Origin of the sequence: Mangrovimonas sp. DI 80 (assembly GCF_001975575.1) — a bacterium.
GTDB classification, from domain to species: domain Bacteria; phylum Bacteroidota; class Bacteroidia; order Flavobacteriales; family Flavobacteriaceae; genus Mangrovimonas_A; species Mangrovimonas_A xylaniphaga.
Window position 1 is genome coordinate 1 of record NZ_MSDT01000007.1, and the last position, 115,343, is coordinate 115,343.

The following is a 115,343-nucleotide window of genomic DNA, read 5'->3' on the forward strand; positions in this document are numbered from 1 at the left end:
TCCGTTTCGGTGATCACCACCGTAAAGGTACCGGCATTCATGCCTGTTACCGTTTGTGGGTTGGTAGCCGTATTGGCAACAACCGCTCCCGTTACCGATACCCCGGCATTGTCGAATACCTCATAGGTATAGGCTCCGGAGTAGTTGGACACGTTGATATCGAAGGCGCCCGTATCGTCACCAAAACAGGTCACGGTACTTGGCGTGGTCGTAAAGGTTGGCAGTACCGCTGCCGGCAAGGATACCTCTACAACTTCCTCACAGGAAGTCACCATATCCGTAACCGTAATGGTATACAGTCCCGAAGGCAGTCCCGAGAACACATTGCCCGACAGGCTTGCCGTGGCCGGATCCGGACTGATGGTATAGGTAAATGTTCCTGAACCTCCCACAGTTGCAATGGACAATTGTCCATCGTCGTTGTTACAGGTAGGCAGTGCCTCTACAGATGGCGTTATGTTCAGCGGCGCAGCAATGCTCACCGTTACCGTGTTCCCACAGCCGTTGGCATCCTTCACCTCTACCGTATGGTCGCCCGAGGCTAGGTTCGTTATGGTAAACGGTGCCGTTTGTGTCTGGAAGGCGCCGCCATCGATGCTATAGCTATATGGAGGGATTCCTGCAATGTCAAGGCTCACTGTCATTTCATAGGTACCGTCCACATCCAGACATTCATCGGCAAGCGTTGCCGAGATTTCCGGGGAAGGGTCCGCTGGCAGTACCACCACCGGACTGCTCACGATACAGCCATAGGCATCCATCACATGTACATAGTAGTCCCCTGCATCCAAGCTGAAGGTACTGGCCGAGGCCCATGCTGCATCCGTTTCCGAAGGAGCGGTTGCTGTGGTTGTCACTTGGTATTGGTAAGGCGCCGTTCCGTCGTGTCCCACCGCACTGATCTGTCCAGAGGCTACGTTACAGTTCGCATTTTGGTCGATCGATGTGCTCAGGCTCAAAGGGATCTCCGATTCGGTTATGTTGAACGGAATGGTCACGATGCTACAGCCGGCATTCGGCCCCGTGTTCTCCGTGATCAGTACGTAGTAGTTTCCAAAAGGAAGCGGTCCTAGGTCCGTTACCGTCAAGGAGCCATTGCCCCCTACCGTTCCAGATCCGGTCACCCCTGCAGGTTCCTGCGTAAGGTGGCCGGTTCAAAATAGCTACAGTTGGTCGATGCATCGTATACAATAAAGGTATAGCTCACCCCTGGGGTCAGTCCCGTAAAGGTGGCCGACTGGCTGCCCGGGGCATCCTCCGGGATCCATGATCCCGATGGGTTTGGATATACCGATACCGGTCCCTGGTAGATGCTGAAATAAAATGGTCCAGAGCTTACCAAGGTGGAACCGATGCTCACTACAGCCTCTCCTCCTGTGGTACAGTCCACCGTGCTGGCGATATTGATATCAAGATCGGTCGGTGGCGAGGCCACCAAAACATCCTGGATCAAAACCGAACAGCCGTTGGCATCCACGATGTTGATCTGGTAAAGCCCGAAGTCCACCACGTCAAAGCTCACCGAAGTGGAGCCCGTGGCGTTCAGCTCGGAGTTGTCGTAACCGTTGGTTCCGGTCACAAAATAGTTATATGGCGCCGTACCTCCCGTTACCCCATCGATAATGATGGATCCCTGGGATACCCCCGTAGAGGTACAGGTGATATCTATGGTATGGTAGTCCACTGCTATGGCATCCGGTTCCCCGATAGTCACTGTTTCAGTAGCTTCACAGGACTTGGCATCGGTAAGGGTTACCGTATAGGTGCCCGCCGTAAGTCCTGAGGTCTGCGTGCCATAGTCCACTCCCGTGGTGTCGTTGGTGACGTTGATGGTGAACGGTGGCGTCCCTACCGTGGTGTCGATGGTCACGTCTATCGAGGCGTTGGCATCGCCATTACACAATATTGGCGCATGCAGGTCCACCGTTAGGTCAGGCATGGAAATGGGCTGAACTGTGATCACGCCCGTTTCTGCCGTACACCCACTGGCATCGGTTACTTGGAACTGGTAGGTCCCGGCAACGGCCGTAGTATAGGTAAAGGTAGCTCCCGTAGCGCCCAATGCACTGTAGGCAGCTCCGCCAATCGATACCGCATAGGTATATGGCGGGGTCCCTCCGCCTATGGTCCCTTCGATGATGGCATCCGGAGATGTGGTACAGTCAAGGTCCTTTACAAGGACAGCTCCCATGGTTAGCGCCGGAAGCGGATCGATGGTATAGGTTTCTGCATAGGTACAGTCGTTGGCATCCTTCACCTGGAAGGTATAGGTGCCCGGCTCCAATCCTGCAAATTCATTGGAGGCCTGGTAGGCAGTGGCTGCCGAGGCCGGTGCGATGATCTGGTATTCCAGGGCTCCCGTGCCTCCCGTTACCGTAGCAACTGTAATTGTAGCCGTGTTGGATGGACAGGTCACAGGCGTGCTGGTAAAGTCCATATCGGTCGGTGGGTCCAAAGGCGCAATGTCCACCGCATTGGTAATATAGGTACAGCCCGTGGCGTCCTGAATCGTCACCGTATAAGTGCCAGCGGTCAGTCCCGTAAAGGTACTGCCCGATTGGAAGGTCACTCCGTCAAGGCTATAGGTGTATGGCGCTACGCCACCGGAAACGTTATTTACCGTGATAGTCCCGGTACTGCTACAGGTATAGGGTGAAGTCAACTCGGCAACGCCCACGATTGGGTCGTTGGCCGTGATGGTCACCGTCTGGGGGTCCGTTAGACACACTGAACTTCCCAAGGTATATTGGAGCACCACTTCGTAGTCGCCTTCTGTTAGACCTGTGAACATTGGTGAGCTCACAAAAGTCAATCCCCCGTCGATGCTGAACTGCAATGCATTCCCATTGGCATCTACAACTTCAATAGTTATAGTTCCCGTATCGCCAGAACTTATACAAGTAATATTCGTCTGAGAAATTGTATATTCTGGTGCAGGGATTGCTTCCACATTTATAGACGTAGTTGCCGTACAGTTATTGGCATCCATCACCGTAATTTCATATAAACCAGGTGTGGACACTGCAATTTCAGGAGATGATTGGAAATCTGTATCACTATTTACAAAATAGTAATAAGGAGGCGTTCCTCCTGAAGCATAAACCGTAATCACCCCATCCGTACAGGTAAGCGGTGTTGTTAAGGCTGCAGACACCTCAATCATTGGAGGCTCTACAATTTCAATTTCTTCTGTATGCAAACATCCATTATCGGTACTTACATTAACAGTATAATTTCCAGGATTTAATGAGGCAAATTCATAATCGCTCGCCATGATAGGTCCAACGCCATCCACAAAAGTTCCGCCTTGGTAAAGGCTATAGTAATATTGAGGTAAGGCTTCATTAACTGCTAAATGCACACTTCCAAAGTCACCATAACATTCTGGTTGGGTAATGTTACTAACCACAGAAAACTCTCTTTCCATCACATGTACACTCGGTGTTTCGAAAATACAAGGGTTGGTATCTACTCCTATTTGTTGGATGTAAATGGTATAATATCCTGGGGAATTCACCGTAAAGACATTACTAGATTGGTAATTCACTCCATCAATACTGTATTCATATCCAGAAGGTACACCTCCTACGGTAATTTGGCCAGGTGTTTCACAAATGATATCCTGAGCTGTTGCTGTAGGATTCAATAAGTTTTGATATACATTGAAGTAAAAAATACTGTAACACCCCCCTGGATAGTTGATTACCAACCTGAATTGTCCTGAGGTGTTAGCTGTAAAATCTGGACCTGTTCCTAATTGGTTCCAAGTACAGGCATCATTTTCGTTGGCACAATCTGGCGTTGCCACAGCTTCACAGCTAGACTCATCCAATTTCTCCCAGATTATAGAAGCTGCATCACTAATCCCGGTTAAAATATCACGTGAATCATTAGCACCACATAAAAAGATATTTGGCAGTTCTTTTCCATCGTTTGGACAGATGACTACTTCATCTGCATAAGGAATCACTGGGTTTGTTTGGGTTGTTCCGTACAACACCACTGTTACCACTTCTTCTATTGACAAACAAGTTGCCGGAGCAGTATTGTTTACATAGTAGGTTCCTGTTTCGGTTACCGTAATGGTTTGTGTTGTTCCTATAACCGGTGAACCAGTTGGGCTGGTTGACCAAGAGTAGGATTCATAACCATCGGCTGCAGTTAATTCAACACTTCCTCCACATAGCACCTCTTCTCTTTCATAATCACAATTAGAAATATCCACCAAAAAGTTGGTTGGTTGCGGGAAGCTGTTACATTCTACAGAGACATAACTTGGTTGGTCTTCCACAGTGATAGAGCTAATTGCTCCGGTGTAGGTGGCAAAAGCCTGATTTACGATTTCGTTGGAACAAGCCTGACTTAAATCGTAACAATTTGGAACTACCTGTACCGCTAAACGAATCACAAACACAGGATCTCCAAATTCTACAGATTCATCAGGAATGTCGAACACAATAGTGCGTGTTACTGGATCGTAAGATAACAATGTTGCGCCTCCTGAGTTGGTCAAATCAATATCTGTAGCTGGATCAAAAACAATATTTTCAGGAAGAATATCGGTTAACGTAAAATTGGTAATATCTTCGTTTCCTATGTTTTGATAGCTTATTTCGTAGAACAGGTTTTGGCCTAAAATAACATCGTCTCCATTTATTTCATTTCCAAATTCATCCTCTACAATTTTTACCAGTTCTATTTCTGGTGAAATGATATCCACAGCAAAAGCACTGAAAAACGAAAACAATGGATCCGCTTGTCCTCTGGCTACCTGTAGTGTAAAAGATGCAGAGGTTTCACTGTGGTCTATGTATTCAGGCTCTGAATTTACAATTTCCAAAAAACCTGTATCATACCCCAAAGTATTTGTCCCTGAAGGATTTCTAGGATAAGACACTCCATTCATGTTTTCAATAACAGATCCAAAAAATTTGTTGGCAGGTCTTAAAGGGGTGGTAACCTCTTTGTTATTGATTTCAAGCTTAGTGGCTCTATTATTTTTATCACCGTCTAAAACAGCATAAGCAAACTGTAAATCGATATGTCCTGCTGGAGGCGTCGTAAAGCCATCCACAGGGATTTCCTCATAATGATCATCGTAAATATGACTGAAACCATCAAAGGTTGTGAAGGATTTCATGTGAAGGTTAGGGTCTTCATAAATCACAAAAAGAGTCCATCCTGCCGATAGTCCCGTTGAGTAATTGGATCCTTCACTAGAAATAACATTGGCAACCGTATAGGTCCCTTCCACGTCAGTTAAATCTCCCAATATATCCGTTACCTCTGCATAACAAGCATAAGGCGTGTTTCCTGGTTCACCAGTTTCTGAGACAATAGGATTTACAACGGCATCGTATATAAGTTCTCCTGTAATATCTACATAAGAAGTACCTTCCGGAGTTTTGAACTTAACCTTATTTATATTGGTTCGATCTCCATTTTGAAGCGTCGCTCCCCAATACAAAGCGGCATAAGCTACCGAATAACAAGTAGTTTCACTACCATCTTCTTGAGGAGGTAATACGATATCGGCACTACTAGAACTAAATGTAGAAGTGTCCGAATCTATATCAATGTATTGCATGCTGACATCTTGGTTATCGATGGAATTATTATTCCCTGGCAAATTATTTTGACCAAGGATATTGTTTCCTATAACCAGCATACTCCCTTTTACTTCTATTTTCTCTCTAATGGTAAATGGTTCATAGGTTTGGGCCATCATACCAAAGCTCATCAGTAACAGAAATAAACCTAAAAGGTAAGGTCTATAATAAGTAGGCGTTTTCATGGTGTTTCTGTTTTAAAATCCTATTTCCTACAAGGGGCATTGCAAAAAACAGGCTTGCCATTACTACTATTTTTAATTCAATTTTCTAATTTTTAAATACTTAATTCTCTATTTTAATTATTGATAGCTTCTGATTATATGGTCTATTACCTTTTGATTTCATCGCTTCATTAGCCTGTTCGATGGCATCAAATTTTTGGTAATAGATGTAATATTTACTGGTATTTACGTCATAGAAGAAATCCACATCGGTTCTTCCAGACGACACTACCTTCGTTAAGAAATCATCTCTCTTGGCAACATCGTTATGGACTGCCAAAATCATGTAATAACCACTTTCTACATTCTTAACATTTTTCACAATTTGGATATTTCCTCCAAGGTCTTCTCCAAAATTGAATTCTTCCGTTTTTAATGGCGCCGATCTCAATGGCGTACTTTGCTTGATATTTTTCAATGCCAACCTATCGCGCATGTATCTGTCATCTTCATTGTCATAGGCTGCACGTTTGATTCTACGTTTTCTTTCTATTTCGGTAGCTCTGTTGATGCCTTCCAAAGTAGTGGTTAAACTTGCTTTGGTATCCATGGCTTTCAATTGTTCAGACTTTAATCGCTTAATAGTTTTCTTGTAATACAGCATTACAGGATCATTTTCTATTGGCGCAAACTGAAGTCTTTGCTCGTATAGCTCTTCCAATTCTTCAATACGCTGAGTACGGGTATCGATGATTTGATCGATATCTGCCTTCAAGGCTTCGATGGCTCTGTTTTCGGCAGAGATACTCTTAAATGGTTTTGGAGCTACTACAATTCCTTGATCACCCAAATCATTTTCCTCTTTCAAATCCTTAAGATCCTGATTCTTTATCGCGATGGCTTCCTTATACCTCGTGATTAAGTCTACTTGTGCCGTACTATCCGTTTCGGTCAACTTCGTAATTTCATTCATAGACTTGGCCAAATCGTCTGTGGCCTCCATAGCCTTTTGCTTGTCAGATACCACTTCCTTAGCTTTAGCTTCCTCCGCCAATCTTGCGGCTTCTGCTTCAGCAGCCAATCTGGCCTCTTCTTCAGCTTTTGCTTTAGCTTCAGCCTCTGCAGCCAGTCGTGCCTCCTCTTCGGCTTGAGCTTTGGCCAATGCTTCTGCTTCCAATCTTGCTTGCTCTTCTGCCTCAGCCTTAACTTTTGCTTCAGCGGCCAATCGAGCTTCCTCTGCTGCTTTTTCTTTTGCTGCAGCTTCAGCAACTAACCTTGCTTCTTCCTCGGCTTGGGCTCTTACTTTAGCCTCTGCAGCCAAACGCGCTTCTTCTTCCGCTTGAGCCTTCGCCAGTGCTTCAGATTCCAATCTTGCTTGTTCCTCAGCTTGTGCTTTAGCTTTTGCTTGGGCAGCCAACCTAGCTTCCTCATTAGCTTTTGCTATTGCTGCAGCTTCAGCAGCCAAACGAGCTTCTTCTGATGCTTTTGCTTTCTTCTCCGCTGCTATTTTTGCCTTAGCTTCCGCAACGGCCTTAGCACGTTCTTCCTCTTCCAATCGTTGAGCTTCAGCTTCCGCAGCCAACCTTGCATCCTCCTCAGCCTTTTCTTTAGCTGCCGCTTCCTCTGCTAATCTAGCTTGCTCCTCAGCTAATGCTTTGCTTTCAGCTTCTTTCTCCAAACGTGTCTCTTCAGCCTCCGCTGCCAATTTTGCTGATTCGGCATCTGCCAATGCTTTAGCTTCTGCTGCTAATTTAGCCTCCTCCTCAGCCTTAGCCTTTGCTTCTTCTCTACGAGCAATAGCCGCTTTTCTATTGGCTTCTGCCTGTTGTTTAGACTTTTTGGAAACAGGTTTTCTTCTCTTTTCAGGGAAGACAATGGCACTCACCTTGTCTTCTCTACTATAATAAAAACGTTCTGTATTATTAAATCTGTAGGCAAGAGTAATTTCATGTGAAGGACCAAAATCGGTGAACTCACCAACAGCCTTTTCAAAGTTATATTCAATGGCAATTTGCGAGGTGATGTTCAATCCCACTCCTGCAGACGCTCCATATAATGTATTATATCCCACTTGTCCCCAAATACCTTTAGGTACCATTAACATAGCCAAACCTGATACAATGGTTTCATCTGATCTGAACTCCGATCTTACCAAAGCTTGGAATCTACTTTGATCGAAGAAACCTCGGCTGTCCATATAACCTGTATACATAACATGTCCTTGTATTCCCTGATCTGGAATGTCCTTGATAAGCTGAGAAGCATTTACATTATAAAGCACCAAATTGGTCAACGCCAGTCCGAAATCGAAAAAGCCTGTACCATAATTGATTCCAGGATTTATGGTCAGTAAAAAATTGGAAGGGATGTTGTTCAATGAAGGATCATCATAATTAGTCACAACATTTCCATTGTTCACACCACTTTTATAAGCGCCTACGTTCAATCCGAACGTAAGATTGTTTTCACGATTTAATTGTGCGTTGTAAGCAAAATTCAAAAGCCCTCCAAAAGTAGTCAGGACTCCATAATTTTGTTGGAACAGTCCAATTCCCATTCCAATGTTTTCCTTAAACCTTCCGGAAAAACTTCCCAAATAGGTTTGTGGGGCATCTTCAAACTGCACCCATTCCCTTTTATTATTGAAACTAAGATATTTGTGTTGCTCTCTTACAAAACTGAAAGTTGGATTTAACACATATCTATTGAAACGCAAAGAATTACGTACCGGTATAGCAAACGATACTACCCCATCCTCTTCTTGAGAATAGGTCATCTGTACGGAACAGATTAGTAGTACTATGGCCAAAAGGTACGCTTTCATGTTACTTTACAACGGTTATAGAACCTTTTTTAGAGTCTTGCCCAGGACTGGTGATGATATAATAAAATACTTGATTTATACTGCTAACTCCCAATTGGTTTTCAGGCCAATTGTTCATATAATTATTGGTTTGATGCACTACTTTCCCACGGCTATCCATAATCACAATTTCAGTATTGGAACCACTCACATATTGCTGTGGAATTACCCAAGTATCATTGATACCATCGCCGTTAGGACTGATAAGATTAGGAATGTTTCCTACTTCCGGGAAGGGATCGATAGGTTCTCCAATTACAAAGATGAATTCTTGTGAAGTCTCACATCCTGAGGTTTCTGTAATCACAACTTTATAGGAACCGTAGTCATATGCTTCATAACTAGCTTCTGTAACCTCAGGAATCAAACTGCCGTTAAAATACCATTCATAAATCGGACTGTTAGCCGTTGTAGTTACTTCTACCCATAAATAGTCTCCCTCTTCCAATTGATTTTCCTCAGGAACATTAATTTCGCTTTCAAAACTCTCACTGATTAAATCAATAGAACCGGAGGTTTCACAACTTCCCAAATCAACTTCTACTGAATAAAATCCAGATTCATTAGTTTGATAGGTTTGCTCTGTTGCTCCAGAAATGGCCGCGCCATCTTTATACCATTGGTAGCTTACACCACCTATGGTTGCCAAAGTGGTCATACCTTGATCTGGACAAAACGGATTTCCCAAACTTGAAGCAATGGTAGCATCGGCTTCACCAGCAGACACTTCACTAATAGTTACTCTATTTGAGAACGAGTTGGAAGTACAGGTTCCATAATTGGTTTCAGCAAAATAGGTTCCTTCCTGATTAACCGACAACGTTGTTCCCTGTGAAATGAAAACTGCCGTAGTAGGTCCCGTTTCCTTAAACCAATTAAAGGTTAGGGATGGATAATTTAAAGGAGAATCGTTTTCTCCCGTTCCAGGATTATCAATAGTTAACAAATAGCTTCCGCCAGAACAAAATGCCCCAGTGGACACCAAGTTATTAATTGAAAAAGGGCTATCCTGAATTTTATAATAGGCCGCAAAGGCTGTTGATTTTGCACTTGTAGCAACAGGAGCTGTACTTTTTATTCTCAGCTTATACCCTTCTCCAGCTGTAGTGGTCGGCAATGAAAAACTTAAAGTTGCCGGTGACACAGTAACAGCTCCTGGCTGTGAAGTGAATATTGTTGTAGGGGTTGAAAAATCCCCTTCGGGATCAGACATTTCGATGACGAATTGGTTGGAAGCTTCCAATATAGCTTCTGGAGAAAACACGAATGTTACATTATATGTATTGAACGACTCACTGGCACAAGCCTGACTAAATCCTAAGTTAGGCGTACCAATGACCAACTGGGCATTTGTTTGTTGCACGAACAACCAAATACAGAAACCAGATAGCAAAGTAAGTCTGTTTAAGATAGTAGTTTTTTGCATTCAATTACATTTAGCAATTATTCATTCTCAAATTCTTAAACCTTAAAGGTCAAGAATCTCATATCGTGATTTCAGTTTTATCAATCCGATTTAGGGTCTAAAAGGGTTTGCTTATATCTCCTGTAGTTTTGAAATATTAGCACACCCTATTGTATCTCCTATAAAATCATCTTAGGAAATCTTCCAATGCCTAGTCGGCATTGGAAGCATAAATTTTGTTGATACGCAATCTAAAGTCAGGACGTTTTGAATTGGCTAAATCGATAAACGTTTCAGAGTCACTTCCTTTAGAGTATACGTTAAAAAACGCGCGGTTTCCGTACCAGTTTTCCAAATCTTCATTATTGGAATTGTGCTCGGTGAAAATATTTCCGTTGCAGTTGTTGAAATACATTTCACTGAACTTGATACGGTCTAAGTTCTTATTATTAATAGTAATGTGGTCGTCAAGAATTACCGCTGGATTGAAACCAGAGATGACACTCTTGCTCATTTCCAACGATGCATGTTGCGCAATGTACAGGGCCTCTTTAACCAAACCAACTTCGATATCGGAAGCTAAATTGTCGCTAACATTTACCAAAGTTAGGTTTTCAGCTTTTACAACCGTTCCTTTTTTCGTAAGGTCTACTTCATTCTTATCTTCATAAGAAGCAACATACATACATCTAGAGCCATCGGCTCCAGACACATATGGCGAACGGATAGCCAACGAATTGGTAATATGGCATTGTGCACCGTAGTTAAATTTGTAGTCATCACTGCTACTTCTGAAAGACACCATCTGTGTCATGTTGAATTCTCCTCCAATAACACTGAATGCGTTTCCTTCGCAATAGCTTACCATGATATTTTCAACAACGGTTTTATTTCCAACACCCGCAAGTGTCAATCCGTTGAAGAAACCAAATTCCTTGGTACGTCTTCCCGCAAATTCAATTCTTACATATCTAAAAATTCCAGAATCGGATTCCACATTCTCTCCTCCATAGTTGATATATTCAAAAGAAGTAGGACGTAATCCGTAATTCACAGAAGATCCGTTTCCGAATTTATTGATTGGCGCATCTCCAAGAATGAACACCCCTCCCCAGTCACCTTCTTTCTTCACACTTCTATTGGAAGAAAAAATAATCGGGTCGGTTTCCATTCCGTCAGCAACAATTTTTGAACCTTTACTTACTACTAAAGTTCCGTTGGTTTTAAAATCTCCAAGGATTACGGTTCCTGGTTCAATTGTAAGTGTGGCTCCTTCTGTTACAAACACGCTACCTAATAATAAATAGGTATCCTTTTTGTAAAGCTTAGTGTCTTGTGAAATATTCCCACTCAAGATTTGAGTTGGCTCACCATAGTCTACATGGTTGGGTCTAAATTCGGTCCAGTTGTTTAACCAGTTTGTGGTTCCTATGATTCCTTTCTCCTGTTGGGCAAACAGATTAACCGCAGCCAAAAGAAACAAACATAGAGTCTGAGTAAAGTTTTTCATAAGTAATGTAATTATTAATAGATTAAGGGTCTTCTAACTGTTGATACATCAAAAGTATAAACAAATTCTACGAAATACAAAAAAAGTCGTTCAAATACATCTTTTCAATATAATTGTAGTCTAAAGCCTACTTTTAATAATTATAAGGAAAGAATCATCTTACTTTCAATATATTACAGAATTTCTTTAATACTTTAAGAAATTTCAATCTTAACTTATTTGGTCGTTACAATATTACTTCTCAATTTTAAAAGCAGGGGTACACTTTATATTATGATATTGTAATGACTTTTTTAACTACAGCTTCTCCAACTCGGAAAAAAAAACCCATCATCATATTGGGGTTTCTTTTTGAGTTTTGATAGCATACCTTATACACTATTCGTTTTATGAACTATTAAAAATCGTCGTACGTATGTAACGATTTTAATGTTTCCTCATAAAAAAGAATAGCCATGATTAAATTAGATTTATCTGAATAAGGTAAAATACGTTTTTGAAATTCGATGGTACTTTCAAAATAGTCCTTGGAAGCTTCAATATTATCCTCTAGTGCTTTCTTGTTATCCTTTGTCTCAGGAATTCCCATAGACGCCATTGTAATACCAGGCTTGGTAGCAAAAGCAATATTAGGCAAGATTTTTACGATAACTTCAATTCGCTCCTTATAGAGCTCCAACAACTCTCCTTTTTGCATATGCTCCAACTGATCTCTGTCATGATACTTTGCAATAGAGACCTTACCGCTAATAATACTAGGAGACTCCTCTTTATTCTTTTGGGCAAAACCAATGCCCGTAACAAGTATAAAAACAATACTTAATAGGGTAAATTTAGTTTTCATAGTTTAGATTTAAGGCGTTAACTGTAGCAAATTTATGCAATTAAACGTAAAAAACAAGCGTTTCATCGATTTTTTTCATAAATTTTACATAATATTCACTTAGAAGCTCCGTAGTGCCCACCACAGCTCTATTTCTCTAACAATCAACAATAAAACCTAAAACCCTTAACATTTAAATAACCGTACGTCGCAACCTAAGAGCGTTGGCAATTACCGATACCGAACTAAAACTCATAGCCAGGGCGGCCAACATAGGCGACAACAACACCCCAAAAAACGGATAGAGGACTCCTGCCGCAACAGGGACTCCAATGGTATTATAAATAAGCGCGAAGAATAAATTTTGTTTGATATTTTTCATGACAGCATGACTGAGATTTTTTGCCTTGACAATACTTTGCAAATCACCTTTCACCAAAGTAATCATGGCACTTTCAATAGCCACATCGGTGCCCGTGCCCATAGCAATCCCCACATCACTTTTGGCCAAGGCTGGCGCATCATTGATACCATCACCTGCTACAGCAACTATCTTTCCTTGACTTTGCAGCTGCGCTACTTCCTTCAGTTTATCCTCTGGCATCAATCCTGCCTTAAAATGAATACCATTAAGCTCCGATGCTACGGCATGGGCCGTTTTCTCATTATCCCCCGTAAGCATTAGTACTTCTATTCCCAAATCCTGAAACTCCTTAATCGCTTTAGCACTGGTATCCTTTATTTTATCGCCAATCACCACATAGCCTTTCACTATTGTATCCATAGCCAAATAGGACACTGTTTTTCCCTGCTCTTGAAAAGTTTGAACTTCTCGATCCATTTCGGGAGTGATGGCTGCCCCTATTTCTTTCATCAATTTCAAATTCCCTAAAGCCACAGCTGTTCCATTCACAGTTCCCCGAACACCTTTTCCTGTTAGGGATTCAAATTTATCCACTTCCAAAACCTTTATATTTTGGCTTTTAGCATGCTTTACAATAGCTTCTGCCAAAGGGTGTCCACTATTGCTATTAAGGGATGCCGCATATTGCACCAACAGATCATGGTTATCACTTCCATTCTCAAAACCTTCTATTTTTTCTACGGTTGGCTTCCCTTCCGTGATGGTTCCAGTTTTATCTATTATTAAGGTATCTACCTTATCCATGGTTTCCAAAGCCTGGGCATTTTTTATGAGCACACCATTTTGGGCACCTTTGCCCACTCCCACCATTACGGACATGGGTGTTGCCAATCCCAGAGCACAGGGACACGCAATGATCAAAACCGCAATAGCATTGATTAAAGCATATACATAAGCTGGCTCAGGCCCCCAAACCACCCAAATTACAAAGGTGATGATGGATACCAAAACCACTATTGGAACAAAATATGCCGAAATACGGTCAGCCAATTTTTGGATTGGAGCTCTACTTCTACTGGCTTCATTTACCATTTGTACAATTTGCGACAAAAGTGTATCACTCCCCACCTTTTCGGCTTTCATAATGAAAACTTGGTTACCATTAATAGTCCCACTATTTACCTTGTCGCCTTCCTTTTTATTTACTGGGATAGGCTCCCCGGTAATCATAGATTCGTCTACAGCCGATTCTCCCTGTACGATTTCCCCATCCACTGGAATTTTATCACCGGGCTTCACCTTCAGTAAATCTCCAAGAACAATTTTATCAATGCTTACAACTTCCTCTTCACCATCCACAACTTTTATAGCCTTGTTAGGTGCCAATTTCAACAACTCCTTAACGGCAGAATTGGTTTTACTATGCGCTTTTGCTTCCAGTAATTGCCCCAGCAATACCAAAGTCAATATCACGGTAGTGGCTTCAAAATACACATGTACTACTCCTGAGTCTGTTTTGAACTGCTCTGGAAATACATTTGGTACTAACAAACCGGCCACACTAAACACCCAAGCAACCCCTGCACCAATACCTATTAAGGTAAACATATTCAAGTTCCAGGTTTTGATACTTCTATAGGCTCGTTCAAAAAACATCCAAGCCGCATAAAACACTACTGGCAATGACAATACAAACTGCACCCAATTCCAATATTTTTGTGACATTATAGCGTTCAAGGGATTGTTGTGCCACATGTCGCTCATCGCAATAAAGAAAATAGGAAGTGTAAATGCTACCGCCAACCAAAACTTTTTCAAAAGCTTTTTATAGGTCTGTTCTTCGGCGGACAGTTGTGGTTTTACAGGTACTAGATCCATTCCACAAATAGGGCAATCACCTGCTTCATCTTTAACAACTTCAGGATGCATTGGGCAAGTCCACTGCTGAGATGCCACTGCAGCCAAGTTTTGCTCTTCTACTAAATCCATTCCACAGACAGGACAATCGCCTGGTTTGTCGTAGGTTTTATCGCCTTCACAGTGCATCGGGCAATAAAACACTCCTGTTCCCTGTCCTTTAGGAAGTGCTTCTTTTTTTGCCGGCTTAAGCTGTATTTCTCCCGGCAGGTGTATACTATAACGTCCGCCATCTGCCTTTAGGGCATCTTGAAAGGTTTCAATGGGAATGTGAGTAGTCATTTCAATGGTAGCTTCAGCTGCTTCCAAATTCACATTGACATTAGAAACATTTGCTACTTTAGACAAGGTGTCTTCCACATGTTTTCTGCAACCATTGCAGGACATGCCATGTATATGATAGGTATGAACCATATGTAATATATTATATTGAATAGTGTAAGGATTTTCACGAAGGCCAACTTCAAAAGAAAATTCCCAAATTGAGTATAAAGGTACTACATCTTTTCGGGACGTTAGAAGCTTTTCACACTCACTTCATCTTCGCCTTTTGCTACTTTTCTGCATCAATTATTCCCATAAGGTTCCCATAGGGTATCCATAGAGTTGCTATGGGGCAGCTATAGGGATGCTATATAAGGAGTGCCAAACCATTTATGATACCCTTTGAAAGCATCGAAAAACTAGAAATCCGTCCCTACATTAAACACAAAACACTTTGGTTTTGGTCATTCAGACCATAAAAAGCAAAAAATTATATTTTAAAACAGGTAAAAAGTTGTCCACTATTACGTTTTCGTTAACTATTTCCCTAAAAAAACGCCTATTACATGATATATATCATAATATAAAATGGAATCCTACAATAGCTTTGATGTACCAAACGGAATTATAACATAAACTATGAATCATGGATATTTCGCACATTGAGCATATTGGAATTGCTGTTGAAAACCTAGAAGAAGCCATCAAATATTATGAACAGATTTTAGGAATGAAGTGCTATGCTATAGAAGAGGTTGTCGATCAAAAAGTGAAGACAGCCTTTTTTTTGGTCGGTACTAGCCAAACCAAAATCGAACTATTAGAGAGTACTTCCCCAGATGGACCTATTGGAAAATTCATTGCCAAAAAAGGGCCGGGCATTCACCATATCGCTTTCGCCGTAAACGACGCCACCGAAGCGTTGCAACTGGCAGGAGACAAAGGCGTTCAATTAATAGACCAACAATCCCGCAAAGGCGCCGAAGGCCTGAACATAGGCTTCCTTCACCCAAAATCCACTTTAGGAGTCCTAACTGAACTTTGTTCAAAATAAGTACCAACAAAACTATATAGACGGTAACAAAAAACACCCCCATGGCAAATCAAGATAAAATAAATGAGCTCATCGCCAAACGCGCTGAAGCCCGATTAGGAGGCGGAGAAAAACGCATCGATTCGCAACACGCTAAAGGAAAACTAACTGCTCGCGAGCGTATTGAAATCCTTTTGGATGAAAATAGCTTTGAAGAATTTGATATGTTCGTTACCCACAGGACCAAATCCTTTGGCCTGGACAAGGAACGCTACCTATCGGACGGAGTGGTAACCGGTCACGGTACCATTGATGGCCGCATTGTGTATGTGTTCTCCCAAGACTTCACGGTTTTTGGCGGCTCGCTTTCAGAAACCTATGCGTTGAAAATTTGTAAAATCATGGATATGGCCATGAAAATTGGGGTACCCGTTATAGGACTGAATGATAGTGGTGGGGCTCGTATACAGGAAGGTGTACGCTCTCTGGCAGGTTATGCTGAAATTTTCCAAAGAAACATTATGGCCTCTGGACTTATTCCCCAAATCTCATCCATCTTGGGGCCTTGCGCTGGAGGAGCCGTATACTCTCCTGCCCTCACCGATTTCACGATTATGACCGATCAGACCAGTTATATGTTTGTTACGGGACCTAAAGTAGTTAAATCGGTAACTGGTGAAGATGTTACCACAGAACAATTGGGAGGCGCTACCATCCATTCTACCAAATCTGGGGTTTCCCACTTTTTAGCTGAAAATGATGAAGAAAACTTAATGCTCATCAGAAAACTATTAAGTTACCTTCCTTCCAATAATCTGGAGGAACCACCAACCATTGCTACTTCAGATCCTATTGACAGATTGGATGACGTATTGAACACCATTATCCCAGAAAACCCAAACCAACCTTATGATATTCTGGATGTGATTTCGGTTATCACCGATAATGGCGAATTTTTGGAAGTGCACTCCAACTACGCCAAAAACATTGTCGTAGGTTTTGCTCGTTTCAATGGGCATTCTGTGGGGATTGTAGCTAACCAACCAAAATTCTATGCTGGGGTTCTAGATTGTGAATCCTCTAGAAAAGCAGCCAGATTTGTTCGTTTTTGCGACTCCTTCAATATTCCATTAGTGACCTTAGTTGACGTTCCTGGATTTTTACCTGGAACCGGACAAGAATATTCCGGAATCATCTTGCATGGAGCCAAATTACTCTTCGCCTATGGAGAAGCTACTGTACCTAAAGTCACCATCACTTTAAGAAAATCGTATGGTGGAGCCCATGATGTGATGAGCTGTAAACAACTACGTGGCGATTTGAATTACGCATGGCCAACAGCCGAAATTGCTGTAATGGGCGCCAAAGGTGCGGTAGAAGTGTTGGAAGGCTCCAACATTAGAAAGATTACAGATGCCGATGAAAAGCTGAACTACATTGAAGAAAAAGAAAATGAATACACTACCAAATTTGCCAACCCATACGTGGCTGCCAAATACGGCTTTATCGACGATGTGATAGAACCTAGAAATACCCGCTTCAGAATTATTAGAGGATTGGAATTACTAGCCAACAAAAAAGAGGTAAATCCTCCTAAAAAACACTCAAATATCCCATTGTAATCATGAGTATACCATTATCCATAAGCAATATAGACGAAGGTTATGTAATCCTTCTAACGGGATTGTTAATCGTGTTTTCGGGTCTTCTAACCTTGACGGTATTTTTCAAATACGGTTTGCCTCTAATCCTAAAATTTTACAACGGATTAAAACCAGGACCAAAAACCACTAACAAAGAAATCACCTGCAAGGTACCAGGAAATGAATTTACAGGTGAAGTTGCTGCTGCCATTTCCATGGGAATCCATTTGTATCTAGATGAACAGCATGATAACGAAAATGCGGTATTAACCATTAAGCAGGCCCGCAAAATGTACTCCCCTTGGAGTTCTAAAATTTACGGAGCCTACAATAATCGATTTTAAAAATCAATAGACAGCTTACATCATGAAAAATTTCACATTCAACATAAACAAAAACAGTTACAAGGTTAAAATCTTGTCTCACGAGGACAATACCATCAACCTAGAGGTAAATGGTACCAGTTACTGTGTAGAACTGGAACAGGAAATCAAAAAACAAAAAACCCCTGTTTTGGCCAGAAGATCTTCCTCTGCCAATACAGAAAAACCTAAAGTAGTCAATCCTGCTTCTTCCAACAAACGGGCTATTTCAGCTCCAATTCCGGGCGTTATTTTGGCTTTAAATGTTAAGGTAGGTGATCAAGTTAAAGAAAACGATCCGCTTTTGGTCTTGGAAGCCATGAAAATGGAAAACAACATCATGGCCGACAAATCGGGAGTGGTTACAGCCATTCACGTCACCGTTGGCAAACAAGTATTGCAAGGTGATGCCTTGATTGAAATAGAATAAAACCCGCCATGTTTTCTTAGGAATTCACGGAGCACAAAAGTGCTTTAACAAGCCCAAAAACTAGAGAAAATGAAAAAACTAGCAGTAATATTTGGAGTTATATCAATGTTGCTTTTTATAAAACCAGTCCTAGGTCTCACCACAAGCAATACCAATGTAACCACCACCGAAGTAGCCGCACTTAACACAAACACGAATACCACAAGCGATGACGCGAACTTCATAACGGAAGCTGTAGATGGCATTAAGCAATTTTATGCCTATACAGGTTTTGCCAACGCCCAATCCGGCCACATCATCATGATTATCATAGGAATTGTCTTTATCTACCTAGGCATCAAGTTCGATTACGAGCCCCTTTTATTGATTCCCATAGGAACGGGAGTCATTATAGGAAACATCCCCTTTGTAATGGGGAACCAAACCGGTATTTATGAAACTGGATCTGTATTGAACTACCTCTACTTTGGTGTGGTCAAAGGGATTTATCCACCTTTGATATTCCTGGGAATTGGAGCCATGACAGATTTCTCTTCACTCATTGCCAACCCTAAACTAATGTTGTTGGGAGCCGCTGCCCAAATTGGAGTATTCGGGACATTCTTAGGTGCCCTTTACCTTGGATTTAACCTGCCTGAAGCCGGCGCCATAGGCATTATTGGAGGAGCCGATGGTCCTACCGCCATCTTCCTATCCTCGAAATTAGCCAATGGTATCAACATCCTTCCCGATGGTACAACCGTGAAAAACCTGATTGGCCCTATAGCCATTGCCGCTTACTCTTACATGGCATTGGTGCCAGTAATCCAGCCGCCAATCATGAAGTTGCTGACTACCAAAAAGGAGCGTCTGATTAAAATGAAACCACCAAGAGCAGTATCCCAAAAGGAAAAAATGATCTTCCCTGTGGCCGCCTTGTTGTTAACCACCTTTATTTCACCTAGTGCTTTACCCCTTTTAGGAATGTTGTTCTTTGGAAACTTATTGAAAGAATCAGGACGTACCGAACGTTTGGCAGAAACCGCAAGAACCAAACTTATCGATATTGTAACCATTCTTTTGGGAGTTACCGTAGGAGCATCCACCCAAGCAGACATCTTTATTACCAAAGACTCGATGCTGATCTTCGGATTGGGAGCCATTTCTTTCGTAATTGCCACTATGGGAGGACTATTGTTTGCAAAACTAATGAACGTTTTCCTTAAGGGAGACGAGAAAATAAACCCACTAATTGGAGCTTCGGGAGTATCTGCAGTTCCAGATAGCGCTCGGGTTGTACATGCCGAAGGTCTGAAGGCAGACCCTACCAACTATTTGCTCATGCACGCTATGGCACCAAATGTTGCGGGTGTTATAGGATCGGCCATTGCAGCAGGTATCCTACTGAGCTTTTTAGCTTAAACACTGAATAATAAAAAATATAAGCAACAATCTAAAATACTATTGTTATGAGTTTAGCAAATGTAATGAATCCACCAAAAGTATCTAGTGTACCAAATGTGATGACTGCAGAAGAAGCTGTAAAATTGGTAAAATCTGGAGATACCGTACTCATTCAAGGTGCTTCGGCCACCCCGCAAACCTTGGTTAGAGCTTTGGTAGCAAGAGGCCCAGAGTTAAGAGACGTAGAAATTGTACACCTACATACCGAAGGTGAATGTGGTTATGTCGATCCGAAATTGAGAGATAATTTTCATACAAGCGCCTTCTTTATTGGTGGCAACATCCGCAGAAGCATTGGCGATACCGCAGATTATATTCCTATTTTTTTAAGTGATATCCCTAGTCTTTTTAGAGAAGGCTATATGGAATTGAATGTGGTTTTAGTGAACGTATCCCCACCAGACAAACATGGCTTCTGTTCTTTGGGAGTTTCCGTAGACATTATTGTGTCCGCCATAGAAACAGGTAAAACTGTCATTGCCCAAATCAACTCCAGAATGCCACGTACGTTTGGAGATGGTATTGTACACATTAGCAACTTTACGGCCTGTGTAGAAGTAGACGAACCTATCTACGAAATGCAATTGGCCCCACCTACCAAAGAAGAAGCTACCATTGGAAAAAACATTGCAGAAATTATCGAAGATGGCGCTACCTTACAAATGGGAATAGGCGGAATTCCTAACGCTGTACTCTCCTATTTGACCAATCATAAAAATCTGGGAATCCACACCGAAATGTTCTCCGATGGTATTGTAAGCTTGGTTGAAAAAGGAGTAATCAATGGGTCCAACAAAAAAATCAATCCACATAAAATAGTGTCCGGTTTTGCCATGGGAACCCAACGTCTTTATGACTTTATGGATGACAATGCCGAAATTGAAATGCGTGATATCGCTTATGTTAACGATACGGCCGTCATTCGTCAAAACCCAAAAGTGACCGCGATCAACTCGGCGATTGAAATCGATATTACAGGCCAAGTATGTGCCGATTCCATAGGAACCAGAATGTTCTCAGGTGTAGGAGGCCAAATGGACTTTATGCGTGGGGCTGCTCTTTCCAAAGGAGGTAAACCTATCATTGCCATGACCTCAACCACGTTGAAAGGCGTATCCAAAATTGCGCCTATTTTAAAACCAGGTGCCGGAGTTGTGACTACCAGAGCCCATGCCAGATATGTAGTTACCGAATTTGGGGTAGCCGAATTATTTGGTAAAACCTTGAAAAAACGTGCCGAAGCACTTAGAAACATAGCGCACCCAGACCATAGAGAAGAATTGGACAAAGCTATTTTTGAACGATTCGGAAGATAAGTGCCAAGCAAAGTTCAACATAAAAACAAACGTATGAACACTCAAAATAACACACTCTTTTCCAACTTTGCGCCCGTTACCAAAGAGGAATGGTTGGAAAAGGTGAACATCGACTTAAAAGGAGGCAATTTTGACAAACAGTTGGTTTGGAGAAATTTAAACGATATTACGCTACCTCCTCTTTACACTCCTGAAGATGCCATTACTCCCCTGACGAATACAGGAGAAAATGCTGCTTCATTTGTAAACTACAGACATATCAACGTTAGCTCTGCATCAGAAGCCAGCACTCAAGCTTTAAAGGCCATTGCGGAAGGCATTACAGGATTGATTTTTGACGTAAAAGCTGAAGTTTCCGTAGTCCAACTGCTAAAAGATATTGACCTTAATTCCATTAGTGTATCCTTCCAACTGGAAGATGGACTCTTGCAATTTGCAGCCAATTTCTTTTCCTATGCCAACAATCATTTAATCGCTCCAGAAAACCTAAAAGGGTTTATAGATCTGAATCTGATTACCGAATATGTTACCACAGGAAACCTTTCACAATCCAAACTAGATAGTCTCAATCATTTGGTGGAGCTAAGCAATGCTTACCCTAATTATAAAACGTTGAGCATTGCAGGCACCGCATTTTTGGATTCCGGAAGCAACCAGGTACAAGAAGTGGCTTTTACCTTAAATGCATTGGTTTATCTTATCGAAAGTTGCTTGGAAAATGAAGGCAATCTTGAAGCTTTGTTCAACAATCTTCATGTGCAACTAGGAATAAGTTCGGAGTATTTTGTTGAAATTGGGAAATTTAGAGCCTTCAACAGTTTGTTGGCGGCCATTGCCAAAACTTATGGCGTGACTGAATACAGCCATAGTTTAACAGCTAAAACTTCCGTTTGGAGCAAATCCGTCACCGATCCCTACACCAACCTGTTACGTGCCACCACAGAAGCCATGTCGGCGCTGTTGGGCAATGTAGATGGGGTTGTTATCGATCCGTTTGACAAGGAGTTTAAGGAAACCTCAGCATTTTCAAATAGAATTGCCGGCAATATCTCTACGATTTTAAGAGAAGAATCTTACTTCGGAAAAGTCGCCAACCCTGTGGATGGCTCCTATTACATAGAAGATGTCAGCTCTAAAATAGCCGATAAAGCATTGGCTTTGTTTAAGGAGGTAGAAACTCAAGGTGGTTTCTACGAAGCTTTTGAAAGCGAATATATCCAACAACAAATAGCTGAAATCCGTCAAAGAAAACTTACCCTTTTAAGTCAGCGTCGTTTGGCCATGGTGGGGGTTAACAAATATCCTAACCTTATGGAACGTATTCCTTCAAATATCTTATCAGAAGGAAGCTCCCAATCCAGCAAATTGTTGACACCTCGTCGCGCTACGTTGGAAATTGAAGCACTTAGAAAAACTACTGAAGAACTTGTAGAGACCACTAAAAAACGTCCTATCGTAGAGCTTAGCAGTTTCGGAAATCTCACCATGAGAAAAGCAAGAGCTGCTTTTTCATATGACTTTTTAGGGGTTTCAGGTTTTGAGGTTTGGCAAGAGAAAAGCTATACTTCAGCTCAAGAAGCCGCCGAAAGCAGTGCCGCTTCCAACTCAGATGTCGTAGTAATTTGTAGCTCCGACCAGGATTACGAAACAGATGCTCTAGACTTTGTAAGAGCCTTTAGAGCTATCAACAAAGACAAAATTCTGTTACTGGCCGGAAATCCCGTAGCACTTATAGATTCCCTAAAAGAGGCAGGATTGGATAATTGCATCCATATCAAATCGGATGTCATTCAAACTATTTCGGGGATACAACATAAACTAAATGGCCTAGTTGCACACTAACCTGTGAAAGACCATTGACTCACAAAAACAATGACTTATGAAACGAGATTTTTCAACTCTAAGTTTAGACCATAACACACAGGCACCCAAAGCTGCAGGCAAAAAAGCCGTTTGGAATACCCCTGAAGGCATCCCTGTGAAAACTCATTTTACAAAAAAAGACATAGACCAAGCCGAACATTTAAATTTTGTGGCTGGTTTACCTCCTTTTACAAGAGGGCCTTATAGTGCCATGTATGCCTTACGTCCATGGACTATTCGCCAATATGCTGGTTTCTCCACTGCGGAAGAATCCAATGCCTTTTACAGAAGAAATTTGGCTGCTGGGCAAAAAGGACTTTCGGTAGCTTTTGATTTGGCTACACACAGAGGCTACGATTCCGATCACCCGAGGGTAACCGGTGATGTTGGTAAGGCAGGCGTGGCCATCGATTCCATCTTGGATATGGAAATTTTATTCGACCAGATTCCTTTGGATAAAATGTCGGTTTCCATGACCATGAACGGCGCCGTACTACCCATTATGGCCTTTTATATTGCAGCTGCAAAAAAACAAGGCGTGGCTTTGGACCAACTGAGTGGTACCATTCAAAATGACATCCTCAAAGAGTTTATGGTGCGTAACACCTACATTTATCCACCGTTACCTTCCATGAAGATTATCGGCGATATTTTTGAATACACCACCCAACACATGCCTAAGTTCAATTCTATCTCCATTAGCGGGTACCACATGCAGGAAGCAGGTGCCACGGCAGATATTGAATTGGCCTACACCTTGGCCGACGGTTTGGAATACATTAGAACAGGATTGGCCGCAGGACTAAAAATCGATGAATTTGCACCACGACTTTCCTTCTTTTGGGCTGTGGGAATGAACCATTTTATGGAAATTGCCAAAATGCGTGCGGCGCGTATGCTTTGGGCAAAAATCATTAAACAGTTCAACCCAAAAAATCCGAAGTCCATGGCATTGCGTACCCATAGCCAAACTTCGGGATGGAGTTTGAGTGAACAGGATCCGTTCAACAACGTGGCCAGAACCTGTATTGAAGCTATGGCTGCCGGTTTGGGAGGTACACAATCCTTACACACCAATGCCTTGGATGAGGCCATCGCCCTTCCTACGGATTTTTCGGCAAGGATTGCACGTAATACCCAAATTTACATTCAAGAGGAAACCCAAATCACCAAAGCGGTAGATCCATGGGCAGGTTCTTACTATGTAGAATACCTAACCCAAGAAATCGCCAAAAAAGCTTGGAAACTTATTGAAGAGGTTGAAGAATTGGGTGGTATGGCCAAAGCCATTGAAACAGGGGTGCCAAAAATGCGTATTGAAGAAGCCGCTGCTAGAAAACAAGCCAGATTGGATTCTGGTCAAGATATTTTGGTGGGTGTAAACAAATACCAAACCGACGAGAAATCGGATATTGAAATCTTGGAAGTGGATAATTCCGCAGTGAGAACGTCTCAAATAGAACGTTTGAATAGCCTAAAAGCTAACAGAGACCAAGCTGTGGTAGACGGGAAATTAAAAGCACTTTCCAATTGTGCCGAAACAGGCAAGGGCAATCTACTTGAATTAGCCGTGGATGCCGCCGAAAACTTTGCCACCTTAGGAGAAATCTCCGATGCTTTGGAAGCTCACTTTGGACGCCACAAAGCAGACACCAGACTTATCAGTGGGGTCTACAGAAAAGAAGTGAAAGATGATTATACCTTTGAGGAAGCCCAACAATTGGCAGATAAGTTTGCTGAAATTGAAGGTCGCAGACCAAGAGTCATGATTGCCAAAATGGGACAAGATGGCCATGATAGAGGCGCGAAGGTAGTCGCTTCCAGTTTTGCCGATCTTGGCTTTGATGTGGATATGGGACCGTTGTTCCAAACCCCAGAGGAAGTAGCCAAACAAGCTATAGAAAACGATGTGCACTTTGTGGGTGCCTCTAGTTTGGCCGCTGGACATAAAACCCTCATCCCACAATTGATAGAGGAATTGGAACGCTTAGGAAGACCTGATATTTTGGTCTTTGCCGGAGGTGTGATTCCTGAACAAGATTACCAATACTTATTAGACCGTAAAGTAGCTGCTGTATTTGGTCCTGGAACCGTGATTGCGAAGTCTGCCATCACAATTATGGACAAATATTTAGCACTCGATTAATAGCCCATTTTATTGTTAGATTTGTTCTTTAGAAGGCTCCAAGGTTTTACATCTTGGAGCTTTTTATTTATGCCTACTAAAGATTTTTGAAGTAATATGCTCTTTGCTCTAGAAAAGTAACCCCAGGATTTGGGTACAGATAATCAGTAGTACCATGGCAATTGGATATACCGTAGCATAGGCCACCGAAGGGGCATCAGTAGAAGTCATACTATCCACAGCCGCCAAACCAGGTGTACTAGTCATAGAACCGGTAAGGGTTCCCAATAACGTAAGTGTGTTTATTTTGAAGAAGAGTTTAGCTATTACAGCTGCCAAAAACATAGGCAAAAAGGTAATAACGCCACCAATAAGGAACAGTTTAATACCATACTGCGAATAAGTATCTACGAGGGTCGCTCCTGCCTTGGTTCCTACCACCGCTAAGAATAGCATTAGTCCAAATTGACGCAGCAACTGGTTGGAGTTACCACTCATCACCCATAAAATCGGGCCAGTTTTCCCCAATCGCCCGAGAATCATGGCAACAATCAAAACCCCTCCAGTTAAGCCCAAATTAAAGCTAAAACTATCTCCGAAGGAAATGGAAACTTCGCCTACCAAAATCCCAATAACAATCCCTAAGGCCAAAGGGAAGAAATTTGTATCGGACAATTTACTTTTGTTATCCCCAATCAATTCAGAAATTTGGGGCACACTTTCCTTTTCACTTGAAATCATCAACTTGTCCCCTATTTGCAATCTAAGTGTTGAATTTGGAGATAAATCGATACCACTTCTTCTAATACGTGTGATGGTTGCGTTAAAATTATCTCTCAGATTGAGCTCTCCCAAGGATTTGTTCACCAATTCGGTCTTGGTCATTAAATAGGACTGTACTACGTATTCCCTTCCCAATTCAATTTCAACATTGGCCGGTGGACCAATAAGCAGTTCTACCCGTCTTAGTGCTTCCTCGCTCCCCACTACTCTAATATAATCACCTTTGTGCAACACCGTATCTTTTTGTGGAATAAATGCATGTCCATCGTGCTGTACCCTAGAAATCACCCCTTTGGTCATGGAACGCACTCGTAGCTCTGCAATGGTTTTCCCTATCGCTCCTTCATTCTCTACCATAAAGGTGCTTCTCAGAATAGCTTCATAATGGCCATGTACTTTTTCTTCATAATCCTCCTCTTCCTTTTTCAAACTTATTTTAAACACTTTAGGATACAGTTTTACAAATAAAATCACTCCTATCACTCCAAAGGGATAAGCTATACCATAACCTATGGAGGCCAATGGCGACTTTGTGACGTCTATAGCCGTTGCCAACCCAGGCGTACTGGTTAGAGCCCCAGACATCAACCCTATGGCAATGGGTTTTTCTATATGTAACAAAACCATGGCAAGGTAAGTAATCAATGCAGCGGAAATGATTACCAAAGCTGAAAGTATCACAAGGTTTTTGCCCTGTTCCTTAAAGGAATCGAAAAAACCGGGCCCCGCTTGTAGCCCAATGGTGTAAATAAACAATATCAAGCCGATTTTCTGAAGAATATCCGGCAGGGAAACGCCAAAATGCCCGAACAAAAGGGCCACAAAAATTATTGCTGAAATATCTAAAGAGATCCCCTTTATTTTAATGTTTCCGATAACAAATCCTAAACAGATGATTAAAAAAAAGGCAAGATACGAAGTGTGCAAAAAATCCATTGGTGTTAGTTAAATTCCACAATAAAAGTAAGGTATTTCAAAAAAGGCAATTTCCCAATCCTATCTACTTTGACACGAATGGGCAAGTAAATTTACTGAAAGTCTACATCCCAATAAAGCGTTTCTTTAATTTAAAATTCCGCTTTTTCAAACAATTTAGTTCGTCTCGAAACTCAATACCTCCTTAAACTTGGCAATCATATCTTCGGCTGCCTTTACAGGAGAAATTTGAGAGGCCATGATTTGGGCTTCCAATTTTGGCAATTGTTTTGCAATGGTTTCAGAACCGTAGAACAATTGTTTTAGCTCTTCATTAATGGTATCGTACATCCACTGTATTCTTTGCTGATTTCTATTTTCAACAAAATAGCCATTGCCAACAACCAGTTCCTTATAACTCAAGATATTTTCCCAAATGGTTGCAATGCCCGTATTGTGCAAAGCAGAAGCCTTCGTAACTGTTGGAGTCCACCCCGATTCTGAAGGCGGAAACAAGTGTAACGCATTTTGATATTGCAACCTTGCCCTATCACTCTGTTTGACATTATCCCCATCGGCTTTGTTAATGACTACCATATCGGCCATTTCCATGATGCCCTTTTTAATCCCCTGCAATTCATCTCCGGCACCGGCCAACATGAGCAACAAAAAGAAATCGGTCATACCATGAACAGCCGTTTCCGATTGGCCTACCCCTACTGTTTCAATTAAAATAATATCATAACCAGCAGCTTCACACAGCAACATGCTTTCAGCTGTTTTATTGGCCACCCCTCCAAGGGTTTCCCCTGAGGCTGAAGGGCGGATGTAAGCGGCTTCCATCCCACTAAGCTCTTCCATACGGGTTTTATCCCCAAGAATACTCCCTTTGGAACGTTGGCTACTAGGATCGATAGACAGAATAGCCACTTTATGACCTTGGGAAATGAGGTATTTCCCAAACGCTTCAATAAAGGTACTTTTCCCCACTCCGGGAACACCTGTTACCCCTATACGCATTGACTTACCCGAAGCAGGCAGTATATTTTGGATGATTTCCTTAGCCAGTACTTTATCACTTTCTAGATTACTTTCAATAACCGTAATGGCGCGCGATAATACCATGCGGTCTCCTTTTAGTACCCCGTCAATGTAGGCTTGGGCAGACAGTCTATTTTTTGGTTTGTAGTGTTTCATAGTAATAATGTTACTACAAAAATAAGAAGTGAAGTTTATTTATAATATGACATCCATCCATAATTAAGCACATTGTGCTATTAATTCGGTTTGAATTTTAACCTTATCCACCCCTAAGGATCACCTTAGGACGCCCTTTTAAATTTTCAAGAACATTCTATCCATAAATGCTGAACAAAAATGAGCTTAGCTTACAGTATTCCAAATGGTTAAAGCAAACAAAATCAACATCATAACCAATTGACACACTATTATTTAGTATCTTTCAATAAACTTATACCAAGACCATCCACTTAATAAATGCCGCAACCACAAACACACATAGAAAAGCCCGAACGCACTATGAGCATCTCTGAGCTTTTTAGGGAGATTTGGGCCTTTGTAAAACCGTATCGCGTCTTGGTATTGGCTACTTTGGTCCTTACGCTGATTGGATCGGTGATGGCCCAGGTAAACGCCTATATTTTGCGCTATACCGTAGATGAGGTTACCGTTTTAGTGGAACAGCATGAACCTTTAAAAAAGGGTATGCATTTGTTATTTGTAATCAGTGCCATTTTATTGGGTAAAGAATTGATTTATGCTGCTGTGCAGTACGGACAGAAATTCTTTGGTGAAAAACTCCGTATTTATATTTCGCGCGATTTTTCACAAACCGTGGTAGAACGTATCCTTTCCTACCGTATGGCCTTTTACACTTCCTCCGAAAATGAGAGCGGGAAACTGCAGGCTAGAATAGATTTGGGGATTAGCAGCCTCACCCGCTTGGTTAGAAATTTCTTTATCGATATCCTCCCTCTGTTTGCCAATGCCCTAATTGCCCTCATTGCCATGTTTACGGCCAACTTTTGGATTGGCATGGTGAGTTTGGCCATCATCCCCATTTACTATTGGGTAAGCGTAGTTCAGGCCCATAAACTGAGTGGTTTTAGACGCCGTATGCGGCATTATCGGGAGACCAAAAGCAATGTGATTATTAGTATCATTGAATCCATTTCGGTGATAAAATCCTTTACAAGGGAAGATTTGGAGGCAGACAAGCATGAAAAGATCCAATACGAGATTACCGAAAACCAAATGAGAACCCATCAAATTGGGTTTCTGTTTGACAGTTTAAAAACCTTTTTGGAACAATTTGGAGTGGTGCTCATTATTATTCTAACGGCCTACTTTGTGCTTAACGGCACTATGAGCATTGGGATGATCATGTTTCATATTATGTTGTTCAACAATGTCTCCGCCCCCATACGCAGACTGCATATGATTTATGACGAAGTGAACGATGCCTTGATTTATTCCGAAGCCTTTTTTAATATTCTGGATGCCGAGGAGGAACAGGAAACCTCTGGCAACTATATGCCCGACACCATTGTTGGCAACATCCAACTAAGTCACGTCAATTTTGAATATCCGAACGGTACCAAGGCCCTCCACGATGTATCCATGGACATTCCTGCCAATAAAATTACCGCTTTGGTTGGTTTGAGTGGCGCTGGAAAAAGTACAGTGGTGAACCTTTTGGACAAGTTTTACCAACCTACCCAAGGTAACATCACCTTAGATGGTGTTGATTTGCAGGAGTACAATACCAATTGGCTACGAAAACACATTGGTTTGGTGCTACAGAAAAACCATATTTTTAATGGTTCCATAAGTGAAAACATCCTTTATGGCGATAATGAAGCCACACAGGAAGACGTGGAATTGGCGGCCAAAAAAGCTTATATCCATAACGATATTATGGCTTTACCCAATGGGTATGCCTCCAAAGCCAAGTTACTGTCGGGAGGGCAGCAGCAACGTATTTCCATAGCCAGATTGTTTTTAAAAAACCCGCCTATTATCTTTTTGGACGAACCAACGGCCAGTTTGGACGCGGTGGCTACAGAGCAAATCAAAAAGAGTTTGGATGCCATTAAACAGGGCCGTACGGTGATTATTATTTCCCATAGCATTTCACAGATCATCGATGCCGAAAACGTGATTGTTTTAGACCATGGTCGGGTTATTGAACAAGGCACACACGATGAGCTTTACAAAAACCAATCTACCTATTACGAGATTTTTCAGGCTGCTGCCAACAGCTTAAATCTGGAAAAAATTTCGGATACTTTGAATGAGTAGTCATTATTAACTTAAAGAGTATCATCTTCTTTTTTAAACTAAAAGATTATCCAAACTACAATTGTGAAAACACCACTTTTCCGTCTTTTATTACGTACACTGTTTCCTTAAGAGCTTCGATATTCTCCAAAGGATTACCATCAACAATAAGGATGTCAGCCTGCTTACCTGTTTCAAGACTCCCAATTTTCTCATCGAGCCCTAAGGCTTCGGCTGAACTAATTGTTGCTGCTTTAATAACTTCTACTTCCGAAAACCCTCCACCAACTAAATGTTCTATTTCAGTATATGTCATAGCTCCTGGTCCCAAATTAGGGCTAATTTTAGTAAGTGGGTAAAACCAATCAGTACCTACAATCATTTGCGCCCCCATGTCATTCATCTGTCTAAAACGGGATATAGCCTCCTCTCTTTTTCTTACACCTTCTGTTTTAAACGCCTCCTTACTAGGTGAACTAAAGAAGATATAACCAGTAATAGTTGTTGTATACGGTACATGGTGCCGAGCTAAAAGCGTTCCTATTTCTCTAGCAGTGTCTGCTGAAATTGGCATCTTTGGAGGATGTACCAAACCATCAAGTCCATTATTTATTGCCCTTTCTACAAATGACACCTCTGCAATATGAGCCTCCACATGAATACGCTCCTTATGAGCTTGTTGAATGACAGCTTCTTCTATGTCATTAGGAAGTGAGACCGGATAAATAAGGCTATCGGAAACAAACTTTATGAAATCAACCCCTTCTTCAGCCAATTGCTTTACCTCTGATTTGGCCTCTTCTGGACTACTTAGCTCACGGGTTACTAATTTTCGGCATAATGGATTGTCTTTACAGACTGTAGTGGCTGGATGTCCTTCCTTATATGTTAGTACTGGTCCACTGGTAATAATACGTGGCCCCTCCAATTTTCCTTGATTAATTTGATCTCTTACCTCTCCAATATAAGGCCAAGAATCCCCAGTCGATCTAACCGTGGTAATGCCATGCCTAAGGAATTCTTTCAAAACATGTGGTAGGCTGTCCGAAATGAACACATTAAAAGAATCTATATCTTTAACCATTGGTATTGCCAAATGCACATGCGCATCTATTAAACCCGGCATTATTGTTTTTCCTGAAGCATCTATACGATTTGCTGACGAGGATATAATTGGTTCCTTAGTCACAGAAAGAATCCGATCGCCGGACACAACTACCGTACCTTTCTCTAGCACTGTACCGTTTCCAATAATTACACGAGCATTTTCTAAAATAAGTGTTGGCTCCTGCGCCGCAACACTAAGTGACAAACAAAAATTAATAACAAAACAAAAACGAATAAAGTGAAGTGAACTCATGACTACTAGATGTTTATAAAATTACACAATACATTACGGCTGTTTCTAAATAAGTAGCTCAGCCGCAAAAAAAAACACTAATAATCAGCTCTTTATAAAATTACCCATTCTTAGTAAATTAAGCAAATACATGTTAAAATGAATACCATTACTTAACATTACATCTTTCAAACGACAGTGAAAAGCTTAAATCTATAAAAAATTTCGGACACTTTGAATGAGTAGCCCAATCCCTGCTTGCCATTTCCATTTATAAGTCTTTCACTTTTACCCAACTAAAACTTTCCTCTTACAAAGTCACTTTTTTATGCTTTTTAGACTGAATAATATCCTATTTTTGCAGTCATTTATAATAAGTCTAAATAAATACAATGATGAAACATCTACTTTTTTGTATGTTTTTTTTGAGTGTTTTCGGCCTTTATGCCCAAAACGCTTCCATTTACGGAACCATTTCCGATGAAAACAACCAACCTGTACCTTATGCTACCATAAGCTTAAAGGGAACCTCTAAAGGCACCATGGCCAATGACCAAGGAAGCTACCGTTTGGAGCAGCTTGAAGCAGGCCAATATACGCTTGTATTTTCAGCAGTGGGTTACATTAAGGCAACTCAGCAAATTGATTTAAAAGCCAACGAAAGCTTAGAGATCAACTTCACCTTACAAACCGATTTAGAAGCTTTAAATGAAGTGGTGATTACTTCCAACCGAGTTCGCGAAACTTTGGATGAAGTACCATCTTCTGTTTCTGTGCTTTCTTCCAAACAAATTGAAAGCTACCAACAAACCAGTACCAATATTGCTGACGTATTGTTGGAAATTCCTGGAATTTCCCTAAGCACCAATCTAACCAGTAATACAGGGCAAACCTTGAGAGGTAGAAAAATGTTAATCTTGATTGACGGAATTCCTCAGTCTACGCCATTGCGTAACGGAAGTAGAGATATCAATACCATAGACCCTAATACTATTGAACGCATTGAGGTGATTAAAGGAGCTACTGCTATTTACGGAAACGGTGCCGATGGAGGTATTGTCAACTATATTACCAAGAAAACAGATGCGGCCAAACCTTTTGAAAGCACTACCATGATTGGAAGCACTGGAGCCTTAAAAACCATTGAAAAAACTGTAGGTGCGAACATCTCCCAAACTTTCTCTGGAAATTTGGATAAGTTGGGCTATGTAGTCAACGGAACCTTCAGACAAACCGGTGTCTTCCGCGATGCCGACGGGGAAGTAATTTCTCCGTATTACGGAATTGGAGAAACCGATCAATACAGTTTGTTTGGAAAATTGAACTATCAAATTGCAGACAACCACAAGGTGGAATTAATGTACAACTACTTCAGCAGCAATCAAAATTCTGACTATGTTGCACAGGTTGGAGAATATGGGGTAACCCCTTCTATTGGAGTATTGGGAGAGGATTTGGCTGTAGACCAAGGAAACCGTTACAACCACAATGCACAGTTGACCTACGATTTCACAAATATCTTTAAGAACACCGATTTCAAACTGAACTTGTACGCTCAGGATTTTAGAACTGTTTACGGATATACAACAAGTTTCTACGATCCTAATTTAGGGTTTGACGGTGGACAATCGTCTATCATCTCTACCAAAATGGGAGCGCGTTTCAATTTCAATACTACTTACCAATTTGGTGAGGTATCTGGAAACGTTTTATACGGATTGGACGTGTTGAACGATGTGACTGCTCAAGAATTAATAGACGGCAGACCATGGGTTCCAGAAACCGACATGACTAACATTGCACCTTATGCACAGTTGAAAACACTTTACAAGAACTTTGTATTTAAAGCAGGTATCCGTTTTGAGAACATTGGAATCCACATTCCTAATTACGTAACCCTAACCCGATACGCAGCCGGAGCGACAACGCCTAGTAGTGGTGGTGTTGCTGTTGATGGTGGCGATTTGGATTATAATGCCACGACTTTTAACGCGGGATTACGTTACAACAAATGGTCGGTATTCAAACCATTTGTGAGCTTCTCGCAAAGTTTCTCTATTGCCGATTTAGGACGTACGTTGCGTTCGGCTACAGAAAGTACGGTAAGCCAAATCAATTCGGATGCGGTGATTGCCAACAACTACGAAATTGGATTCAACAGCCGTATTGGACAAACCAATTTTAGTGGCGCGTATTTTATCAGTACTTCAAAATTTGGAGCCACTTATACTGAATTACCAAGCGGTATTTTCGAAATTGACCGTCAGCCAGAACGCGTTTACGGATTTGAAGTAGCTGCCGATACCAAGTTATCCCAGCATTTCAACTTGGGAGGATCCTTCTCCTATACTGAAGGTAAATTGGATGTAGAAAACAACGACAACTTCGACACTTACATGAACAGTGACCGTATTCCTCCTGTGAAGGGTGTATTATATTTAGGATATAACTTGAGTAATGCCTTTAATGCCAGAATCTCTTACATCTACTCTGGAAGCAGAGATCATTTCGAGGCTAACGAGAATGGTGATTATTCATACGGACAAGGTCCTATCTCTAGTTTCAACCTAGTCAACCTAAGCACTAGCTACCAGATGTCGCCATCTACAACTATTGGTTTAGGAATTGAAAATCTTCTTAATGAAGATTACTATAACCTGTTGTCACAATTTGCAGCTCGTAATAACGATTATATAAAAGCCAACGGAGCCCGTTTTAATGTATCACTTACCGTGAAACTTTAAACCACTCCCTATCTCATTAAAACATCCTGTAATATATTTGCAGGATGTTTTTTGTTATAATCCATTTTATCCCAATGTTTGCACTTTAATTGAAACGTGAATAACAGACGCCTTTTAAAATATCATTCGTATCTAGGGTTGATCTCTGGACTTTTTCTATTGGTAATAGGACTTACCGGTGCTATTTTGGCTTTTAATGAAGACATAGATGATATTACTTTTAGAGCCTATAAAGCTGAGGTTAACTCTGAAAGCACACTAAACTTGGATCAGGCCATTCATACCGTGCAAGGCCAATTTCCAGAATGGGAAACCAGAATTGTTCATTTTCAACCTGGGGAATCCATTCTATTCAACTTGCGGCTTCCCGATGCCCGACGTTTTGTATTTGTACATCCCGAAAGCGGAACCATTATTGCCAATATTGACGCCAATACAACGGTTGCCAAATGGATTTTGAAATTGCACTATTCCTTTCATGCTGGAGTATATGGCCGAATTTTGGTCTTTGTTATTGGGGTGCTCTTTTTCTTGTCCTTAATCACGGGGCTTATCTTATATCGTAAAGTTTTACTTAAAACCTTGCTGTTTAAAGTGAAGATAAAACGTTCTCATAGCCGCAATTTCTATTCAGCTTTACACCGATATGTAGGTGTTTGGGCTTTGTTGTTCAATTTAGTATTGGTAATTACAGGAACAGTTTTGGCCTTTAAAGTATCTAGATCGGCGTTACAGACGCCTAAACTTCCAGAACCACCGCAAGTGACTATTTCAATTGAAGAGAGTTTAAAAACCATCACGGATAACTACCCTGATTTCACTCCTTCGTATTTGCGTTTACCCAAAACAAAAGAAGCGCCAATCACTGTGAACGGTATATTTGATTCCGATCCGTTTTATTACAGCAAATATTTCAACAAGATCCTTATAGACAGTAATACCGGAGCTATTTCTTCAGTTACCAAAGTATCAGAAGCCTCTCTCCTCACCCGTTTGGATAGTATGGTATCTCCTTTACACTTCGGGCAATATGGAGGACTTTTCATTAAACTTCTTTACTGTTTTATAGGTATTTCAGGGCCTTTTCTATCCGTCACCGGATTTATCATTTGGAAGCAGAAGCACAAAAAATCAAAAAAATGAGCCACGTAAACGGATTCAGTATTTTAACCACAACGTATTAAACTCTGAATAAAATTTCGAATACTTCGACTGAGTTGAACCGCACTTAAAAACCGCTTTACAAACACCAATTTGCCAAGCGTTAATGATTACACAAAGTACGGCCTGAATCAAAATATTACCCCTATTTTTGCGCCTTGTTCAGAGGACTTCGATGCGTAAAATAAATTCCTAGTCTTAAGGACACTTATTATTAAACTAAATACAAAATAAAAATGAAGAAAATTAGTCTGTTAATCCTTGTTTTCTGGATTTCATTACCAGTCTCCCTATTTGCCAATGAAGGCATGTGGTTTTTGATGCACATCGAACGCCTCAACCATCGCGATATGCAAAAAATGGGGCTTCAATTGACTCCAGAGGAAATCTACAGCATAAATAACCAAAGCTTAAAGGATGCCATTGTTCAGTTCAATGGTGGATGTACGGCAAGTATTATTTCCGAAAACGGGCTTTTACTTACCAATCACCACTGTGGTTATGATGCTATTGCCGAGCTATCTTCAGCAGAGCAAAACCACCTTAAAAATGGATTTTGGGCCAAGTCTTTAAGTGAAGAATTAAAACCTGAACAATTATATGTAAGATTCTTTGTGAGAATGGACGATGTGTCTGAACGCATTTTATCTAAAGTAAATGCTTCAATGACTGAGATAGAGCGAGAAGCCATCATCAATCAAGAGATTGCAAAAATTGAACAGGAGAATAGCGAGAATGGTAAATATAAAGTTTCTGTACGTTCCTTCTTTCAAGGAAACGAGTATTACTATTTTGTTTATGAAGATTATACCGACGTAAGATTGGTTGGAACACCTCCAAAAAGCTTAGGAAAATATGGGGGTGACACCGATAACTGGGAATGGCCACGCCACACAGCAGACTTTTCACTTTTCAGAGTCTATGGAGATGCCAAAGGACAACCTGCAGAGTTTTCAACCAACAATGTTCCCTTAAAGGCCAAACATCATTTACCAGTGAATATTGATGGTGTGGAAGAAAATGATTTCGCCATGATTTTGGGCTATCCAGGAAGAACCAACCGTTGGATGCCAGCCGAAGGAATCGAGCAAAACGTTAATTACGCTTACCCTGCTTGGGTGGAAGGCTCTAAATTAAGCATGGATGTTATGAAAAAGTATATGGACCAAGACGAGTCCATCAACTTAATGTACGCCTCCAAATATGCCGTTATTGCGAATTATTGGAAAAACCGTCAAGGCATGATTGACGCTCTAACGGCTCATAAAACTGCCGAAACCAAGCGTAAAACAGAAAGCAAGTTCAACAAATGGGCCAACAAATCTGCAAATAGAGATACCTACGGAAATGTTGTTTCCAATATCAATAACTATTACAGTTTAACGAATGACAAGGCGAAACACGACAACTACCTAAGAGTTATTCTACGCTCCAGCACATTTTCTAATTTACCATATAAAATAGGTCAAATTTTTGAAACCTACATCTCGTCAAATGAGGCCAAACGTGCAGAATTGTCTCCAAAAATCAAAGCCTATATTGAAGCTTTGTACAAAGACCACTATTTACCACTTGAAAAGGAAATATTGGCTGAGCAACTAAAATTGTATGCTTCAAAATCCAATTACCAATTGCCAGAAGTCATTGCCGATGTAAAGGCTGAGGACAACCTAGACACCTATGTCAATGCTTGTTTCCAATTAAGTATGTTTACTACCAAAGAAGGCGCATTGGCCTTCTTGGATTACCCAAATGCCGAATTATTGGCAAACGACCCACTCTATATCCTTTCTGAAGCCCTATTGACCAAGTATAGAGAGCAACCAGAGCATCTTGTACAACCTTTAAACGACTACCAAGCATCCTTCAGGTTGCTAGTTGATGGTTTGCGCAAATCTGGTTTGAGCAAGATCAGCTATCCAGATGCCAACTCAACACTTCGTTTGACCTATGGAAAAGTAAGAGCTTTGCCAAAGGATTCGAGAAACGATGCCAGCATCAACAATTACACGACCCTAGAGGGTATGGTAAACAAATACAAGCCTAATGATGAAGAATTTGATTTACCTGCAAGGATGCTTGAGATGTTCGAAAAGAAAAATTACGGGAGATATGCCAACAGCCAAGGGCAGCTTCCTATAAATTTCTTAACAGACAATGATATTACAGGCGGAAATTCTGGATCGCCAGTACTTAATGGTAAAGGAGAGTTAATTGGTTTGGCCTTTGATGGCAACATTGAAGCAATGGCCGGTGATGTTATTTTTGACAAAGATTTGCAACGTACCATCAATGTAGATGTTAGGTACCTACTTTGGTTAATAGAGACTTACTCCAATGCATCAAATATCATCGATGAATTAACAATCATAGCTACCGACAACCAAAGCTAAATCTCTTCGTTGAAATAGCGCACATTTATACAAGATACCGAGAGCACATGCTCTCGGTTTTTTTTTTGATATACACATCTTTCATTTTCATAGATCTCCATTACTTTAACATTTATTAAGAAGCACAACAGCCTTTCGTTGGCTTTCTTTTGTTAGTTTTGACACATGGAAAACAAAAGCAACATCAAATCTATTGGTCATATCCTCCCTGTTTTGGGGCTTATGCTTTTGCTGTTGCTCTCTCCCTGTAAGGTTCGAAATTATATTCAATCCGAATTAGGCATAACCACCACAGAAGCTTCCAATAAAAGTAAATCTACTCTTGGTAAAAGTACTTGCAGTGACTTTGAGATTGCAAAAATGCTACCTCAGTATTCAAAAGAAAAGGTTGCTAAGGATAGATTGGCTAATGCTGGAATGGCATCTTTTTCCCCAAAGCTTTGGGCTTCGGAAACAGACAATAAAGTCTTCGTTTCTTCAGAAACCAAAGCCCCTTTGGGAACTTCAGTTCCGCTGTATATTCTATACCGCAACTTTAAAAACTACCTCTAAGTTCTCTTCGTTTTTAATTTAGGCTACCAAGGAAATTCTTTGGTACGATGTCTCTTTATACCCTGTAACAATGACTCGCATACACTGCAGGCGTCATCTCAGGATATATTGAACACAACAGGTATCCCAACTATGGGCACACCCTTTTTAATACAATCAAAACTTAAAAAGTCATGAAACATAAACTTTTTTATATCGCCTTTATATGTCTCTTGTCAATAGGCAGCAACAGCTTATTTGCACAGGATTTCGACCCTGAAAAGAATAATTATTTAATCCTTTCAAAAAACATTCAACAACTCAATCCCGTACTGATAACTGCCAATGATCTTGAAAAAGAAGATGGCAAAGCATATGGTGATTTCTATGTCATCCTTTGTGGAAAAACAGTAAGCGACATTCCAAACAACCTCGAATTTGAAAAGCTTTTGAAAGAAGCCAAATCCCAGAATGTCAAAGTTTTTATTTGTGGTATTTCCATGAAAAAATTCAATGTAGACAAGAAACAGTTACCAAAAAACATCACAGTGGTTGAAAACGGCATTCTATATGGATTTCAGCTTACCAAACAAGGATTTAATACGCTCACCATTTAAGGCCCAGAACATGCAAAACACCCAAATAAAAAATGACGCGGGACTTTTGTCCCTAGCACTAAGATTAGTCGTAGGTTGGACCTATTTTTCAGCCTTTTGGAGGCGCACCATTTTAGCAGACAAACTAGACCCTGAAGTAGCCGGTTATATCGGTGAGAAATTCAATCACTTTTTACCCCATGCCCTAGGCATCAAACCCATTATTCAATATTTGCTTGAAAACCCTGATGTGCTTTGGCTAAACATGGTCATTTTTACCATCATTGAAGGCATTGTAGGCTTGTTTATTTTACTGGGACTGTTCACCCGACTCATGAGTATTGGAGTCTTTGGTTTAGCCATGGGCATCCTTTTGGGATCTGGTTGGATAGGCACAACCTGCTTGGACGAATGGCAAATTGGTGTACTTGGCATTGCGGCTGGCTTTGTGCTTTTCCTTACGGGAAGCGGCCAATATTCGTTGGATAACTATTTATTGAAACGAAACTTCTCTCTCAGCAAAAAATCATGGTTTACTTGGTTGGGATCTGGAGCTTTGCCAATTAAAGACCGTCTATTTCCAAAATTTGTGTTGATAGGCTCTCTCTGCATTTTAGGGATTACTTTAATGACCAATCAATTATTCCATGGAGGCTTATGGGGACCTTTGCACAATAAATCCGTAAAACCCAAATTAGAAATTAGCAATGGTGCACTGGATAACGAAACCTTGTCTTTTGAGGTTTTTAGAACCGAGGGTGTTGATGTGTATGGATCATGGCTCATAGGCATAGACTTATTGGACGCACAAAACAATGCCGTTGTAGAGTACTCGCAGGAAGCCTTGGCTTCATTGCCAGAAACCTCTATTGACAATTATTATATTGCCAAAATAAAGCCCGGCAAACATAGTTTGATTATCCCTTTGGGAGCCAAAGCTAAATTGCAGTTATCTCATACAGACTTAGCAAATTTACCAAAAGGTCTCTATACCCTAAAACTAACAGATATCAGCGGTGCTTTTTGGACCTATGATCTAAGAAAACCTTAAGCCTAAATTCAGAACGGTTAGGCAGATTGGCTAAACCGTTTTGATTTTTGATCCCAATTATCCACTTACAAATGGCTATACAACAAACCAAAAATCTTAGATTTGTTGTGCAAAACAATCCTAACAACTCATGAGCCCAAAACACTCCATCCTATTTGCATACACCGCTTTAACTATTGTAGCTTGCCAATCGCCTGCCGACATTTCAGGAGTAATAACTGGAGCTGAGCAAAAAGGTTCCAAAATCTACCTTCTGGAACCTGAAAATTTACAAGATTTGGGAGCTCCCTATTTTGCAAAAGTTATCGATTCTGCAACCATCAAGGATGATGGAAGTTTTGAGTTCCGAAATATGCCTTTATCAACTACGGAGAGATTATTGGAATTGGCCGTACAGCCCAAAGGAAAAGCCCCCAATTATTTGGAAACTGAAGCTCAAGAAAGTGTGAACTATATGCCCATAGTATGGCAAACTGGAGAACCTTTAAAAATTTCTGCGGAATGGGAGACCTTTCAAAAGACCTTTCAAATACTAAACTCTTCCAAAGCTAATACAGCACTCCTAAACCTAAGAGACCTAAAATACGAAGCTTACCAAAACCATCTAGCAGGAAAGGAATGGCAGGTTGAAGATGGCAGTGAATTGTTGGAAAAAGAACACGCCATCTTAGAATACCAAACAGAGTTAATGAACTTTGCCGATACCACCGAGCACTTTCTTCCCGCCTTAATGGCCCTACGCTGGGTAAGCCCGGAAAACGACTATGAGCGTGTTCCTGAATTTTTGGTGAGGCAATGCGCCAAATGGAGTCAAACTCAAGCTGAACATGATTGGACAAAAGAACTTTGTAAAGCTAGCGATGCTGCTAATTTACCCGTTTTAATAGGCGATGTATTTCCTGACGCAACACTTCCTACCTTGACGAAGGATACATTGCAACTTAGAGAACATATAGGTAGTAAGCTCACCATTATAGACCTTTGGGCTTCTTGGTGTGCCCCATGCCGAAAGGAAAACCGAGAAGTTTTGGTACCCCTTTGGGATACTTATCATGACGATGGTTTAAAAATTATCGCCTATGCCTTGGAAAGCCATGCAGCCACATGGCAAGCTGCTTCAAAACTTGATGGTGCGGACCGTTGGCTACAAGTATCAGATTTACAAGGAGACAATGCTGATTTCTTAAAACATATTCGCGTGCAGACTATTCCTGCCAATTTTATCTTGGATGAAAACGGTGTGGTGATTGCCAAAAACTTGCATGGCGAGGCCCTAAAAGGTTTGTTAGAAGAACATTTCAAATAGAAACAATCCCATTCCTATAAATCGAAGTCCCCCATTTCTCTTTTCGTCTATTCCTGCTACAAATTTGCTCTCAATTTGGAATGCAGCAATCTTCTACTTCTTACCTTAATTAATAAGCATTCCAAATTACTCCTCAGTATCTTTTGATACATAAGTGCTTAGCAAAATTTCTTACATTAGTACAGTTAATTTTTTTGAGTAAAATTTCAAAAAGACCCTTAAATACCTCTATTACTTTTTCTCGATGATCTCTATTTAAGGGCTTTTAACTAAACCAGCACAGATGCTAGAACGCATTATCCAATACAGTATCCACCACAAGCTCATTATACTGCTATTTACCTTTGGTATTATTGGGTTTGGTCTGTATTCCTTGACCCACATCCCCATTGGTGCCGTTCCTGATGTTACCAACAATCAGGTGCAAGTGATCACCACTTCCAGAAACTTGGCTACGGAAGATGTGGAGAAATTCTTGACCTATCCCGTAGAGTTGGAAATGGCCAATCTTCCTGGGGTAAAAGAAATCCGTTCGGTATCCAAATTTGGACTGTCTGTTGTGACCGTGGTATTTGAAGACGCGTTGGGCACCTATCTTCCACGCCAGCTTATTGCCGAGAAAATTAAAAGTGCCGAAGAGAAAATCCCAGCTGGCTTTGGGTCTCCTTTTATGGGACCTGTTTCCACGGGTTTGGGTGAAATTTATCAATATATCATAGACGTCGATCCAAAATACAAAGACCAATACTCTTTATCCGATATACGAACCATACAGGATTGGGTCGTGAAAAGGCAACTCTCCGGAATACCTGGCGTGGTAGAAGTCAACACTTGGGGAGGGCATTTAAAAACCTATGAAGTAAGCATCAACCCCGAGCAACTTCGGGCCATGGGCATTTCCATCTTTGAAGTTTATGATGCCTTGGAACAAAACAACAATATTGCCGGAGGTGGGTATATAGAAAAAACCAACCAAACCTACTTTATCCGTGGGGAAGGTTTGATAAATTCTATTCAGGATATTGAAGAAATTGTAGTCTCTAAAACAAATGATATTCCCATTTACATCAAAGATGTGGCCTCGGTAGGTTTTGGTTATGCCAACCGATTTGGCGCCATTACTGGCAATGGTGAAGGAGAAAAAGTACTGGGACAGGTCATGATGCTTAAAGATGCGAATTCCAACGCCGTCATTGAAGCTGTAAAAGAACGCGTGGCCGCCATTCAACCTTCCTTGCCCCACGGTATTTACATCAATCCGTTTTTGGAGCGCAGCGAGCTTATTGGCAAGACCACCTTTACCATTGCAGAGAACCTTATATTAGGGTGTTTGATTGTCATTTTTGTGGTGGTACTACTTCTCGGCAACCTTCGGTCTGGTTTGGTAGTAGCCTCGGTGATCCCCTTAAGTTTGCTTTTTGCGCTTTCCTTAATGTATATTTTTGGTGTAGACGCCAACCTCATGAGCCTTGGTGCTATTGACTTTGGAATCATCATTGATGGAGCCGTCATCATTGTAGAGTTCATCGCCTTTAAAATAACCAGCGACCGAAGCAAACTATTAGCCCTTTCAAAACCAGAACGTCAACAGTTGATGGACAAAATTACCTATAACGGTGCCACCAAAATGATGAACTCCGCTGTATTTGGACAATTGATCATCATTATCGTGTTTATCCCCATTCTGTCCTTGGTAAATGTTGAGGGGAAAATGTTCCGACCAATGGCTCTCGTATTTTGTTTCGCCTTGATTGGAGCTATGCTGCTATGTTTCACCTATATCCCTGTAATGGCGTCACTATTTCTAAAACCTTCCAATACCGAAAAACAAACCATTTCTTCCAGACTTATTGCCTTTTTGGAAAGCAAATACACCCCTACCATCAATTGGGCCTTGCAACACAAAAAAACCGTTTTAGGACTTGCCATAAGTTTATTGTTGTTCACTGTATTCCTGTTTAACCGAATGGGAGGCGAATTTGTCCCCACTCTTGATGAAGGGGATTTTGTAATTCAACCCGTGCTCAAAACAGGGACTTCCTTAAGCCAAACCATTGCCACCACTACCCGAATGGAACGTATTTTGAAAACTTTCCCTGAAGTAGAACAGGTTGTAAGCAGAATAGGTGCTGCCGAAGTGCCTACGGACCCCATGTCTATGGAAGAAAGTGATGTCATCATCAAACTGAAACCCAAAAAAGAATGGGTATCGGCATCGAGCAAAGATGAATTGGCCGACAAATTCAAAGAAGCCCTTTCCGAAATTGCTGGAGTCGATTTTGAGTTTACCCAACCCATAGAAATGCGCTTCAACGAATTGATTACAGGGGTACGTGCCGATTTGGCCATCAAGGTTTTTGGAGAGGATTTAGACGTGCTCTATTCTAAAGCTATGGAAATAGAAAAGGCCATCAAAAATGTAGAAGGCGCCGCCGATATCACCGTAGAAAAAACGGTTGGACTTCCACAAATGACCGTGAGTTTCGACCGGAGAAAAATAGCTAAATACGGTTTGAACATTGAAGATTTAAACAATATCATCACGATGGGCTTTGCAGGGATGCGGGCAGGCACCGTTTTTGAAGGAGAAAAGCAATTTGATTTGGTCCTTCGCTATGAGCCAAGCCACAGAAAGGATATTGAACATATAGAAACCGCATCGGTATCCTTGCCCAACGGACAGCGGGTTCCTTTAAGCGAATTTGCTTCCATAACATACACCAAAGGTCCTGCAAAAATTTCTAGAGACGATACCAAACGACGTATTGTGGTTGGGGTAAATGTGAGGAATCGTGATTTAGAATCGGTGGTCAAGGATGTTCAGGATATCATTGAGCGGGACATTAGCATTCCAACGGGTTATTCCATAAGCTACGGTGGACAGTTCGAAAACCTTCGTACAGCTTCAAACCGATTGAAAATTGCAGTGCCCATAGCTTTGGCCCTCATTTTTGTACTGCTCTACTTTGCCTTTAGCTCCATGAAAGAAGCCCTGATGATCTATAGTGCCATTCCACTTTCTGCCATTGGAGGTGTGATGCTACTTTATATTCGGGATTTGCCTTTTAGTATTTCCGCAGGGGTTGGATTTATAGCGCTTTTCGGGATAGCCGTCCTCAACGGGATTGTACTTATTGAAGAGTTTAAAGAACTAAAAGCCCATGGTGTGAGCGACATCAAGGAACGGATTCTTCTAGGGACCAAAAACCGGTTACGCCCTGTATTATTGACCGCGGCCGCAGCAGCTTTAGGCTTTTTGCCTATGGCCATTTCAACCTCGGCAGGTGCCGAAGTACAACGTCCTTTGGCAACCGTTGTGGTTGGTGGATTAATTACTGCTACGGCTTTAACCTTGATTGTGCTGCCCGTACTTTACTCCATATTCGACAGAAAACCTTCCACATCAAAACCTAAAAAGCATTATCCATTGAAACCAACCCTGCTCCTTTTTCTTCTATGCATCCCAGTTATTGCTGAGGCCCAGCAACACACTATTACCGTTGATGAGGCCGTTACCTATGCTTTAGAAAACAACAAGGGCCTTCAAGCCTATGCAAAGAAAACAAAGCAATCACAAAGCTTGATTGGCAGTGCCTTCGATTTGGATCAACCAGAGATATATTACCATTACGACGAAAACAATATTGCTGAAAATGGAGAGACCTTAAATGTTTTTGGAATCAACCAATCTTTACAATTCCCTACTATTTACGGCGCACAGCGAAAGGTAGCCAAACAAAAAGCACTTATAAGCTCGCAACAGTATCTGATTCATCAGAGAAACGTAACCAAAGAGGTTCAAAAAGCGTATTACCACGTAGTGTACCTCAACAATGTCCTGAAACGCTATACCTTTTTAGATAGTTTATATGGGCAATTTTCAATGGCCGCCACTCGAAGATATGAGGTAGGCGAAACCAATCTATTGGAAAAACTTACGGCCGAAGCCAAACAAAAGGAAATTGCCATTTCACGTTCACAAACCCAAGAAGACATCCATAAAGCCTATACTTTATTGCAACAATGGATACAAACAGATTCTGTTTTTACGGTAGAGGACATCAAATTGCCACGGTTGGAACTGCAGGAACTTGACGTGGAAGCCTACCCTGGCATTCAATATTTTAATTCGGTAGAGGAATTGAGTAATTATAGTCTTTCATTGGAAAGACAACGCTTGCTCCCCGATTTGCACATATCGGTATTTCAGGGTACCAACAATGGTGACAATGCCAAACGTTATAACGGATTTCAAGCCGGTATTTCTGTTCCTCTATGGTTTGGAGCCAACAAGGCCAAAATTGATGCCGCTAAAACCGAAACCCTTATTGTTAGTGATGAATTTGAAGATTACAAGCGTCAACTGACAGCCAAATACCAAAGTCTGTTGACTGATTTGAAAAAGTACGAGGAGGCTGTGAACTATTATGAAACCACTGGGGCACAACTCTCTGAAGAATTGACCAGAACCGCCACCAAAGCCTTTAAAAATGGTGAAATAGACTTCCTGCAATACGTTCAGATTTTGGAAAGTTCCAAAACGATAGAAATCAACTATCTGGAAAACCTTTCCCAATACAACACGACTGTTTTAGAAATCAACTTTTTAACCTTTTAGTTTCCTCATGGACAAGACTATTCAACATATCTTAAAACCCTTTCTCCTCACTAGTTTTGGTATACTTTTGGGCACCTCTGTTACCTCCTGCGATTCTAAGTCCAAAACTCCGAACACAGCAATCAGTAGCGAGGCACAGGATCCTAACCTCATTACCTTAACGTCTCAGCAGTTCCAATTGGGGCAAATGGAACTTGGAAAAATCAGTACACAGGAATTCAACACCACCATTAAGGCCAACGGTAGCTTTGCCGTACCTCCGGAGAACCAGGCCGACGTGAGTGCCTACTTTGCGGGCTATGTAAAAAACATCAGCCTGCTACCCGGAGACTATGTAAAAAAAGGACAGACTTTATTTACCATTGAAAACCCCGAATACATCCAAATACAGCAGAACTTTTTGGAAGCCAAGGGGCGTTTGGCCTACTTAAAATCGGATTATGAACGGCAAAAAGCCTTGATGGCCGACAATGTTACCTCGCAGAAGAGTTTTTTAAAAGCTGAATCGGATTATGAGGTGACCTTGGCCCAATTCCAAGCACTCCAAAAACAGTTATCCTTAATGCATATAGACCCCAACACCTTGTCGGGAGCCAATATGCGTTCGGTGATTGCAGTCCCTTCCCCTCTATCGGGATATATTACTTCCATAGAAGCTAGTAAAGGCATGTACCTCAACCCTAGTGATGTGGCCATGACTGTTACCAATACTGACGAGCTTCATATAGAATTGAAAATCTTCGAAAAAGATCTTCCAAAGGTAAAAATGGGGCAACCAATCAATATACGGCTTCAAAATGACAATGAGCAAATCTATAAAGGAAGCGTACACCTCATCAATAGAGCCATAAATGAAAAGGAACGAACCATTGATATCCATGGTGATTTAAACAATCCCGAAGACGCCAAACTGTTTGCCCCAGGCATGTATATAGAGGGAGAAATTGTGACGGCTTCCTCAAAGTATCCAGCATTACCTTCTGATGCCATTTCCAATATTGATAAAGACTATTTTGTGTTGGTTAAAGAGAATGACACGACCTTTGAAAAGACCCCTGTAAGCATTGGAAACACTTATAATGGCTATACCCAATTGCTGAATGCCGATGCATTTGATCCTAACACGGAATTTTTGGTGAAAGGAGCTTTTAATTTGATAACGGAGTAAACCTCCATTTTTAGTATATTGGTTGTATAGCTACAACTTTTTACCATGAATCAATTCATTTCCTGTCTACTTCTAAGCATTTGTATTTTCACAGGTCTTAAAACAGATACAAATTATAACTCCTATGCAAATCAAAACTCGAACATACAATGTTCCGAAAAAGGTTGCATGGGCACTTATACTGGTCCTGAATTTATCAACGGCTCTGATGTTGCCCATCAATTTTCCAACAAAATGTCGGCTGCCGTAGGTGATAAATTAAAAGCGCTTTATAAAAATGAGCATTATAGTAAGGTAGATTTTTCAAACATACAAATGAGTACGGAGGGCATGGGAACTGGCCAAGTTGAGTATTCTTTATCTATTCCATTTGTAACCGTAAAAGAAGCCTGCGACGCCTATACCTCCTTTGACCATGTTGGAGGTTGGAATCATACGCCCGCCCTAGCCAAAAGAAAGCAAGAACTCTCTAAAGCCCTCATGGAAGGACATGAGTTGCATATAAGCGATTTAAAAACCACTCCAGAAGGCCTTCAGGAATATTGGATTCAGTGGAAAAACAAAATACTGCAGTCCAACTGCCAATAACAACTAGCTCCTCTCCTGCTACTAACATACGTCTTCAAAATTCCTTACCTTTATCTTAGCATTTTTCCTTCCCCGACTATCATACATGGAGCCTATAACTAAGAATTATTAAAAAGCGAAACCATGGCTTTTCAAGGAATTCAAGCAACAAAATCCTATCAACAAATCAACAATGCAACTCCAGATGAGATATTTCCCTTATTGTGCCCTGTTAGGGAAAAGGATTGGATTGACGGTTGGGATTACACCATGATTTTTTCCAAGTCAGGACTTGTTGAAAAAGGCTGCGTATTTTCAACACCCCATCACGGCAAAGAGCCCACGATTTGGTATGTTACCCAACATGACCCCGAACATTATAAGGTTGAATTTGTTAGAATTACCCCTAAGGAAGAAGTGGTAAGAATCTACATTGTCCTGGAAGACAATCACAATGGTAGCACTACGGCAAACATTACTTATGAGTACACTGGGCTTAACGACAGTAAAAATAAATGGATTGCTACTGAGCTTGACAAGGCCTTTGAGAAAACCATGAAAGGCTGGGAAAAAGCCATCAACCATTATCTAGAATACGGTGAAAAGTTATTTGAATAACACCTCATTCTTCTAATACCCATATCATGAAGCGATATACAAGATCCTGTTTAACATTCCTTGTTTTATTCAGCATATTATTGACTTCATGCCGACAATTGAGTGAAAAGGTTACAGATTCCTCTGCGGGACTCAATGGCAGCTTTGAAGTTACACAAAACGGCATACCTGTAAATTGGTTATTGTATACCCCCAACACAGTATCCAATGCCGATTTCAAAATTGTATTGGACACCATCATCTATAAAGAAGGAAAGCAATCCCTAAAGTTCGATATTACCTCCTGCAGAGCCGATGGCGGTTGGAATTCCCCTGGGTTTACTAACGAGTTTTTTGATATTGGAAAATATGAAGGTCCAGCTAAGTATCAAATAAGTTTTTGGATCCGTAACCACGGGACTAGATTTAATTTGAGCGCTGGTGGTGTCTCAGCAAAAACAGGCAACATGATTACCTTCATTGATACCGACTCCCAAATTGAGAATTGGCAACAGTTTTCTTATGAAGTTGACGTTCCCAAGGAGCAATGGCTACGGGTGCAATTGAACTTGCTCCAACCCGGCAGTTTCTGGATTGATGATTTTAGAATAGAAAAACTCTAAATCTGCCAAAAACTTCCCTCTTGTCCATCACGCATTTTTGGTGTAATTTACCTTAATCAATCCAACACAAAAATACATCCATGACTACCAACAGATTAGAAGCCTTTAGCGATGGTGTTCTAGCCATTGTCATTACTATTATGGTTTTGGAAATGCAAGTACCGGAAGGTTCCAGTTGGGAGGCCCTAAAACCCGTACTCCCAAAATTCATGTCGTATGTCTTAAGTTTTATCTATTTGGGGGTGTATTGGAACAACCACCACCATTTATTTCAGGCTATGGAAAAAGTAAACGGCAGTGTTCTGTGGTCTAATTTATTTTTATTGTTCAGTTTGTCCTTGGTGCCTTTTACTACGGGATGGATGGGTGAAAACCATTTTGACACTTACCCTGTTGCTCTTTATGGTATGAACCTCCTGTTGGCTGCCATAGCCTTTTTAGTTTTGGAAAAGGCGGCTATTAAATTTGAAGGTAAAACTTCCAAAATTGGCAAGGCCCTTTCCGGAAACAAGAAAGAATACGCTTCCCTTGCTTTGTACCTTGTAGGTGTGGTAGCCTCATTTTTTATTCCTGTAATTGGAATCCTATGCTATGTTATAGTCGCCATTATGTGGATCATCCCAGATAAACGTATTGAAAACTCCCTTCAAAATTGAACAAAACACAAACTTAACACGCTGATTAACAGTAATAAACATTTTTTTGTCTTCAAATTATTTTATCTTTAGGAGAAATTATTCTCCCAAATAAATTCAGAATCAATTTATTGTCACCTACGCAATCAGCTATGGGAGTTCTTGAATGATGCTAATACTATCAACAAGACTCCATTAGCCAGCCCGATGTGTATTTTAATTAAATAATTTCGAGATGAAAAGAATTCTATTTATTCTGTTTGCCCTTATTGTTGTTTCACCCTTGCAATCACAAGAACAAAACAAACTTCCCTATGACGACCCTGAATTCCATGGAAAAATTGGGCGTACTTACAAGGATTCCAAAATGGATTGGCCTGAACTTCCCTCGCCTCCCAAAGGAGCTCCCAATGTGGTCATAATCCTCTTGGATGATGTTGGTTTTGGAATGAGCAGTACTTTTGGAGGCTCCATCCCTACACCTAACCTTGACAAACTCGCTGATAATGGTTTGCGCTACAACCGTTTCCATACCACTGCCATTTGTGGTCCATCAAGAGCCGCTTTGATTACCGGTAGAAACCACCATAACTGTGGAAGTGGTTTCCTTGCAGAATGGGCTACAGGATATCCAAGTTACACCACTATGATTCCTAAAAGCACCGCTACTGTTGCTAAAGTTTTGAAATATAATGGCGTGAATACTTCGTGGTTTGGCAAAAACCACAACACGCCTGATTGGGAAACCAGTGCGGCAGGGCCTTTCGACCGTTGGCCAACAGGATTGGGGTTTGATTATTTTTATGGTTTTAATGCTGGTGAAACCCATCAGTACTATCCCGTTATTTTTGAAAACACCGTTGCTGTGGAGCCCGACACTACTCCAGAAGAGGGGTATCATTTTATGACGGACATGACGGATAAGGCTATTAGCTGGATCCAATTGCAAAAATCCATTTCGCCTGATAAACCCGTCTTTATGTATTTTGCCCCTGGTGCCACGCATGCCCCTCACCATGTTACCAAGGAATGGCGTGATAAATTCAAAGGCAAATTTGACCATGGTTGGGACAAGGAGCGTGAGATTGTGTATGAACGACAAAAGAAAATGGGGATTATTCCTGAGGATGCGCTACTTTCTCCTCGTAACGACTCCGTTCCTACTTGGACCTCAAGAACCGCGGAAGAAAAAAAGTTTTACAGCTTGTTGTTTGAAAATTTTGCAGGCTATCTCGCCTTTACCGATCATGAAGTAGGCAGACTGATTGATGCCATAAACGAATTGCCAGATGCCGATAACACCTTAATTATTTACATTGTTGGCGACAATGGAGCCAGTGCCGAAGGTGGCTTAGAAGGCACCATTAATGAAGTAAAAGGACTCAATGGAATTTCCAGTTCCATTTCAGAAAACTTGAAAAAAGCCGATGAAATTGGCGGCCCCACTACAGAGCCCCATTTCCCAGTAGGCTGGGCTTTTGCGGGGAACACGCCCTTCCCTTGGGTCAAACAGGTAGCATCCCACTTTGGAGGCACCCGCAACCCCATGGTGGTCTCTTGGCCAAAAGTAATCAAGGATAAAGGAGGTATGCGCTCGCAATTCCTTCACCTTATAGACGTGGTGCCCACCATTATGGAAGCAACGGGTATTTCCTTTCCTGACTATGTAGAAGGTGTCAAACAACGCCCCATGGATGGAAAATCATTCTATTCTACCTTTACGAATCCAAAAGCACCAGAAATTAGAACGACTCAGTATTTTGAAGTTTTTGCCAACAGAGCATTGTATCATGACGGTTGGGTAGCAGCCCATCAGCACACCTTCCCATGGCGACAAGATCTTGCCCCAGGGTTTGAAAATGAAGTATGGGAGCTTTACAATGTCAAGGAGGATTTCTCTGAAGCTGTTAATGTAGCCGAAAAATACCCAGATAAGTTAAAGGAACTTCAAGCCATATGGGAAAAGGAAGCAGAAAAGTACCATGTATTCCCATTGGATGATCGTGGGGCTGCAAGGTTGGCCGTACCCAAACCCTCGCCGTTGGGTGATCGTACCAAATTCACCTATTATGAAGGCGCTACGCGTATTCCTGAAACCGCAGCACCGAACACCAAAAACACCTCGTGGACTCTGGAAGCGATGCTGGAAACCACTGCCAAAGAAAAAGATGGTGTTATAAATGCTATTGGCGGCCTAGGTGCAGGCTACACACTTTATGTAAAAGACGGTTACCCTACTTTTATTTACAATTTCTTTGAATCGGAAGTCACTACTATAAAATCGAACAAGAAACTTCCCGATGGATTGGCTTCTGTGAAGGTAGACTTTAAATACGATGGTGGTGGAGCTGGAAAGGGCGCCAATGTTACTTTATATATCAATAATGAAAAAGTGGGGGAAGCCAAATTGGAACACACCGTTCCCGGAAGGTTTGGAATTGACACTTTCGGCATTGGTGAAGACACGGGATCTCCAGTAACAGAAAATTACCACCCACCCTTTGCCTATGAAGGTAAAATCGTGGAAGTCAACATCGACATTGCACCTAAATAACATATTAACAGTAAGTACATTCCATAAAGGGGGATTGCAGGTTCCAAAAAAAATAGCCACCTTTAAACTAATTAGGTGGCCATTTTTTTTTGACTGTATTTCAAATAAAAAATCACCTTAATCCATCCTTCAATACAAAACTCATGCTACCATGTCCAACATTCAATTGATTATAGAAGAACGCGCTGCCGATATCGGTAATTTTTTAGTGGGAAGGCTTTTGCCTTTTCGCCAAAAAAGAGCCGTGGGACCCTTTGTCTTTATTGACCATATGGGACCGGCTGAACTTAAGGACTATCAAAATTTGGACGTACCACCGCACCCACACATTGGCCTCTCTACCCTCACCTATTTGTTTGAGGGCGCTATTTTTCATAGAGACAGTTTGGGAACGGCCATGGAAATACAACCTGGAGCGGTTAATTGGATGACGGCGGGGAAAGGTGTGGTTCATTCAGAAAGGACTCCAGACTACTTGAGAACAACGGATAAAAAACTCCACGGCCTTCAAATTTGGGTAGGTCTTCCTAAAGAATTGGAACAATCGGAACCGTCTTTTCACCATATTGAGGCCTCCGACATCCCCTCGTGGGAAGACAATAGTATTCAAATCAAGCTTATTGCAGGCGAAGCCTTTGGCAAAACATCACCTGTGCCGGTTCACAGTGCCCTGTACTTTTTAGAGTTAAAAAGCGGCAATGGGCAAATGGTATCGATTGGCAAAGATCTTTATGGGGAATCCGCCCTTTACATCTTGGAAGGGAGCATTAAAAATGATGGCCACCAATATGGTCCCAAGCAAATTTTAATTGCCAAAGACAGTACCTTATGTGCTTTTGAAATGGAAGCCAATACTACCGTGTATATTTTTGGAGGCACCCCATTCCCTGAAGAACGTTTTATCCATTGGAATTTTGTGAGTTCAAATAAAAACATTTTAGAGCAAGCAAAAATCAATTGGAGTGTGCAAAATCTTGAAGCCTTTCCAAAAGTGCCTGGAGATAACGCAGAATTTGTGCCCCTACCTATTTACGATAAACCAAAGGTTGTTGTGAGCTTTATAAGAGAAGAGCTTGACAAAAAGGGAACATTTACCATTTTTGAAAATGGCATCCCCGCAGGAGAAATGACCTATGTTTGGGCCGGTAAACACAAATTCATTATTGACCACACCGAAACCTTTGAAAAGTTTTCAGGCAAGGGCTACGGCAAACAATTGGTGCTAAAAGGAGTGGCATATGCCAAATCCAAAGGGGTTAAAATCCTGCCTCTGTGTCCTTATGCCAAACGAGTGATGGAACAGGACGAAAGCTTACATGAGATGATTTTTAGGTAGAAACTGAGCACAAACGGGTTTTAAATAATCCCAATCCATTCTTATTTCGGAAATTACTTTGAAATTAAGTATCTTGGTTATTCACTAAAAATTCCGTGCCGCTATGACCAGACAAGAATTTTTAAAACAAGCAGGTATTACTGGAGCCTCCCTATTATTGTTGAATGGCTCTCCTATCCTAGCCTCTGATTCTAAAACGACTCTTTCTGGCCCAAAAGCCCCTAACATTGAACAACCCCAAAAGGATGAAGACGTTTTTGGATACATCAATAGGATTAAAGGAACTTTTGACATTACACTTTACAAACAGATTTTAGGGGCCGCAAATGACTTCAAAGAAGGTGACCAAACCCTAAACATAGCTGCAGCCAATGAACAATCCAGGATTCATGCCAGACAATTACTAAGTAACACCACTATCAAAGAGCTTTCAAAACACAATGTGTTTCAAGATGAACTATCAAACTTGATTGTAACCTCACTCCCTACCAACTCCAAGGTCGATTCCTGGACTATGCACCAGCTCAAAGAATTTTTGCTACACAGTAGCGAAGACGATATTAAAAACATCATGCCAAGCCTTAGCAGTGACACCATAGCCTGTGTGGTAAAATTAATGTCCAACGACGAGCTCATTACCATTGGAAACAAGGTGTTTAATCCGCTGCCCAACAGTAACATCGGAAGTAAGGGGTATATGGGCGCTCGTGTACAACCCAACTCCCCCACAGATAATACCGAAGATATTTCATGGCAGGTGTTTAATTCTTGGTCTTATGCGGTTGGTGATGTGGTGTTGGGCACCAATCCTGTCTCCAGTGACCCCGAATCTGTAGCTGCTATTGAAAAAACCTTGTTTGACATTATTTCAAGTTTTGGTTTGGAAACTACCATCCCAAACTGTGTGCTATCCCATGTAGATGTGCAAGCGGAAGTGGAACGTCAACATCCAGGAAGCACCGGCATCTGGTTTCAGAGTATTGCCGGCACAGTGAGTGCCAACAATACCTTTGATGTTACTATTGATAAAATGCTACAATATGCATCCCTTCGCAATGGGCATTTTGGATTTTATGCCGAAACAGGACAAGGCGCCGATTTCACCAACGGCCATGCAGAAGGCTTTGATATGGTGATGCATGAATCTCGGAAATATGGTTTCTTGAGGGTTTTGAAACAAAAAATCAGTGCTTTAAAAGGAGATAACAACTCCTGGGTCCATGTGAATGATGTCGCTGGATTTATTGGTCCGGAAGTGTTTAGAACCAAGGAACAATTAGTCCGCTGTTGTCTAGAAGATACCGTGATGGGCAAACTTCACGGGCTCACCATAGGATTGGACATCTGCTCCACCCTGCATATGGATGTGAATTTACAGGATTTAGACTGGTGCATTTCACAGGTCATGCCTGCAAATCCTGCCTATTTAATGGCACTTCCCACCAAAAACGATCCTATGCTGAGCTATTTGACTACGGCCTTCAATAATCATGTCAGAATTAGAGAAGACTTTGGTTACAAAGTGAATGATGCCATGTGGGACTTCTTTAAAAAATTAGAAGTTATCGACAAGGAAGGACACCCCACGAAACATTTTGGAGATCCTATCTGGGTGTATTATAAATACCGACAAGCCAAGAACGACACTAGATCTTTGGAGGTTATTTATAATGAAGGTAAAGATGCCATTGAACGTATAGAAAACCGCGGTGTCCCTATTGCTCAGGGTTACGGCAAAAACTATTGGGATTTAAAGCCTGAACTGGAGAAGCAAGTACAGTATTTATATGATGATGCCAAGGTCAGTCTATGGACTGAAATGCAACCTGAGTTTGTACAAAGCATTCCAGCATCATTAGCCATTGCTACGGCCTCCCATAATCGAAAAGATTACGTGTACCATCCAGAATCGGGTGAAGTTTTAAACCCCGATGCCATACACCAGGTTAACTCCCTAAAAAATACTTGGGAAAGCCCTCCAGACATTCAAATCATCATTTCAGACGGACTTAATGCCAGAGCATTGATGGATGAAGGCCATTTGATTCCCTTTTTGGATGGATTGACCAAAGAACTGAAATCACAGGGTTATAGCCTAAGCAAGCAACCAATCATGATTACCAACGGTCGTGTCCGTGCCGGATATGCCTGTGGAGAACTTCTGTTTGGCAATACATCCAATGAACCAAAGCCTCATGGTATCGTCCATATCATCGGGGAACGCCCAGGCTCGGGCCACCATAATTTTTCGGCCTATTTAACCGTTGCCCCTAATTCGGTATGGCAAGATAAGGGCTCTGTAGACCACAATATATCCAAGGTGGTTTCAGGCATCTCCGATACAGCGCTCACTCCTCAATTAGCCATTACCAATACGGTGAATATTTTGAATGCCTTATTTCTTACCCAAAAAACGGGGTAACATCCCTTAAAACAGGATCCAAGTAATGTGCAACCATGACACCTCTATATGAACAAAAAGATAGGCCTTAAAGAAGCTATTTCCATTGGTATTGGCGGTATGGTTGGTGGCGGCATTTTTGCAGTGTTGGGTCTAGCCGTAAGTTTGGCAAAAGGCGGCACACCAATTGCCTTTTTATGGGCAGGACTGTTGGCCTTGATTACCTCCTACTCTTACGTAAAACTCTCCCTGCACTATCCTGACCGTGGCGGTACCGTAAAATTTATCAATCAAGGGTTTGGGAAATCGGTGTTTAGTGGTGCGATGAACAATCTATTGTGGGTAAGTTATATCATCATGTTGTCTTTGTATGCCTCGGCCTTTGGATCCTATGCGCCTAACCTGTGGCAAATCACACATGATAAAAGCCTCGATTTTCATATTTATGCTAGTGGCATTATTGTGTTGGCCACGGCCATTAATTATTACAGTATTGCTGTGGTTGGTAAAATTGAATCTTATGCCGTCATTATTAAACTGATTATTCTTATCGGGTTTATTGGTATTGGGGCCTATGGTTTAATGGAGAATCCCAATATCGAACAATTGGCCGTTGCCAATTGGGAACCCTTTATCCATTTATTTGCAGGAGGTATGGTCATTTTTGTGGCTTATGAAGGTTTTGAACTGATTGCCAATGCTGCTCCAGATATTGCCGATCCTAGCCGCAATATTCCAAGGGCTTATTATACTTCAGTCATTTTTGTGATTGTCCTATATGTCATCATTGCTTTGGTTACAGTGGGTTCGCTACCCTTTCAAAATATTGCCGAGGCCCAAGACTATGTACTGGCCGAAGCCGCCAAACCCTTGTTGGGACAAGTAGGCTTTACCATCATTACCATAGCAGCCTTGATTTCGACCTTTTCTGCCATTAATGCCTCTCTTTACGGTGGTAGTAGGGTGAATTATGAAATTGCCGAAGATGATGAACTACCACACCACTTTTTAGCTAAATTCTGGAACCACCCTATTGGGCTGCTCATCACCTCTATAGCAACTTTGATTCTGGTGAATGTTTTGAAATTGGAAAGTATTTCCACAGCTGGCAGTATGGGGTTCCTATTGATTTTTGGAATCGTTAATCTGACGGGATTTAGATTGGCTGAAGACACGGGAAGTAATAAATTCATTCCTTTAATTGGTTTTGTTTTGTGCATGACCGCCCTTGTGGTACTCATTCAGCAACAGTATCGCACTAATTTGCTTGGCATTTTGATATCCTTTGGAATTATTGCTGGCTGTTTTGTGATGGAATATTTGTTTAAGCGGTCTGAGAGGTCTAGAAACTGATAGCTTTATAAAGCACAAAAACAACTATATTTATAAAAGGCTTGACATTAATTTAAAATTGGATGAAACTAAACTCAGTACTTTTTATTCTTATAATTTCAATTAGTTGTAGAGGATCAAAACATAAAACTGAGATAGATAAAACATATACTAAGATAATCAGTCAAAAATTCAAAAACACTGATTCCTTAGAAATCGAAATAATATACAAACAATTATCAGGATGCGTAGATTTAAATTATGGTCGAATCTATATAACACAACGGAACAAGAAAATGTTTTTTTATCATTCATCAACGAATGAAGAATCTGAAACCGAGCATTTCTCAGGGTCTATTAATGGATTAATTGATTTAGTAATTGCTTTTGAAAGTGAAGCCAAAGAATCGAATTCAGGATGTGGCGGATATGCCAGTGGTACAGGATATGAAATAGATTTAAAAATAAATGATGAAGAAACAAAATTTGGATTTTGTAAAGAAGTTTATGATGGCTTGAACAAGTTAGTTAACCAAATGAAAATATTGAAACAAATAAACTAATATCAACACCATGTCCCCTTATTGTTTTGAGTTTTCCTCTCAAAGAAATCAAACAAAACCATTGCCTGCTGTAAAAATTATATATTATGAAACTAAAAATTTTTGGGGCTCTTGTTTTAAGTCTTGTACTTTTTTCCTCTTGTAAAAAAGAAACACCCGTAATTGATGGTACCGGTACCACAGTGTATTACAATGGCGATATTATAACAATGGAAGGCGACGAACCAAAGTATGCTCAAGCGCTTGTTGTTCGGGAGGGCAAGATTGTATATGTGGGAGAATCAGCAGAGGCGATGACTAAAGCAGGTAAAGGACATACTATGATAGACTTGGAAGGAAAAACATTGGTTCCAGGCTTTATAGATGGCCACTCTCATTTCAGCAGTTTTGGCGCTCAAGCTGTATGTGCCAATTTATTGGCTTCGCCCGATGGCAAATGCAATACCATTCCGGAACTTATATCGGAACTAAAAGGCTGGTATAAAAAAAATGGAGTGGACAAAACCAATGGTTGGATTGTCGGACTAGGTTTTGATGATGCCGCACTGCAAGAGAATAGATTTCCAACTAAGGAAGATTTAGATTTAGTTTCCACAGATTTACCTGTGATGGCTTGTCACATATCGGGGCATTTCAGTGTAGTAAACTCTAAAGGGTTGGAATTATTGAATATCACCAAGGATACCAAGGACCCCTCTGGCGGTATTATACGAAGAATGCCTAATAGCCAAGAACCCAATGGAGTTATGGAAGAGTTAGCGAGTATTCCCGCCATGTTAAAGGTATTAACACCAAGTTCTCCTGAACTAGGGGATTTTTTTATTGAAAAAGGGTTTGAATTAGCTACCAGTTATGGCTATACAACGGCTCAAGAAGGTCGGGCTATGGAAAACCATCTGCAGTTGGCCGATTATGCCAAGCGCGGAAAAATGCCAATTGACGTCAATTCTTATGTCGATTATATGTATCCTCAGTATATGGAAACCGAATGGTATGGCAAGGACTATAAAAATCATTATAGAATCGCTGGAATTAAATTAACGTTGGATGGCTCTCCTCAAGGCAGAACCGCTTGGAGAACTGTGCCCTATACTTTACCTCCCGATGGACAGAATGCAGATTACAGAGGTTACCCTGCCATCCCTGATGATAATGAGGTTGCGAGAATCGTAGATATGTCCCTAAAAAATAATTGGCAAATGCAAGTACACTGTAACGGTGATGCTGCACTTGACCAATGGTTGAAAGCACTTGAACCAGCAGTTGAAAAGTACGGAAACAATGATAGGCGTAACAGTCTTATTCATGGGCAGTTAATTAGAATGAATCAAATTGATAGTCTCAAAAAATATGATATTGTAGCATCCCTTTTCCCAATGCACACTTTTTATTGGGGAGACTGGTATAAACAAATTATAGATGAAGAAGCAGCCATGCACATTAGCCCTATCAAAACTTGTATGGATAAAGGCGTTCATGTTACCAGTCATACCGATGCCCCTGTTGCCCTACCTAATCTAATGATGATTATGCATACAACTGTTAATAGGGTTTCACGCAGTGGAGACATTATTGGCAAAGATGAACGTTTAACACCTTATGAGGCAATGAAATGTATCACATCTTGGTCTGCCTATCAATTGTTTGAAGATGACATCAAAGGGACCTTAAGTGAAGGTAAATTAGCAGATTTGGTGATTTTGGATAAAAACCCATTGAAGGTTGACCCTATGACGTTAAAAGACATTAAAGTTCTGGAAACTATTAAGGAAGGGAAAAGCGTTTATAAACGAAAATAACCATTGCCTGCTATTAATATCATCAATATGAAAAATACAGTCTACTATTTCTTTTTAATAGCATTTCTTACTGCATGTCAAAACAATGTAAAAGAAAACAAGCAAGAGACTATTACACCCAAAATTGAAGATAGGTATCAACCACAGGAATACGTCAAGCTCACTCATCCAGAATGGTCAAAGAGTGCCGTGATCTATCAATTAAACACAAGACAGTTTACGGACGAGGGTACCTTTGAATCGGCTCAAAAGCAACTGCCTCGTTTAAAGGAATTAGGGGTAGACATTATTTGGTTAATGCCCATTCATCCCATTGGTGTCAAAAACAGAAAGGGAACTTTAGGCAGTCCGTATTCGGTTAAAGATTATTACGGCGTCAACCCTGAATTTGGCGATTTACAGGACCTAAAACACTTTGTTGATGATGCCCATAAACAAGGCATGTATGTCATTCTAGATTGGGTTGCCAATCACACGGCTTGGGATAATACTTGGGTAGTTGAGCACCCCGATTGGTACGAGAAAGATTACAAGGGAGATTTTAGACCTACCCCATGGTGGGATTGGGACGATATCATTGATCTGGATTACAACAATCCGGAGGTTAGGAAAATCATGACGGACGCTTTGAAATACTGGGTTAAGGAAGCAGATATTGATGGCTACCGCTGTGATGTTGCTGGCTTTGTACCTGTAGAGTTCTGGAATAATGCCCGTGAGGAGCTCGATGCCATAAAACCCATTTTTATGCTGGCCGAATGGGAATTTAGAGATTTACATGCCAAAGCCTTCGACATGACCTATGCTTGGAGCTGGAATGAAACTGTCCATAAGATCTGTACAGGCAAAGCAGATGTTAATGGCCTGTATATTTACTATTCTTGGAACGAATGTGCCTTTCCTCAAAATAGTATGCGCATGACCTTTGTAAGTAACCACGATAAGAATGCTTGGGAAGGTACCATGTGGGAGCAATTTGGAGACGGTTTGGAAGCTGCAATTGTACTTTCTGTTGTTGGGGAAGGAATGCCCTTGATATATAACGGTCAGGAAGCTGGAAACAAAAAGAGACTGGCGTTTTTTGAAAAGGATCCTATTCAATGGCAAGAACACTATATAGGAGATTTATACAAGAAGTTGTTTGCGCTAATGAAAACCAACACGGCTTTATGGCATGCCAAATGGGGCACAACCATGATAAAAGTTCCCAATAATGCAGAAAGTGAAGTTTTTAGTTTTGTTAGGCAAAATGACAAGGATAAAGTTTTTGCCGTTTTTAATTTTTCAGAGAACAAAAGGACTGTAGAGTTTAAGGAATCTTTGTATTACGGGAACTACAAAGACTTCATTTCAAATGAACCTGTGGAACTCAATAAAAACACCAAAATTGAAATGGCACCATGGGCTTTTAAGGTTTTTGTGAAATAGTACAAAATATGGTGTACAACACTATTTCGAGTTTATTGCTTTCAGTTTTACTATCTTTAGATCTAACACACAAATCCAAAAAGATTTCCCAATCAAAAAACCATAAACACCCCATTAAGCATCATTTAAAACCAACCAAATGATAGGAATTTTAGTTGCAATTGCCATTTCGTGGATGCTTTTATATCTCATTGAGAAGCGGAGTATCCTAGCCTTAGGAATTCTGCCCTTGGCAAAAAGGCTGAAACAATTCTTAATGGGGTTTTTAGTCACTGGAATACTTTGTGTTCTTGTACAATATTTTGAGGCTTATTTAAAAGCATCGACTTGGGTTTTGAATGACACCATTACTACCAGAATTGTTTTCAACTCATTTTGGTGGGATTTTAAATCGGTGTTGACAGAAGAACTGATGTTTAGAGGTGCCCTACTCTATTTGCTCATCCATAAAATAGGCTCGGTAAAAAGCATTTTGATTTCCGCAATGGCGTTTGGAGTCTATCATTGGTTCTCATATGGTGTTTTAGGAAATGTCATGGCAATGATTTTGGTATTTATCGGAACTGGATTAATGGGCTACGCATGGGCCTGGGCTTTTGCCAAAACCAAATCTATAATGTTACCCTTTGGGCTTCATTTGGGATGGAATTTTGTTTACAACACCTTATTTTCAAAAGGGCCTTTGGGAGACTTAGTCCTGATTTCTCAAGGTGGGAAGGAATTGAACGATTGGGCTTCACTATTGAATTTCACAACTGGTTTGATTATAGTGCCTCTTTTAGTGCTCATATATGTAACGTATTTTGTAAAAAAGGAATCGGATATCTCAGCAACGATATAAAACTTCGACTCACAACAGTATCCCCCTAGGTTGGCATTTTGGAGTTCTTTGGAATCATCATTGGCTGCTTTGTAATGGAATATGATTTAAGAGGCTAGTATCTGTGAAGCATAAGTTAACCTGTATCTTAAGAAGAAAATCTTTATATCCAACCATAGACTATTACTTTATAGCCAAATAAAAAGAACTATATTTATGACAATGTTTGTAAACCATTAACCCCAATTCATTAAATAACTTATGGAACAGAAAACCCTATTATCCAGAAACGAAATTTTAGATAATATTCTTGGCCTACTTTTATCATTTGAATCTCTAACATTTAAAGAAATTTTCAAAGTAACAAATCCCGTAAAAATTGATATGGAATTTATTGCGAAAACATTAAATCAATATCAATGGAAAGATTGGATGAAAGAGTCATTTAAGGATGAGCTTTTGTTCAATGGTTATATTCGAGAAGATGAAAGTGCTAATATCTTGATAACGGAAGAAGGTCGTGAGTTTAAAAATAATGGAGGTTACCAAGCACAAGAACTAAAACATGTTTGGACTAAGGATTTATATCCTCAAATAGAAAAAATAAATAGAACATATAATCAAAAATTAACTTTAGTAGGAATTTTGATATTTATAGTTCAAGTAATTACTATAACAATCATCAAGCTATAATTCGCTTCATAACTTTAAAAAGAAAACAACTAACTGTTTTTGGTACAGCACAACATCTATAACACAGATTTTCAATAGTTATTCCACTAGATTTGTTCCCTCTTTAAAACCACCCACAAATGCAACTAATTGAAATAAAGTTTTTTGGTGTTGTTTATGGATTTCTATTTGGTATCATATTAACTGTTTTATCTTTTGCTTTTAGAATTAACCTCATCTACTCCCAAACTTTAGGTGAAATACCCATCTACCTTGGGTTAATTCCCATAGTTTTAATAATCTTATTTACTATTACATCTGAGAAATTGAGAAGTAAATTTTTAAATCTCATTTATCTTTTTGTGACCAGCTTTTCCTTTATATACTTTTATTCAAAATTTCAATGGACAGTAGACTGTTGCCCCGATAAATACCATTCAATGTATGAATGGAATGCTGCCAAAAGACTAAGTTGGATAGTTGATTTACCATTGACTTTCATCATTATTCGGTGCATTCAAGGATTGATATTCGATATACTGAAAGAACTCAATGGGAAAAACCTTTCAAAACAAGAGGTTTAGTTCATTCCTGCTAATTTTGCTTAGCCAGTTCTCAATTCGGGTTCTCGTCCAAGCAGAAAATTATTGCACTTTCCCTATCTTTAATACTATCAATATCACAAAACATTGAAACTAATATGAACGGCCCTGACAAAGACCTAAAATTTCCCCTTGAAAATTATGATAGACTTTGCTTTTTAAAGAACATTATCAAAAATCCGAATATCATTGTAGGCGATTACACCTATTATGACGACTTTGAAAATGTTGACAATTTTGAGAGGAACGTCAAATACCTTTTTGATTTTACAGGCGATAAATTAATAATTGGCAAGTTCTGCATGATTGCTTCTGGGGTATCCTTTATCATGAATGGTGCCAACCATCTCACTAATTCAATTTCATCGTATCCCTTTGCCATTTTCGGAAATGGTTGGGAAAAAGCCATGGAAGGAAAAACATATCCCTATAAAGGTGATGTAATCATTGGAAACGATGTTTGGATTGGGCATAACGCCACAATTATGGCAGGAGTTACCATTGGGGACGGCGCTATTATAGGCACAAATTCCACAGTTGTTAAGGACGTGGCACCCTACTCTATTGTAGGTGGCAATCCCGCCAAAGAAATAAGAAAACGATTTGACGAAAACACCATAAAGAAGCTTTTGGAATTGCAGTGGTGGCATTGGGACATAGAAAAAATCACTCAGAACATTCAAAAATTGACCTCCAATAGCATAGATGAATTATAGATAGGCAACCTTCAAAAGACTTACAGTCAGTCTATGGGCAAAGTCCTTATTCTTTTTAGCACATCACAATAGATACAAAAAAAACACAACTAGTTAAAAAACAATTATTTACATTTCAAATCACAATGTTTTTCTTTAGATTTTTCATATTTTTATAGGAACTAAAGTACAAAACATGCCAAACCAAAATTACTCCATTGTTCTTTTAGTACTATTCCTTTTTGGCTGCAAACATGAAGTGGAAAATCCCATCGCACAGGTGGCTCCCATAAGCGTGATACAGCTAAAAACCGAAACGGTACCCATTTACAAAGATTTTGTAGGACAGGTATTTGGCATCAAAGATATTCCCATCCGTGCGCGCGTGGACGGTTTTTTGGAAGGCATACATTTTGAAGAAGGCAATCGGGTGGAAAAAGGAGACCTTCTTTACAGTATCGATTCCCAAGTTTTTGAAGCCGAAGTTGCCAGAGTCAACAGTGCAGTATCTTCCGCCAAAACACTACTGGCAAAATCCAATAGCGATTATAACAGAATTAAACCATTGGCCGATTTGAATGCCATTAGTAAAAGTGATTTGGATGGAGCCACGGCAAGAAAAGAAGCCGCAGATGCAGAGCTTAAAGCGGCCCTTGCTTCCCTAGAAATTGCAACCATCAATTTAGGGCACTGTAAAATTTATGCTCCAATAAATGGGGTCATTGGAAAAACGTTGGCTCGAGAAGGCGAATATGTTGGTAAACAACCCAACCCTATCATCTTAAATACGGTTTCGGATATTGACACTATAAGAGTGCAGTTCTTTCTCTCGGAAGCAGAATACCTCACATTTATGAAACGCTTATTGGTAAAAAAAGGCGATACCGATAAAAAATTCAAAACTTTGGCAGATAAGCAAATATTGGAATTGATTCTTTCCGATAATTCCATACATACCCACAAAGGGCACTTGGACTTTATAGACCGTAATATCGATCCTAGTACAGGCTCTATATTGCTTCAAGCCTCATTTCCCAATCCCGATAGACTTATCCGTCCGGGACAATTCACTAAGGTAAGGGCCTTGGTCAACATGCGTGAGAATTCCATTTTAGTTCCTCAAAAGGCCGTCCAGGAAATTCAAGGACAATATATGGTGTTTGTGGTGGGTAATGATGGCATTGTGCAAATACGAAATATCGAAGTGTTTAAAAATTATAAGGATTATTACATTATTGAAAAAGGACTTGAGCCCGGTGAACAAATTGTGGTTGACGAAGTTCAAAAAGTAAAATCCAAAATGAAAGTTGCCCCCAAATTAGTTCAGTATCAAAGCAAGGTAGAAAACTAATATCCAATTTTATGTCCGATTCAAAGGGTAACTTATTTGTACGTCGACCCGTATTAGCAATGGTTATTGCCATCATTATTACCTTGGTGGGCGCTATTACCTTAACAGGGCTCCCTGTTGAACAATACCCTAGTCTGAGTCCACCACAAGTGGTTGTGAGAGCCAAATATCCTGGTGCCAACGCCATAGACATCGAAGAATCGGTAGCCACACCTCTAGAGCAACAAATCAATGGCGTGGACAACATGCTCTATATGCTGTCTACAAATTCCAATGATGGTACTATGGCCATTAGGGTATCGTTTGATGTGGGAACAGATCCAGATATGAATGCGGTTTTGGTCCAAAACAGAGCTGCCGCGGCTACGGCCAGATTACCGGAGTCCGTCAAGCAATTGGGTGTTACCACCAAAAAGGCCATGTCTAATGTAATGATGGTGGTTACACTTGCCTCCGACGGCAGTTTTGACCAAGAATTTCTGGGGAACTATGCGTTGATAAACCTTAGGGACGAACTTTTAAGACTTCCCGGCGTTGGGGATGTTACCGTGTTCGGATCTGATTATTCCATGCGGATTTGGGTGAAACCGGACAGACTTTCCCAATTGGGAGTTACAGTACCTGAAATTGTCAAAGCTATTAATGAACAAAATGTCTTGGTACCAGGAGGCCAATTGGGAGCAGAACCAGCGCCTCAAGGCACCGAATTCACCTATACCGTTAGAATGCCCTCTCGGTTTAATTCCGAAGAAGAATTTGGAAATATCATTGTTCGCGAAAAACCCGATGGCTCCGAAATAAAAATAAAGGACATTGCAGAGGTGGAACTCGGCATTGAAAAATACAATGCTTTCACCCGATTAAATAAAGAAGTCTGTACCGTGATTGCCATATACCAAGCGCCAGGATCCAACGCTTTGGAAGTTGCCAATGGCATAAAAGAAGCCATGGCCTTTATGAGCACACGATTTCCCGAGGGCATCTCCTACGATATTTCATTGGATACCACCTTGGCCATTACTGCCGGAATTGATGACATTATTGAAACCTTAATCATTGCCTTAATCTTGGTAATATTTGTGGTGTTTTTATTCCTTCAAGACTGGCGAGCCACCCTCATCCCTTGTCTTGCGATTCCTGTGTCCCTTATAGGCGCTTTTATATTCTTTCCAATGCTAGGATTTACCATTAATGTTTTATCGCTGTTAGGATTGGTCTTGGCCATTGGTATCGTGGTAGACGACGCCATTATTGTGGTGGAAGCGGTACAAGTGAACATTGAAAGGGGGATGCAACCCAAAGAAGCCACTATCGATGCCATGAAAAAGGTTACAGGCCCCGTGATTGCAACTACTTTGATATTGGTGGCTATTTTTATTCCTGTTGCGGGTATGTCCGGTATCACAGGAAAACTCTACCAACAATTTGCCATTACCATTGCTTTGTCTGTGATTGTATCCTCTGTAAACGCCTTAACCCTATCGCCTGCCCTCTGTAGTTTACTCTTAAAAGAACCCAAGCCTTATAAAGGCGTTTTAGGCAAAATATTTGGAGGGTTCAATAAGTTTATGAAAAAATCTACCGGAGGCTATATGTCCGTGACCAATGTGGTTACCGGCAAAATCAAACGTGGATTGATTTTTATAGGGATTTTAATTGTGGGTATGGGAGTCTTATCAAAAGTGGTTCCTATGGGCTTTATCCCTGAAGAGGACATGGGCTACTTTTTTGTGAATATTCAGTTACCACCAGCAGCCTCTATTCAACGGACCAACGACATCACCAGGCAGGTAGAAGATTTGTTAGTAGCCAAAGAAGATGTGCAATATGTTACTAATGTAACGGGCTACAGTTTGCTGTCTACTTCTTTTCTAAACAATTCTGCGGTGATGTTCGTGAAACTAAAAGATTGGGATGAACGGAGTATTACAGCCAAAGCGTTCGTTGAAAACATCAATCAAGAACTCATACAAATACCGGGCAGTATCAATTTGGCCTTTGGTCCTCCCCCTATCCCTGGTTTGGGCAAGGGATCAGGATTCAGCATTATGATACAGGACCGAGGAGGCAACACGCCAAAATATCTAGCCGAACAAGCCAATATATTTACGCAAAAAGCTATGGAACGCCCTGAAATAGGAAGAGCCTTCACACCTTTCAATGCTTCGGTACCCCAGCGTTTGTTGGAAATCAACAAAGAAAAGGCCCTTAAACTAGGCATCCCTTTAAATGACATCTATGCCACTGTTGGTGCCTATATGGGAGGGACCTATGTTAATGATTTCAACAGATTTGGAAGGCTCTATAAAACTTATATACAAGCCAAACCTGAGTACCGTCAGGATGAATCGGGGTTGAATAGCTTCTTTCTGAAAAATAGGAACGGCGATATGGTTCCTATGTCTACCTTCATTGACATGGAACATATTTCTGGACCAGATTACACCAATCGCTTCAACCTCTTTAGGTCTATTGAGGTCTCTGGAGCAGCGGCTGCTGGCTATAGTACCACGCAAGCTTTGGACGCTCTAGAGGAAGTAGCTGCAGAAGTATTACCCAGCGATGTAGGCTATTCGTGGAATGGACTTTCCTATCAAGAGAAAAAGGCCTCTGGAGGTTTGTTGCCCATATTGGGACTTTCCATGATTTTCGTCTTTCTAATTCTGGCTGCTCAGTATGAGAGTTGGTCCCTACCCATTAGTGTGTTGGCAGGAACTCCCTTTGCCATTTTTGGGGCATTTCTGGGATTGTACATTGCTAGGTTCCTATCCCCTTCCTTTGAAAATAATGTGTTTGCTCAAGTGTCCTTCGTCATGCTTATTGGAATGGCGGCCAAAAATGCGATTCTTATTGTTGAGTTTGCTACGGAAGAATTCCATAATGGAAAAAGTTTATATGATGCAGCCATAATGGCTGCCAAAGAACGTTTTAGACCCATTCTCATGACGGCCTTTGCCTTTATTTTCGGGATATTCCCTTTGGTCATTGCCACGGGATCTGGAGCTGAAGCCCGAAAAGTAATGGGAATGACCTTATTGGGAGGCATGGTTGTAGCCACCTTCGTTGGGGTATTTCTGTATCCCATGTTATTTGTATTTGTGGGCAAACTATTTGGTTATGAGAAAAAACGCTTGAAAGAGGCGTCTTCGGAATCTATAGAAAATAAAGAGGAATGACACACAAACTCATAAAATATGGCCTCTTTGTTACGCTGATTTTAGCCATTTACTCCTGTGCTGTAGGACCTAATTATACACCTCCAAAGGTTAACGAACCTGTTGATTTCAGGTTTAATGTTCAACAGGATACGGTTATCAATCTAAATTGGTGGGAACTTTTTAAAGACCCTGTCCTAGACTCCTTGATTACAGCCACCTTGGAAAATAACAGAGATGTATTAATTGCCAGTAGCAGGATAGAACAGGCTCGTGCTGTACTGGGCGTCAGTAAAGCCGATTTTGGACCGGCCATAGGCTATTCAGGGAACCTAACACCTACCAATTACCCTCAATACGTCACGGTTGATGAGGTAACAGGCAACTATTCCTTTCAAACATTCCTGAACTGGGAAATTGATGTATGGGGCCGCATAAGACGTAGCAATGAATCTGCTCGGGCAAATTTGTTGTCTCTGGCCTATGCAAAAAGAGCCACGCAACTAAGTTTGATCAGTGAGGTTGCCTCCAGCTATTATGATTTGTTGGATTACCGTACCCGATTGGTCATTGCCCAAAATACCTTTAAGGTTAGGGATAGCGCCTTGACCATTATTAAATTGCGCTACGAAAAGGGCATTATCCCGCTACTAGATGTCAATCAAGCGGAAGTTCAGAGTGCCACTGCAGAAGTGGCCATTCCTCTTTATCAGCGGCAAATTGCCCGTACAGAGCACCGATTAAAGTTACTTTTAGGGAATTATCCAGGTCCAGTACCCAGCCCTGCAACCCTTATAGAAAAAAAATTGCCAGATTCACTACCTGCCGGGCTCCCCTCAGACTTACTATTGCGACGTCCAGATATCATCGCCTCCCAATATGACTATTGGTCGCAACATGCCAAAATAGGAGTCGCCGAAGCCCTACGCTTTCCTACGATAAGTTTGACAGGCGTTTTAGGTTATGGAAGTCCAGAGTTATCCAATATCATTTCCAATGGGTTGGGATGGGGTGTACAGGGTAGTCTTGTAGGACCTCTTTTTGAATGGGGCAAAAACAAAAGGAGAGTTGATATTGAAAGAGAAGGTGCTAAGCAGGCTTTATTCGCTTATGAAAATACGGTATTGAATGCCTTTAGGGAAGTAGATGATGCCTTGATTACTGTCCAAACCCTTAAGGAAGAACTAAAAATAAAAGAGTTCCGATACAAAGCAGCTGAAAGTGCCAGCTATCTTTCTAGCTTAAGATATGACAAAGGAGTCACAAGTTATTTGGAAGTTATAGAAAATCAACGGCAAACCTTTGCTGCCAAACTGGAATATTCACAAACCTATAAAGAGGTATTTTTGGCATACATAACACTTTACAAAGCTTTAGGAGGCGGTTGGATTAGTGAAAGTGAACGCGAAGCATATGCAAAGGCCTATGAAGAGCAACTAAATATAGAAGACAATAGCGTTAGAAGGGACACCCTTATCTATAAAGGACAACTAACTGATTTAAAAACACCTAACAAAAAGTAATATTGAAGCAATATCATTCATAATTATTTCTGTAGGGATAATCTGTCTTAATAAGCCTTCCTCGTCATTTAATTGTAATACAAAATCCAATTGGGATAGTCGATATGATGGGAAAAGGACTTGTTTAAAAATGAAAATTCTTCTGCTATTGGTTTCTTTCTTCTTACCAACATATACGTATTGCCATTGGCACACATTGGCGCCAAACGAAAGACATCATTTTCATTCTTTAAATCCACTAAACCATTTTTCCATTCCTCGCTGTGTTGGAACTGCAAATCCCTTTCGGAAGTATTATGGTCGTAATGAAGTGTAATAGTTTTAAGATTGGAATAAAAGGGTGCCGAAGACAACAGATAATCATAAACCAAAATGGTATCCTTATCATTCCTGCTTTGATCCAATTCATTTATTTTCGCTAACATGGGCTTGACACTATTGGACAAATGCGGATTTTGCATCAACACTACTTGAGCCATGGCCAGTGTAGAAACGATAAATACCATAAACTGCAATACCAATTTCGTTTGAAGCGCGTTTCTAAAAACATAAGCTACTACACTTGCCAGTAGTATCACGGCCAACACCAATGCCCTTAATATTCCTGAAGATGCAATGAAATTAGGTTTGAGCCAACTTAGCAGAATGGGTACTAATGCCACAAGTAAGGTAATACCTAAAACCACATTTATCAAAACCTTGACGTTTAGTTTAGAAATCCTTGTGAGTTGATGCCCTATCAGTAGTGCCAACATCCAAAACATGGGCAATAGATACATCAGCAACTTAGTCTTAAAAAGTGAAAAAACCACAAAAACCAAAACCGATGCCATCAATAGCGCTTTGTCACTAGTTTGAATTTCAAATTCCTTCAAAACTTTTTTATTTCTAAAGATCAGTAGTAAAACCCATGGCAACAACAAGCCCAATACAACAGGAATATAAAACCAAAAAGGCTTGCCTCTATTGAATGAATCCGAACTAATGCGATGCGCCAATTGGTCTACCACAAAATAATCCAAAAGTTTCGAATCCTCGAGTATCAAATATATAAACCATCCTGAAGCCAATAGTAAGAACATAAGGAACCCTAAAACATGGTTCCAAGTCAATTTCAATCCCACTTTATGGTAATAGCGAAACAAGACTACAAAGCTGATGATAAAAATTAGGGATACTGGTCCTTTGGTAACTATAGAAGCCGCCATAGCAATAAAAAAAGCATATAAATAAAGGGGATTTCCCGTTTTAAAATGCTTCAACCAAAAGAAAACGGAAGCCATAATAAAAGTTGTTAGGTAAGCATCGGTGGTTAAATTTCTACTGGAAATAAGCACAATGGGAAAGGCTAGATAAGTCAATGCACTTAGGACACCTACCCGTTTATCATTATACAATAGCTTCCCTAAAAGAAAGACCAAAACTACTTGGCAAATGACCGCTATTTGCAGAAAAAAACGGCTTCCAAATTCATTCACACCAAATAGTTTATAGCCTGCTACAGTGATCCAATAGGTCATTGGCGGTTTATGGTAGTGGTAAATTCCCAACAATTGCGGATGCAAAAAATCGCCACTAACTAACATTTCGCGGCTTATTTCGGCATAACGGGCTTCACTGGTTTCGGCCAAGGGATATTTGCTGGAAGTCAACAGTAAAACAAATAGAAGCACTGCCAAGCTTCCCAATAAAAATTTAGTGTTTACGATATCTATGGATCGTGTAAACTTTTTGATGGTGTCCATTAAAATGATAATTGAAACCAAAGAAGATTGTTGTGAGGTATTTTAGTCCGTGAAATTTCAATTCCTGAAAAATGATTGTCTTCACAGTCAAAATTCACACCAACCTTTGTGGTATTGGTCGTTTATTCTCTGTTCAAATAACGTAGTTGTTGTGAGAGAAATTACCAAAATGATGTCCAGACTAATTATATTGGACCTATTGTACGTTTTGCTGAAGGGAGTTTTTGTATTCCGAAGGGGTTATTCCTTTAATTTTCTTGAAGGTAGCATTGAAGGTCGATTTCGAATTAAATCCCACCTCATTAGCAATGCCCAGAAGTGTTAGATGAGCATACTGGTCGTCTTGAAGCCTTTTTATGAACTCCTCAACACGGTATTCATTTATAAAATCCAGAAAACTTTTCTCCAAATGAAGGTTGAGTACTTCTGAGATATATTGACGAGGAATCTGGAGTTCTTCAGACAGCTTATGAATCGACAATTTAGGATCTGTGTAAAGCTTATCCTTCTCCATAGCATGTATCAGAGCTGTTTTATACTGTTCTATAAGTTTGTCATTAAGATTGGAGGTTTTGTATTTTTTTTGCTTTTCGGTGGGCAACAACTCTTTTGGGGAAGTGATAAAATAAAACGTAATGACATAAAACAAAAAAGCCATGACAATGAGTAAATAACTACTAAAATCGGAATTATTTAAATTGAATATAGGTTCCTTTCCGATGGGCATTAAAAATTCATTGATGTATTTCAAACTTAAAATAAGCACAATTGGAATGGCCGTATACAGTATCCAATTGTTGCTCTTATTCTTGAAAAGGTCGTATAGGATATATACCAAATAGCTTAAAAAGGATAGTTCTACAACAAACTCGGCTGCTTCCAACAACACATGCCCTTCAAGACCTAGCTTTTCTATTATTTCAATAGTGAAATACAAGAGGTTTGGAATAAAAAAGAGGAGATCTTTCCTATCGAACACTTCCTTGCCCGACTTATAATACCTAAAAAATAGAAATAAAAATGTGATAAAAAGTGAAGCATCAAACAGGAACCAATTTGCCTGTTCCTGAAAGAGATTATTGTCGTCATCACCTATGATAAACAGTAGTACAGAAGCAATGCTCAAACTGAACAACCAAAACGTGACCTTTCTATATTTTGCTTTATTTTTAAAAAGTACAAAGAGTAAAAATACTCCTTGGAGCAAGGTAATAATTTGGATGGTTGTTAACATTAACTGCTTTTTATATTAAAGATAGCCTTTTATTCCAAAGTAGGAAACCTAGGATAGTTGCTATCAAAAACGCTCCATCAACTAAAAAATTGAGTTTTGATGTGATTTCAAAAATACAGTTCCCCACTAACTGAGCTTTGGAAATAAGCAATAAAAAAACCGCGAATTATAATTAAGCGGCTTTTTATATGATGTTTATACTTTCAATTATTAGCAAAACAAACTAAATTCCTCAGTCTCGCAAGTACAAGCCTCAGCTTTCTTGTCATTTGGATTGGCTTTAGAAAACTTGAAGGTTCCCAAAAACGAATCCCCCTCAACACCTATAGAAAATTTCTCCTTTTTAAAATTAACTTCCACTCGGCAAACATGAACACCACTTGGGTTGGTGAAATACGACATTTTAAAACATTGATAATCCTCACTGCTGTCCTCTTTCAAAAACTCAATATTATCCATTTTTTCGAAATTGCAAATCTTTGAGGTAATCAAATTTAAAAGGGCTGCATCTAAGGTTTTCATAACGATTAGTTAATTTAGGCTGGCAAAAATACATTGAATTAACAAAAGGGCAATGTTAAGTTTACAGGCGGCAGTAAAATTTAATATTGGACCTTGCCCATCGAAAAAGTAATTTATTTTGAATTCAAGTAACAGGAAAATTACTTTCCGATACAGTATTTAACTTTCCTTATTTTACAGGATATATACTAAAACAAGGTACAAAAAGCCCCGGAAATTACACGGAAATTAGCAGCTTGAAATTTTAAATATAAATTGTTCTAATTTCTAGTCAAATTTAAGTGCTTTTTTATTTTGTCCTGCATTAACTGGTTTATTTAGCTGGACAAATTAAATTAATTCATATTCCATAGCACTAACCCTCACACAACATCCTTTTGAAAATGAATCTTCTAAAACTCTCCAAGTCCAGTAATTCTTGATTACGACACAACAAGGGACAAAATAGGTATTATTCTATTGTGCAAAAAGAAATTTTTCGAAAGCATTCATTTAAATTCAAAGGGGAACAATCCAAAAAGAACATTTTTAAAGGAATTAAATCAACCAATGTATTGTGGATTAAAATACCTAGAATTAGGTATTTCAAAAAAAAAAATATAATTTAACCTTTAACAAGTAAAGCCCTTCATTACCTACCTCATTTTAGTTAAATCAAAATCTAAAATTAAACCGTGAAAACAAAATAGTTTTTAACATATAGCCGCTTTGAAAAAGCGCAATCAATTTAATACCTAAACCAACCAATATGATTCGAATTCTCCTCAATACGATTGTCTTATGCTCTTGCTTTATTTTCAACGGACAAAACGTAAATCATCTTTTACTTGAGAAAACCTTCAATGCCCCTTATGAAATTTCTTCAGCTTGTACCTACAATAATCAAATTATTATAGCATCGGAAAAATGTGGAAAAATATTCACAATTGATCCCAATACAGGAAGAACTGTTGCAACTGAAACTATACCTTTCCTTATCGACAAAGACAAAAAAGGTAAAAGTAACGCCATCGAAGGCATTAGTATTTATAAAAACTATTATTTTCTTGTTGAAGAAAAGGAAAGCAACCAAATCATAGTTCTCGATCGAGATACAAAGAAAAAACTAGAAATAAAATACACTCATAAATTTGGATTTCCTCCAAATATAGGAAACAAGAACGGGTTAGAAGGTATTGAAATTGATATTAGCTCAAATATGATATATGTAATATGTGAAGGGAAAAAACAAAATCACAGTGACTTATACAGAATAAAAATAGAAAAAATAGAAGACAATACCGTATATCTAAATCCTTTAAAACCTATAAAGCTAAAGAAAGCATCCTATTTAAGGTATTGTGCCCTGGCACTTGATGACAAAGGCGACTTATTACTACTAAGAAGTACTGAGGGAAGTTATTTTATTGACAAAATCACCAAAAAGGAATTGACTCAAAATCTAAAATTAGAAATTACAGCCACTGAAGTAATTAAATTATCCAAATATGTTAATGATAAAACGGGTAATCTAGAAACAAACTTAGAGGGCCTTAGTTATCTCAATGGATATGCCATTATTGTGAGTGACAATAAACAAACTGATAATTGTGAGGTTTCAAATAATGGAAAAACAGGCAAAGGAACCATGTTTATGAGAATTGAGCTTGGAAGCATTCCTAAATAAAAGACTCCTCTAAAGCTCTAAAGCCCTAAAACACACCACAATGTCTATCATATATTTTTTGTCATATGGTAATTGAACCTATTACAGCACTACGATACATATTTTATTCAAAAGAAATGCTGAAATTGATCAGAAAAGGGCTCAGAAAATTAACTCAAATAAAACTTTTAATTCATTGATTACAAACCCTAACCAAAGAAACTACTATGTGTAACTGTAAACAAAAATCTAAAGAACCTGCTGGAGGAACTGGTAATTTTAACTATGTCTTTATTTGTACTAAAGATGACGGAAGTGAAAAAGAGATAAAAGTAACAGCCGGAAATGACAATGAGGCTAAACAGCTAGCTGAACTTGACTGTGATGGAGTAAAAATATCTAAACGAAGATCAAAGGTCAAAGCAATCAACCCCTCACCTACAAATTTTCATCATGGGGAACATATTTCCACCATTTGTGATTGTGGTGTTGATTATTCAGAATCTGAAAATGGAGGAGGAGGAAATTGCGCACACTATGTATGCAATAAAGATCTTTGGAAAATCACCAATCAAGATGGCATTAGGTATAACTGTCCAAGTGGATTTGGAATTAACGCTAATGATCTCAAAAATTATTGTTCAAATAATCCTGGTGATTGGGATCATAAAGCAAACGCAAATGAAATGACGGGACAAGGCTTGGTTTTTGGGGAAAAATCAAACAAAATCAAGCATGTTGGAATTTATGAATCAAAATCATCAACTTTTCATTATGGTTTCGGAAAGAAAAGGGTTTTGAAAAACCCGGTATCTTGGTGGGAAAAAGAATATGACGCCTTATACTTCTTCCAAAGAGCCAATACATTGTCTTGATAAATTCAGATTTACAAAACATTGTTATTCTCAAAAAAGAAATTAAAAAATATGGAAGAAAACCAATTTAAGAAATCTAGAAGAGATTTTATTAAACTAAGTTCATTAGGAGCCTTTGCATTACACCCCACTGTTTCTGCATTAGCAAATTGGTTAAATGTTGATAAACAATATTTAGAAAACAGCTTTTTTGATGATGACTTTCATTATTTTGGAAATAATCTAACCAATCTTCACTTCTACTTTATTGGTGCCAAAATTAAAGGCAAAAAACTCTTACGAACCAAGAAGACTTCTTTCATGGTTGTTAAAATACCGCAACAACATGTACAAGAGCAACTGTTGAGGGCCGAAGGTAAGGGAGGTTTTGATCCAGATTATATTAATTCGAACAAAAGAACCGATTCTAAAATATCTGGATTTTCATTTTTGGCTTTTGAAATAAAAGGTCTATCCAAAGACCTTTTACATATTGATGTAAGTGATATATCAATATTGCTTGAATGGGATAACCCTAAACTTTTTGAACTTTTAGTACCACAAGAAAAAGATTATAAAGATTTCCAGTCTCCAAACTGGGCTAACTTTAAAACAAGTGATGAGACTTTAATTGAAGACAACGAAGCAAACCCCAAAAGAGGCTATATTGGCTCTCTTTACAAAAACATTTGTGATAAAGTTTTTAGGGAAAATCATTTCCCTTTAACCGTTTTAGAAATTCCCGAAGGGTTACTAGTCTCACCATACAACCAAAATCTAGAGGCTAAACCAAAAGCTAAAGCAATCGCTAAAACCTATAGGCTTCCTAAAGAACGGTTTATTTATAATGATACCAAAGGAAAAATTACAAGAACTGTAGAAGAAATTTGGTCTACTCAATTATTTTTTGAAACTGTTGAGGGACAAATAAGCCCACCATTACGAGCGGTGGGTTATATTCCTAGGGAAGGTAAATTAGGAAAGCGCAACGACAGTGAATGTCCAGATGAACCAATAAAATATCTGCCAACTTTACTTGATAAAAAGGAAATTGTTTATTTAACCAGTTTAGGCAGAGGAAACAACATTAACAAGGAATGGGACATTGAAACACGTGGACTAACTTTAACTGGGTTAGGTGCCATTGCCAAATTTCACTATAAAAATTTCAATCCTCCTTACGGTACAGATCTAGCTGAATATGAACACCATTTTTCACTTGGCAGGGATGAATACATTAAGGTTGCCAGAATAGGGGTTATTTCAGTTACAGGACAAAAAGCTCTACATATAAAAATTGGACAACGAAAGATCAAAAAAGGAACTTCATATATGGAGTTCAAAGAGTACATAGAAATTATTCAAAAAGATATAATTTACTTTGATAAGAACCTATGTCTTCAAAGAGAAACAAATTTTAAAGAACCTGAAAATTATATCCAAGCAAGAAAAGTCCCACCTATTTACTATACTCAAGATTCTGACATACCTAATTATAAGCCAAAAGCTGATGAAATAATACATAGCATCGATTTAAACACCGATGAAACGGACAATACCTTCAGGGATAACTATATTTGGAATATTGAAGGTTATCTACCGAAACAAGATCGAAATAAGAATTGGCATACAAAGTACAGTAGGTGGCCATTTAAAAGGGTAATAGCAAAAACTTTTATTACACCTCCAATAAATTCTCTTGATCCTGAAGCTCACAATTACACCAGTCCCAATTGTGATTGTGCCGAATTATTTTGGCCTGTATTGGAAAAAAAGACTATAAGCAAGGACAATGATTGTTATCTCAACTTTATAGGTATTGATTGGAATGAAAAGGAAATTCAATTTACCAGTACATTTTTATTCATCAGAAAAAAACTCATTGAATGTGACTCTGAAATTAATACTGTTTTAAATAGGATATACGATTTTAATGGAGATGGAGCAAAGGGATTTATATATCAAAAATTTGAAAGAAGAACCATAAGATTTACAAATCAAGAAATTGCATTTACACCTGATTTTTCCTTATTTGGAGAGGATTCAAAAGAAGAGTTTCCAAACAAATCTAATGTAGCTAAGACTGATTATTTAGAATATTATTTTAGCATTTGTGTTGAACCCAAAAGGACTATAAAAGTTAATGGTGCTGAAATCACTATCCCTACTGATTCGGTTTTAAGAAATGGTAAAAGTTCAATTTTCAATGAGAGGCTTTTCCCCCTATTTCCTCAAGTTAAAAAGGTCCAACTATATGTGGAAAATATACAAGGCTATAGTCCTGAACCTTTACCCTCAATAATAGAATATAATGATGATTATATAAACTATGGTTTTGAAAGAAGAATATCTGTTACTAATAAAAAGAATAATGAAAATGTAGAAGTTATATATAACAAGGCTCGTTTAATCTTTAACCACACCGAAGACTTTATCAAAAATGATGATAGAATCCTTGAATTTGTAAATGGAAAATGGGAAGAAACTACGGTTGATGGCTACAGTAAAATAAAACAAGTCTTTAGTGGTGCCGGAAGTGCAATTGGTGGTCTAGTAAATCCAGATTTCGATATCCAATCCATTGGACTTGTAAAACAAAGTCTTGCTGTAGGGAAGGAAATCAACAAAAAATATGAAGGGCTTACAAAGTTTGATGAGAAATTTAAGGAATTCAATCCATCAGACTTACTTCGCCAAGCCCCTGAAATTTTAAATGGAATTAGCCTAATTGATATTTTACAGGAAGTTTTTCCAGAATATGAAGCACCTGTTAATGAAATTAAAAATGTTGCTTCACAAGTTGAACAATTAAATACTGATTTAATTGAAGAATTAAAGGAAATTAAGAAAGTCATAGAAGCAACAAAAAAAGACCTATTCAGGCTTAAAAATAATGTTGAAAATGTACAAGCAATAATTGATAAAAAAGAAATTGAATTAAAAACACTACGTGACGAATTAAACAACAAACATCAATTTTCAGACCTTTCAAATCTAATTAAATCAGTTGAAGAGTATTCAAAAATTATTGGTTTAGAATTTGACCAAGATGAATTAACAATTGATCCAGCTAAGTTAAAAGTTGAGGAAATTGCCAAATCGATAAGCACTCAAATATTATCACAATTAGAATTGATTCTAAAGTTACAAATTGATATTAAGGATACTTTAAAAACTCTGAACGCTGAATTCGTAGATCTAAAACCTCTGTTTGATATTCTTAATGTGAAATATAACTTTTTTGTTGGTTTATTCCTTAAAGATCCTATGAAACCAGAACTTGGTTTAAAACCATTCAATGAGATTGTTGGTTGTAAATTAGATCAAGGTCTCCAGAATATTATTAATAATAAAAAAGTCAATTTTGGCAAATACTATGAAAGTCAACAAAAACTTAATGACGAAAAAATAAAATTGCTAAAGGGAGAGATTACAGAAATCTCCAAAACTATTTTATCAGAATTCAAAACAAATAAAACACTATTTGAGAATCCTATATCAGAAATTAAATCCGAAATAAAAATTTTTAAGGAAACTACTGATAAAATAATTAATAGAATTAAAGGAAAGCCCCCTAAAGATTTTGAAAAATTAAAAAACGAGTTAATATCTATTGAAGCAAAAGTAAGGAGTATATACGAAATAATTTTATCTATTGAACTTTCATACGTAGTAGAATCTTTTGAGAAAGCCAAAAAGGAATATGAAATTTCGAAGGCCAAAATTTGTCAAATAGATGAAATTACTAGAGAACCAAAAATTACTTTAGAAGAATTTAATGATTTGATTAATAGTCGCGATATAATAAAGAACGCAATAAAAAATAAGATCAATTGCCTTGAAGAGTTTTTCAATAAGTCTAAAGAATTTAATGAGATATCTATAACAAATCCCAATGGACCAAACACTACAGTTGATATTAGCAAAGTAATTCATATAATTAATTCTAAGACCAAAGAGGAAAATACTATTTATCAAGATAATTTAAATGATATATGGCTTAAAATATTAAGTATTGAATACTTAAAAGGTAAAATAGAAAAAATTGAAGGTGAACTTTATGACGAGGTTAATGGTTATAAAGTGCTCATACAAGATCAGATCAAGCAATATGAAAATAAATTAAAAGAAAATATTTCTCAAGAATCTAAGGGAGTTGTTGGACAATTAAAAGATAAAATTAAGAACATTGAAAGCCAAATTATAGATGCCCCCTCTAGAATAGATTTAAGAAACTTACTAATCCAATCTAAGCAACTTTATAACACCCTCACCTCTATTACAAAAAAAGAAATCAATTACAATTGGCAAACCTATTCATTTAAAAATGCAGATTTTGGGCCTGTTTCTTTTTTAGCTTCAAACAATCCAAGGACATCTCTTTCGGTAACAGTAAAAAATGTTATCAACTTTGAAGCCAATAAGTTCCCTCCTGTCATCAAAAGTATTGACACAATTGCTGAAAATAGACTCAGTAATTTTGGCATTAGCTTGTATAAAGCTATCATTATTAATTTCAATGAGGTAAGTTTTGTTGCAGGAACCAACCGTAAGCCCAAATTTGAAGTTAAGATTAGAGATGTACAGTTTGCTGGGGCCTTTGCATTTGTACAAAAGCTAGAAAGCCTTTTTAAAGATTTATTAGGAGACAATTTCTCCCTTAAAATTTCACCCCAAAATGTAGAGATAGAATATTTATTACCTATTAAATATTTAGGAGCTCCTTCCTTTGGTTTTGAAGATTTTCTTTTTAGGGTGCTATATACACTTTATTTTGACAAGCGTCCTATGGAATTAGGAGTAGGAATAGGTTCTCCAGCCAATAGAACACGCCTTAAGGTAGGTGTTTATACGGGCTTCTTTTATTTTATCGTTATCGGAAACCCTAAGCAGGGAATTACTACTATTGAGGTAAGCATTGAATTTGGTGGCTATTACGGGTTAAGTCTAGGACCATTAAGGGGAGAGGTTAAGTTGGTGGTAGGCCTATATTACAGGAAAGATCTGGTTGGAGTCTTTATTGAGGGATATTTCCTTTGCTTAGGTCGTGTTAAACTATGGTGCTTTACGGTTTCCGCTCGTTTTTACATGGGAATTCGTAGTCAAGGCGGCTATGTTGAAGGACGCTGCACAGTTTCGTACAAAATTAAGATAAGTCGCTTTTTTACAAGAAAATTCTCAAGTACTTACTATAAAAAAATGGCGGGAGCCACCCCAGAAAACAACCAATCTGGCAGCAAGAAGAAATCTCTCCAAAACCTCAAAAGCCTAGGGTATAGCACCAATGCTGCTAGTGAAAAAGATTATGAGAATCCAATTAAACGTATTGTTAGTCCCATAAGTGCTTCTGATTGGGATAAATTTATTACTTCATATACAGATTAATTATGGAAAAAGATTTTATTCATATAAGAACCAGCATTCTACCATTTGGATTTAAAGGTGGGAAATATCGATTTTCGTTGTGTATCGATATAAATTCTGCTTTTAATCAAATAACTGATGAGGATAAAAATAAACTAGTCACATTTACTAAGGCATTTGGAGTTGGAAAGGAGCCGCTAGTGAAGCAAATAATAAATAATCTTAAAATTAAGGTTTACAAAAAAGATGGAAGCAAAACTGATACAGAAGATTTTACTATAAAAGATATCAATTGTTGCTTTAAAAAAGAGATAACTAATTATATAGAAGAAGTTTGGAGGTCCTTTTTAGCCCCTCCAGTAGGCACTCGTTACAGCACACAGAATCCAACAAGTAAAAATGATTTCACCCCTTCCAGTCTTGAACTAACTCCAGATCAAATAAGAACATTTTATCAAAACGATCAAAACAAGGATGGTAGTATCCCGAATATGTGTAAAATCCGTGAAATAGCAATTGAAGCTTTTGCTAAGTTAAAAGTTGAAAAAAAAGAGTCTAGCATGCTGGATGCACTTAAAGTTGAGATTGATACTATTAATGAAATGGCCTTAAATTTTAACAGTAAACTAGAGGGGATCTCGAATTTTTCCGCAGATTATAATAGTCTTCAAACCCAGAAGATGAAAAATAAAAGTAACTATCTATTTGATGACATAAACAAGGTAATAGATTTATGGTCCTTTATTGATGAAAATATCATACTTCAACGATTGTTTGGAAAGACCATTGACTTCGAAATAAGTAAAGAATACTTTGATAAAATATTTACAAACTTAGAGAATGAATGTTACTTTGATATTGGTTTTGAAAGTAATATTAAATTCCTAGATAAAACATACCGCTGGGAACACTTAAAAACAGCCTGTAAGCTATATAAATCGCATGACTTAATTATAGTTGATGAAGAAGCAGATTGTAACACCTCAATAAAACTTCAAGCAACCAATTACGATGTTGGAGGAGCATTAATTAGCTTGAAAGGGCTCAAGGAAAAATATCATGAAAAAATTGAGGCTTTGAACAAACCGGACCTTAATGAATCCGAAAAATATTTAATCAATAAAGAACTCATAAAATTAGACACCTCTAATCTTACGCTAGGAATAAATCTTTATAATAACGATTTAGAAAATATTACGAAAAGAGACAAAGCTATTTATGCGAAATTTCAAAAAGAACAAAAAGAACAAGCCACATTGCACCTGAAGGATGTTAGAGATGGTTTTTGCGTAGCTGTCAAAAGTAATGTGAGGAATGAGGTTATCACTCCTTTAGGACTTCGTAAGGCTACTTTGGAGCTCAACCACATCAACCCTAATATTGAGCTCCCAGAGGAGTTTAAAACACAAAATTATTCTATCAATTCCGATACTGCTATGCACGCTATAATTGAGGAAAATGATAGTGAGCTGAAAAAAGTAGGCATTCTGGATCCCGCAATGCTTACTTGGACAGGTGAAAACCTTGGAATGCCAAGTATTTTTTCCGTGCAAGAAGATGACACTAATTTTGAATCCACGCTGGATGAAGGCGGCATTGAAGATTCGACTCAATTTATAATGGAATATTTCTCCAATTTCTATGCAGAAGATTACGATATCAAAGGTGTTGAAATGGGTAGAGATAATGCCTTAAAAGATACATATTGCAAACTCAACACAGACAAAAGTAAGGTTAAGCTACTACTCAAATACTCTCAACCAGAAACAGGGAATAAAAAATTATGTTTTAGCCATCAGTATGACATTTTATTAATCGCAAAATTGAGAAACGGTTGGGAGCCACCTTTAGAAAAGATTCTAAATTTGAAAAATCTACCGTGTGACTATAAATTAGAACTTAACTCTTTTACTTTTAAAAGAAATGAACCTGTAAAGCCTATTCAACTGTTTTTGGAGAGCCCTTTAAATGATAGTGATGAGACACCACCAAAGGAATTTAGAGGTGGAGAGTCTTTAGATAAATTAGTTATTAGGAATTATAGCAATACTAATATAGATGATGATAAAAAGTACAAAACTCGTCAAAAATCCATACGTCATATTTTACCACCTGCAATTTCATTTCAACACGCACTTTGGCATCATAAAATATTTGATATGGATTCAAAAGATTCCTATAAATGGTATATGAAACACCATTTCCCAGCTGTTGCAGGCAAGCCTTATATGCATTTTGATACACAGGGATCATGGAGGGCCATAGAGAATAGAACATATACACACAATGAGGCCATTGAGTTTTCTACTATTATGGATGACTTCTATCCAGAAAACTGTACTATCAATTATTTACCCGACCCATTATCTATTGGTTTTAGATTTGAATTTTATAAAGATAAAAAACGATTATTAAAAGCTGAAAAATATGAACAATATGAACAATTAGAATTCTATTTCACAGGCGATTACCCGAAAATCAACGCTTGGAAAATTATACTTGAAGACTACAGAAAAAATGACCAAGATTTATTAAAAGTTAATCGTTGTGAAGAGAAAATCACTATAATGCTGGAGAAAGGCGATGAGCTCTTTATTACTGCACGGACTATCCTTAGTGAAAGTTATGAAGACCAATTTGAAACTTATGGTAATTATAACGACTACACGCGGTACGGGAATAATGATCTACTTACCCCCCCTTTAGAATTCAGTCTAGTACACGCCACACAACGCCCTCTTATTAGACCTAAATTGAATAACATCATTAAAGTCCATAAAGCCCAAGACCAAACTATGATAGATTTAATCGTGAATGCTACTATTGAACAAACAGGCATTCACTATGATAAGTCAGGAATTGTACAATATTTAGACGAGCAGATACCGACAGGAAATATAGAATTCTATGCCAAATGGGAAGAGTACATAGATGACCCCAAACATTTAACCACAGATAATTGGACCCCAGACCAGCCAATTAACAAAATAGACAAAGTGCATTTCAAAAATACTTTATATGACACACCGGCTACATTTGAAAGCGCTGTAAACATATCAAGTCAACTTGAACTTATGCAAGACTCTCTAAACAAAATAGCTAATCATCGAAATGATTCTAAGAATTATTCTGTTGATCTTCCCGTTTTATATGATGCCAAAGAAACAAAATACATAGAAAAATATTTTTGGGTAAAAAACAAATCTAAATTTACTCCTTATTATCCTAAATGTTGGGGTACTTTGGACGAGGATAAGCCTCAAAAAAAAGCCTTAGATGGACCGTGTTCAAAAAAGAGACTTTCTAAAGAAATTTTTAATAGTGTTTCCTTTCAACCAATTTTAGTACGAATACTTAATAGCAAAAAGCCTTCCCCTCCCAAAATTTCAGATAAAAATATCACTTTGGTATCTGTAATAGAGGATAGAAATAGCCGTAAGACTATCCACAGAAAGGCTTCCATGAACAGATTAAGATTCTTTTTTGAAAGAGGTAGACTTACATCCGGTAAAGGGGAGCGCATTGGCTTTGTTGTTAATGAACCTGCTTCCTCCTATAATGACTATTTATGTAAAAATAATCTTGTTTCCATTGTAGGACGGGATATTGTTTCTGACACGTTAAAACCCTATGACGGTTTATTTAGAAATGAAGATGTATTGTTAACGAAAGCAAATTTTGTTGTTAATGACCCTTATGATTTAAAGGACTTTGGTACTAAAAACCCTTCAAAAGATCTAGAAAGTTTTAGTCCAAAATATGTTAAAGAATTAGGACTTATGACCTATTTACCAAAATTTGACAAACAACTTAACTTATGGTATTTGGATGTAGAAATGGATATTAATGATGCTAAAGGAAGAGAACTTCATAGCCCTTTTCTTAGGTTCTCAATAGTCCATTATCAAGAAAACTCATTCAACTATAATGATTTTAACAAAGATTTTGAAAAACCAGAAATATCAAAAGATTGTAGAATCTCTGAAATTAATAAAGCTAGGTATGTATATATTTTGCCGTCAAGGGATATTGTGCTAACATATTGTACAAAGGCAGTAAGCGGCTACAAAAAAGGATTTGTTAAAGCTAACTTGACTTTTGATGATAGCTCTCTTAAGAATGGAAATAAATCACACCACACCACAAAATTTTATATTGCTGTAAGAAAAAGACTTAAAAGTGAATCGAGATGGGTTATAGCAGACAGAATTACAGAATGTGATGGTTTAGCTTTTATAAAAATGGATACAAAGGTAGCTGAACTTGATTTTATTTACCATAAAAAAAATACTGTTTATCAAACTGTTATAATTGAAACTGAAGATTGGGGTAATTCCAATGACAACAAGTTCGAAAATCTAATTGAGAATAAGAATAGTAGAATTGTTCATGTAAATACATTTCGTATTAATATTTAAAATGCTTCTATAAGAAAGAAAAGTCGGCTGAAGTCCTTTATTTTGATTCTATAAGAAAACAATCAATTATTGGGAGTTACTTTTAAATTGTTCTTAGTAATAAAAATCAAGTGTAAAGTACATATTTTTATTTGTTTACAGAACAGACTTTAGACTAGTAAATTATGATATACCTCAATTTTAATCTTAAGTTATGTAAGATCATTTTGATACAGAAAGTACTTCATCAATGTTTAAAATAATTAAACCAAATCAAGGTACAACAAGACTCGAAAATTAAACAGAAATTAGCATGCACCAATATAGGAGTAAAAAACGTTCTAATGAGGTTTTATTTATTTCTTTGAGGACTTCTATTACATTTAGGACAGTAATCCACACTTCAAAATGAGAAATTCTCCTAAAATTTGCTTTTGAAAGCTAATATTTATAATACTAATATACCCAAATTATATAATACGAATAAATATCATAATTTTTTTTCATTTTAGAACAAAACTTTATTGGAACAATTTGAATTAAATTAAAGTATTAAATTCCATGTACTATATTAAAATCAAATACTTTACAACTTTAAAAAAATACGTATTTCAAGGTATTTTATAACAACTTGCTATCAACTATATTTTAAAATCTATTTTTTTATAAGAAAAAGGGAATGTTTGAGGTAAATAACCATTCCAATTGAGTCAAAACAAATTTAATGGGGCTAAACACCACGAGGTTTACCCATACGTTATGGGTAACCTGAATAACGAACCTCCCAATTAAATTAAACCAATTATGAGTTATAAAATAGGAGATAAATGTAAAACAGGACAAGAGGTTTCATCAATTTTAGGACAATCTGCGACAGCTGCTGTTATTATAACAAAAGACAATCATCTCAGATGGGAATATTATGCCAATAGTGAAATTGTTCCAGATTGGTTACTTGGCTCCCTATCTGAATTTGATAGTCTTATGTCGCTTATCAAATTGACATTAAAAGATAAGTCTAAAAAAGAAACATATATTAGACTTGGTAAAGCTTTATTTGCTTCATTAACCACAATGACTGAAGACAAATTAGAGAATCATTTTCTTTCTATTAGAGAATACATTTATTCTAAAGCCAATGAAAGAGCAAGAATTTATTATGTATTGACTGGATTAATTAGTTTTATAATTATTGCTGTAACAGGAAGTTTAATTTATCAAAGTTTATCAGAAAATAATGCAGATTATGCGGACTTATTGTTTGGTGCACTTTTTGGTTCCTTTGGTTCTTTTATTTCCGTTGTATTGAGAAATGATACCTTACAAGTAGACCCTTATTCATCAAATACTTTTATTTGCTTCCAATCTTTGTTTAGGTTAATAACTGGACTTTTAGCTGGATTTGTTCTGATTTTAGGTATTAAATCTCAACTTTTATTAAGTAATTATGAGGGAAATTATTTTCTCGTTGCATTGGCTTCAATTACTTCAGGATTTTCTGAGCGATTCATACCTGAATTTATTGGGAAATTGGAAAAACAAAATAGAATAGCCAACTTATAATATGGCTATAAGTAATTGCTTGTTCCCGCCTACTTCTGTAAATCCTCTCGGGTTTTCAGTTCGGTGTGTACTTGCTAAGTTAACCACTAAACCACGCAACAGATCATACGAGCCAAACCGTTGTAGAGCATTTAAGAGAATATTAACCAAAACCAATAAATGATGAAACAATTATTAATTTTAACTCTAACACTAATTACACTAGGGTGTATGTCCGAAAAAAGTGAAGTTATTACTTCAAAAATTTCAACTGCAGACGGTGTTGAAATTACATGTACTTGTAATGGAAAATCAGTTACAAAAACTTGTCCAGTTGATGGCTACTGTGATTGTACGGGATCAGAACCTAAAGTGGTTTGCACTAACAAGCGGAATATTGAACAAATTAAATCACTAACAATGTCAGCACTAAAAACTGACAACATTGAAGATGTAAGCTATATAAATGATGAATATTTTGAGGCCGAATTCTATGACCAAAACTATATTGAGATTGATTCTCTGCAAACTGAATCTGAATTCGTTAAAGCAATCTATGATGGACCTTGGTACGGACATGACATGAGTCATGATGGAAAATATTACTATTTTAAAGGAAATGCTAATAATGAAAATACATCATCTAGTAAGGGATGTGGAAAGGCGGAATATAAACTCCCAATGGCTTATTGGAATCATTCCGACACCAAAGTAGAATGTGGTTCTCACCATGCTGACATAGTATTGAAGTTTACAAGAAGAAGATAAAAACACTCTACAAAAACTTGTAAAAATAATTGCCTGTTTCTAGCCTACTCGGAAAATCCTACGGATTTTCCTCTGGTTCGTTACATTTTTAGTAAGTAAGTTGCTCGCACACTCAACTCCTTATTACAAAACCGTTGAATTTAATCATATAAAACACTTACCTCCTTGATTTTAATTTCTTCTCCAATTTTAATTTTTTGTCAAATAATTGCTTATTAAGAAATACTGAAAAGAATATAGAAAATCCCAAATAAGTTAAATGATAAAACTATTAGAACATAAGACAATAGAGTTTTAACTCTCTAAACAAAAGAAAATACCAATAAATTTTGGCTACTACGTTATTTTAAAATTCAATAATGAAATTATCTATATTGGAAAAGCCACTAAACTTTTAGAACTTAAGAAAAAATCTCACAAACATTATTAGATAAAGCCTATTGGTTTAGCTTCAGTGAATGCAACGATCAATTTGAAATTACATGATAGGAACGAGGTTGGCTTAATCAATTTATTAAAGAATGGTGTTTTACCAATTTTGAATAAGATCAGTGCTTAAAACGATCATTACTCCAGACTCAATTAAATTTTAGTTCTGTTTTTCATTTTGACCTGTATAAACTGGTTTAATTAGCATGACAAATTAAATTTTTCTCATTTCTGAATCCTTAAAACCCATAAACACACACATACACAACTCAATATCAAATACATATACCCTTTTTTAGGTATATCATATCTTTTTAGAATTTATTTTATTTGATAATAACTTTTGAAATTCCTTTTTCTTGATTTGCTAATTCTGTTCAAACTTAAAAAATGAAATATTTTCTAATCCAAACAATCGTTCTATTCATTTTTCTCATTCCAACCAATTCAACTGCCTATAAAGTAGATATGCATATATGGATAGGTCAACAAATAATAAATGATTTAGAAGATGATGGAAAGCTTTCTTTTACCATTAAAGGAAAGACTAAATATATAAGTTTAAACCAAAATATATTAAATGCAATTTTATCTAATAAAGCTTATTTTTTACAAGGTAATGTTGGACCAGACGCCCTTCCTGGTATATATTCTGGGCAAATGACAATTCACCCAGGAGGCCAAAATAGTGATTGGGGAACAGGTGAATGGTTAGAGCATATGCTAAAAAACGCTACAGAACCAGAAGAAATCGCATTTACTTATGGGTACTTTTGTCATGCTGCATCAGATGTTTTTGCTCACACATATGTAAATCTATATTCTGGTGATTGTTTTTCATTAATGGACGGAGAAACAAATGTTGAAGAAAGACATGTCCTCCTAGAAGGATATATTTCCACATTTTTACCTCCTATGCTTGACATTAATGGAGTTAATTTAGGATCACCTGCATCAAATATCTTAATTGAGGGGAAACCTGCTGTTCCTACAGATTTTCTTTGGAGAATATTTTTAAAAAATAAATCTGCAATCAATCAATTTAAAAATAATGATTCACCTCATTTTGGTCTTATTTATGACTTATATAATGTTTTGGGAGAAATAGCTAAAGACGACGGATTGGCAGAAAGATTACACAACCAAATTCAAAAAATCGTGATTAATATGATGCTCGAAATTGATCTTAATGAAGAAGAATTAGAAAAAATAAATAAATTAAGACAAAATCTTCGTGACTTTACAAACAATACAATAAATGAAGCTCAAAAAATTGAAAGCAACATAAAAACGGAAATGATCAATATATTTGAAAACCAAAATTCTAATATAAACAATCACCTAAAAGATTCTGAAAATATCATAAAAAATATAATTTCACTTACAAATCAAAAAAATAATCTTAAAAATAAAATATCTGGCTATAAATCTCAAATTAATGAATTAAAAGATAATATCGATGACCTAAAAGATAGATTAGATGACCTAAGCCCCCTTAAACGGCTATTAAGTAGAAAACTAAAGAAGAAAGTAAAAAAAAGAAAAAAGCTGATAAGAAGAAATAAAAAGAACATTGAAAAGGCTAAGCAAGATTTGGAAAAAATAATTAATAGTGAAATACCTAAGAATTATGCCAAATTAAGAAATGAATTGGATGAAACTCTTGATACTGCAGTAGAACTATTAAAAAAAGAAAATGAACTAACCCAAACCTTCGTAGACTTTTTACAAAGATTTGAAACAAACGAAAATCCAATTGCTGGAATATTAATTGAATGGCAAAATGATATTGAAAAATCAATGAAAAACTACTTTATGGCCAATGCTTTAGCTATCTACAACTCTATTTCTTCAAAAGAGGCAATTGAACCATTAGAAGAGTGGTACACCGATTGGTTACCTCCAATACTCGGGGTCCCAAGTCATTTAACACACTTAAAATCAACCCTTGATGAGATTGAAGAATTAGCTAATAATTTAGATCCTGTTTCAAGTAAAATAAGAGAAATTAGAACAGAAATCGAAGATAAAATTAAATCAGTTACAACAACAGAATTATCTAAATTCGGGGAATATATATATTGTGTAGATTTCAAGAAATTTTTAGAACTAAGTTCTGAAAAACCAAATTCAGCCAAGTTAAACTCGGAATTCTCAAAATCACCATCTTCAAAAAAATTACTTAAAATAAATGATATCTCAGATAGAGTAAATTCTGAAATGCACATAAACAATGGTGCTTTTAACGAAAATGATTTTAATGCAGTTTACAATTCCATTGTTTTATCCAAACTATCATTATTAAATCATAAAGAAATAAATACCTTAGTTAAAAAGAGACTCTACAGTGGTAAAGATCTTGCGACGGATAATGTTTTAATAAGATTACCAAAATCAATAGACGGAAACCATCAATGGTTAAAAAAAGCGCCACCTCAAATCAGGACAGACGAAAATTATAACACAACAAAATCATATGGGTATGATATCGGTTTCCTTTTATGGAATGACAAAAAAACAAGAAAAAGGTTTTTTAGAAAACTATTTAAAGGGCCATTAAACCCAAGTCTTGAAACTCCAGTTGAATATGATTTTGAAGATATACTTCCCAATTCATACCCATACAGGCCAAACAAAGAATGTCAATTCCCAAGCTACCCTGAAAGCAATAAATGTAATTAGAAAATTAAAGTATCAAAATGGTAAAATCAAATGAATTAATCAAAACTTAATCTAACTCCACTTTCAAAAAGGTTTCTAAAAAACTAACAACTAGAGCCTTTCCATGACAGCTTCAGTTATTCTTTAGCTCACCCTATTCAACCCCTTCAAAAAATTTAACGGCGAAATTGCAGAAATCAATAATGACTTGCTTATTCAATTCAAACTCCTTTCGGCTACCTAAGTAATTCTTAGAAGTTGGAGTTATTTCTTTTCCTTCTTCAAGCTCATCAACAGTAATACAACGGATATGCTTTTTACTTACCAAAATAATGTACGCATTTCTATAGGGATAATCTTTTGGTAAATCCTTTAAAGCAAACATCCCACTTTTCCTAAACTTTACTTCTACGAAAAACACTTCATTTGTATTTGGATTTTGGACAACAAAATCAGGCATACGTCTTATTTCCGTGGCAACGTCACTTTTAACACCTTTAAGAAGCTCCATTATGCCTGGAATGGTATTCTCCATACCATATCGAAAAACATTAAAACCTAATGACAAAAACAACTCTTGAATTAAAGTTTCAGCAATACGTCCTTTAATCATGTTATATCTGTAATTCCATTGTTTATCATCCAATCCCCCATCGAAATTAAAGTCATCAGCATCCTCGATTATGGCATTGTCCTTTAATTTTACTTCCTTTCCATTATTTTCTTTCTTATAACAATCATAACAATGTCCTCCATTAAATTTGGTATACTCCCCGCAAACAATACATTCTGGCATATCAATTTTTTGATGGCAAAAATATAAATTACATTTAGAGAAACAATAAAAGATAACTCACATATATCTAATTAACCTGACAGAATTTTTTGTTGATTTTCCACTTGTACAAATTGTATTTGTCTATATTTAACAAATCATTTTCAAACAAAACTCCCTATGAATAAATTTGGAGACTTAATTCGCTCTAAGCGAGAAGAGCAAGAAATGTTGCTCAGGCATTTGTCTGCTGAGTTAGATATTGACACGGCAATGCTCAGTAAAATAGAACGAGGTGAAAAAACTGCTAAACGTGAACATATAGAAACATTAGCAAAACTTTTCAAACTTGACCATAACGAACTGTTTTCACTTTGGTTAGCAGACCAAGTATTTCAGTTAGTTGAAAACGAAGAGCAGGCATTACAAGCCCTACAGATTGCAGAAAACGAATTAAAAAATACTATAAAGAAATCTAAATAAATATGTCATTAGAACTACAAATAAACGGTAACAAAATATTCGCTCCTCTATTAGGGAAAGAGTTGATAATGACTCCTGAAGAACACGTTAGACAAAAGTTCATTTGCAGATTAGTAAATCATTACCAATACACTTTAGAACAAATGGCACAAGAAGTAAAACTAACAGGCTCTAAAAGAGGGACTGGGCGTGCAAGTGCTGATATTGTAATATGGCGTAGTAAAGAGGATAAACTCAAAAAGTTAAATCCAATTATTGTGGTAGAATGTAAAGCCGATTACATAACATATGGATAATAATTTAATAGCTAATGCTGGCGAATTTTTTGTTTGTGCTCAACTGAGCAAAAAGGGAATATTAACCCTATTAACACCAAAAAACAATCCTTTGTTTGATATAATTGCAACTGATAATTTAGGTTCAAAACATGTTGCAATTCAAGTAAAAACTATGGGTATTGGAAATAAACAAGGATGGAAATTAAACAAGCAAATAACTGTTAAGAAAAACAACCCAAATCTATTTTTAATTTTAGTAGACTTAAAAGAAGATGGCCTTAACAACTTTTATGTTTATTTATATGATGATTTTGTAGACAAGGTTAATGAGACCTATCAAGAATACATTACTAAACCCCATGCCCGAACAGGTGAGCCGAAGAAAGATGTGTCTTTTAGATGGTTCAATTATAAAGATTTTAAATCTCAAGACCATTCGAAAAAAAATAAATGGGATTTAATATTTGATAAACTGAATTAAAACTTTACTGTCAGGTGAAGTAGTGCTATTATATATTAAAAACCACTTCAATTTACCTTAGATCAAGTTTTATTGAAGTGGTTTAAAAATTGCGTAGTCATTGCGATTAATTTAAATTGTTTAGATAATCAAATCATCAAATTTTGGTTTGACTGGTGGAGCTTGAAACTTCTTTGCTACTTCAAACGTGTTTTTAAGCTTGTTTAATTCATTTACTAAAAGGTTAATGTCACCTTTAGTTGCGGGAAGAGAATCAGGAGCTACAAACTTCTTACCAAAAAAAGTAATGGCATCTGCAGCCAAAGTTCCCATAGCTGAATTTTTAATATCTGTAGCATTCATCCCTCTTTTACTATATTCTTCTAAAAGCGACTTCATTCTCTCCTCAAATTCATTAACCTGACTACTCAATTTATCTGCTAAAATTGAATCTTCCTCTTCTTTAATTTCTGCTTGATCATTTTGGTAATGACCTGAAATGTATTTATAATTATTTCTTTTGTAACAGGCCTTGGTTTTGCAACTTTGACTACAATAGACATGATTACTCCTTCTTGAATGAAAAGGCTCCTTACAGTATTTACATATTTTTATTTTACTCATTTTTGTATCTTTTTTTAATCTTAAACATTAAATAAGGTTAAATTTAACCTTTTCACTTCCTCATACTCTTGCCTTTAAATTCAATGAAATTGAACATTTTAAAAAACCTATCATACATTCTTCCACCATATCTTTCACCAAATTCCATAAGAGTGCTTTCTAAATCGTTTGTATTCCCTAAATAATTACATGTAACATAGGTTCTTTTACCTAAAGCATACCGCTTCTCTAAAATCTCTACCAATAGTTCAACATGCCCATAATTACTTGCTACTCGTTCGGCTCCAAAATCATCGATAAGAATCACACCCCTCATCATCTCCAACTTAAACTCCTTCTTTTCAAATGGAGTTTGACAAGACTCATACATATCAACAATTTCATGGGCGTTATAAATTTTAAACCTACTTTCTTTACACTCTAAAAAAACATTCTTCTTAAAGATATCACTCAAAGCCTTCATGTATTCGGTTTTACCAATGCCAAATCCTCCAACAATAAACAAGCCTTTAGAAAATGAAGGTTTAGACAAATCACTCCGTAACCTTTCACATCTAAAAAAACGATTATCCTTAACAAAATAAAACAGCAGGGTTTTTAAATTTGGAATAGTCAGTTTATCTTGAATGAGTTTCTCATCAGTATTTTTTTTGAATTGTTCAAGCAGTCTATTCCAAAGCCATTTTAGATATTTACTCTTATTTTCAGGTAAGCCTTCAATAGGTATCGCCTCCTTGCCTATTTCTTTGCTTTTAACTCTATAACCTTCTAATAAATTAGCAACAGATTGCGACATATTTTCACGATATCCTTCCATATACTATCTATTGGTTATTAAATTCGACTTAACCTTTTTAGGAGATTTCTTTTCATTAGCCACCCATTTATTCAAACGCTTTTCAATTTCAAAAAATCTTTGCTCTTCAAAACGCATTTTAGACTTATCGTCATTTAATTCACTCCAATAATTATAAAAAGCACTTAAAGTTTCATTCTTAAACTGATAGAGTGCATAAACCTCTTCTCTAAATCTTTTTTTTCTATTTATTATTAAATTATCTTTAGTATTCGTTGTTGCTAATTGCTTGCGAAAGCTGTGCGAATCACTTGCTAACCCTCTGTCATTTTCCATGCTATTTTGTATGCTATTCGATATGTCATTTCCCCCTTCCACTTCAGCTATAAAATCGTTAAAATTTATAATTCTAATTTTGGTATAAGAAGATGATTCTACTTCGATGGTACCAGTACCTTTCAATTTCTTCAAAGCAGTTCTAACCTTACTAATTGATAATCCTGTTTCAACAGCAAGTTTTTCGTAAGATGTAATGAACTCTCCTTTATTAATCAAGATACCCTGCCACCTCTTACTGCTATAATTTACTTTCAATAAACAATGAACAAAAACTTTGAACACATTTACATCTGTGTACCATTCCCATTCTGTAATAGATCTCCATAGCATTATAAAGCCGTTATAATTTTTAGTAATTAAATTCGTCATCCTTACGCTACCTTTCTTTTTAGTAAATATTCATTTACTCTATTGTTTAACTCTTCTTTTGGGGTTCTCCTACCCTCCCTTATCCAATCTATCAATTCTGATTTCTGGAAATACAGCCTTTTTCCCTTTTTACAATAAGGGATTTCATTTTTGTGAACTAATCCATAAATTGTAGATTTTGATAATTTGATAAGCTTTGCAGCTTCATTAACGGTAAGCAACTCCTCTTCATCGACATTTGAAGAGGTTGAAGAAACTAATTTTAGCTTCTCCGCAATTTGCTCAACGAGGTAATTTATTCCATCCTCGTCAAGCATAAAAACTTGATTTTTCATTTGTTTTGGTTTTAAAATTTGCCGCAATCTATAACCTTTTTAAAGCCATTTCAAGCGGCTCTCTTAAGGTTAGGAATGTCTTAGAAAAATTTTAAATAATGAAAATCAAAAAGTTACGAAGAGATAATTTTAATAAATAAAAGAAAACAACCGCAAAGTTTGTTTAAACAAACATGTTCAACGTTTATATATATTTTTATTTGATAACAATTCTGTTTTGATTTCTTCAAGTTCATCCATAATAACTCCAAAATCAAAATCCTTCAATTTAGACATTGTAGAATCAATAAGTTTTTGTTTACTTTTATCAGAAGAATAATATTCCAATCCTTTTTTCACTTTGCTATATGCAGTGTTGTTATTTGCTTCCTGATAGAATATTTTTAAATCATCAAATCCACCAACAATCCTCATTAATTTTATAAAAGAAGTAGCACTGATAGTAGGAAATTGAACATCTGTATCCTTGATATCCCTATCTAATATTTTCTGAATAATATGAATTACTAAAAAACGCTCATTATCATTAAATTGATCAAGTTTACCCAAGGTTTCTTCATGCTCTTGGCTATGCTTAAGTTCATTTTGTTCTATTTCTTTATTCACTTCACTTTCAAGCTCATTATTTCCTCCTATGGAATTGTCCTTGTTTTCAGGATACAGTTGATCCATCATTTCTTTATAGAAATATGAACTTCTAAAGGAAAAATTTTCAAAGTTTTCAAAAAAGAAAAATTCATATTTACCAAGGGCATAAATCAGTTCATAATAATCCTTATAAGATTTATAATGGATTAATGAATTCCTAAGAACAGTTTCCAAAGCCAAATTAGCAACAAAACGATTGTAACCTGATTCATTAATAGCATGATAACTATCCAAAATTTCATCATTCAATATTTTATCCACAACATCTGCCTCCTCTCCATCATAATAAGTATATCTATCTTGAAATAAATTGTACGGCTCCTTAAATCGATTGATTAAATTTAAAGCATATTCTGTTTCAAGATAGCTCCTTAAATTTTTACATATTCTATTATGTGCTGTAGTAAAAGGCCGTCCTTTTATTTTTGCCTTTTTCATCTCATCCATCACAAATGATTTGGTAATTTCAAAGCCTATCCTGTAAAAACGCCTGTAAATTTTATAGTAATCCATCTAAATCCAAATTAATTCTATTCGCTGCCTCCACCTTACTTTTGTCCATTACTTTAGTGTAAATTTGAGTTGTTGAAACATTTTTATGTCCCAACAATTTTGATACGGTATAAATATCCGTTCCATTTGCTAACTGCAAAGTAGCATAGCTATGTCTAAAATTATGGAACGATATTTTTTTGTTTATTTCTGATTTCTCAACCCATTCCTTTAAAGGTCTAACTACTTGAGAATATTTAATGTTATCAAAAATAAAATCTGAAGTTTTGGCTTGCTTCTTTAAAATGCTGAAAGCAGTATTTGAAATTGGATGATTGTTCACATTTCCTGTTTTCTGCTCCCTTAATTTCACATAAGTACCTTGATGTTTATCCTCATACAACATATCCCAAGTTAAGTTTTTAATATCTATAAATCGAAGCCCTGTAAGAGCAGAAAAAACAGCCATATCCTTCACCCTTTCAATCTTTATAGGGGTATTCCATAATTTAGAAATTTCCTCTTCTGTTAGGTATTCCCTATGTGTTTCTTCTTCTTTAATATAATCTGCATGAACAGAAAGGTCTCTTTCTATTAAATTCTGTTTATAGGCTTCTTTCAAAACATGAATGAATTTTTTGTAATAAGACGATGCCGTATTCCTTTTCAAATTTCCCTTATTAGTTCTTAAATTTTTCGTTTTCAAGAGAAATTCCCTATACTTTTTGACATGATGAATTGACAATTGACTCGTTGTCAGTTTATCTCCTACAAAGGCTGTAAAATAGGTTTTAGAGGCATTCCATATATTATAATTATTAAGACTTCCTTTATTATAATACTCTTCTACAATAGTTTCATAAAAAGCTATAAAACTAACATCTAAATTCACATTTTCCTTGAAACCATATTCCTTATTCCTGATCTGAATTAACCTTTTAGATCTAATTAATTCTGCAAAATCAATAGTTTCAACATTATGAGCTCTTTCTAAATCATTAGAAGGCTTTTCATAAATCTGTAATTTCAAAAATTCTCTTCTTGTTGGCTTTCCTGTTTGAGGATTTACAACTGGAGGATAATAATCCAAATACAAACTTAATTTCCCATTGGCTATTTTCTTTTGCCTTAACGTAACATTTGCCATTTCTTTATTTATTAGGAACTCCAAAGAGCTTTTTGATATCAGATTTCAATACGTAAGTAAATCTTCCCTTTTTGATTTTATTAATGTTATTCTTTTTAATATGCCTTTCAACTGACCTTCGTGAAAGACAATAAAATTCTGTGACCTCCCCCATACTATAATAATGCACCTTATTGAAGCTTATCGATTTATCTTTCCCACTTTCAACAACGGCTCCCTTGCATTTAGGTTTTTGAAGCTCGTTGTAACAATACTCTTCTAAGTCTACCCTTCTTATCATTACTCGGCTCAGTATATTAAAACTTGCTAATTCATCCATTTTTATAAGCCTTTTTATGGTTGAAATACTAACGTTTAACAACAATGAGCAGTCTTCAATTGACAAATAGTCTTTCAATGAAACAATTTCAAGTTGATCTTTATAGCTAATAGATATTTCAACTCCAGAACCAACAACTTCTTTAAGCCTATTTTTCTTTGATTCATATTTATAATCCTTTCTATTACAGGAATGACTACAATATTGGGTTTTTGTGGTTTTGGCTTGAAATTGTTTTCCGCAATATGTACATCGTTTTGTTATTTGCATTTCAAGAAAATTTTTGATTCAATTCCATTCTATAAAGCTCCATAAAATTCTACAAAGCTCTATGAGGTCCATTTATATGCGACATGCGACATCTTTTTTTTCAAACATATAAAAAAAATCAAAATAAGGTACAATTGAGGTACAAAAAAAGTAAGAAAATATAGGTTAAAACAAAAAAACACAAACCACCCAAAATAAAAAACCCTTATTATATAAGGGTTTTGTTTGTTTTACTTTGTTTTGTTTTTGACCATTATTTTCCGATACAGAAATTAGCAAAAATATTACCCAACAACTCATCATTGGTGACTTGTCCTGTTATTTCTCCAAAATGATATAAGGCCTGGCGTATATCAATGGCTAATAAATCACCTGACAAACCAGTTTCCAAGCCGTATTTCACCTTTTGGATTTCCTCAAAAGCTTTTAACAAGGCGTCGTAGTGGCGTGAATTGGTAACGATGGTTTCGTTATTTCGCAACGCTCCTGTATTGATCAAATCGAGAAGGTTTTTGGTCAAATCCTCTACCCCTTCTCCTGTTTTGGCTGACAGCATTTGTATTTCAGGAATTTCCGCTCTCATTTTGGCCTGTTGTTCGGCATCTATTTTATCCACCTTATTGGCTAAAATAATCAACGGTTTTTGTGGATATTTGTTTTTGATTTTTTCAAGTTCCACCTTAAACTTGTCACTTTGCTCTTGGTATTGTGTACTGTCAAACAAATAAATCACCACTTGAGCCTGCTCTATTTTTTCAAAGGTCTTTTTAATCCCAATACTTTCCACCACATCTTTCGTATCTCGAATTCCAGCTGTGTCAATAAACCTAAAACCAATCCCGCCAATAGAAATTTCATCTTCAATAGTGTCTCTGGTAGTCCCAGCAATGTCGCTTACAATGGCGCGTTCTTCATTCAAAAGCGCATTCAACAAAGTTGACTTTCCAACGTTGGGCTCCCCTACAATCGCTACAGGAATCCCATTTTTGATCACATTTCCAACGGCAAAGGAATCGATTAGTCGTTTCAATACAAACACAATGCGCTCCACCAATTCCTTAAACTGACTTCTATCCGCAAACTCTACATCTTCTTCCGAAAAATCCAGTTCCAATTCAATCAAAGAGGCAAAATTCAACAGTTCTTCACGAAGTTTAGCAATTTCCGAAGAAAAACCACCACGCATCTGCTGCATGGCCACTTGATGCGACGCTTCGTTGTCACTGGCTATTAAATCGGCTACGGCTTCAGCTTGGCTTAAATCGAGTTTACCATTTAAAAATGCCCTAAGGGTAAACTCCCCCGCATTGGCCATTCTACAACCACGTCGTAACAGTAATTGAATGATTTCCTGCTGAATGTAGACACTTCCATGACAGGACACTTCAATCACATCTTCACCCGTATAGGAATTTGGATTTTTAAAAATGGTCACCAAAGCTTCATCCACCACTTTTTCATTGTCCACAATATGACCAAGATGAACCGTATGGGTACGTTGTTTGGATAATTCCTTTCCAGAAACAGAGCGAAACACGCCCGAAGCAATATTAATGGCCTCTGGCCCAGATAAACGAATCACCGCAATGGCGCCACTGCCCGAAGGCGTTGCCAAAGCCACTATAGTATCATTATGAGACATGATGGATAATTTTTAAGCAAATGTATTGCAAAATTGCTGTTTCTGCCCAATTGAGCACCATTTCTTTAGGGTTTCGCCATAAAAGGGTTGACTTTCTAAAGGCAGACTTCCTATATTTGTGCAACTCAAAAACATAAATAACAATGAAAAAAATACTTAGTGTATTATCTCTTTCCCTACTTATTACGGCATGTAAATCGCCTGAGAAACACGATGGCTATGTAATTGATGGAACCGCTGACGGTATTACCAATGGCATTAGAGTTTACCTAAATACCATGGACGACCGCGGAAGACCCGTAGCTCAGGACACAGCCGTGGTAATGGATGGAAAATTTAAATTTGAAGGTTCTATTGCCTCTCCAAAATTATGGTTCCTTTCCATTGATAATGTAAATGGTTTAAAACCTATTTTAATGGAGAATGCCCTCTTTGAAGCTACTGTTTACAAGGACAGCCTGCATGCTTCCAAAGTAACCGGAAGTCACTCCAACGAAATATTTTCTGATTACAACGAGGCAATGAAAACCATGTCTATGGAGCGTCAAAATATCACTTCCGATTTCAGAAAAGCCAGTCAGGCTAAAGATACTGCAGCCATTGCAAAGGCCAGAAAAGACCTTTCGGAGCTTACTACGAGAATGCAGACGTACCCATACGATTTCCTAAAATCAGGAGAACCTTCCTTCTTCTCTTTATTATTAATTGAATCCTTGATTCAAGGAAGAGACAGTGATTTGGCCAAACTTACCGAAGCCTACAATGCCTTGGATGCCGACATCAAAAACTCGGAATATGGTGTAGTTGTTGGTGGAAAAATCAAACAAAAAGAACAAGAGGCTGCTAAAACTGCTTATTTGGAAATAGGAAAACCAGCTCCTGAATTTTCAGCTCCGGATACCAATGGTAATGTGGTTGCTTTAAAAGACCTAAGAGGTAAAGCCACCATTATCGATTTTTGGGCATCTTGGTGTGGTCCTTGTCGTAGAGAAAACCCAAATGTGGTAAAGGTTTATGAAAAATATCATGACAAAGGTCTGGAAATTATTGGCGTATCTTTGGATAAAGAAGGCCAAAAAGACCGTTGGTTACAAGCGATTGAAGCCGACAATTTAACTTGGAACCATGTCTCTAACCTAAAGTATTTCCAGGACCCGGTGGCACAGCAATACAACATCAGATCGATTCCATCAACCTATATTTTGGATGAAAACGGAATTATCGTAGCCAAAAACTTGAGAGGTCCAGCTTTGGAAGCTAAAATTGCAGAGCTTTTGGATTAAGTTCTTTCATCAAACATATACAAACAAAAAAGTCTTCAATATTGAAGACTTTTTTGTTTTATAACTTTCCTGTTTTGTGCATGACATACAAAATAATAATTGGGACTGCCAAAAGCAATACCATGGATAAATTGGTCTGCAATAAATAAGGCGCCAAAATAAGCGTTACCAGATAGCCTCCAACTGCACCACCAAAATGCGCATCGTGACCAATATTACCCACCTTATTTTTCATTCCGTAGATGGAATACAGTAAATACCCAATCCCAAAAAGATAGGCTGGAATTGGAATGGGAATAAAAAACATATACAGACTCATTCCCGGATTCAACAAAATGGCAGAATACAAAATACCGGTTACCGCTCCACTAGCTCCTACAGCGCTGTAATAATATTCATCCTTGTGAAAAAACAGGGAAAACAAGCTTCCCAAAATCAAACTACTGATATAAATAATGATAAAATGAAGGTTTCCCAGATAGCTAATTACCACATCAGCAAAAAAGTAAAGGGTAAGCATGTTAAACAGTAAGTGGGCAGTATCCACATGCAAAAACCCAGAACTGAACATCCTGATTTGCTCTCCCCTCTTGATTCCTCCTACATTAAATTTATAGCGTTCAAAAAAGCCGTAATCGCCAAAACCTTTATAAGAAACAATTACATTGGCTGCAATGATAACGATGGTCACTAAACTTAAATCCATAAACTCAAGAGGTATATTTATATTATAGCATATATTTGCTCCTGCAAATCTAATACTAAAAAATGCAATTTCTTGTCTACATTTTGGTTTACCCAATTATCTGGTTCATTTCCAAACTTCCTTTTAGACTCCTTTACGCCCTCTCCGACTGTATTTTCGTTCTGCTATACTACGTTGTGGGCTACCGCAAAAAAGTAGTGAAGGAAAACCTCAATTTGGTATTCCCCAATAAGTCCAAAGAGGAAATCAACACCATTACCAAGAAGTTTTACCATCATTTATGTGATATGATTGTAGAAGCGCTAAAATCCATGTCGATTACTGAGGAAGAAATGAGAAAACGCTTCACCTTTACCAATGTGGACCTAATACAAAATACAGTGGACGATGGAAAAAGTATTGCTTTAATGTGTGCCCATTACGGAAGTTGGGAATGGATTTTTGTATTGCAAACCTATTGTGATGTCAAGGGATATGCCGTTTACAAACGTTTGGAAAACAAATATTTTGACAAATTGGTCAAAGAAATTAGAGCAAAATACAACAGCTATCTCATTACTACCAAGCAAACCATTCCTGTATTATTGAAAGCAAAATCTAACAAACAACAAATTATCTGCGGTTTTGTTTCCGATCAAACACCAAAACCTAGCAAAGCCTTTCATTGGGGAGAATTTATGGGGATAAAAGTCCCTATGCACACAGGAGCCGAAATGCTGGCCAAACGTTTAGATCTCGCTGTTGTTTTCTTCAAGGTGAAACGTCTCAAGCGTGGGTATTACCAAACCACTTTTGAAACCATTACCCTAAACCCAAAAGAATATGACAATTACGATATTACCGACCATTATTTCAAGTTAGTAGAGGCACAAATCGAAGAAGCTCCAGAATACTACTTGTGGACACATAAGCGTTGGAAACACCGAGACAGTGTCCCTGAGGAATATCAATCCTAAAAATAAAAAGAGCTCCAAATTGGAGCTCTTTTTATTTTTATAAGCATCAGCTTTTAGCTATTTGCAATTGCCTTGATTTCAGCAATAAATCTATCGGCTACAGTATCGGCTTCCTCTTGTGAAGGCGCTTCCGTATAGATTCTAATGATAGGCTCCGTGTTACTCTTTCTTAAATGTACCCATGAGTTGGCAAAGTCGATCTTTACACCATCAATAGTGGTGATTTTTTCATTGGAATACGTTTCTGCCATGGTTTTCAAAATAGCGTCCACGTCCAAATCTGGTGTCAACTCTATTTTCTTTTTGCTCATAAAGTAGTTTGGATAAGAGGCTCTCAAAGCGCTAACCGACAGTTTCTTTTCTGCCAACAAACTCAAGAACAAAGCAATCCCCACCAAAGCATCTCTCCCATAATGCAGTTCAGGATAAATGATGCCGCCATTACCTTCACCTCCAATAATAGCATTGTTTTGCTTCATCAATTCCACAACGTTCACTTCCCCAACAGCACTGGCCTCATAAGTCCCACCGTGTTGTTTGGTGACATCATTCAAAGCTCGGGTAGAACTCATATTGCTTACGGTATTCCCAGGTGTTTTCCCCAACACATAATCGGCACAGGCCACAAGGGTATATTCCTCCCCAAACATCTCGCCTCGCTCATCCATAAAGGCCAAACGGTCTACATCTGGATCTACAACAATACCCAAATCGGCATGTTCTTTTACCACGACTTCGGAAAGATCGGTTAAATGTTCTTTCAGTGGTTCTGGGTTGTGCGGGAAATGCCCATTAGGCTCACAATACAATTTTACGGTTTCCACGCCCAAACGCTCCAACAATAAAGGAACTGCTATTCCTCCCGTTGAATTTACACCATCTACAACCACTTTAAATTTAGCTGCCTTAATGGCATTGGCATTCACTAAATTCAATTTCAAAACTTCATCGATATGCATGTCGATATAGGCATCGTTTTTAGTGATATACCCAAGGCTATCTACATCGGCAAAAGTCATACTGTCCTGTTCGGCAATTTCTAATATTTTGGCACCTTCGGCTCCACTCAAAAATTCACCTTTGGCGTTCAATAACTTCAGGGCATTCCATTGTTTTGGGTTATGACTCGCCGTAAGGATGATTCCTCCATCGGCATGTTCCAAAGGCACTGCTACCTCCACCGTTGGGGTGGTTGACAAGCCTAAATCCACCACATGGATCCCAAGCCCTACCAAAGTGTTCATCACCAAATTTTGAATCATGTCTCCCGAAATTCTGGCATCTCTTCCAACCACCACAGTATGCTGATCCTTTTGACGTTGTTGTTTGAGCCAAGTACCATAAGCCGAAGCAAATTTCACAGCGTCAATCGGTGTTAAATTATCACCAACTGCACCGCCGATAGTACCACGAATTCCTGAAATTGATTTTATAAGTGTCATATGTTTGTATTCTTGATTTCAGCAAAGATAACAATTCAAATTCTTAAAACTATCGGCAAAGTATCGCTTCTAATTTGTAAATTACCCTAATGAATTTTCTCGCACACATCTATCTTTCTGGAGACGACGAACTTGTCCGAATTGGTAATTTTATGGCCGATGGCATTAAAGGTTCCCAATACAAAAGTTTCCCTACAGACATTCAAATAGGTATTTTACTGCACCGCGAAATCGACACCTTTACAGACTCGCACCCCATTGTGAGACAGAGCACCAAACGCTTGCACCCTAATTATAGTCACTACAGCAGTGTGATTGTGGATATTCTTTATGATCATTTTTTGGCCCGAAATTGGACACGCTATTCTGACACACCTTTGAGCGTTTTTGTAGATGCTTTTTATGACAGCCTTTCCAACAATGGAGAATTGCTCACCTCTAGGATAAAACACTTGACGCCCTATATGATTGCTGACAACTGGTTATTGAGCTATGCCAAAATTGAAGGGATACAAAGGGTTTTGAACGGTATGAACAGACGTACCAACCATAAATCCGGAATGCATACGGCCACCTACGAACTGAAACTATATTACACTGAATTTGAAACTGAATTCACCGAGTTCTTTGAGGAACTTAGGGCTTTTTCCAACAACAAGCTCCATCAATTGCAACAACAATACTATCCTTCTCCATGAAACAACTTTTGCCCTACTTACTCCTTAGTATTTTTATATTTTCCTGCACTAAAGCTTCCAAAAATCCCCCCAATGGACTGATTACCGAAAATGCCATGGTGGTCTCCGCAAGAGAGGAAGCTTCCAAAATTGGTGTAGACATTCTGAAGAAAGGCGGTAATGCCTTCGACGCTATGATGGCCACCGAAATGGCTTTGGCGGTTACCTTTCCCTATGCAGGAAATTTAGGTGGTGGCGGGTTTATGGTCTACCGATTGAACAATGGAGAAACTGGTGCTTTGGATTTTCGGGAAAAGGCCCCCTTAGCAGCCTCTAGCGATATGTACTTGGATTCCTTAGGAAATGTTATTCCCAACAAAAGTACGGTTGGCCCTTTTGCTGTTGGAGTACCTGGTACTATTGCAGGACTATTCGCCGCTCATGAAAAATTTGGTTCACTTCCTGTGAAAGACATTTTAGTCCCTGTAATTGAACTAGCAAAGAAAGGGTTTAAGGTTACCAAATACCAAGAAGAACGCTTCGATACCTACGACAGTATTTTTAAAGCTGTAAACGGAAAAGACATCTTGTTTTCATCGTCTATTAAAGCTGGAGATACCATTAAAAATATCTCCATCGCCAACACTTTGGAACGCATTGCCCAAAATGGCAAAAAAGAATTCTACGAAGGCCAAACAGCTCAACATTTAGTAAACTTTATTCAGGAAAAGGGAGGCATCATCACCATGGAAGATTTAGCGCTATACGAAGCCAAGTGGCGTGATCCCATTACATTTCAGTATAAAGATTTACAGATTACTTCCATGTCTCCTCCATCCAGCGGTGGTATTTGTTTAGGACAGATCTTGAAAATGGTTGAGCCTTTCGATCTAAAGTCATATGGACATAATTCCCTAAAAACCATTCAAGTTTTGGTAGAAGCCGAACGACGAGCCTATGCCGATAGAAGCTTCTATTTAGGAGACCCCGATTTTGTGGATATTCCAACCGAAACGCTTTTGGATACTGACTATTTAAAAGAACGAATGGCCAATTTTTCTTTTGAAACTCCCACCAAATCTGAAGCGCTTTCCTATGGAAGTATTGTCGGTTTTGGTAGTAATGAAACCACTCATTATTCTATTGTGGATGCTTTTGGAAATGCGGTATCGGTCACCACTACCCTTAACGGGGCATATGGCTCCAAACTGTATGTGGATGAACTTGGATTTTTCCTAAACAATGAAATGGACGATTTTAGCAGCAAGCCGGGAGTTCCCAACAGCTATGGTCTCTTGGGTGCCGAAGCCAACAGCATATCACCACAAAAACGAATGTTAAGTGCCATGACTCCAACCATTATAGAAAAAAACGGAAAACTATTTATGGTGTTGGGCACACCAGGAGGCTCCACCATCATTACTTCGGTGTTGCAAACCATTTTAAATGTTGAAGAATTTGGGATGGGCATGCAGGAAGCTGTAGATGCCCCGCGTTTTCACCACCAATGGTTGCCAGATGAAATTAGAATGGAGGTGAATTTATTTCCTGAAACACTTAAGAACCAACTCAAAGGACAAGGCTATCCTATCAATGAAACGGCGCCTCCAATCTCTGCGCGGGTTGACGCTATTTTAGTCCTTGACAACGGCACTTTGGAAGGCGGAGCCGACCATAGAGGTGACGATACAGCCGCAGGTTATTAATCGATGCATTTGGATGCTGAGCGTATTAATTTAAAACAATCAAAAAAAACTATTACATTTAAAAGAAAACTGCTTCAGAAAAAGTCTTCTAAGTAGGGAATTCCGAGATATGCCTCAAAACCTTAAAATCTCTAGTAAAGATCAAAACCAACGTGTATGCGATTGAGCAAGCCCTTAAAAATAATCTTAGGTGTCATCATCTTTTTTACTTTGCCTAGCCTCTTGCTCTTTGGTTTCGCCTATTTTAAATATGGAGAACCTTTGCCTGTAGCTTCCCCAAGTGAAGCTGCCGATATTATGGCAAAAAATATGTTGGACGCACTTAATTATGAAGCATACAAGCAAACAAACTTTATTGAATGGACCCACAAGAAACGTCGACATTACAAATGGAAAAAAAAGGAAGGCAGTTGTACAGTTTACTGGAAAGACTACAAAGTAGACCTGAACCTTTCCGATTATAGCAAAAGCAAATGCTATGTCCATAATTTTCAGGTTGACGGAGACACTGGCGATGACCTTTTGGAAGATGCTATCACATACTTTGAAAATGATTCCTTTTGGTTGGTAGCTCCCTATACCATTTTTGATGAAGGAGTCACCAGAAGCATTGTGACTCTAGAAGATGGCAGTAAAGGATTAATGGCCACCTATTCTCCCAAAGAATCCTATGTTTGGAAACTAGACACCAATAACTTCCCCAAAAGCTTAAAAATGTGGACCAAAAAACTTCCTTTCGGAGGCATTGAAATGTCTTGGAAAGATTGGACCACCACCGAAAGTGGGGCCCAATTGCCTACCTTTCACAAGTTCTTGGTATTTGGAATTCAGCTGAACCATATTACGGCTACCAAATAACCCTACTTGGCAGATTTCTGACCAACGAATTGATTATTTTTCAACTTAAACAGTACATTAAAGGTAGTTAAGCTGCCATAAATACGGGTAATGTATTGCTGCAAATCTATCTTTTCACTTTCGTCCAAATTACTACTATTGATCTTTTGTTCCATTACTCGTAAGCGGTCACGGACCATAGTGATTTTATGAAAAAAACTGTCGATTGGAATTTCCTTACTCTGCAGTGAACTGTCTTCTGGTTGCAAAATCATGGTCCCTCCTTTCCATTTATCACCAATTGGCACCACTTCGGTCACATCGCTCCAACGTTTTAAAATTTGCACCAAACTACTCTCTACTTCGGCAAAACTAATAGTGTCCACATCATCTTCCATAGCCTCGATGACTTCAAACTCACTATCCAAATCGATTGTTTCCAATCCATTTTCAATAAAAGTCACCCAATAGTGCTTGGAGGTTACGTTGGTCACGACCCCTTTTCCCAATTCTGGATGGTCTATCCTCGACCCTATTCCCAATAATTTCATATGCTTTATTTTTTGACCTGTTTTTAATAGGTATTGATTAATTTTTAAATACAATTGACACATTAACTATGTACCAGCACAAGTATAACAATTTTTGAAGCATTTTCTAAGAGCTTTAAACCTAAATACAGTAGTTTTTCACTGTTTTAATTGGCTTTAAAAACAGAACTTATCTACCTCAGTTATACAATAATTAACAGTATACAAAATAAGGGTTACTTCCTTTTTCAGTTCATAATCTGTACCTTTGCAACTTTGCCAATTTTATGAGCGCATTTGAAGAACATATTGAAGTAAAAGGTGCCCGAGTGCACAATTTAAAAAACATCGATGTTACCATCCCTAGGGAACAATTGGTAGTCATTACAGGACTTTCTGGAAGTGGGAAGTCGTCTTTGGCTTTCGACACCATTTACGCCGAAGGACAGCGTCGCTATATTGAGACCTTTTCGGCCTATGCCCGCCAATTTTTGGGTGGCTTGGAACGCCCCGATGTAGATAAGATTGACGGCCTTTCCCCTGTGATTGCCATAGAGCAAAAAACCACCAGTAAATCGCCAAGATCCACCGTGGGAACCATTACTGAAATTTATGATTTCTTAAGGCTCCTTTATGCCAGAGCGAGTGATGCCTATAGCTACAACACTGGTGAAAAAATGGTGAGCTATAGCGATGAGCAAATCAAAGCACTTATCACAGAAAGTTACGAAGGCAAACGCATCAATATTTTGGCACCTGTCATCAGATCGCGAAAAGGACACTACCGCGAGTTGTTTGAACAGATTGCCAAACAAGGCTTTGTAAAAGTACGTACCGATGGTGAAATCAAGGACCTTGTGAAAGGCATGAAACTTGACCGATACAAAACCCACGATATCGAAATTGTCATCGACCGATTGAAAATTGATGCTTCGGCCGACAACGATAAACGATTGACAGAAACTATTAATACAGCCATGTACCATGGTGATGATGTCTTGATGATTTTGGATCAAGACACTCAGGAAGCGCGTTATTTTAGTAGAAATTTAATGTGTCCTTCTTCCGGTATTTCTTACCCCAATCCAGAACCCAACAATTTTTCATTCAACTCACCTAAAGGTGCCTGTCCAAAGTGTAATGGGATTGGCAGACTGTATCAAGTCAATGAAAAGAAAATTGTTCCAGACGATACACTCTCCATTAAAAATGGCGCTTTAGCTCCTCATGGACCTCAAAAAAACAGTTGGATTTTCAAACAGTTAGAAGTTATTGGACAACGCTTCAATTTCGACCTTAACACCCCTTACAAAGACATTCCCGAGGAAGCCAAACAAATGATTCTTTATGGGGGCAATGAAAAATTCTCCATTCAAAGTAAAACATTAGGCGTGACCCGTGATTATAAAATCGATTTTGAAGGGGTTGCTAAATTTATAGAAAGTCAGTACCACAATTCCGATTCTACCTCCTTGAAAAGATGGGCTAAGGAATACATGGACAAAGTGGTTTGTGACGAATGTGAAGGATCTCGACTGAGAAAAGAATCCCTATACTTCAAAGTCAACGGATTGAGCATTGCCGATTTGGCACATAAGGACATTGTAGATCTGTCCCAATGGTTTGCAGATTTACATAATCACCTTAGTGACAAACAGCTTAAAATTTCAGAAGAAATTATCAAGGAAATCAAGGCCCGCCTTCAGTTTTTATTGGATGTGGGATTGGATTACCTTTCCTTAAATCGCAGCTCAAAATCGCTTTCTGGAGGCGAGGCGCAGCGTATAAGATTAGCCACACAAATTGGTTCACAATTGGTAGGGGTGCTTTATATCTTGGATGAACCAAGTATAGGATTACACCAACGTGACAACGAAAAATTGATCAATTCCCTAGTATCATTACGAGATATCGGGAACTCTGTGATTGTGGTAGAACATGATAAGGACATGATAGAACGTGCCGATTATGTAATCGATATTGGTCCAAAAGCAGGAAAACACGGAGGGGAAATCATTAGTATTGGAACTCCCGAGGAACTCAAAACCCACCACACCCTTACCGCCGATTATCTAAACGGTTGTAAACAGATTGAAATTCCGAAAAAACGCAGAAAAGGCAACGGAAAATCCATCGAGTTGAAAGGCTGCACTGGAAACAACCTCAAAAATGTATCTGTGACCTTTCCTCTAGGAAAAATGATTGGTGTTACGGGGGTGTCAGGAAGTGGAAAATCCACCTTGATCAACGAAACCCTCTACCCCATTATGAATGCCCATTATTTTAACGGGGTTAAAAAACCGATGCCTTACACAAGCATCAAAGGATTGGAGCATATTGACAAAGTTATCGATATCAATCAATCCCCTATTGGGCGTACCCCGAGAAGTAATCCGGCGACTTACACTGGAACCTTTAGCGAAATACGCAGTTTATTTGCCAAAGTACCGGAAGCCATGATTCGCGGCTACAAACCTGGACGTTTTAGCTTTAATGTGAAAGGTGGGCGTTGTGAAACCTGCCAAGGTGGCGGACTTCGCGTGATTGAAATGAACTTTTTACCTGATGTTTACGTTGAATGCGAAACCTGTCAAGGGAAACGTTTCAACAGGGAAACTCTAGAAATTCGCTACAAAGGCAAATCGATTAGTGATGTCTTGAACATGACTATTAACGAAGCTGTAGACTTCTTTGAGCATATTCCTAAAATCCATAAAAAACTGAAAACTATTCAGGATGTTGGATTGGGCTACATCACATTGGGGCAACAGAGTACCACGCTTTCTGGAGGGGAAGCCCAACGCATCAAACTGGCTACAGAATTGAGCAAACGGGACACCGGTAACACCTTCTACATTTTGGATGAACCTACTACAGGATTGCATTTTGAAGATATCCGGGTGTTGATGCTGGTACTTAACAAATTGGTTGACAAAGGCAACACCGTACTGATTATAGAACATAACTTGGATGTCATTAAAACCGTTGACCATATTATCGATGTTGGTTATGAAGGCGGAAAAGGTGGCGGACAAATTATTGCGGAAGGTACTCCTGAAGAGATTATCAAAAACAAAAAAAGCCATACAGCCAGGTTTCTTAAGAAAGAATTGGAGTAATATTTTTTGATAAAAAATTAGTTTTCAACAATTTAAACTAGTAAAAATCAACATTTTACTATTATTTAGGAAAATTCTTTAGTATATTAGTATCATAACATCAAAACCACAACTATTATGAGAAGTATACTTTGGCTTGTTGCCGTTATTTGTATCCTTGTTTGGATTCTGGGATTTTTCGGGATCGTGGAAGGAATTGGAACTAGTAGCTTAATCCATATTTTGCTCGTTATTGCCGTTATCGCAATTCTTTACAACATCATCTCGGGCAGGAAACCATTATAGAAACATCTTTATATAAATAACTTTCAAATTAAGAAAAGGCGGAATTCATTCCGCCTCTTTTTTTACCGTAAAGTCACTCCCATTTAACATGCTTACCAAATTTTAATTTGTATCTTGAAATCCTTAAAAAAGGGCAGTTTTAAGAATTTTGAATACAACGCCCTGATACCTTTTTAAAATTTCAAATATGACCAGAGAACAACATCACAGACGATGGAACGAGATAAAAACCAATGATTCATGGGCCATTTTTAAAATCATGGGAGAATTTGTTAATGGCTACGAAAAATTAAGCCTTATAGGTCCCTGTGTATCCATCTTTGGATCGGCCAGAACAAAACCTGACCACAAATATTATAAACTGGCCGAAAACATTGCCGAGAAAATTGTCAACCAAGGCTACGGTATCATTACAGGTGGTGGCCCTGGGATTATGGAAGCTGGGAACAAAGGCGCCCATATTGCCGGAGGCACTTCGGTAGGACTCAACATAGAATTACCGTTCGAACAGCACGACAACCCTTATATCGATTCTGATAAGAGCTTGGATTTTGACTATTTCTTCGTACGAAAGGTCATGTTTGTAAAATACTCACAAGGCTTTGTAGTGATGCCCGGAGGTTTCGGGACTTTGGATGAATTGTTTGAATCCATCACCCTTATCCAGACCCATAAAATTGAGCGTTTCCCTATTATTTTGGTGGTGAGCGAATTTTGGAACGGCCTCATGGATTGGATCAAATCTACCCTTTTGGAAGCTGGCAACATAAGCCCTGAAGATTTAGACCTTTTTCATATTGTGGACACCCCGGAAGAAGTTATTGATATTCTAGACGAATTCTACCAAGAATTCAACTTGAGTCCAAATTTTTAACACACTTAACTCTCTGTTTCAAAACAAGATAACAAAAACCACAGGTTTCAACATTAAATCTATGATATTAAAGGTTTTCTTTTCACACAAAACTTTGTAATATTATATTTTATATGGAAGGATGCAGGGCGTTTTGTAACTCTCCAAAAAACTATAATTAAAAAAATACGTTAGTAAAGTAACTTGCCTTTTGCCATGTTTTGTGCCTTTGGCAAGCCGATTAATGATTGTTCTAGCACATTGAAAATATATTTCAAACTCATTCTCGTGCTCTTGATTAGCACCTCCGCTTTTTCTCAAAACAAAATTGAGATGCAAGCCATTTTCGATGTTCCCAACAAAACCATTCAAATTAAGCAGTACATTGCTTGGAAGAATACCTCAAAGGACACCTTAAAAACCATCTACCTAAACGATTGGAACAATAGTTATTCTACCAAAAACACACCTTTGGCCACTCGTTTTACGGAAGAATTCAATAACAAGTTCCACTTTGCCAAAAGCGACCAACGTGGCTATACCATAGTAACTTCGGTAAAGGACACCTTGGGTGTTGAGTTACCTTACGACCGAATAAAGGACCATCTGGATGTTTTAAAAATAGACTTGAATACGCCTTTGCCTCCCGGCGAAAACTATACTATTATTTTACATTACAACCTACTGGTTCCTAATAACACATTTACTGGTTATGGGGTTTCTGACGGTATTGATTTTAATCTGAAGTATTGGTATTTGGCACCAGCCGTATATGATGGCGAATGGCATTATTACAGTAATAAAAACCTGGATGATTTCTATACGCCACCTGCCGAAATAACCTTGGAAGTAGTACACCCTAGAAACTATGCCTTGATTTCTGAACTTAATACCATTTCGTTAAGACAAACTGACTCTACCCAAACTGTAGTTTTGAATGGTAAAAACAGGGTAAACACCAATTTTGTTCTGACGAAATTCCCCAATTATAAATATGTAAAAGCCAATAATGTCACGGTGGTTACCAACATTGATGACGGCGGGCTAAAGCCTCATGAAAGAGCCTTGGTTGTAGACAAAATTGTCAACTTTATGAGCGAGAACATGATTCCATATCCACATGAGCGCCTTTTACTTACAGAAATCGAGTACAAAAAGAATCCGCTGTACGGACTCAACCAGTTGCCAAACTTTATTCGACCTTTCCCCGATGGATTTCAGTACGAATTGAAATTGTTGAAAACAGCCCTTAACAATTATCTGGAAAATACCTTGCTCCTCAATCCAAGGGATGATTATTGGTTTAAGGATGGATTGCAGGTGTACTTCTTGATGAAATATATTGAGGAGTATTACCCAGACATGAAATTTCTCGGGATGTTGGCAGACATTTGGGGAATACGGGCTTTTCACGCTTCAGACCTTAAGTACAACGATCAATACAACCTGTTTTTCATGCAAATGGCACGTACCAATAGAGATCAACCGCTTACCATGCCCAAAGATTCCCTATTAAAATTCAATGCCAATATTGCGGGTAAATATAAAGCAGGAGTTGGTCTAAAGTATTTGGGTGATTTTATCCAACCTGAAATTTTGGACCAAACCATTTCCCAATATTTTGAAGCGCATCATGAACAGCTTTCTTATTCCAAAGATTTTGAAGCCCTATTGAAACAAAACACCTCCAAAGACATTGATTGGTTCTTTGAAGATTACATCAATACGAGGAAGAAAATTGATTTTAAAATCAAAAATGTAAAACGGGAAAATGATTCCATAAGCCTGACCATAAAAAACAAACGGCATAACTCAATGCCGGTATCCTTTTTTACAATGGCAGAGGACAGTGTGCTTTCCAAAACTTGGATTGAGAATATTCATGGCAGTAGGACCATAAAAATTCCAGAAGACAGTGTTGACAAATTGGTACTTAACTATGATAAAGTTATTCCTGAAATTAACCTAAGAGACAATTGGAAATCTCCCAAAGGCTGGTTTTTTAATAACAAACCTTTGCAAATTCGTCTATTCAAGGATATTGAAGATCCTAACTACAACCAAGTATTCGTGATGCCAATTATTGAATACCGCAACATTTACGATGGGTTGACTCTTGGTACCAAACTCTACAACAAAACCTTATTGCGCAAGCGTCTTAACTATAAGTTTTCACCTAAATACGCTACCCATTCCAATATTTTAACGGGATCCGCATCGGTATCCTATACTCATAATTTGGAAAATCAGGATTTATACAACATTACATACGGCTTACATTCCAGCTATTCTTCTTTTGCTAAAGATGCCTTTGTGTCTATTTTTACTCCTTCCCTAACCTTTAGTTTTAGGGATGACAAGAACTTTAGATCCAACCAATCGCAATATATCAACATGCGCTATGTAGATATTTCAAGAACCTATAACGATCCTTTAGTAGTACCGTCCGAAACGCCGGATTATGGTGTTTTCAATATACGCTACATCTACGCTAACCCAGGTTTGGTGAACTATTCCAAATGGTATACCGATTTTCAGTTGGCTGACAAATTTGGAAAGTTGGCCGTGAATTATGAGTACAGAAAGCTTTACCAAAACAACCGCCAATTAAATTTGAGATTCTTTGCAGGAACTTTTATCTACAATAACAACGAAGATGATTCCGATTATTTTAGTTTTGCACTAGATAGACCTACGGACTACCTTTTTGATTATGATTATTTGGGACGCTCTGAGCAATCAGGGATCTTTAGTCAACAAATTATCATCGCGGAAGGAGGTTTTAAATCGAAATTGGATCCGGCATTTGCCAACCAATGGATGGCAACCATGAACCTGAGTACCACCATTTGGCGCTATATTGAAGCCTATGGAGACATGGGAGTTGTAAAAAACAAATATAATAATGCCGAATTTGTCTACGACTCGGGTATCAAACTCGATTTGGTCACCGATTATTTTGAAATCTACTTCCCCATCTATTCCAATTTAGGATGGGAAGTCGGCCAACCGGAATACGACCAAAAAATTCGCTTTAAGTTTACGGTAGACCCTAAAGCGCTTCTAGGACTGTTCCGCAGAAGGTGGTTTTAGCGATTTCTCAGCGAAAATGCTATTTT

At 38.3% G+C, this 115,343-nt stretch carries 78 protein-coding genes and 2 pseudogenes; 55 read left to right on the forward strand and 25 right to left on the reverse strand.

What is annotated here, in order from left to right; all coding sequences use genetic code 11:
• The 7 genes and pseudogenes from BKM32_RS14120 to BKM32_RS14150 form a co-directional block, all read right to left on the reverse strand.
• Positions 1 to 1,124 (reverse strand): annotated as a pseudogene (locus BKM32_RS14120) (chromophore lyase); the annotation flags it as partial.
• Positions 1,121 to 5,794, reverse strand: coding sequence for a hypothetical protein (locus BKM32_RS14125; RefSeq protein WP_083702198.1), 4,674 nt, complete (start codon positions 5,792 to 5,794; stop codon positions 1,121 to 1,123). The pseudogene BKM32_RS14120 and the gene BKM32_RS14125, both read right to left, overlap by 4 nt.
• 100 nt (positions 5,795 to 5,894) lie before the next feature.
• A complete protein-coding gene (locus tag BKM32_RS14130) occupies positions 5,895 to 8,597 on the reverse strand; it encodes a type IX secretion system membrane protein PorP/SprF (protein ID WP_076664495.1) in 2,703 nt (900 codons plus the stop codon).
• Between the two features lies 1 nt (position 8,598).
• Complete coding sequence (locus BKM32_RS14135) at positions 8,599 to 10,062, reverse strand: gliding motility-associated C-terminal domain-containing protein (protein ID WP_076664497.1); 1,464 nt, start codon at positions 10,060 to 10,062, stop codon at positions 8,599 to 8,601.
• Between the two features lie 190 nt (positions 10,063 to 10,252).
• Positions 10,253 to 11,551 (reverse strand): hypothetical protein, encoded by a 1,299-nt coding sequence (locus tag BKM32_RS14140; RefSeq protein ID WP_076664499.1) that lies wholly within the window; start codon positions 11,549 to 11,551, stop codon positions 10,253 to 10,255.
• 397 nt (positions 11,552 to 11,948) lie between these two features.
• Complete coding sequence (locus tag BKM32_RS14145; protein ID WP_053977115.1) at positions 11,949 to 12,395, reverse strand: hypothetical protein; 447 nt, start codon at positions 12,393 to 12,395, stop codon at positions 11,949 to 11,951.
• Between the two features lie 172 nt (positions 12,396 to 12,567).
• Positions 12,568 to 15,069 (reverse strand): heavy metal translocating P-type ATPase, encoded by a 2,502-nt coding sequence (locus BKM32_RS14150; RefSeq protein WP_076664501.1) that lies wholly within the window; start codon positions 15,067 to 15,069, stop codon positions 12,568 to 12,570.
• A 496-nt stretch (positions 15,070 to 15,565) separates the two neighbouring features.
• Between BKM32_RS14150 and mce the strand changes: the two genes are divergently transcribed.
• The 8 genes from mce (at position 15,566) to scpA (ending at position 25,155) form a co-directional block, all read left to right on the forward strand.
• A complete protein-coding gene (gene mce, locus BKM32_RS14155; protein ID WP_053977117.1) occupies positions 15,566 to 15,973 on the forward strand; it encodes a methylmalonyl-CoA epimerase in 408 nt (135 codons plus the stop codon).
• Positions 15,974 to 16,014: 41 nt separating this feature from the next.
• The gene (locus BKM32_RS14160; protein WP_053977118.1) at positions 16,015 to 17,574 is read left to right on the forward strand and encodes an acyl-CoA carboxylase subunit beta; all 1,560 of its coding nucleotides are present in this window, start codon (positions 16,015 to 16,017) and stop codon (positions 17,572 to 17,574) included.
• 2 nt (positions 17,575 to 17,576) lie between these two features.
• Complete coding sequence (locus tag BKM32_RS14165; protein ID WP_076664503.1) at positions 17,577 to 17,939, forward strand: OadG family protein; 363 nt, start codon at positions 17,577 to 17,579, stop codon at positions 17,937 to 17,939.
• A gap of 22 nt (positions 17,940 to 17,961) precedes the next feature.
• The gene (locus BKM32_RS14170; protein ID WP_076664505.1) at positions 17,962 to 18,387 is read left to right on the forward strand and encodes a biotin/lipoyl-containing protein; all 426 of its coding nucleotides are present in this window, start codon (positions 17,962 to 17,964) and stop codon (positions 18,385 to 18,387) included.
• Between the two features lie 69 nt (positions 18,388 to 18,456).
• Positions 18,457 to 19,788 (forward strand): sodium ion-translocating decarboxylase subunit beta, encoded by a 1,332-nt coding sequence (locus BKM32_RS14175; protein WP_076664507.1) that lies wholly within the window; start codon positions 18,457 to 18,459, stop codon positions 19,786 to 19,788.
• Between the two features lie 47 nt (positions 19,789 to 19,835).
• On the forward strand, positions 19,836 to 21,146 hold the full coding sequence (locus BKM32_RS14180) for an acetyl-CoA hydrolase/transferase family protein (protein ID WP_240472230.1): 1,311 nt from the start codon (positions 19,836 to 19,838) through the stop codon (positions 21,144 to 21,146).
• A gap of 33 nt (positions 21,147 to 21,179) precedes the next feature.
• Positions 21,180 to 22,988 (forward strand): methylmalonyl-CoA mutase family protein, encoded by a 1,809-nt coding sequence (locus BKM32_RS14185; RefSeq protein WP_123812129.1) that lies wholly within the window; start codon positions 21,180 to 21,182, stop codon positions 22,986 to 22,988.
• 37 nt (positions 22,989 to 23,025) lie between these two features.
• Positions 23,026 to 25,155 carry a methylmalonyl-CoA mutase gene (gene scpA / locus BKM32_RS14190; RefSeq protein ID WP_076664511.1) on the forward strand — a complete coding sequence of 710 codons (2,130 nt, stop codon included), beginning with the start codon at positions 23,026 to 23,028 and terminating at the stop codon, positions 25,153 to 25,155.
• Between the two features lie 108 nt (positions 25,156 to 25,263).
• Here scpA and BKM32_RS14195 read toward each other — a convergent pair whose 3' ends face one another.
• Together BKM32_RS14195 and meaB are read right to left on the reverse strand one after the other, a co-directional pair.
• Positions 25,264 to 26,853: an aspartate:alanine exchanger family transporter gene (locus tag BKM32_RS14195; protein ID WP_076664512.1), complete on the reverse strand. Its 1,590-nt coding sequence runs from the start codon at positions 26,851 to 26,853 to the stop codon at positions 25,264 to 25,266.
• A gap of 156 nt (positions 26,854 to 27,009) precedes the next feature.
• On the reverse strand, positions 27,010 to 28,029 hold the full coding sequence (meaB, locus tag BKM32_RS14200) for a methylmalonyl Co-A mutase-associated GTPase MeaB (RefSeq protein ID WP_076664514.1): 1,020 nt from the start codon (positions 28,027 to 28,029) through the stop codon (positions 27,010 to 27,012).
• Between the two features lie 342 nt (positions 28,030 to 28,371).
• On the opposite strand from meaB, the gene BKM32_RS14205 reads away from it, so the two are divergent.
• Entirely contained in the window at positions 28,372 to 30,153 is a 1,782-nt protein-coding gene (locus tag BKM32_RS14205) for an ABC transporter ATP-binding protein (RefSeq protein WP_076664645.1), read from the forward strand.
• Positions 30,154 to 30,208: 55 nt separating this feature from the next.
• On the opposite strand, the gene BKM32_RS14210 is transcribed toward BKM32_RS14205, so the two are convergent.
• Positions 30,209 to 31,492: an amidohydrolase family protein gene (locus BKM32_RS14210; RefSeq protein WP_076664516.1), complete on the reverse strand. Its 1,284-nt coding sequence runs from the start codon at positions 31,490 to 31,492 to the stop codon at positions 30,209 to 30,211.
• A 371-nt stretch (positions 31,493 to 31,863) separates the two neighbouring features.
• Here BKM32_RS14210 and BKM32_RS16640 point away from each other — a divergent pair, with 371 nt between their 5' ends.
• The 27 genes and pseudogenes from BKM32_RS16640 to BKM32_RS14350 all read left to right on the forward strand — a co-directional run bounded on the left by BKM32_RS16640 (position 31,864) and on the right by BKM32_RS14350 (position 69,692).
• Positions 31,864 to 34,215: a TonB-dependent receptor gene (locus BKM32_RS16640; protein WP_083702199.1), complete on the forward strand. Its 2,352-nt coding sequence runs from the start codon at positions 31,864 to 31,866 to the stop codon at positions 34,213 to 34,215.
• Between the two features lie 96 nt (positions 34,216 to 34,311).
• On the forward strand, positions 34,312 to 35,358 hold the full coding sequence (locus BKM32_RS14220; protein ID WP_083702200.1) for a PepSY domain-containing protein: 1,047 nt from the start codon (positions 34,312 to 34,314) through the stop codon (positions 35,356 to 35,358).
• Between the two features lie 254 nt (positions 35,359 to 35,612).
• Positions 35,613 to 37,769 (forward strand): S46 family peptidase, encoded by a 2,157-nt coding sequence (locus BKM32_RS14225; protein WP_076664520.1) that lies wholly within the window; start codon positions 35,613 to 35,615, stop codon positions 37,767 to 37,769.
• 165 nt (positions 37,770 to 37,934) lie between these two features.
• On the forward strand, positions 37,935 to 38,321 hold the full coding sequence (locus BKM32_RS14230) for a hypothetical protein (RefSeq protein WP_076664522.1): 387 nt from the start codon (positions 37,935 to 37,937) through the stop codon (positions 38,319 to 38,321).
• Positions 38,322 to 38,494: 173 nt separating this feature from the next.
• Complete coding sequence (locus tag BKM32_RS14235) at positions 38,495 to 38,917, forward strand: DsrE family protein (protein ID WP_076664524.1); 423 nt, start codon at positions 38,495 to 38,497, stop codon at positions 38,915 to 38,917.
• A 10-nt stretch (positions 38,918 to 38,927) separates the two neighbouring features.
• The gene (locus BKM32_RS14240) at positions 38,928 to 39,947 is read left to right on the forward strand and encodes a TQO small subunit DoxD (RefSeq protein WP_076664526.1); all 1,020 of its coding nucleotides are present in this window, start codon (positions 38,928 to 38,930) and stop codon (positions 39,945 to 39,947) included.
• Positions 39,948 to 40,077: 130 nt separating this feature from the next.
• Entirely contained in the window at positions 40,078 to 41,253 is a 1,176-nt protein-coding gene (locus BKM32_RS14245) for a TlpA disulfide reductase family protein (RefSeq protein ID WP_076664528.1), read from the forward strand.
• 283 nt (positions 41,254 to 41,536) lie between these two features.
• Positions 41,537 to 45,871 (forward strand): CusA/CzcA family heavy metal efflux RND transporter, encoded by a 4,335-nt coding sequence (locus tag BKM32_RS14250; protein WP_076664530.1) that lies wholly within the window; start codon positions 41,537 to 41,539, stop codon positions 45,869 to 45,871.
• Between the two features lie 7 nt (positions 45,872 to 45,878).
• Positions 45,879 to 47,039, forward strand: a complete 1,161-nt coding sequence (locus BKM32_RS14255) for an efflux RND transporter periplasmic adaptor subunit (protein WP_076664532.1) — start codon at positions 45,879 to 45,881, stop codon at positions 47,037 to 47,039.
• Positions 47,040 to 47,207: 168 nt separating this feature from the next.
• Complete coding sequence (locus tag BKM32_RS14260) at positions 47,208 to 47,627, forward strand: hypothetical protein (RefSeq protein ID WP_123812130.1); 420 nt, start codon at positions 47,208 to 47,210, stop codon at positions 47,625 to 47,627.
• A 123-nt stretch (positions 47,628 to 47,750) separates the two neighbouring features.
• Positions 47,751 to 48,224, forward strand: a complete 474-nt coding sequence (locus tag BKM32_RS14265) for a hypothetical protein (protein WP_076664536.1) — start codon at positions 47,751 to 47,753, stop codon at positions 48,222 to 48,224.
• 26 nt (positions 48,225 to 48,250) lie between these two features.
• Entirely contained in the window at positions 48,251 to 48,826 is a 576-nt protein-coding gene (locus BKM32_RS14270) for a hypothetical protein (RefSeq protein WP_123812131.1), read from the forward strand.
• Between the two features lie 80 nt (positions 48,827 to 48,906).
• The gene (locus BKM32_RS14275; RefSeq protein WP_076664540.1) at positions 48,907 to 49,482 is read left to right on the forward strand and encodes a TMEM175 family protein; all 576 of its coding nucleotides are present in this window, start codon (positions 48,907 to 48,909) and stop codon (positions 49,480 to 49,482) included.
• Between the two features lie 214 nt (positions 49,483 to 49,696).
• On the forward strand, positions 49,697 to 52,015 hold the full coding sequence (locus BKM32_RS14280; protein WP_076664542.1) for an arylsulfatase: 2,319 nt from the start codon (positions 49,697 to 49,699) through the stop codon (positions 52,013 to 52,015).
• Positions 52,016 to 52,166: 151 nt separating this feature from the next.
• Positions 52,167 to 53,042: pseudogene (locus tag BKM32_RS14285) on the forward strand (pirin family protein); the annotation flags it as partial.
• A gap of 24 nt (positions 53,043 to 53,066) precedes the next feature.
• A complete protein-coding gene (locus tag BKM32_RS16600; protein WP_256385859.1) occupies positions 53,067 to 53,351 on the forward strand; it encodes a GNAT family N-acetyltransferase in 285 nt (94 codons plus the stop codon).
• Between the two features lie 103 nt (positions 53,352 to 53,454).
• Positions 53,455 to 55,773 carry an ethanolamine ammonia-lyase subunit EutB gene (eutB, locus tag BKM32_RS14295; protein ID WP_076664544.1) on the forward strand — a complete coding sequence of 773 codons (2,319 nt, stop codon included), beginning with the start codon at positions 53,455 to 53,457 and terminating at the stop codon, positions 55,771 to 55,773.
• Between the two features lie 48 nt (positions 55,774 to 55,821).
• Entirely contained in the window at positions 55,822 to 57,105 is a 1,284-nt protein-coding gene (locus BKM32_RS14300; protein ID WP_076664546.1) for an APC family permease, read from the forward strand.
• A gap of 62 nt (positions 57,106 to 57,167) precedes the next feature.
• Positions 57,168 to 57,647 (forward strand): hypothetical protein, encoded by a 480-nt coding sequence (locus BKM32_RS14305; protein ID WP_076664548.1) that lies wholly within the window; start codon positions 57,168 to 57,170, stop codon positions 57,645 to 57,647.
• 86 nt (positions 57,648 to 57,733) lie between these two features.
• On the forward strand, positions 57,734 to 59,446 hold the full coding sequence (locus BKM32_RS14310; RefSeq protein WP_076664550.1) for an amidohydrolase: 1,713 nt from the start codon (positions 57,734 to 57,736) through the stop codon (positions 59,444 to 59,446).
• Positions 59,447 to 59,473: 27 nt separating this feature from the next.
• Entirely contained in the window at positions 59,474 to 60,874 is a 1,401-nt protein-coding gene (locus tag BKM32_RS14315) for an alpha-amylase family glycosyl hydrolase (RefSeq protein WP_083702202.1), read from the forward strand.
• 139 nt (positions 60,875 to 61,013) lie between these two features.
• Positions 61,014 to 61,715 carry a CPBP family intramembrane glutamic endopeptidase gene (locus BKM32_RS14320; RefSeq protein ID WP_076664552.1) on the forward strand — a complete coding sequence of 234 codons (702 nt, stop codon included), beginning with the start codon at positions 61,014 to 61,016 and terminating at the stop codon, positions 61,713 to 61,715.
• A 240-nt stretch (positions 61,716 to 61,955) separates the two neighbouring features.
• Positions 61,956 to 62,387, forward strand: a complete 432-nt coding sequence (locus tag BKM32_RS14325; protein WP_076664554.1) for a hypothetical protein — start codon at positions 61,956 to 61,958, stop codon at positions 62,385 to 62,387.
• A 679-nt stretch (positions 62,388 to 63,066) separates the two neighbouring features.
• On the forward strand, positions 63,067 to 63,684 hold the full coding sequence (locus BKM32_RS14335) for a CatB-related O-acetyltransferase (RefSeq protein WP_076664558.1): 618 nt from the start codon (positions 63,067 to 63,069) through the stop codon (positions 63,682 to 63,684).
• Positions 63,685 to 63,859: 175 nt separating this feature from the next.
• On the forward strand, positions 63,860 to 65,014 hold the full coding sequence (locus tag BKM32_RS14340) for an efflux RND transporter periplasmic adaptor subunit (protein WP_076664560.1): 1,155 nt from the start codon (positions 63,860 to 63,862) through the stop codon (positions 65,012 to 65,014).
• A gap of 11 nt (positions 65,015 to 65,025) precedes the next feature.
• Complete coding sequence (locus tag BKM32_RS14345) at positions 65,026 to 68,190, forward strand: efflux RND transporter permease subunit (protein ID WP_076664562.1); 3,165 nt, start codon at positions 65,026 to 65,028, stop codon at positions 68,188 to 68,190.
• A complete protein-coding gene (locus BKM32_RS14350) occupies positions 68,187 to 69,692 on the forward strand; it encodes an efflux transporter outer membrane subunit (RefSeq protein ID WP_076664564.1) in 1,506 nt (501 codons plus the stop codon). Before BKM32_RS14345 ends, BKM32_RS14350 begins: the two co-directional genes overlap by 4 nt.
• 68 nt (positions 69,693 to 69,760) lie before the next feature.
• Here BKM32_RS14350 and BKM32_RS14355 read toward each other — a convergent pair whose 3' ends face one another.
• The 3 genes from BKM32_RS14355 to BKM32_RS14365 form a co-directional block, all read right to left on the reverse strand.
• Positions 69,761 to 71,437 (reverse strand): glycosyltransferase family 39 protein, encoded by a 1,677-nt coding sequence (locus BKM32_RS14355; protein WP_083702203.1) that lies wholly within the window; start codon positions 71,435 to 71,437, stop codon positions 69,761 to 69,763.
• Between the two features lie 196 nt (positions 71,438 to 71,633).
• A complete protein-coding gene (locus BKM32_RS14360) occupies positions 71,634 to 72,671 on the reverse strand; it encodes an AraC family transcriptional regulator (RefSeq protein WP_076664566.1) in 1,038 nt (345 codons plus the stop codon).
• A 210-nt stretch (positions 72,672 to 72,881) separates the two neighbouring features.
• Complete coding sequence (locus tag BKM32_RS14365; RefSeq protein ID WP_076664568.1) at positions 72,882 to 73,193, reverse strand: hypothetical protein; 312 nt, start codon at positions 73,191 to 73,193, stop codon at positions 72,882 to 72,884.
• 748 nt (positions 73,194 to 73,941) lie between these two features.
• Here BKM32_RS14365 and BKM32_RS14370 point away from each other — a divergent pair.
• The 7 genes from BKM32_RS14370 to BKM32_RS14400 all read left to right on the forward strand — a co-directional run bounded on the left by BKM32_RS14370 (position 73,942) and on the right by BKM32_RS14400 (position 90,874).
• Positions 73,942 to 74,859, forward strand: a complete 918-nt coding sequence (locus BKM32_RS14370; protein WP_076664570.1) for an esterase-like activity of phytase family protein — start codon at positions 73,942 to 73,944, stop codon at positions 74,857 to 74,859.
• A gap of 206 nt (positions 74,860 to 75,065) precedes the next feature.
• Positions 75,066 to 75,713, forward strand: a complete 648-nt coding sequence (locus BKM32_RS14375) for a hypothetical protein (RefSeq protein WP_076664572.1) — start codon at positions 75,066 to 75,068, stop codon at positions 75,711 to 75,713.
• Positions 75,714 to 75,764: 51 nt separating this feature from the next.
• Positions 75,765 to 81,077 (forward strand): hypothetical protein, encoded by a 5,313-nt coding sequence (locus tag BKM32_RS14380; RefSeq protein ID WP_076664574.1) that lies wholly within the window; start codon positions 75,765 to 75,767, stop codon positions 81,075 to 81,077.
• A 2-nt stretch (positions 81,078 to 81,079) separates the two neighbouring features.
• Positions 81,080 to 85,474 carry a hypothetical protein gene (locus BKM32_RS14385; RefSeq protein ID WP_076664576.1) on the forward strand — a complete coding sequence of 1,465 codons (4,395 nt, stop codon included), beginning with the start codon at positions 81,080 to 81,082 and terminating at the stop codon, positions 85,472 to 85,474.
• Positions 85,475 to 86,257: 783 nt separating this feature from the next.
• Positions 86,258 to 87,016: a hypothetical protein gene (locus BKM32_RS14390; protein WP_076664578.1), complete on the forward strand. Its 759-nt coding sequence runs from the start codon at positions 86,258 to 86,260 to the stop codon at positions 87,014 to 87,016.
• A 399-nt stretch (positions 87,017 to 87,415) separates the two neighbouring features.
• Positions 87,416 to 87,763 (forward strand): hypothetical protein, encoded by a 348-nt coding sequence (locus tag BKM32_RS16385; RefSeq protein ID WP_123812132.1) that lies wholly within the window; start codon positions 87,416 to 87,418, stop codon positions 87,761 to 87,763.
• An 819-nt stretch (positions 87,764 to 88,582) separates the two neighbouring features.
• Complete coding sequence (locus BKM32_RS14400; protein ID WP_076664582.1) at positions 88,583 to 90,874, forward strand: zinc dependent phospholipase C family protein; 2,292 nt, start codon at positions 88,583 to 88,585, stop codon at positions 90,872 to 90,874.
• 133 nt (positions 90,875 to 91,007) lie between these two features.
• Here the strand turns inward: BKM32_RS14400 and BKM32_RS14405 are convergent, their stop codons facing one another.
• On the reverse strand, positions 91,008 to 91,649 hold the full coding sequence (locus BKM32_RS14405; protein WP_076664583.1) for a hypothetical protein: 642 nt from the start codon (positions 91,647 to 91,649) through the stop codon (positions 91,008 to 91,010).
• A 159-nt stretch (positions 91,650 to 91,808) separates the two neighbouring features.
• Here BKM32_RS14405 and BKM32_RS14410 point away from each other — a divergent pair, with 159 nt between their 5' ends.
• Genes BKM32_RS14410 through BKM32_RS16395 form a run of 3 tightly spaced genes read left to right on the forward strand, consistent with a single transcriptional unit; the run spans position 91,809 to position 92,870 of the window.
• Positions 91,809 to 92,111 (forward strand): helix-turn-helix domain-containing protein, encoded by a 303-nt coding sequence (locus BKM32_RS14410; protein ID WP_076664585.1) that lies wholly within the window; start codon positions 91,809 to 91,811, stop codon positions 92,109 to 92,111.
• Between the two features lie 2 nt (positions 92,112 to 92,113).
• The gene (locus BKM32_RS16390) at positions 92,114 to 92,407 is read left to right on the forward strand and encodes a type I restriction enzyme HsdR N-terminal domain-containing protein (protein WP_076664587.1); all 294 of its coding nucleotides are present in this window, start codon (positions 92,114 to 92,116) and stop codon (positions 92,405 to 92,407) included.
• Positions 92,400 to 92,870, forward strand: coding sequence for an aspartate-ammonia lyase (locus tag BKM32_RS16395; RefSeq protein WP_076664589.1), 471 nt, complete (start codon positions 92,400 to 92,402; stop codon positions 92,868 to 92,870). The genes BKM32_RS16390 and BKM32_RS16395 overlap by 8 nt, the downstream gene beginning before the upstream one ends.
• A 120-nt stretch (positions 92,871 to 92,990) precedes the next feature.
• Here the strand turns inward: BKM32_RS16395 and BKM32_RS14425 are convergent, their stop codons facing one another.
• From BKM32_RS14425 to mnmE, 8 genes are all read right to left on the reverse strand, one after another.
• Positions 92,991 to 93,473 (reverse strand): hypothetical protein, encoded by a 483-nt coding sequence (locus BKM32_RS14425; RefSeq protein ID WP_076664591.1) that lies wholly within the window; start codon positions 93,471 to 93,473, stop codon positions 92,991 to 92,993.
• Positions 93,474 to 93,525: 52 nt separating this feature from the next.
• Positions 93,526 to 94,290, reverse strand: a complete 765-nt coding sequence (locus tag BKM32_RS14430; RefSeq protein WP_076664593.1) for a hypothetical protein — start codon at positions 94,288 to 94,290, stop codon at positions 93,526 to 93,528.
• Between the two features lie 3 nt (positions 94,291 to 94,293).
• On the reverse strand, positions 94,294 to 94,977 hold the full coding sequence (locus BKM32_RS14435; protein ID WP_076664595.1) for a hypothetical protein: 684 nt from the start codon (positions 94,975 to 94,977) through the stop codon (positions 94,294 to 94,296).
• Between the two features lie 2 nt (positions 94,978 to 94,979).
• Entirely contained in the window at positions 94,980 to 95,312 is a 333-nt protein-coding gene (locus BKM32_RS14440; protein ID WP_076664596.1) for a helix-turn-helix domain-containing protein, read from the reverse strand.
• 177 nt (positions 95,313 to 95,489) lie between these two features.
• Positions 95,490 to 96,473 carry a hypothetical protein gene (locus BKM32_RS14445; RefSeq protein WP_076664598.1) on the reverse strand — a complete coding sequence of 328 codons (984 nt, stop codon included), beginning with the start codon at positions 96,471 to 96,473 and terminating at the stop codon, positions 95,490 to 95,492.
• Positions 96,460 to 97,599, reverse strand: a complete 1,140-nt coding sequence (locus tag BKM32_RS14450; RefSeq protein WP_076664600.1) for a site-specific integrase — start codon at positions 97,597 to 97,599, stop codon at positions 96,460 to 96,462. Before BKM32_RS14450 ends, BKM32_RS14445 begins: the two co-directional genes overlap by 14 nt.
• 4 nt (positions 97,600 to 97,603) lie before the next feature.
• The gene (locus tag BKM32_RS14455) at positions 97,604 to 98,188 is read right to left on the reverse strand and encodes a helix-turn-helix domain-containing protein (protein ID WP_076664602.1); all 585 of its coding nucleotides are present in this window, start codon (positions 98,186 to 98,188) and stop codon (positions 97,604 to 97,606) included.
• 253 nt (positions 98,189 to 98,441) lie between these two features.
• Entirely contained in the window at positions 98,442 to 99,830 is a 1,389-nt protein-coding gene (mnmE, locus tag BKM32_RS14460) for a tRNA uridine-5-carboxymethylaminomethyl(34) synthesis GTPase MnmE (protein ID WP_076664605.1), read from the reverse strand.
• A gap of 143 nt (positions 99,831 to 99,973) precedes the next feature.
• On the opposite strand from mnmE, the gene BKM32_RS14465 reads away from it, so the two are divergent.
• Entirely contained in the window at positions 99,974 to 101,113 is a 1,140-nt protein-coding gene (locus tag BKM32_RS14465) for a TlpA disulfide reductase family protein (protein WP_076664607.1), read from the forward strand.
• A gap of 58 nt (positions 101,114 to 101,171) precedes the next feature.
• Here BKM32_RS14465 and BKM32_RS14470 read toward each other — a convergent pair whose 3' ends face one another.
• Entirely contained in the window at positions 101,172 to 101,819 is a 648-nt protein-coding gene (locus BKM32_RS14470; protein ID WP_053977156.1) for a rhomboid family intramembrane serine protease, read from the reverse strand.
• A 62-nt stretch (positions 101,820 to 101,881) separates the two neighbouring features.
• Here BKM32_RS14470 and BKM32_RS14475 point away from each other — a divergent pair, with 62 nt between their 5' ends.
• Entirely contained in the window at positions 101,882 to 102,775 is an 894-nt protein-coding gene (locus tag BKM32_RS14475) for a lysophospholipid acyltransferase family protein (RefSeq protein WP_076664609.1), read from the forward strand.
• Positions 102,776 to 102,828: 53 nt separating this feature from the next.
• Here the strand turns inward: BKM32_RS14475 and glmM are convergent, their stop codons facing one another.
• Positions 102,829 to 104,217, reverse strand: a complete 1,389-nt coding sequence (glmM, locus tag BKM32_RS14480) for a phosphoglucosamine mutase (protein ID WP_076664611.1) — start codon at positions 104,215 to 104,217, stop codon at positions 102,829 to 102,831.
• Positions 104,218 to 104,306: 89 nt separating this feature from the next.
• Here glmM and BKM32_RS14485 point away from each other — a divergent pair, with 89 nt between their 5' ends.
• The 3 genes from BKM32_RS14485 (at position 104,307) to BKM32_RS14495 (ending at position 107,458) form a co-directional block, all read left to right on the forward strand.
• Entirely contained in the window at positions 104,307 to 104,915 is a 609-nt protein-coding gene (locus BKM32_RS14485; protein WP_076664613.1) for an ACP phosphodiesterase, read from the forward strand.
• The gene (gene ggt, locus BKM32_RS14490; protein ID WP_076664616.1) at positions 104,912 to 106,600 is read left to right on the forward strand and encodes a gamma-glutamyltransferase; all 1,689 of its coding nucleotides are present in this window, start codon (positions 104,912 to 104,914) and stop codon (positions 106,598 to 106,600) included. The genes BKM32_RS14485 and ggt overlap by 4 nt, the downstream gene beginning before the upstream one ends.
• A gap of 156 nt (positions 106,601 to 106,756) precedes the next feature.
• Positions 106,757 to 107,458, forward strand: coding sequence for a hypothetical protein (locus BKM32_RS14495; RefSeq protein ID WP_076664619.1), 702 nt, complete (start codon positions 106,757 to 106,759; stop codon positions 107,456 to 107,458).
• Positions 107,459 to 107,460: 2 nt separating this feature from the next.
• Here the strand turns inward: BKM32_RS14495 and BKM32_RS14500 are convergent, their stop codons facing one another.
• Positions 107,461 to 107,988 carry a hypothetical protein gene (locus BKM32_RS14500; RefSeq protein WP_076664655.1) on the reverse strand — a complete coding sequence of 176 codons (528 nt, stop codon included), beginning with the start codon at positions 107,986 to 107,988 and terminating at the stop codon, positions 107,461 to 107,463.
• A 266-nt stretch (positions 107,989 to 108,254) separates the two neighbouring features.
• On the opposite strand from BKM32_RS14500, the gene uvrA reads away from it, so the two are divergent.
• From uvrA to BKM32_RS14515, 4 genes are all read left to right on the forward strand, one after another.
• Positions 108,255 to 111,086, forward strand: coding sequence for an excinuclease ABC subunit UvrA (gene uvrA / locus BKM32_RS14505; protein WP_076664621.1), 2,832 nt, complete (start codon positions 108,255 to 108,257; stop codon positions 111,084 to 111,086).
• Between the two features lie 117 nt (positions 111,087 to 111,203).
• Complete coding sequence (locus BKM32_RS16400) at positions 111,204 to 111,371, forward strand: lmo0937 family membrane protein (RefSeq protein WP_123812133.1); 168 nt, start codon at positions 111,204 to 111,206, stop codon at positions 111,369 to 111,371.
• 187 nt (positions 111,372 to 111,558) lie between these two features.
• Positions 111,559 to 112,245 carry a TIGR00730 family Rossman fold protein gene (locus BKM32_RS14510; RefSeq protein WP_053977164.1) on the forward strand — a complete coding sequence of 229 codons (687 nt, stop codon included), beginning with the start codon at positions 111,559 to 111,561 and terminating at the stop codon, positions 112,243 to 112,245.
• Between the two features lie 312 nt (positions 112,246 to 112,557).
• Positions 112,558 to 115,317, forward strand: a complete 2,760-nt coding sequence (locus BKM32_RS14515; RefSeq protein WP_253187465.1) for a metalloprotease — start codon at positions 112,558 to 112,560, stop codon at positions 115,315 to 115,317.
• Positions 115,318 to 115,343 lie beyond the last annotated feature (26 nt).

What these genes read in the sequence shown, in the direction of transcription:
- BKM32_RS14125 (WP_083702198.1), bottom strand. Translation starts at nt 5,794, where the DNA reads ATGAAAACGCCTACTTATTATAGACCTTACCTTTTAGGTTTATTTCTG.
- BKM32_RS14130 (WP_076664495.1), bottom strand. Translation starts at nt 8,597, where the DNA reads ATGAAAGCGTACCTTTTGGCCATAGTACTACTAATCTGTTCCGTACAG.
- BKM32_RS14135 (WP_076664497.1), bottom strand. Translation starts at nt 10,062, where the DNA reads ATGCAAAAAACTACTATCTTAAACAGACTTACTTTGCTATCTGGTTTC.
- BKM32_RS14140 (WP_076664499.1), bottom strand. Translation starts at nt 11,551, where the DNA reads ATGAAAAACTTTACTCAGACTCTATGTTTGTTTCTTTTGGCTGCGGTT.
- BKM32_RS14145 (WP_053977115.1), bottom strand. Translation starts at nt 12,395, where the DNA reads ATGAAAACTAAATTTACCCTATTAAGTATTGTTTTTATACTTGTTACG.
- BKM32_RS14150 (WP_076664501.1), bottom strand. Translation starts at nt 15,069, where the DNA reads ATGGTTCATACCTATCATATACATGGCATGTCCTGCAATGGTTGCAGA.
- mce (WP_053977117.1), top strand. Translation starts at nt 15,566, where the DNA reads ATGGATATTTCGCACATTGAGCATATTGGAATTGCTGTTGAAAACCTA.
- BKM32_RS14160 (WP_053977118.1), top strand. Translation starts at nt 16,015, where the DNA reads ATGGCAAATCAAGATAAAATAAATGAGCTCATCGCCAAACGCGCTGAA.
- BKM32_RS14165 (WP_076664503.1), top strand. Translation starts at nt 17,577, where the DNA reads ATGAGTATACCATTATCCATAAGCAATATAGACGAAGGTTATGTAATC.
- BKM32_RS14170 (WP_076664505.1), top strand. Translation starts at nt 17,962, where the DNA reads ATGAAAAATTTCACATTCAACATAAACAAAAACAGTTACAAGGTTAAA.
- BKM32_RS14175 (WP_076664507.1), top strand. Translation starts at nt 18,457, where the DNA reads ATGAAAAAACTAGCAGTAATATTTGGAGTTATATCAATGTTGCTTTTT.
- BKM32_RS14180 (WP_240472230.1), top strand. Translation starts at nt 19,836, where the DNA reads ATGAGTTTAGCAAATGTAATGAATCCACCAAAAGTATCTAGTGTACCA.
- BKM32_RS14185 (WP_123812129.1), top strand. Translation starts at nt 21,180, where the DNA reads ATGAACACTCAAAATAACACACTCTTTTCCAACTTTGCGCCCGTTACC.
- scpA (WP_076664511.1), top strand. Translation starts at nt 23,026, where the DNA reads ATGAAACGAGATTTTTCAACTCTAAGTTTAGACCATAACACACAGGCA.
- BKM32_RS14195 (WP_076664512.1), bottom strand. Translation starts at nt 26,853, where the DNA reads ATGGATTTTTTGCACACTTCGTATCTTGCCTTTTTTTTAATCATCTGT.
- meaB (WP_076664514.1), bottom strand. Translation starts at nt 28,029, where the DNA reads ATGAAACACTACAAACCAAAAAATAGACTGTCTGCCCAAGCCTACATT.
- BKM32_RS14205 (WP_076664645.1), top strand. Translation starts at nt 28,372, where the DNA reads ATGAGCATCTCTGAGCTTTTTAGGGAGATTTGGGCCTTTGTAAAACCG.
- BKM32_RS14210 (WP_076664516.1), bottom strand. Translation starts at nt 31,492, where the DNA reads ATGAGTTCACTTCACTTTATTCGTTTTTGTTTTGTTATTAATTTTTGT.
- BKM32_RS16640 (WP_083702199.1), top strand. Translation starts at nt 31,864, where the DNA reads ATGATGAAACATCTACTTTTTTGTATGTTTTTTTTGAGTGTTTTCGGC.
- BKM32_RS14225 (WP_076664520.1), top strand. Translation starts at nt 35,613, where the DNA reads ATGAAGAAAATTAGTCTGTTAATCCTTGTTTTCTGGATTTCATTACCA.
- BKM32_RS14230 (WP_076664522.1), top strand. Translation starts at nt 37,935, where the DNA reads ATGGAAAACAAAAGCAACATCAAATCTATTGGTCATATCCTCCCTGTT.
- BKM32_RS14235 (WP_076664524.1), top strand. Translation starts at nt 38,495, where the DNA reads ATGAAACATAAACTTTTTTATATCGCCTTTATATGTCTCTTGTCAATA.
- BKM32_RS14240 (WP_076664526.1), top strand. Translation starts at nt 38,928, where the DNA reads ATGCAAAACACCCAAATAAAAAATGACGCGGGACTTTTGTCCCTAGCA.
- BKM32_RS14245 (WP_076664528.1), top strand. Translation starts at nt 40,078, where the DNA reads ATGAGCCCAAAACACTCCATCCTATTTGCATACACCGCTTTAACTATT.
- BKM32_RS14250 (WP_076664530.1), top strand. Translation starts at nt 41,537, where the DNA reads ATGCTAGAACGCATTATCCAATACAGTATCCACCACAAGCTCATTATA.
- BKM32_RS14255 (WP_076664532.1), top strand. Translation starts at nt 45,879, where the DNA reads ATGGACAAGACTATTCAACATATCTTAAAACCCTTTCTCCTCACTAGT.
- BKM32_RS14260 (WP_123812130.1), top strand. Translation starts at nt 47,208, where the DNA reads ATGGGCACTTATACTGGTCCTGAATTTATCAACGGCTCTGATGTTGCC.
- BKM32_RS14265 (WP_076664536.1), top strand. Translation starts at nt 47,751, where the DNA reads ATGGCTTTTCAAGGAATTCAAGCAACAAAATCCTATCAACAAATCAAC.
- BKM32_RS14270 (WP_123812131.1), top strand. Translation starts at nt 48,251, where the DNA reads ATGAAGCGATATACAAGATCCTGTTTAACATTCCTTGTTTTATTCAGC.
- BKM32_RS14275 (WP_076664540.1), top strand. Translation starts at nt 48,907, where the DNA reads ATGACTACCAACAGATTAGAAGCCTTTAGCGATGGTGTTCTAGCCATT.
- BKM32_RS14280 (WP_076664542.1), top strand. Translation starts at nt 49,697, where the DNA reads ATGAAAAGAATTCTATTTATTCTGTTTGCCCTTATTGTTGTTTCACCC.
- eutB (WP_076664544.1), top strand. Translation starts at nt 53,455, where the DNA reads ATGACCAGACAAGAATTTTTAAAACAAGCAGGTATTACTGGAGCCTCC.
- BKM32_RS14300 (WP_076664546.1), top strand. Translation starts at nt 55,822, where the DNA reads ATGAACAAAAAGATAGGCCTTAAAGAAGCTATTTCCATTGGTATTGGC.
- BKM32_RS14305 (WP_076664548.1), top strand. Translation starts at nt 57,168, where the DNA reads ATGAAACTAAACTCAGTACTTTTTATTCTTATAATTTCAATTAGTTGT.
- BKM32_RS14310 (WP_076664550.1), top strand. Translation starts at nt 57,734, where the DNA reads ATGAAACTAAAAATTTTTGGGGCTCTTGTTTTAAGTCTTGTACTTTTT.
- BKM32_RS14315 (WP_083702202.1), top strand. Translation starts at nt 59,474, where the DNA reads ATGAAAAATACAGTCTACTATTTCTTTTTAATAGCATTTCTTACTGCA.
- BKM32_RS14320 (WP_076664552.1), top strand. Translation starts at nt 61,014, where the DNA reads ATGATAGGAATTTTAGTTGCAATTGCCATTTCGTGGATGCTTTTATAT.
- BKM32_RS14325 (WP_076664554.1), top strand. Translation starts at nt 61,956, where the DNA reads ATGGAACAGAAAACCCTATTATCCAGAAACGAAATTTTAGATAATATT.
- BKM32_RS14335 (WP_076664558.1), top strand. Translation starts at nt 63,067, where the DNA reads ATGAACGGCCCTGACAAAGACCTAAAATTTCCCCTTGAAAATTATGAT.
- BKM32_RS14340 (WP_076664560.1), top strand. Translation starts at nt 63,860, where the DNA reads ATGCCAAACCAAAATTACTCCATTGTTCTTTTAGTACTATTCCTTTTT.
- BKM32_RS14345 (WP_076664562.1), top strand. Translation starts at nt 65,026, where the DNA reads ATGTCCGATTCAAAGGGTAACTTATTTGTACGTCGACCCGTATTAGCA.
- BKM32_RS14350 (WP_076664564.1), top strand. Translation starts at nt 68,187, where the DNA reads ATGACACACAAACTCATAAAATATGGCCTCTTTGTTACGCTGATTTTA.
- BKM32_RS14355 (WP_083702203.1), bottom strand. Translation starts at nt 71,437, where the DNA reads ATGGACACCATCAAAAAGTTTACACGATCCATAGATATCGTAAACACT.
- BKM32_RS14360 (WP_076664566.1), bottom strand. Translation starts at nt 72,671, where the DNA reads ATGTTAACAACCATCCAAATTATTACCTTGCTCCAAGGAGTATTTTTA.
- BKM32_RS14365 (WP_076664568.1), bottom strand. Translation starts at nt 73,193, where the DNA reads ATGAAAACCTTAGATGCAGCCCTTTTAAATTTGATTACCTCAAAGATT.
- BKM32_RS14370 (WP_076664570.1), top strand. Translation starts at nt 73,942, where the DNA reads ATGATTCGAATTCTCCTCAATACGATTGTCTTATGCTCTTGCTTTATT.
- BKM32_RS14375 (WP_076664572.1), top strand. Translation starts at nt 75,066, where the DNA reads ATGTGTAACTGTAAACAAAAATCTAAAGAACCTGCTGGAGGAACTGGT.
- BKM32_RS14380 (WP_076664574.1), top strand. Translation starts at nt 75,765, where the DNA reads ATGGAAGAAAACCAATTTAAGAAATCTAGAAGAGATTTTATTAAACTA.
- BKM32_RS14385 (WP_076664576.1), top strand. Translation starts at nt 81,080, where the DNA reads ATGGAAAAAGATTTTATTCATATAAGAACCAGCATTCTACCATTTGGA.
- BKM32_RS14390 (WP_076664578.1), top strand. Translation starts at nt 86,258, where the DNA reads ATGAGTTATAAAATAGGAGATAAATGTAAAACAGGACAAGAGGTTTCA.
- BKM32_RS16385 (WP_123812132.1), top strand. Translation starts at nt 87,416, where the DNA reads ATGTCAGCACTAAAAACTGACAACATTGAAGATGTAAGCTATATAAAT.
- BKM32_RS14400 (WP_076664582.1), top strand. Translation starts at nt 88,583, where the DNA reads ATGAAATATTTTCTAATCCAAACAATCGTTCTATTCATTTTTCTCATT.
- BKM32_RS14405 (WP_076664583.1), bottom strand. Translation starts at nt 91,649, where the DNA reads ATGCCAGAATGTATTGTTTGCGGGGAGTATACCAAATTTAATGGAGGA.
- BKM32_RS14410 (WP_076664585.1), top strand. Translation starts at nt 91,809, where the DNA reads ATGAATAAATTTGGAGACTTAATTCGCTCTAAGCGAGAAGAGCAAGAA.
- BKM32_RS16390 (WP_076664587.1), top strand. Translation starts at nt 92,114, where the DNA reads ATGTCATTAGAACTACAAATAAACGGTAACAAAATATTCGCTCCTCTA.
- BKM32_RS16395 (WP_076664589.1), top strand. Translation starts at nt 92,400, where the DNA reads ATGGATAATAATTTAATAGCTAATGCTGGCGAATTTTTTGTTTGTGCT.
- BKM32_RS14425 (WP_076664591.1), bottom strand. Translation starts at nt 93,473, where the DNA reads ATGAGTAAAATAAAAATATGTAAATACTGTAAGGAGCCTTTTCATTCA.
- BKM32_RS14430 (WP_076664593.1), bottom strand. Translation starts at nt 94,290, where the DNA reads ATGGAAGGATATCGTGAAAATATGTCGCAATCTGTTGCTAATTTATTA.
- BKM32_RS14435 (WP_076664595.1), bottom strand. Translation starts at nt 94,977, where the DNA reads ATGACGAATTTAATTACTAAAAATTATAACGGCTTTATAATGCTATGG.
- BKM32_RS14440 (WP_076664596.1), bottom strand. Translation starts at nt 95,312, where the DNA reads ATGAAAAATCAAGTTTTTATGCTTGACGAGGATGGAATAAATTACCTC.
- BKM32_RS14445 (WP_076664598.1), bottom strand. Translation starts at nt 96,473, where the DNA reads ATGGATTACTATAAAATTTACAGGCGTTTTTACAGGATAGGCTTTGAA.
- BKM32_RS14450 (WP_076664600.1), bottom strand. Translation starts at nt 97,599, where the DNA reads ATGGCAAATGTTACGTTAAGGCAAAAGAAAATAGCCAATGGGAAATTA.
- BKM32_RS14455 (WP_076664602.1), bottom strand. Translation starts at nt 98,188, where the DNA reads ATGCAAATAACAAAACGATGTACATATTGCGGAAAACAATTTCAAGCC.
- mnmE (WP_076664605.1), bottom strand. Translation starts at nt 99,830, where the DNA reads ATGTCTCATAATGATACTATAGTGGCTTTGGCAACGCCTTCGGGCAGT.
- BKM32_RS14465 (WP_076664607.1), top strand. Translation starts at nt 99,974, where the DNA reads ATGAAAAAAATACTTAGTGTATTATCTCTTTCCCTACTTATTACGGCA.
- BKM32_RS14470 (WP_053977156.1), bottom strand. Translation starts at nt 101,819, where the DNA reads ATGGATTTAAGTTTAGTGACCATCGTTATCATTGCAGCCAATGTAATT.
- BKM32_RS14475 (WP_076664609.1), top strand. Translation starts at nt 101,882, where the DNA reads ATGCAATTTCTTGTCTACATTTTGGTTTACCCAATTATCTGGTTCATT.
- glmM (WP_076664611.1), bottom strand. Translation starts at nt 104,217, where the DNA reads ATGACACTTATAAAATCAATTTCAGGAATTCGTGGTACTATCGGCGGT.
- BKM32_RS14485 (WP_076664613.1), top strand. Translation starts at nt 104,307, where the DNA reads ATGAATTTTCTCGCACACATCTATCTTTCTGGAGACGACGAACTTGTC.
- ggt (WP_076664616.1), top strand. Translation starts at nt 104,912, where the DNA reads ATGAAACAACTTTTGCCCTACTTACTCCTTAGTATTTTTATATTTTCC.
- BKM32_RS14495 (WP_076664619.1), top strand. Translation starts at nt 106,757, where the DNA reads ATGCGATTGAGCAAGCCCTTAAAAATAATCTTAGGTGTCATCATCTTT.
- BKM32_RS14500 (WP_076664655.1), bottom strand. Translation starts at nt 107,988, where the DNA reads ATGAAATTATTGGGAATAGGGTCGAGGATAGACCATCCAGAATTGGGA.
- uvrA (WP_076664621.1), top strand. Translation starts at nt 108,255, where the DNA reads ATGAGCGCATTTGAAGAACATATTGAAGTAAAAGGTGCCCGAGTGCAC.
- BKM32_RS16400 (WP_123812133.1), top strand. Translation starts at nt 111,204, where the DNA reads ATGAGAAGTATACTTTGGCTTGTTGCCGTTATTTGTATCCTTGTTTGG.
- BKM32_RS14510 (WP_053977164.1), top strand. Translation starts at nt 111,559, where the DNA reads ATGACCAGAGAACAACATCACAGACGATGGAACGAGATAAAAACCAAT.
- BKM32_RS14515 (WP_253187465.1), top strand. Translation starts at nt 112,558, where the DNA reads ATGCAAGCCATTTTCGATGTTCCCAACAAAACCATTCAAATTAAGCAG.